We start from the raw sequence: 115343 nt of genomic DNA on the forward strand, positions 1-115343 counted from the left end.
TCTGCCCGTGCGGTCACGGCATTAAGCCAAGCCCGGGTGGATTCGATGCGCATTTTCATGTCCATGAGCTTGTGGCGAATGACCTGGTGGTCCACCAGGGCCATGCCAAAGGTCTTGCGCTGACGTGCCCAGCTCAGGGCTTCGTCATAGCAGCATTCGGCAAAACCCAGCGCCAAGGCCGACATGGCCAGACGCTCGCCATTGAAATTGGTGAGGATGATCTTGAAACCGGACCCCTCCTCGCCCACCAGATTGGCAGCCGGCACGCGCACCCCATCAAAGCGGATGTGGGCGGTGTCAGAGCACAGCCAACCCATCTTCTTGAGCGGGCTGCGTGAAACGCCTGGCGCATCCCCCGGAATCATCAACATGGAGATGCCCATGGGCCCTTTGTTCTGCAGGTCGGTGCGTACCGCAACGGTCAGCCAGTCGGCCCGCGTACCGGAGGTGATGAAAGTCTTTTCACCATCCACCACGTAGTCGGCACCTTCCCGACGGGCCGTGGTCTTCAGGGCCGACACGTCCGTGCCACCACCGGGTTCGGTAATACACAGGGCCGATATTTTGCGACCGGCCAGCACGTCGGGAATGATCCGGGCTTGTAATTCTTTGCTGCCATGGCGCAGCAATGGCGGCATGCCAATGTTGTGACTGAACAGGCTGGCCAGCAAGCCACCACTGCCACCGGTTCGGGCCAGCGCAATGGTCATGGCATTGCGCACCGCCCACGGTGTGGGGGTGCCACCCAGTTCCTCAGGGTAGCCCATGCCCAGCCAGCCCAGCTCGGCAGCACGCGCATACAGGCTGCGCGGAAATTGGCCCGCCTCTTCCCACGCTTCCAGGTGAGGCTGAACTTCGGTTTGGATGAATCGGTGCGCGGCATCCTCCAGCAACTGGATGTCTTCTGAATGTTCTTGCGTGAATGGCATGGTGGTTCAGACTTGAAATACTTTGGGAACGATGGCGCGGTGGAAGCCGTTGAAGGGTTTGACCGCATCACGTGCCTGCACTACTGCATCCGGAACCCGCATCGGGAAGCCCATGCGGGCCTGCGGGCGGGCACCGTCAATGCGCAACGTAGTGCCGCTAATGAACGACGCAGCTGGGCTGAGCAAGAACACGATGCCGGCAGCGGTCTCGGCCTCGGTGCCAAAGCGCCCGGCGGGAACAGTTTTGGCCATTTCACGCAGCATGGGGCCAACCTCTACAGGGTAGTTGTCCATGCCGCTCGATGCGATGTAGCCTGGCGCCACTGCATTCACCCGCACGCCTTTGGCGGCCCACTCCAGCGCTGCCGTTTCGGTGAGGCTCACCATACCGGCGCGTGCGGCACCACTGTGGCCCATGCCGGGCATGGAGCCCCACATATCGGCCACGATATTGACGATGGCGCCTCCGGTCTTAGCCATGGCCTGCACATAGCATTCGCGCGCCATCAAAAAACCACCGGTGAGGTTGGTGTTGACCACTGCCTCCCAGCCTTTGGCGCTGATGGCCTCCAGCGGCGTCAAGAATTGGCCACCGGCATTGTTAACCAGGCCATCAATGCGTCCGTTTGCCACCATGACCGCTGCCACGGTCTCTTTGACCGCATCTTCCTGGCGAATGTCACAGACCTGGCAACTGGCCTCGCCCCCGTCTGCAGCGATCTCGTCGGCCACCTTTTGCAGCTTCTCCAGCTTGCGCCCGACCAGCACCACGTGGGCGCCCAAGGCAGCCAGCTCATGCGCCACGCAGCGCCCGATGCCCGAGCCACCGCCTGTAACGACGATGACCTTGCCCGCGAATAGTTGGGGGGCAAAAATGGAACCGTAATGCATCAAAACTCCTTGATAAACAAACTTATGGCAGCGTCGGTCAACTCTTGCAGCGACGCGCCCTTTTGGGGATCAAACCATTGCACCGCCCAGTTCAGCGCACCCAGGATCAGCAGCCGTGCCAGGCGCACCGGCGCACGCAACTCGCCACGGTCATGCAAGGCGCTGAGCACCGGAAGCCACAGGGATTCGTATTCGTCAATCAACTCGCTCAGCGCCTTGTGCTGGCGCGGTGGCAGGGAGCGGGCTTCGTACAGCATGACCGGCACAAAATCGCTGCCCGGCCCCAGCAGCACATCAAAGTGAACGGTTATCAAGGTGCGTAACTGCTGTGCCGGCTCCAGTGCCGCATAACCTGGCGCCTGTGCCGCCGCGCGCTGGCGCGTCAGGGCAGAGCGCATGCCCTCTTCCATGACGGCATACAGTAAGGCGTCTTTGCTCTTGAAGTGGTAGAACGGCGAGCCGCTTTGCATATCGGCGGCGGCGGCAATATCACGCGTGGTGGTGGCCGCAAAACCCTTGCGGCGAAACAACTGTGCCGCGGCCAGCAGCAGCGCCTGTCGGCGGTTGCCATCATCGCGCTCGTCCACGGTTTTTCGGGGGCGGCCGCGCGCACGCTTGATGGCAGGAATAGCGGATTCGAGAAGCGCAGCGTCGGACGTCATGTACCAACGATACCAAATTGAAGTATTTTTAGCAAGCAAATGCTTGGTAAAAATATATGTCCTGCCAGCAAATGCAATTTGCGGGAGGCACCCACCAGTTTTCCGGGTGGGCGTTCCTCAGCGGCCGTGCCGTCGCACTTTACTTGGCAGGCGCAGCGTCCTGGCCAAAGGTGCCAGCCTTGATCAACACCATGGACTCAGGTTTAAGGTACTTCTTGATGGTGGCGTTGACCTGTTCCACGCTCAACGCGTCGATCCGGGTTGGAAATTCGTCTAGCCAACTCACGTCATAACCTCGGTTCACCGCGCTCAGCAAGGCACCCGCCATGCCACCCGTAGTCGCCAGGTTGACCTTGAACTCACCAATCAAATTGCTCTTGCGCGCGCTGATCTCCTTGGGTGTGGCACCCGCGTCATACCAGAGCTTGAGCTGCCGCTGGGTGGACGCAATGCCCTTGTCCAGCAAGCCGGGAGCAAAGGTGGCCGCGATGCGCCAGTCACCGTCGTTAAACGTGTCGCCTTGCAGAGCAGAACCCACGCCGTAGGTAAGCCCTTCTTTGTCGCGCACATTGGCCATCAAACGGCCGGTGAAACCACTGCCCAGAATGGCGGTAGCCAGACGCAGGGCCTGGTAATCGGGATCGCTGTAATGCAGGCCACTGGCTTGGCCCAAGACCACGGACACACTGGTCTTGCCTGCCATCACCACGTCCTGGCTGCCCGCCACAGTGGCAGGGGCGCTATGCGCAGCGCGCACGGGCATCTGGCCACCCGTCCAGCCGGCGAACACGCGGCTGATTTCGGCATTGAGCGCGGTTAAGTCCAGATCACCCACCAACACCAATGTCATACCCGCGGGGCCATAGTTGGCTTTGTGAAAAGCCTGCACCTCGTCCAGCGTGGCGGACTCAATAGCCGCCAACATGTCGTCAGGCGCGACATTGCGGTTGGGGTGACCCACCGGATAAATGGCGCGTGTAAAGGCGTCAGCAGCGCGGAAGTCGGTGCTCTCCAGACTGCGCTTGATGGTGCCAGCCATCTGCTTCTTGGCCTTGGCAAACTCTTCCGCTGAGAACGCTGGCGTGCGCAGCTGTTCGGCAATCAGGTCCAGCACCAGGGGCGCATCTTTCTTCAACGAGCGGGCGCTAATGTCCAGCAGATCGGTACCCACGCGAAAATTGATAGCGGCACCGACGCTTTCCAGTTTCTCGGCAATGGCAAACTTGTCCTGTGCCTTGGTTCCCTGGTCCAGCAACATGCCGGTCAAGGTGGGAATGGCTGGGTTGCCCTTGGCACCCAGCGCGCGCCCAGCAGGCAGCGAGGCACGCAGGGTCACCACATCCTTCACGCCAGTGGGGTAAGCGATGACGTCGATGCCAGCAATCTTGCTGCGCCGGGCGTTGGGCGCCATCTTGCTTCCAGCGCGCCGGCGGCGCCGCCACCGGCTTCTTTGGCCGCAGCCAAGGTGGGCTGCATAGCGGCGTTCAGGCGCGGGTCACGGTAGTAGTAGGGGCCGTCCGACAGTGTGTCCTTGAACCCGGCCTTGGCGCTGGCAGCAGGCGCAGCGGCACCGGCCATGGTCGGCACAAACCAGCCCGTGGTGCTGGAGTCTTCTTGCAGGTACTTGTTGGCCACGCGCTGGATATCGGCCACAGTGACTTTCTTGGCCGCTTCGTCCAGGCTGTAGAACAATGTCCAATCACCGGCGGAAATGTATTCGTTGAGGTTGCCGGCAATGCCGAAAGAACCATCGAGCTTGAAGGCCGCATCGGCGGCGGTCTTGGCCACAGCAGCCTTGAGTTCGGCCTCAGTCACGCCGTCTTTCTTCAGACGCTCGATCTCTTGCAGGATGATGGCTTCCACCTCTTCGTGCTTGGCACCAGGCGCCAAGGGAGCGAAGATGATGTTCATGCTGGGATCATGAAAAATGCCCAGCTCACCGTCAACCCCGGTGGACAGGTTCTTGTTGGTAATGGCTTTGTACAGGCGGCTGTTCTTGCCGTCCGTAAGAATGGCATTCATCAGTTGCACAGCGGCAAAGTCCGGGTTCGTGGCGGCAGGCACCTTGTAGGCAACCGCCACTACACCCAACTGCCCCGGCCGCTTGACGATGACCCGGCGTGGGCCATGCTGCTCGGGCTCTTCGGTGTACATCTCCGGAATGGGCTTGGGCGAGTGCGGGTACACGCCAAACGACTTCTTCACCAGTTCCAAGGCCTTGGCGGGCTCAAAGTCACCAATGATGGTCACCGTGGCGTTGTTGGGCCAGTAGAAGGTGTCATAAAACTCACGCAGCTTGCCAATGGACACTTTCTCGATATCACTACGGTGCCCGATGGTGCTGTGGTGGTACGGGTGGGCCACAAAGGCAGCCTGATAAATCTCTTTGTACAGCGCCTGGATGGGCGAATTTTCGCCGCGCTCAAACTCGTTGCGGACCACGGTCATCTCAGGCTTGCGATCTTCCTCGCGCAACAGCAGGTTGCGCATACGGTCGGCTTCCATATCAACCGCTGTGGCCAGGTGCTCGCTACCCATGTTTTCGTAGTAATTGGTGCGGTCCAGCCAGGTGGTGGCGTTGTAGCGGGCGCCGGTGCGCTCCAGCAACTGGTCCACGTTGTTGCCCATCTCGCGGGTGTGGTTCTTGGAGCCCTTGAACATCAGGTGTTCCAGCAAGTGGGTGGAACCCGTGGTGCCAGTTACCTCATTACGCGAACCCACCCGGTAGGTGACCATGAAGGTCAGCGTAGGGCTGGAATGCTCTGGCATGAGCAAAACCTGCAGGCCGTTGGACTGGAGGGTGTATTCGTCAACGCTACCCACGCTTTTGACGTGGGCGTAGCCTTGGACGTTGACCGGTGCTGCGTGTAGCGCCACCGATGCGAGCGCCAGGCCCGCTACAAGGAGAAGTCGTTTCATGGATTTTTGGTAGTCAAAAAAGACAAGCCGCAGACATTAGCACAGGCCCACCCCACTGTGCAGCGGGTAAACCATTGACCCCTATGCCATAACGATTGCGCCCGGCCCCGGGCGGCGGCGTCAGTCTTCGAAGTACCAGTAACCCGCGTTGACCCACTGGACCAGCGCAGCCACAAACACCGGCAACCTGACTGCGGCGCGCAGCTGGGTATGCGTGATGGTGTCGTGGTCGCACAGGGCCTTGACTGCAGCTTGTGCCTTGGCGCCAAAGGCATGGCGCTCACCATCCACATAGCAAACTCCACCGGCCACTGTGGTGTCCAGGTAGAAGCAACGCAGCCCCCCGGTGCGTACCAGCGGCTGCTGCTCCAAAGCGGCCAACACGTCATCGGCGTTCAGGGGCTCATCCAGCGCCTGCAAGTCCAGCTGGCATTTGGTGCGCGACAGGAAGCTGCCGGCAAAGTCGGCCACCAGGGTTTCATCGTCCAAGATGGATTGGAGTTGCGCCTTGATGCGTGCAAAGTCGCTGGCATTGATGTGGCCCTGGTGCGTGTGCACGGGGCGACCCGGGTCGCTGAGCAGTGTGCTGCCGAGGTCTTTGTCGATGACATAGTCCGCCAGGCCACTGAGCATGTCGCAGGCCGACTTGCCCCGAAAACCCACCGAAAAGCTCATGGACGGCTCCAGCGACACGCCGTCGTGAGGAAAGCCCGGTGGAATGTAAAGAATGTCGCCGGGCAGCAGTTCCACGTCGATGATGGCCTCGAACGGGTCCACATGCAGCAAGGCCGCATGCGCAGCAAACTGGCGGTGTGGCCCTGTGTCTCCCACCCGCCACTGGCGCCGCCCAGACCCCTGGCAAATGAACACGTCGTACAAATCAATATGGGGGCCGACACCGCCATCGGGGCGGGAGTAACTGATCATCACGTCATCCAGGCGCCATTTGGGAATGAAGGCAAAAGGCTTGACCAGTTCCGCCACCGCTGGCGACCAGTGGTTGACCGCCTGCACAATCAGCGACCAACCCTTCTTGCCCAGATGGTCATACGACTCGAACGGCCCGGATTCGGCTTGCCACTTGCCGCGCTTCTTGTAGACCAAACGTGAGTCCACCGCCTCTTCACAGGCCAGTCCAGCCAACTCCTCAGGGCTGATCAGATCCTGAAAGCCTTTGAAACCCTGGCGAATGACCACCGGCTTTTGCTGCCAGTAGTGTTGCATGAAGTGTTCGAGCGTGAAGTCGGCAAGCGAGAGTTTGAGCATGAAGCGCACCCATAAAAACGGCCCATGGCGGTCCGGGTTGCCAATGGTAGTGCACTACGGATGTGCGGTCAGCGCAAGAGCTTGCCGGAGCCGCCTATCACGGTGACCTCCACAAAGCGCGAGCCGATGCGGTTGGTGGGCGAGTACTGCACACGCGTTCCACCCAGGTCAAAGTTCTCCATGCTTTCCAGCGCCTTGACCAGCTTGCTGCGCGTTGGTGCGGGGCCGGCTCGCCGCAGACCTTCCACCAGCACTTTGGCGCCCAAAAATTCTTCAAAACTGGTGTAACTGAGGGCCTGGCCGGGTGCGTACTTCTGCATCAGTGCCTGGTATTCACGCACCACCGGTTTGTTGGCACCATAAGGATATGGAACCACTTGGGAGATGCCCAGCCCGTGCACGGCCTTGATGCCGGCGAGTTTGACCAGTTCGGCAGGGTCCACCACCGAGATGTTGTAGAGCTGCGCACCGCCGCCCAACGCGCGGTACTTCGCGGCAAAAGCTGCAGTGGAGCGGTTGACCGAGATCATGATGATGGCCTGCGGATCTGCCGCATGGATCTGCTTGACGGCGTCCTGCACCTCATCGGTATTGCGCTCGTACGAGGCGGCCACCACCAGTTTCATCTTGCGCCGCGCCACTGCGGCCTCGACCCCGGCCAAGCCAGCCTTGCCAAAGGCATCGTTCTGGTACATGACTGCAATGCGGGTCATACCCAGTGTGGCAACCTGGTGGACCATGTGTTCGGTCTCGTCCAGGTAACCAGCGCGCACGTGGAAGATGTAGGGGTTGAACGGCGTGCGCAATGCCTCGCCACCGGTGTAGGGTGCCACCAGCGGCGCGCCGCCACTGTCCAGCACCCCATCGCTCAGCAGCTTGGACACATTGGCGGTGCCCGCATAGCCAAACAGGGCCACCACAGCCGGGTTGGCCAGCACTTCGCGGGTCAGGCGCACCGTCTCATCCACCTTGTAGGCATCATCCACCACGATGTGTTTGATGTGGGCGCCATGAATGCCACCGTTGTCATTGACCCAATCGAAATAGATCTTGCCACCCAGCACCATCTGCTGCCCTGTACTGGCCAATACACCCGACAGCGGAGCAACCTGGGCCACCGCGATGTCGGCGCTGGGCGCCGCCTGGGCCATGCCACAAAGCCCCAGGCACAACGCCAGCATGGCCGATACCGCCCGCGCAGCGGGATAGTTGGAAGAGGTCACGTGCGACTCCTGTTGTGCAAAGATGCGCGAGCATAGGCACGCCGCTGGCCCAACGCTAGTCGTAGTAGTACTTGCTGGGGTTGACCCTTGCGTAGTTCTACGGGGGCTGTGGCCCCGCCATGGGCCTTAATGGATGATGGTCACCAGCACGCTGCACGGCGCCTGGGCAATCAGGGCCTTGGAGACCGAGCTTTTCCACCACCGCGCCGCCCAGCCATCCAGATGCTTGTGGCCAACCACAATCAGGTCGGCTTGAATCTGTTTGGCATATTCAGTGATCTCATCCACCGTGTCGCCAGTCAGCAGTGCACCAGTGGCCGGGAAACCCGCCGTCTTGAGATGCTCCAGGCCTTCGTCCAGCACGGCTTGCATGCCCTGCTTCTCGCGCTCCATCATGCCGCTGTCGTACACACCGCCCTCAGTGGAAACCAACCCAATGTTGATGGGCAGCACAGCGACCAGAGACAATTCGGCATGCGACCACTGAGCCAAATCCTGGCAATCCAGCAATGCCTTTTGGCCGCTTTGCGAGCCGTCGTACGCCAACAAAATTTTCTTGTACATAGTGGCCTCCAAAGTGCTGTAAACGTGCAATATCGCTCCTTCGAGCATAGGCGCTGCAGCGCAGGCTTGCAAGCCCAGGAATCCTCCCTTGCGCCAGAATCCCTGTTGCTGCAAGTCTTTTTGCCCAGCCGTCACAATGACCACACACCATGACACCTCTGACCCACCCCATCACCCAAAAATGGCCTGCCCAGCATCCTGATCGCTTGCAGCTGTACTCGCTGAATACGCCCAATGGTGTGAAGGCATCCATCATGCTGGAGGAAACCGGCCTGCCCTACGAGGCGCACTTGGTCAGTTTTGAGACCAACGACCAGTTCTCCAGCGCGTTTTTATCGCTCAACCCCAATAACAAAATTCCCGCCATCATCGACCCCAACGGCCCCGGTGGTCAGCCGCTGGCGCTGTTTGAGTCGGGTGCCATCCTGCTCTACTTGGCAGAAAAATCGGGACAGTTTTTATCGCAAGATGCCGCGCTCCGCTACGAGACCATCCAGTGGTTGATGTTCCAGATGGGTGGCATCGGCCCCATGTTTGGTCAGCTCGGGTTTTTCAACAAATTTGCCGGCAAAGACTATGAGGACAAACGCCCGCGCGACCGCTACGCGGCCGAAGCGCGCCGCTTGCTGGCCGTACTCAACCAGCGGCTGGAAGGGCGCACCTGGATCATGGGTGATGACTACACCATTGCCGACATTGCCATATTCCCCTGGGTGCGCAATCTGATTGGCTACTACGAAGCGGGCGATCTGGTCGGCATTGCAAACTTTCCTCATGTGACGCGGGCGCTGGCCACCTTTGTGGAACGCCCTGCCGTGGTACGCGGGCTGGAGATACCGTCGCAGCCCTAAAACACTGTACTGAATCGCCACCAAAAGGGCGTGGGCTATAAACAGGGGTTTGTACTAACCACTTCTTGAAGGCCCCCGCCATGCTCCACGCTTATATCTGTGATGCCATCCGAACCCCTTTTGGCCGCTACGGCGGCGCGCTATCGAGTGTGCGCACCGACGACCTGGCCGCCATTCCGCTCAAGGCCCTGATGGCGCGCAACGCGCAAGTGGACTGGGCCAGCGTGACCGATGTGCTGTACGGCTGCGCCAACCAGGCCGGCGAAGACAACCGCAACGTGGCCCACATGGCATCACTCTTGGCTGGGCTGCCGGTGGACGTGCCCGGCGGCACCATCAACCGGCTGTGCGGCTCGGGCCTGGATGCGGTGGGCACGGCCGCACGCGCCATCAAGGCCGGCGAAGCCACTTTGATGATTGCCGGCGGCGTAGAGAGCATGAGCCGCGCGCCCTTTGTCATGCCCAAGATGGACAGCGCCTTTGGCCGCAACAACGCGGTGTATGACACCACCATTGGCTGGCGCTTCATCAACAAACTGATGAAAGCGCAGTACGGCGTAGACAGCATGCCCGAGACGGCAGAAAACGTGGCTGTCGAATACAAAATTGAGCGCGAAGCCCAAGACCGCATGGCATTTAACAGCCAGATGCGGGCCGTGGCCGCACAGCAGGCCGGCCACCTGGCGCGCGAAATTTGCCCGGTGAGCATTCCGCAGAAGAAGGGCGACGCCCTGATCGTGGACCAGGACGAACACCCCCGCGCCACCAGCCTGGAGACCCTGGCCAAGCTCAAGCCCATCGTGCATCCCAACGGCAGCGTGACGGCCGGCAATGCCAGCGGCGTGAACGACGGCGCCTGCGCCCTGCTGCTGGCCGATGAGGCCACGGCGGCCAAGAACGGCCTCACACCCCGGGCCCGCGTGGTGGGCATGGCAACCGTCGGGGTGGCGCCGCGCATCATGGGCATGGGCCCGGCACCGGCCACGCTGAAGGTGCTGGCGCTGACCGGCCTGTCACTGAACCAAATCGACGTGATTGAGCTGAACGAAGCCTTTGCGGCCCAGGGCCTTGCGGTGCTGCGCCAGCTGGGCCTGGCCGATGACGATGCCCGCGTTAACGCCTGGGGCGGCGCCATTGCACTGGGGCATCCGCTGGGAGCATCGGGAGCGCGCCTGGCCACCACCGCCATCAACCGCCTGCACACCACCGGTGGGCGCTACGCCCTGTGCACCATGTGCATTGGCGTGGGCCAGGGTATTGCGCTGGTGCTGGAGCGGGTTTAGCTCCTTCAAGGGTAAAACCGCTTAGGACCACATCCTACGCGCGCGAGGGGACCGATTAATCTGGAATCACCGCGGTGACCTCAATCTCGACCTTCGCACGGTCTTCGATCAGCGCGCTGACTTGTACTGCCGTCATTGCGGCGTTGAAGCTGCCAATAATTTCGCGAAACGCCTTTCCGATTTCGGGATAGGCCGCGACGTACTCGCGCTTGTCGGTCACATACCAAGTCATGCGGGTGATGTGCTCTGGCTTGGCGCCGCCTTCGCGCAGCACCGCCACAACGTTGATCAGCGCCTGGCGCACCTGACCGGCCAAGTCATCGGTGTGGAATATGCATTGGGCATCCCAGCCAATCATGCCCGCCACAAAAATGGTCTGGCCACGCGCCAACACCCCGTTGGAATAGCCACGCGGTGGCACCCAGTGAGCAGGTTGCAGAATTTTGGTCATGGTGTTTCTCCTGAAAGCATTTGCCAGCGTGCGACGCCCTCGTGCACATCCTGGGGAATATCGATGGCACCGTCATGGGCCAACGACGTGGTCACGATGACGACCTGTGCAGTCCAACGCACGGTGTCATTGTTGTTGTTTGCACCGATGCAGCGCACCTGCAAGGTGAGTGAGCGGCGCCCTTTGCGGGCCAATCGGAGCTGCAGCGCGATGGTTTCCCCCATGCGGCTGGGCGCCTTGAATTCAGCCTGCATCGAGACCGTGGGCAGGCCGATGCGACGCGCACCGAGCAAGTTGGCATAGTTCACGCCCAAGCATTGGGTAAACCAATCTTCCACCAGCCCATTGAGCATGACGAAATATTGTGGGTAGAACACCATACCCGCAGGGTCGCAGTCCGAGAAGCGCACCAAGCGCTGCACGCTGAACACTGCATCAGAGGAAGAAATTGAAGGCTCGCTCATAGTCAAACTCCGATATAACGGTGCCAGAGTTCGGGCTGCGCGCCCAACTCTTCAGAGCTGCCGCTCCAAACCACCTTGCCGCGTTCGACGATGGTGTGGTGTTCCGCCAGTTGCACCAGCTTTTGCACGTACTTGTCGATCACCAGAATGCTTTGCCCAGCACTTTTCAGCGTCCGCAGGCAATGCCAAATGTCTTCGCGAATCAGCGGCGCCAGGCCTTCTGTGGCCTCGTCCAAGATCAGCAAATGCGGATTGGTCATCAGCGCGCGACCCACTGCCAGCATTTGCTGCTCGCCGCCCGAGAGCTGGTTGCCCATGTTGCGCGCGCGCTCTTTGAGTCGCGGAAACAGGTGGTAAACCCGCTCCAGCGTCCAAGGCTGGTCGCTGCGACTGCGGTTGCTGGCGAAGGCCAACAGGTTTTCTTGCACCGACAGCGTCGCAAAAATCTGACGCCCCTCTGGCACCACGGCCATGCCCATGCGGGCAATGCGATCAGCCGGCAGTTGGTCAATACGCTCGCCCAAAAAACGAACCGAGCCACCGCGCGCCCGCGTCAGCCCCAAGATTGAGCGTATGGTCGTGGTCTTGCCCATGCCATTGCGGCCCAACAGCGTTGCGACCTGCCCGGCGCGTATTGAAAAACCCACGCCAAACAGAATTTGGCTGCTGCCATAGGCGGTCTGCAGATCATCAACTTCTAACAAGGTTTCCACGCGTGGCTCCTGTCAATGCGCCGCTGCGGGCAAGATGGCTTCGTCGCCCAAGTAGGCGCGCCGCACATCGGGGTTGTCTTTGATTTGCTGCGCGGTGCCGCTGGCAATGACCTTGCCAAACACCAGCGTAGAGATGGTGTCGGCCAGCCGGAAGACGGCATCCATATCGTGCTCCACCAGCAAAATGGTGGTGTCGCCGCGCAGGCCTTGCAGCAGCGCGACCATGTTTTCGGATTCGTCAGGCCCCATGCCAGCCATGGGTTCGTCCAGCAGCAGCAGTTTGGGGCGCACCGCCAACGCCAAGCCTAACTCCAGCTGGCGTTGCTGACCATGCGAGAGCGCACCCGCCAGCACATTCAACTGCGTCCCCAGGCCAACTCTGTCAGCGACGACTGCCGCTTGCGCGTAGCGATCGCCTTCCGCGCGCGCGCGGCGCCAGAAGCGCATGCTGCTACCGCTGCGCGCTTGTACCGACAGCGCAAGGTTATCCAACACCGAGAGCTTCTGAAAAATACTGGTGATTTGGTAGGAGCGCACCAGCCCCCGCAGGGCGCGCTGGTGCATGGGCATGTGCGTGATGTCTTCACCGCAAAAGTGCACCGCACCTGAGTCAGGTTGCAGCGCTCCCGAAATTTGGTGAATGAGCGTCGTTTTACCCGCGCCGTTGGGGCCAATCAACGCATGAATACGGCCCTTTTCGACGCTCAGCTGCGCATGGTCGGTGGCAGTGAGCCCGCCAAAGCGCTTGACCAGTTGGTCTACCTGCAACACGATCTCAGACATGGCGACCTCCCCGTGCGCGCTTGAACAAGCTGGCCAAGCCATTGGGCGCAACCAGCACCACCAACAACAGCACAGCGCCCAGGCCAAGCTGCCAATGGATGGTGTAGGTGCTCAGCAACTCTTCCATCAGCAAGAAGAACACCGCACCCATCAGCCCGCCATAGAGGTAGCCCACACCACCCAGAATCACCATGATCATGAGCATGCCGGACTGGCTCCACTGCATGAGCGAGGGGCTGACAAAACCACCCAGGTTGGCCAACAGCGCGCCCGCCAGACCCGCCAGCGCACCAGCCAGCGTAAAGGCGACGAGCTTGTAACGGTAGACCGGGTAGCCAATGGCCGACATTCGGACTTCGTTTTCACGAATGGCTTGCAACACATGGCCGAAGCGTGCATTCAGCAAGCGCGCCATGCCCAGTACCGACAGCGTCACAATAGCGAGCGTGGCGTAATAGAAATCGCGTTCGCGTGCCAAGTCCAGCCCCGGCGCCAGCACCGAGCGCCCGGCCATGCTCAAGCCGTCCTCACCGCCGTAGGTTTTGAGCGACACGGCCAAAAAGTACAGCATTTGCGCGAAAGCCAGCGTGATCATGATGAAGTAAACGCCCTGGGTGCGCAGGCTGATGGCGCCCACAATCAAGGCACCCAAGCCCGCTACGCCCATGGCCAGCGGCCAGACAATCCAGGCGCTGGTGAGACCCTCTTGCATGGCAATGGCCACGGTGTAGGCGCCTAGGCCAACAAACGCTGCATGGCCAAAGCTGAGCATGCCGCCATAGCCCAAGATCAGATTCAAGCTGGACGCAGCCAGCGCAAAAATCAGGATACGGCTGGCCAGCGAGACATAGAACTCCCCGCCGTTGGTCCCCATCAACAAGGGGAAGGCGACGAGCGCCAACAAGAGCACTGCGGCCCACCGCGCGTGCAACGGGTGGTCCAGCAGGCTGGGGGCGGCAGAGGTAGAGATAGCGGGCTTCATGTGCGGTGCAAAATTCGTTCAGCCCTGGGGTGGAAACAGGCCACGCGGTTTAAAAAACAGCACAGTCGCCATCAGCAAGTAAATGAGGATAGACGCCACAGCGGGCGCTGCATTGGCGGCAGCCTCGGGCGACATCAATTTGGAAAACACCATGGGCATAAAGGTGCGGCCTGCGGTATCGATAACACCGACGATCAACGCGCCCAAAAAGGCACCACGGATGGAACCAATGCCGCCAATCACAATGACCACGAAGGCGACGATAAGAATGCTCTCGCCCATGCCCACCTGCACGGCCAGCATGGGGCCCAACATGCCACCAGCCAAGCCGCACAGGGCGGCGCCAAGTGCAAAGATGCCGGTAAACAAGCGTGACACGTTAACGCCCATGGCCATGGCCATTTCGCGGTTCGCCGCGCCTGCGCGCACCTGCATCCCAATCCGGGTGCGGGTTATCAATAAGTACATCAACAAGGCCACCAGCAAGCCCACGCCGATGATGAACAGGCTGAAAGAGGAATAGGAAAAACCTTCGAGCAACTGCACCGGGCCTGACAGGCTCTGGGGCGTGCTCAACGCCACAGGCTGGTCACCCCAGATCAGGCGCACGCCCTCGTTGCACATCAGCAAAATCGCAAAGGTGCCCAGCACCTGCGAGAGGTGATCCCGCTGGTAGAAGCGGCGCAGCAGCGTGAATTCCAGTATGGCACCGAAGAGCGCGGCACCCAGAATGCCGCCCCCCAGCCCCAGCCAGTAACTCCCAGTCACTTGCGTCACCGTGGCAATCAGGAAAGCCCCCACCATGTACAGCGAGCCGTGGGCGAGGTTGATCATGTCCATAACGCCGAACACCAGCGTGAGGCCAGCGGCCAGCAGGAACAACATCAACCCGTATTGCAGGCCGTTAAGGGCCTGCTCCAGCAGCAGGATTCCATCCATGAAGGGGTCCAGAAGGCAGTAAGACCGATTACCCAGGCATCTTGCAGCTGCCCACGTAGGCGTCTGCATGGTTTTTCAACACGGGCGTAGCAAGGAGGCGGTTGGTAATGCGGCCCTTGGCGTCCTTGGTGATGACGCGTGCGTAGTAGTCCTGTATCGGGAAGTGGTTGGTGTTGAACTTGAAATTGCCACGCACCGAATTGAACTTGGCCGCTTCCAGCGCCTTGCGCACAGCGGCCTTGTCATCGAGCTTGCCTTTGCTGTCGCGCACGGCGGCATCCATCAGCTGCGCAGCGTCGTAGCCTTGGGCTGCGTACAGCGTAGGCAGGCGTCCATACTCTTTCTCAAAGGCAGCAACAAACTTCTTGTTGGCTGCGTTGTCCATGTCATGGCCCCACTGGCTGGTGTTGAACATACCCAGCATGGATTCACCCACGGCACGGATCACGTCTTCGTCGCCCGAGAAACCAGGGCCAAACAGCGTGATGTCTTTGGGCAAACCTGCCGCCACAAACTGCTTGATGAAGTTGATGCCCATGCCACCGGGCAGGAAGATGTAAACCGCATCCGGCTTGCTGGCGCGCAGTTGCGCAATTTCAACGCTGAAATTGAGCTGGTTCAGCGTGGGCAAGGATTCGGAAGTGACTTCCCCTTTGTAGTAGCGCTTGAAACCAGTCAGGGCGTCTTTGCCCGCCGGGTAATTCGGGGCGATGAGCGCGACGCGCTTGAAGCCCTTGCTCTGCACGACTTGGCCTGCAGCTTCGTGCATATTGTCGTTTTGGTACGAGGCGCTAAAGAAGTACGGGTTGCACTGCTCGCCTGCGTACTGCGATGGGCCCGCATTGGCACTGATGTAGAAGGTGTGTGATGCAAAAGTAGGCGCACCCACAGCCAGCATCACGTTAGAGAACACGATGCCGGTCATGAAGTCAACCTTGTCGCGCTTGACCAAGCGGTCTGCGGTCTGGCGTCCCACATCGGGGCTGGCCTGGTCGTCTGCCACGATCACTTCGGCAGCACGGCCACCCAGTTTGTTGCCTTGGAGCTTCATGGCCAGCTGGAAACCATCACGAATATCCACACCCAGCCCGGCACCGGGGCCCGACAGGGTACTGAGCAGACCGACCCGCACCGGTTCGCTGGACTGCGCATAGGCAGCCAAAGCGGCACAGGCGGCACCAGCTACCAGGGTCGTGCGCAGGGTGCGCTGAAAACTTGCAATCATGGGGACTTTCCTTTCGGGGTTAATGACGAACATCTTACGGGGAGCTAACTCTCAATTCACTCAAGGTTCCGCAGTCGATATCGCTGCAGTTTGCCGGTTTGGGTGCGCGGGAGTTTGTCCAGAAACTCCACCGCACGCGGGTACTTGTAGGGGGCCACTGTCTTCTTCACAAAGTCTTGCAACTGCTGGGCCATGTCGGCATCGGCGGTGTGGCCAGCGCGCAGCACCACATAGGCTTTGACGATCTGGCCGCGCTCTTCGTCGGGCACACCAATCACGGCACACTCGGCCACCGCCGGGTGCTGCAACACGGCCTCTTCTACCTCGGGCGATGCGATGTTGTAACCCGACGAAACAATCATGTCGTCGGTGCGTGCCTGGTAAAAAAAGTAACCATCCGCATCCATCAGATACGCGTCGCCGGTCAGATTCCAGCCGTTCTGTACATAGGCTCTCTGGCGCACGTCATTGAGGTAGCGGCAACCCGTAGGCCCACGCACTGCCAGCTTGCCAACGGTGCCCACCGGCACCGGGTTGCCAGCGTCGTCCACCACACGGGCCTGGTAGCCGGGCACCACCTTGCCGGTGGCGCCGGCGCGCGCGTTATGTTCGTCGGCAGAAATGAAAATGTGCAACATCTCGGTCGAACCAATACCGTCGATGAGCTCAATGCCCGTTGCCTCGCGCCACAACTGACGCGTGCTGGCAGGCAAGACCTCGCCGGCAGACACGCATTTGCGCAATTTGGTGGCGCGCAACTCGGCACCGCGCGCAGCCAAGGTGCGGTAGGAGGTGGGCGCGGTAAACACCACGGTCGCGCCATAATCCCGAATACCGTCTAGCAACTGCGGCGGGCCGGCCTTCTCCAACAGCACCATCGAGGCGCCAATGGACATGGGGAACAGCACCTCCCCGCCCAGCCCAAAGGTAAAGGCCAGCGGCGGGCTACCAATAAATACATCGTCTGCATTCGCCTTGAGGACGGAGCGCGGCCAGCAGGCGCAGATTGCCATCACATCACGGTGGAAGTGCATGGTCGCCTTGGGCACCCCGGTGGTACCGCTGGTGAAGGCAATCAGGCAGGTATCGTCCAGCGCAGTGTCGACGTTGTCGAACGTGCCAACACGAGCCAACATGGCAGCATCCAAGCTGTCGGGGGCGGCGCTATTGAAGTAGCGAATTTGGTGCAGCCGCACAGAGGCTGTGGCTGCTTCCTGCATGGCCTCGGTGAGACTGGCGTCGCACAGGGCATGGCTAATTTGACCAATCTCCAAAATGGCCTTGAGCTCTTTAGCACGCAGCAAAGGCATAGTCGCCACCACAATGCCACCGGCTTTCACAATGCCAAACCAGCAGGCCACCATCATGGGCGTGTTGGGCGCATGCAGCAGCACACGGTTGCCCGGCACCAGCCCCATCTCGTTAACCAACACGTTGGCAATCTGGTTGGCACGCTCCCACAGGTCACCGTAGGTCCAGCGGTCTTTGGGCCCCTGTACGCACAGGCGATCACCACGTCCCTCGCGCACATGGCGGTCCAGCAACTCGGTTGCGCAGTTCAGTTGCGCGGGAAACTGCAATTCGGGCAGGTCAAACAAAAAGTCGGGCTGCTGCGCGGGTGGCGGCAAATTGTCGCGGGCGAAGGTGTCAATGTGGGCGGTAGGCATGGTGGTTTTCCTGAGACGGTGGCGCCGGAGCTACTTGGGCGCGTTGTTGCCCACGTCTTTGAGCAATTCGCGGGCGATGATGAGCTGCTGCACCTCGGTCGCGCCTTCGTAAATGCGCAAAGCGCGAATCTCTCGGTACAGGCGCTCCACCGGCACACCGCTGACCACGCCCATGCCACCCCAGAGTTGCACCGCAGCGTCAATCACTTGCTGGGCCCCCTCGGTGCTGACCATCTTGGCCATGGCAGCTTCTTTGGTCACGTTTTGGCCTTGGTCGCGCTGCCACGCGGCGCGGTACACCAGCAAGGCCGAGCTGTCGATGGTGGTGGCCATCTGCGCCAGCTTGGCCTGGGTGAGCTGGAAGTCGGCCAGCGTGTGTTTGAACATCTTGCGCGTGGTGGCGCGCTCCAAGCCCTGGTCCAGCGCACAGCGCGCAAAGCCCAGCGCAGCAGCGGCCACCGAAGTACGAAACACGTCGAGCGTGCGCATCGCCACCTTAAAGCCCTCGCCCGCCGCACCAATGCGCTGCGTCAGCGGAATGCGGCAATTGTCAAACTGCAAGGTGCCCAGCGGGTGCGGCGCAATCACGTTGATGCGCTCGGAGACACTGAAGCCCGGCGTGGTCGCATCCACAATAAAGGCGCTGATGCCCCGCGCGCCTTCGGCTTCGCCACTGCGGGCGAACACCACATAAAAGTCTGCGATGCCGCCGTTAGAGATCCACGTCTTGCTACCGTTGAGCACGGCATAGTTACCTTCGATGCGCGCGCTGCATTGCATAGCGGCCACGTCAGAGCCAGCATCGGGCTCGCTGAGTGCGAAAGCCGCAATGGCATCGCCCGCCGCCACGCGTGGCAAATAGGCCTTCTTCTGCGCCTCAGTTCCGGCCAAGCTGATAGCGCCGGAACCCAGGCCCTGCATGGCAAAGGCAAAATCAGCCAGACCGGAATGGCGCGCCAGTGTTTCGCGAATCAGGCAAATGCTGCGCGTATCGATCGCGTCTTGCGCGCCACCATGGGCGCAGCCGCCCACCGCGTGACGCAGCCACCCGCCCTGCCCCAGCTGGCGCACCAGCGCGCGGCATTCGGCATCCACGTCGGCGCTGTGTTCGTGCGCAATGTGCTCGACAGCCCACGCATCGAGCGCGCGGGCGAGTGCTGCGTGGCGTGCCTCAAAGAAGGGCCACTGGAGGTAGTTGGTATCGCTCATTGTGTGCGCTTTCAGTTGCCTTGGAACACCGGCCGTTGCTTGGCCACAAAGGCCTGGTAGGCGCGGTTGAAGTCTTCGGTCATCATGCAAATCGCCTGGGCCTGGGCTTCGGATTCGATCGCTTGATCAATCGACATATTCCATTCCTGGTGCAGCATGGTCTTGGTCATGCCGTTGGCAAAGGTGGGGCCGGCCGCCAGTTCGCGCGCCCAGCTTTGCGCCTCGGTCAGCAGTTGCTCGGGCGCGACCAAACGATTCAGAAAACCACTGCGCTCTGCTTCTTCACCGCCGATGGAGCGGCCGCTGTAAAGCCAGTCGCTCGCGCGGCCCTGCCCAATAATGCGCGGCAACATGGCGCACGCCCCCATATCGCAACCCGCCAGACCGACGCGGTTGAACAAAAACGCGGTCTTACTGCGGGCGGTGCCCACGCGCAGGTCAGACGCCATGGCCATGATGGCGCCAGCACCAGCGCAAATGCCGTCAATCGCCGCGATGATGGGCTGTGGACAAGCGCGCATGGTTTTGACCAAATCGCCCGTCATGCGGGTGAACATCAACAACTCTGGCATGGCCAGTTGCATCAGCGGCCCAATGATTTCATGCACATCGCCGCCAGAGCAAAAGTTGTCGCCCGAGCCATACACCACCACTACATGCACATCGCTGGCGTAGCGCAACTGAACAAACAGGTCGCGCAACTCCGCATAGGAGGCAAACGTGAGCGGGTTCTTGCGCTCTGGGCGGTTCAGGGTGATGGTGGCAACACCGCCTTTGCAATCCCACTGAAAATGCTGCGACTGGTACTGCGCCAGGGTTTTGCGGTTGGGTGCCAGCAAGGTGGGGTCGATCACGGTGGAGGTGTGGGTGCTCATGCGCAGAGTCCTCGGTAAATTGGTAATTCAGAGTGGTTATTCAGGAAAGCGAGCTGGACTGCTTGTCCAGCACATGCACGCGCAGGCTTCCCAGTTGCTGGTGCACCTGGGCCACTGCGGACGGGTTGAGGCAAGAGAACAGCTCCAAAATCCACTGCTCATGTTCCAGGGCCATCGCTTCAAATTGCTGGCGTCCTTTAGGGGTCAGGCGCACGATCCACGAGCGCCGATCGGTCGGGCTGCTGGAGCGGGCCACAAGGCCATCACGCTCCAATTCGTCGGTGACACCGGTCACGTTGGCGCCGGTCACCATCAGGTGGCTGGAGAGCTCTTTCATGCGCAGGCCATCGGGCTCACGGTAGAGCTGGGCCAGGTAGTCAAAGCGCGGCAGACTGGTGTCAAAACGCAGACGCAAGCGGCGGCGAATTTCAGCTTCGATTTGGTTGGTGCACGACAGCATGCGCAGCCACAGCTTGAGGGCCGCATGGTCGCCGGTGGCGCCTCGGGCTTCGTAGCCCAGTTCGGCGGCGGCGTTGAGCAAGTCCAGACTCGGGTCTTTTTTCATAGTCCGCTCAGTTCATCACTTCGCCAGCGCACAAGCAGCGCTCATGCTTCGGTCGCCCGCGCGGGGCTTTGGGCCGCCATGGCGGCTTGCGCCTTTTCACGCTGGAAGATGGCTTCCATCTGCTGCTTACCTGCCCGGTACTGCTTAGGCCAGGCTTGCGGCGTGTAGCCGATCTTGGCGGCTTCGGTCAGCGTCCACGCGGGGTTGGCCAAGTGCGGCCGGGCTACGGCGCACAAGTCAGCGCGGCCCGCCGCAATGATGCTGTTCACATGGTCTGCCTCGCTGATCGCACCCACCGCAATGGTGGCGATGCCCGCCTCTTGGCGAATGCGGTCGGCAAACGGGGTTTGGAACATGCGGCCATAAACCGGCTTTTCTTTCTTGCTGACCTGGCCGGAAGAACAGTCGATCATGTCTGCGCCTGCGGCTTTGAAGGCTTTTGCAATATCCACCGCGTCGGCCGGCGTGATGCCGCCCTCGACCCAGTCGTGCGCAGAGATACGCACCGACATGGGCTTGTCTTGCGGCCACGCAGCACGCACGGCCGCAAACACTTCGAGTGGATAGCGCAGGCGGTTTTCCAAACTGCCGCCATAAGCATCGTTGCGGTGGTTGGTCAGCGGAGAGAGAAAGCTGGAGAGCAGGTAACCGTGGGCGCAATGCAGCTCCAGCCAGTCCACGCCAATGTCTGCAGCGGCTTGGGTTGCGGCTACAAATTCGTCCAACACTACGTCCATGTCCGCACGCGACATGGCGCGGGCGGTCTGGCTTACACCGTCAATGTATTGGTAGCTGGAGGCCGCCATTAGCGGCCAGTTGCCGCTTTCCAGCGGCTGGTCGGTGCCCTTGCCTTCCCACGGGATACAGGTAGACGCTTTGGCACCGGCGTGGCCAATTTGCAGCGCAAACTTGGCATCGCTATTGGCGTGAACCCAATTCACAATACGCGCCCACGCCGCCTTTTGTTCTGCGGTGTAGATACCGGGGCAGCCCGGCGTGATGCGGCCCTCGGGCGACACACAGGTCATCTCGGCCATCACCAGGGCCGCACCGCCCATGGCGCGCGCGCCCAGGTGCACCAAGTGGTAATCGCCTGCCACGCCGTCCACTGCGGAGTACTGCGCCATGGGCGAGACCATGACGCGGTTCTTGAGCGTGGTGCCGCGCACGGTATACGGCGTAAACATCGGCGGCGGCGCGGGCAACGCAGGGTTGATCTGCATACCCGCCTTTTCGGCAAACCAGCGCTCAAAACCGCCCAACCATTTGGCATCGCGCAGGCGCAGGTTCTCGTGGCTAATGCGCTGGCTGCGCGTCAACATGGAATACATGAACTGCGGGCCATCCAACTGATCGCAGTAACGCAGGCCACACACTTCAAACCACTCCATGGCGTTCCAGGCGGCGTTTTGCAGGCGCAGCACATCGATATTGCGCTCCGCCTGGTATTGCGCCAGCACAGCAGCAATTGCCGCTGGCGTATGGCCTTGGGCATCAAACAGGTTGGACAGCACGATGGCGTCTTCGATGGCCAGCTTGGTGCCCGAGCCAATGGCGAAGTGCGCGGTGTGCACCGCATCGCCCATCAGCACGACATGGCTGTTGCCGTTGAAGGTGTGCCACTGCTCGCACTTAACACGCTGAAAATTCAGCCACGCCGAGCCGCGCAGATGGCGCGCATTGGTCATGAGCGCCGCACCGCCCAAGGTTTTGGCAAATAGCTTTTCGCAGAAGGCAATGCTTTGGTCTTGGTCGGCTTGGTCCAGGCCGTGGGCCAGCCAGACGTGCTCGGGGCATTCGACGATGAAGGTGGTGGTGCTGTCGTCAAACTTGTAGATATGCGACTGAAACCAGCCGTGCTCGGTCTTCTCAAACGCAAAGGTAAAGGCATCAAACAGCTTGTTGGTACCCAACCAGATGAAGCGGTTGGGGCGCACCACAATGTCGGGTTTGAAGACAGCTTGGTGTTGGGTGCGAATCTGGGAGTTGATGCCATCGCTAGCAATGATGAGATCGGCATCGGGGTACTCTGCATCGCTCTGTGCATTGGTTTCAAACACCAGCTTGACGCCCATTGCCTCGCAGCGCGCTTGCAAGATGTTGAGCAGCTTCTTGCGGCCAATACCCACAAAGCCATGGCCGCCTGAGCGAATGCGCTGGCCCTTGATTTCCAGCTCAATATCGTCCCAGTGGTTGAACGCCTGCTGGATTTCTGCGGCAGACTTCGGATCGTGCTGACGCATGTTGTCCATGGTGGCATCGGAGAACACCACGCCCCAGCCAAAGGTGTCGTACGGCTTGTTGCGCTCCACCACGGTGATGTCGTGCTCAGGGTGGTTCCTCTTCATCAGAAGGGCGAAATACAACCCGGAAGGACCACCGCCAATGCACACAATCTTCATCAAAACTCCTTGCTGGCAAGCAGCACATCCTGTGCGCCGCCAAGCGATGTAATTTACATATTAATAGTTTAGATGTAAAGTACTTTACGAAATAAAGGCCTCAGTAATTTCCCTGCCCTGGCTACCTCTAGACTGGCAACAATTCCCACCAAACCCGTCACCACCATGCCCAAGCTCTACCGCGAATTCACCACCCAAGCGCAGATCGACGCGCAGTACAACCCCTCGCTGGCACTGGCCGATGCATCGGCGCCCGGCAAGCACTTTGTGGCCGCCGCGCACAAGGCGCGCAGCAGCCTCAAGGCGCATCTGGACATTCCGTATGGGCCCACGCTGGCCGAGACGCTGGACATTTTTGTGGCGGATGCGCCTAACGCCCCGGTCTATGTGTTTTTGCACGGCGGCTACTGGCGCTCGCTCTCGTCCAAAGAGTTCAGCGGTGTGGCGCTGGGCCTGCAGCCACTGGGCATCACCACCGTGGTGGTGAACTACGCGCTGTGCCCGTTTGTCACCCTGGCCGAAATCACGCGCCAGTGCCGCGCCGCCGTGGCCTGGACGCTGCGCAACATTGGCCAATATGGGGGCGACGCGAGCCGCGTGGGCGTGGGCGGCCACTCGGCCGGTGGCCACCTGAGCGCCATGTGCTTACAAACCGATTGGGATACCGACTACGGCCTGCCGCGCGACCCGCTGAAGGCGGCGCTACTGATCAGCGGCCTGCACGAGCTGGAGCCACTGCGCTACAGCTACCTGCAACCCATGATCCAGCTGGACGAACACACCATTCGCCACTACTCCCCCGCGCAGAATGTGCGCGCCTGCCCCACACCCACCTGGGTCACCTGGGGCGGTGCCGAGAGCACCGAGTTTGCCCGCCAAGCGGCCAGCTACCACGCCGCAGCCACCGCCCTGGGCAACCCGGTAGAACTGCGCGCCGTGCCGGGAGCCGACCATTTCAGCGTGATCCACGGCCTGGAAGACAGCGCCAGCCCCATGAGCCAGTGGCTGGCCGAAAAGTTGAAGGCGAATTGACCTCTCGTCCGCAGGCGCGTCATGACAGGTGTCGTTAACGCAGTGGAGTAACGCTGCACCATTTCCGTTGATTGCTATTGAATGGATAGTGGTATGTGCATATTCCACGAGGGCTATAGGCTGATCTTTCTTAGAGGTTATTCATCGAACACAGCAAGCCCGCCAAGTGCGTGGGCCCCACCATACGCCTCGTAGTAGCTGCCCTCGTACGGCAAAAAGTAGCCCAGCAAATGCCCAACCAGGCGGGGGATGATGCGGTTGCCGACGGTTGGGTCGGTCAGCTGTATCTCAGGATTCGACCCAAACTCGACCGACCTCTATCAAATTTCACTGCTCGAGAGCAGTCATTGATTTCCAGAATATTGGGGGCGCCTATTCTGCGTTGAACTAAACCGCTACGCGGTGGCTAGTGCACGGTGCGCCGCCACTGCATTTGTGTTTCGGGGCTACTTGCATAGACGGGCCTTGAGGTAAAGCCTTGGAGTTGGGGAATGTTCCCCGGCACGAGGAGAAACCGCATGACACCCTTACGTCAACGCATGCTCGACGCCATGACCGTGCGCGGCCTGGCTGAACGGACCAGGAGTGCTACACCGATGCCGTCGCCCGAATGGCACGCCACTACCACCGCAGTCCCGACTTGTTGAGCCCGCCTGAGATCGAGGCCTACATGCTGCACCTGGTCAAAGACCGCCAACTCTCCTACAGCAGCGTCAACCATGCCGCCAGTGCCAGTCGCTTCCTGTTTGAGAAGGTGCTGGGGCGCGCCAGACATCGTCCACCTGCGCCCGCCCATGGCCCGTGTGCCACAGAAGCAGCCCGAGTTGCTCGCGCGCCAGAGGTCACGCACCTGTTTGCCTGCTGCTCGCATCCGGTTTACCGAACCGTGTTGCAAACCATCTATGCGGCCGGTCTGCGTATCTCCGAAGCCTGCGCACTGCGCGTGGATGACATCGACAGCGCGCCAGATCGCATGTGCGTGCGGGTTACGGCCGGCAAAGGCGGTGCCGACCGCTACAGCATCCTCAGTCAAGCCTGTTGGCGTTGCTGCGCCAATACAGCCAAACCTATGCTCCGCAGCGCAACCCAGGTCGCTGGCTGTTTGCCAACGCCAATGGCACGACGTGCGTCAACATCGAAGCCGTGCAACGCGCCTACCAAGCGGCCCGACACTGCGCCGGCATCGTCAAGCATGGTGGCACCCATACCCTGCGCCACTGCTTTGCCACCCACTTGCTCGAAGGTGGCGTGGACCTGTACACCATCAGCCGCCTCTTGGGCCACGGCCACATCAGCACCACCAGCCGTTATCTGCACCTCATCAGCCCGCAGTTCAAACCACCCAAAGACGTGGACCCATTGGACCTGCTGGCGGGCCTGCCCAAGACCTGAAACGATCACGGCAAGGCTGAGCGCGTGGCCACCCTGGCCGATGTGCTGCGCCAGCATGGTGCGGCACATCTGGTAAAGCACACCCTGTCCACACCCCAGGCCAAGGCCTGGCGCGGCATCGTCGCGTGCAGGACGGCGGCACTGGGGGGCCAGCAGCTGGCCTGTGAGACTTGTGGCCACAGCCACTGGCAATACCACTCCTGCCGCAATCGACACCGCCCGCAGTGCGGATCGCGTGCCAAGGACGCCTGGCTGCAGGGGCGTCTAGCGGATGTGTTGAATGTGCCCTATGCCCACTTGGTGTTCACGCTGCCGCACAGCCTCAATGCCCTGTACCAGTACCACCCGCGCTGGGTCATCGACACCCTGTTTGCCAGCACCGCCCAAACACTGTCTGAGTTCGCGGCCAATGCGCTGTTGGATGGGGGTTGGTGGTGGCACCCCGGCCTTCAGCCTGGTGCTGCACACCTGGACCCAGGACTTGCGGCGGCACATTCATGTGCATGCGGTGATGGCCTGCGGTGTGCTGGTGCAAGATGATCAGGTCAAGGCCGCTGGCACACGCCGATCCGAAAGCCCGACTTTCTGTTCCCGGTGCAGGCCCTGTCCAAGGGGTTTCGGGGCAAGTTCCTGGCAGCCTTGGGCCGGGCCCATCAAGGTACAGACATCGCCGATGATCCGCAGGGCGGTGCCATGGCCTGGGCACAACGCCAAAGAGATCTATACCGCCACGACTGGGTGGTGTATGCCAAGACGCCGTTGGGTGGTCCAGCACAAACGCTGGAGTACCTCAGCCGCTACACACACCGCACGGCCATTGGCAACGAGCGCATCAAGGCGCTCACGCACAGTGAAGTGGTTTTTACCGTCAGAGCGGATGACCAAGGGGGTAAGCGCACAGAACATTTACCGGCTGTGAATTCATACGGCGCTACTTGTTGCACGTCTTGCCCACCGGTATCAAGCGGATTCGCCACTACGGAGTTCTGGCCAGTGCATGCAAGACGGACAAGCTCAAGCTCGCAAGGCTGGCACTACAGATGCCCAGCACCAACCCGCTGGCCCAAGAGTCGGCACAGGCGTTCATGGCGAGGGTGGCCAGGATTGAGACTATGCAGTGTCCGTGCTGCAAGGCGGGCACACTCAAGGGTGGTGGCAACGCTGCCAGGGGTACACAGTTGCCGACACCGGGTAGCAGTGTGGCGGGGCAACCCAGGGGCCACCGTGAGGTGCACCAGGGGATGCCAAGGGATCAAGAAATTCGCACCACGTCCAGTGGTGTCCGAGGCAGTGTTGCGCCGCACGCTGGCTGGCAACTGCGTGCAGGAACAATACCCGAGCGATCCAGCGAAAGAGCAGTGCCCAGCCCGCAATGTAGGCAATCCGCGCACGGCGCAACGACACTGGGCTGGGTCATAATCTATTGACACAAGCGGGGGATTGGTTCAAACCCCCTATTGCCCAGAACACACGCCACCGTCTCGCAGGCGGTTCAGTCCAACATGGTTTATCTGCCGCGAATGACGTCCTCGCTTTGTGCCAGCTTTGTGGCGCGGCGGATAAACGCTGATTGTTAGCCATCTACCCCTGATAAAACGCAGTTAATCGGCCCGTTTCGCGATGACGGCTCAACGTCCAAGCTCAGGAACGCTGCGTGGCTTTATCGCGCAGCGTTCCTTGGAGCGCAGTGTTAGACCGCAGATCACGCAGTCGCCTCCTCAAGAATTTCCAGAGCCGCCTTCTCCATTGGGGCAACGGTCTTCTGCGTATCGACGATTCGTTTTGCACAGTCGAGTAAATCAGTCAGGCGGTCACGATCACCTGCAGCCTTAAGATCACGGATGATGCGTTTGAACTCTTTGTGATCGGGCTCACCGAGAGCCTTAATCGCAGAGTCCAGTTCTGCAGCATCAAGCAGCACATCAGCACAATGCCTCTTGAGGTACTCGGCGACGATAGCCCGTTCCGCCTTGCGCATTTGTCCATCTGCACGGCAGACAAAGACGAGGACAGCGACACCCATCCATTCTTTGTCGATGGCCGACAAAGCACGACCCTCATTAGAGTCGCCATATTGAGCAATTGCATCGCGGGCAAGGTCTTCCACGATTTCGCCCGAATCAAGATTGATTGCCTTTTCAATGCGTTCTCCGAGAAACGAACGATGGGCATTGCGAAGAAGGCAGTGGGCGTCGATGGCGTACTTTCCTCCGAACTCATGTACTCGCTTTACTTCGATATCCCTCTCGGTTTTTAGCCCGCGTTGGTCCTCATAGTTGATTCGGTATCGCCCCTTTGCGGGCAGCATTCTTGCGCGATAGAAGTCAAATTGCTCCCAGTTGTCCTTTTCCTCACCTTCGACCTCACCACGGTTCAGTTCTGTGGTACTGGGTGAAACGCTGGTTTCGATGCGAATGACTACTTCACGGGGTGTTGGTTTGCGAAAGAACGCAAGGTAGATTGCGAATGCTGTAAGCGCCAAGCCTAGGATCCAAGTCATATTAAGTTCTCCTCGCGGTCAATCAGGACTACGCACTGTCTGCGGTCTAACGTGAAGGTAACCGGCGACTTGCGCCAGGAGCCCGCGCAGCGGGCGTACGTCGCAAGGCGACCGTGTTGACCGACATGTTAAGGCGCACGCTTCGCACGTTGGAGTGCCTCTAGGACTTCGACCACTTCGCCACCCGAACCGAGATTGAATGCGTGAGTGCTTCTATCAAGGTTCTGTGTTAGCTCATTGAGCAGGCTCTTGGTCTTCGACACCAGATCGCGAAGCTCGTTAGGGGTGACGGCGGCCTCTCGGAAAGCATCCTCGACTGAGTGGGCCGCAGAGTGGTGCCCACATACCTTATTGCGAAGAATGTTGACTTTGACCCACAGCGGCTTCACGTCCCGATACTGCCGGTCCAGACTGGCAAGCACGCTGGATCCGAGTGCTGCCTCACCTTGCAAGATATTCAGGAAGCGAGGAATGTTGTAGGTGTCTTTTCGTGTCTCGTAGAGCTTGTAGAGGTTCACCAGCAGTGCGACGAAGTGCGCATGGATTGCAGTCTGAAAGTAGATGGGATAGCGATTCAGGACGTCAATAAATTGCGGCCGGGTTTGATCGCTCTTCAAGGCCCACCAAATCTCGTAGTTCAACCCGGCGACAGTGACAATATGCCGTAATTCGGAGACATACGGTTCGTGAGAGCTTGAGGTCATTTGTGCGCCTTAACTTCACGTAGCCGAGCGCCTATCTTGGCATTTCCAAGTTAGACGACGAAATAATCAGGCTGGTGGGCTTGGGCTTAGCCATGCGCAACCCGCTAAACCGCACGAATATTCAATTCTTGGCAATACCGCTGGGTACTTTTGCATGACAACCATTGTATGAACCTGTCGCATATCCTGGCCAATCAAAGCCAATAGCTGCCATGAAAGAGCTGCGTGGGGGTCGACTCCCTGCCAGTTGGAGCCGGCAACCGTATGCCAACTCTACCAAATTGAGCACACCATAGCCGTCTGGCCCATAACTGTCTTTATGCATTCCACAGGCAAACACATGGGGCACGCTGGTCGCCTCGCCATCCTCCACATGGCCGCAGTAGACGTGCTGCCTGCCGGATAGGGCTTTGATGAACGACGCGCCGTTTTTACTTATTGCTACGAAATTGATAGTGGCTTGCGTATATTCCACGAGGGCTATAGGCCAATTTCTCTTACAACTCTGTCCTTAGCGACCATATCTCGGGGAACAGCACCACGTCCAGCATCTTGCGCAGGTAGCTCACGCCGCCCGTGCCACCGGTGCCGCGTTTGAAGCCGATGATGCGCTCCACCGTGGTCACATGGCGGAAGCGCCATAGGCGAAAGGCGTCTTCCAGATCAGTCAGTTCTTCGCCCAGTTGGTACAGGTCCCAATGGGCTTCGGGTTTGCGGTAAACCTGCAGCCAGGCGGCCTCGACTTCTTTGCTGGCTGCATAGGGTTGCGACCAGTCGCGCTCTGTGTGCGATGCGGGCACGGGCAAGCCACGGCGCGCCATCAGCCGCAGCGCTTCGTCATATAGCGACGGCGCTTCATACGCAGCTTGCACCAGCGCCAGGCGCTCGGGCGCATGGGCGTGGGGCTTGAGCATGGCGGCGTTTTTGTTGCCCATGGCGAATTCAATGCAGCGGTATTGAAAGCTTTGGAAGCCGCTGCTTTGGCCCAGGTAAGGGCGCATGGCGCTGTACTCGGGCGGCGTCATGGTGGCCAGCACGTCCCATGCGTGCACCAGTTGCTCCATGATCTTGCTGACACGCGCCAACATCTTGAAGGCAGGCGGCAGGTCGTCTTGCGCAATGTGGCGCACGGCAGCCTGCAGCTCGTGCAGCATGAGCTTCATCCACAGCTCGCTGGTTTGGTGCTGCACGATGAACAGCATCTCGTCATGCGCGGGTGAGAGCGGCTTTTGGGCCGACAGAATGGTGTCGATCTGCAGGTAGTCGCCGTAGCTCATGGTGTTGCTGAAGTCGAGCTGGGCTTTTTCTTGGGCAACGATGGCTTCGCCAGCAGAGGGCGCGGCGTGCATGGGGCAGCCAGAGGGGGGATTGGTCATGTCAGGTAACGGCGTGTTGTTGGTTGAATTCAGGCTTTTGCCACTCTGCTGTTTCCAGCACTTGGCGCAGGTGCTCCACCGCATTCCATACGTCTTCAAAGCCGATGTAGAGCGGGGTAAAGCCAAAGCGCAAGATATCTTTGTGAATGCCACCATCGCCCGCGCGGTAGTCGCCAATCACGCCGCGTGCAATCAGCGCTTGCATGATGGCATAGGCACCGGAGCCTAACGGGCCTCCCGCATTGTGTTCGCGCGTCAGGCAGACCTGCGAGCCGCGTTGTGCGTGGTTGCGTGGCGTGGCCAAGCCCAGGCCGTGGCCCGCGCAGCGCTCTTCGACCAACTGAATGTACAGGTCGGTCAGCGCCAACGATTTGGTGCGCAGGGCAGCCATGCCGCCCAATGCCTGTGCCGCCACAAAGCCGTCTAACCCGCATTCCAACAACGACAAGCTGACGATGGGTTGCGTGCCGCACAGGTAACGGGTAATGCCGGCAGCGGGTTTGTAATCTGCCGTGAACGCAAACGGCTTGGCGTGGCCCCACCAGCCCGACAGCGGTTGCCAAAAGCGGTCCGCATGTTGGGGGTTGACCCACACGAATGCCGGTGCGCCGGGGCCGCCGTTCAAATACTTGTAGCCGCAGCCAATGGAGAAGTCGGCCCGGGCACCCGTCAGGTCCACCGGCACCGCGCCTGCGCTGTGTGCCAGGTCCCACACCACCAGCGCGCCGGCCGCGTGTGCGGCGGCGGTGACGGCAGCCATGTCGTGCATGGCGCCGGTGCGGTAGTTGACATGGGTGAGCATCAGCACGGCAACATCGGCGGTGAGCGCGGCGGCAATCTCGTCAGGCTCTACCAGCTTGAGCGTGTAGCCGCGCTCTTTGCACAGGCCTTCGGCAATATAGAGGTCGGTGGGGAAGTTGCTGCGCTCACTAAGCAAAACTTTGCGCTGCGGTGCGTCTTGCGCAACCATGGACAACGCAGCGGCCAGCACTTTGTAGAGGTTGATGGATGTGGTGTCGGTGGTAACCACTTCGTCAGGCCCCGCGCCAATCAGCGGCGCAATCATGTTGCCCAGGCGCTGGGGTAGCTCAAACCAACCGGCGGTGTTCCAAGAGCGGATAAGGCCCGTGCCCCATTCTTGGGTGATGACCTCTGCAGCGCGGGCGGCTGCAGCTTTGGGCATGACGCCCAGAGAATTGCCGTCCAGGTAAATGACACCGGCCGGAATAGAGAAAAGATCGCGCAGCGCGCGCAGCGGGTCTGCTGCATCGCGTTGTTGGCAGTCTTGCAAAGTGATCATGGTATGTGTGGTCCTTGAAATACGTAAACTCTAAACCATCTGCCGGTCGAGGCTACAGAGCAGCCCGTGTGGCAGCTTTCAGGTCTCAAAATAAAACATGCTGTAGATTCGCGGATGATGCGCGTTGCGCAATTGGAGTTGGGGTGAATTTGGACCAAACAGAGCAACCTGCCCGTTGGAGCGTCTCGGAGCTGATTGATTTTGAAGTCGCACTCGACAAGTGGGACGCTGACGATTCTGCGGGTGTTGATGCGTTCAAAAGCAAGATCGCGCTCGCACCAGACGCCCGCACCACCAACCGATCGGCAATTTTCTTGGCGTGGCTGAAAGAGCAAGCAACACCGGGCTGCACGGCGACGGCTGGTCAACAGTTTGAGCGCGGCGTAAAGGCTGTCTTGTGGCTGGCGTTGTTCATCGGAGGTTTGGTGGGCGTGGGCACCACCGCGGGTTTGCTGGCCCACGACAGCGCGCAGCCGATCAACGCGGCACTGTTCCTGGCCGGTACGGTTGGCCTACAGATAGGCATGCTGTTGGTAGCGTTGGTGGCCGTGGTCGCACGCGCGGTAGGCGTTGACTTCTCCCCGTTGACTTCTTGGATGCATGCGCTGGTGCGCTTCAGTATCGGTGCGCTGAACCGCCTGCATGGTGAGCAGCGGGCGCAGGCTCGGTTTTTGTTGGCCAAGACTGGTCAGTTGTCGAGCCGCCTTGCACCGTTCATCAGTCTGCAAGTCTTGCAGCTCACGCAAGCGTTTGTTATTGCATTCAACCTGGGCATTCTGGGTTCTATGTTGTTGGTCTACTTGCCCTTTGTAGAGCTGCGTTTCGGGTGGCAGTCAACGTATTCTTTTGGAGCAGATGGCGTGTTTCGCGCGTTGCAGGCCATCGCTTTGCCTTGGAGCTGGATCTCTGATTCGCTGGCGCCCTCGCTGCCACAGGTGTTGGCGACGCAGTTCGTTCGGGGGCAGGGTGCGTTCACCCTGGATGCCAATGCTGCACATGCCTGGTGGCCGTTCTTGCTGTGCGCGGTTGTCGTCTATGGGTTGATGCCACGGCTACTCATTGCCGCGCTCTTGCAAGGCGTGCTGCGCTTGCGGCTGCGGCGCATCGCATTCACCCACCCTGCGGCGAACAAGTTGTGGCGCAGACTGCAGCGCCCCTTGTTCAGTTCCGATAGCGATGGCGAACCGCTGCCTCCTGGCGGTCCACTGGCCGACATGGGTCATGCTGGAGCGAAGAAGGTGTTGGCGATCAAGTCGCAAACCAGCAGCCTGAGCGACGAACAGGTGTCAGCATTGGTGCAGCGGTCGCTTGGGCTTGCCGTGCTGCAAACCGTCTCGGCCTACATCGACAACGATGCATTCGAGCCCGCACTGGTGCAAGGATTGCAAGCCGATACAGACGTTGTTGTGGTGACACCGGGCACCGAGAACCCCATCATCGCCATTGCCGATTTCCTCAAGAAGTTGAGCGCCACCAACCGCGAAGTGATTGTCCTGCTAACGGGCGACCCCACAGCGGGCTTGGACGAGCGCCTGAAGATATGGACCCGCTTCGTGTCGATTCACCATTTGCGTGTAGGAGTGGCACGATGCCAATAGAACACGCTGTGCCAGCGTTTGCCATCATTGGTGCGGTTAACCACGGCAAGTCTTCCATCCTGTCGACGCTGATGGAGGATGACGCCGTCGCGGTGTCGTCCATGCCCGGCGTGACCGTGCATGCAAAGCGGTTTGCGCTGAGAGACCTTGTCGTCTTTCACGACACACCGGGGTTCCAGAACGCGCGCAAGGCGCTTGCTGAGATCAACCGCGCGCCCGCTGATGCCAATGACCCGTTGGCCAAATTTCGGGTGTTTGTTGAACAGCACCAAACCGACCCGCAGTTTGAAGCCGAGTGTCGTTTGCTTAAACCTGTTTTGGCGGGTGCCGGGATCATCTATGTCGTGGATGGCTCGTTAGCGCCGACACCCCTGAACGAATGCGAAATGGAGCTGGCGCGCTTGACAGGGGTTACCCGCTTGGCCATCGTCAACCGCACGGGAGAGCAGGACTATATTGGCCAATGGCGGGCAGCGCTTAACCGGTCGTTTAACGCGGTTCGAGAATTCAACGCCCACAGCGCGAGTTTTGAAGACCGCAAGGACTTGCTCGAAACATTGGCCAACATCAACCGCGATTGGAAGCCCTATCTGCTAAAGGCTGTGACCGCGCTCCAGGAGGATAGGAGCGCGCGTATAGACGATGCCGCTGCGCTGGCGGTGTCGCTGGTCTGCGATTGCCTGACCTTCTCGGCGCGGCTCTCGCTCAAGATCGATAGCGCAGAAGCGCGCACGGCGGCTGATCTGGCGTTGCAAGAGCGATTCAAAACCCAGCTCGCAAAAATCGAATCCAGCGCGCACAACAAGATGATCGCGCTATTTGCGCACCACCTGGTGCAGTCATCCAGTGAGTCGGCCAGTTTGTTCAAAGACGGTTTGTTTAGCGTTGAGACTTGGCGTCTGATGGGTTTGAACGCGAAGCAGCTGACAATGACCGGGGCCGCCATTGGTGCGGTGGCTGGCGCCGGTACCGATGCGCTCACCCTTGGCCACACGCTGCTGCTGGGCACTGCAGTTGGGGCTGCGATTGGTGGAACGACTGCGTACTTGGTTGGCAAGAAGCAACCCAGTGTTTCTGTCAAAACGCCAAGATTTTCCAAAGCCCTGCAATTGCTGATGCCCGAAAAATTGCAACTCTCAGCGCAGGAAATGGTTGTGGGCCCGATGCAAGCCAACAATTTCCCATGGATTTTGTTGGACCGCGCGCTTTGCAGTTTGAACTATGTTGCTGGTCGTGCCCACGGACGGCGCGACGAAACAGCTATTCAGATGGACCAACTGCTGCCTTCACTGCAACAGAAGAAGCTGTCGGTTGAGTATTGGTCTGACGAAGATCGCAAGCGTTGTGAAAAGCTGTTTGCGAAGCTGCGGCTGAGCAAGACATTGGTAGGCAACGAAAGCCAAGAGCTGAAAGACATCATCGCCCGTCACTTTGGCGAAGTCGTTGCGTCGGCTGACAGGGCAACACACTAGCGCGTGACAACATCTCTTCAGGCGCAAAAGGCCCGAGTTGCGGAGTTGCGGAGTTGCGGAGTTGCGGGCCACATCATTCGCTATTGTTTTGGAAGCTGCATTGGCATATGTGACGAGGGCTAGCGGCCCATTTTTCTTATAACAATCCGGCGCCAAGGTACTTCTCCATTCCCAGCACCAGCGCGTCAAACGTGGCCTTGGCCGATGGGCTGTTGCGCAGGCCCTCGTGCATGGTGATCCAGATGTCGAGCTTGAGGGTGTAGAACTCTGGCAAAACCCGCACGAGCGGCGGGCTGGCCACCGTGCCACTCGCAACCCCACGGGCCAGCGGCACTTGGCAAAAACCAATGCCCGCGCCACACCGTATTAACGCCAGTTGCGCCACGCTGCTGTCCGCTCGCAAGGAAAACGATTCGCGGTCCAGCCCGCGCATGGACTTGGCCACTTCGCGAATAAAGGGCGTGGGCTGGTCAAAGCCAATCAAGCAATGCTCGGTGAGCTGGGCCACGCTGGTGGGTGTGCCGCGCCGCTGCAAGTAATCGGCCGATGCATGCAGGCCCACTTCCACCTGCCCTATATGGCGGGCAATGAGCTGGTCTTGCGCGGGGCGCACCATGCGCACGGCGATGTCGGCCTCGCGCTGCAACAGGTCTTGCGTGCGGTCTGTTAGCGCCAGCTCTATCTTCAAGCCGGGGTAGTTGGCACACAGGCTGGCAATGATGGGCGGCAGTGTCTCTACCCCCACCACCTCGCTGGCGGTAACGCGCACCACGCCGCTCACGCCTTTGCCCCGGCTGGCGGCGGTGCGCTCTAGCGCGGCAGCGCTGCTCTCCATTTCTTCGGCGTGTACCTGCAGGGCCAGCGCAGCTTCGGTGGGTAGCAGGCCGGCCTGGGTGCGGGTGAACAGCACCAGGCCCAGCGTTTCTTCCAGCGCGGTAATGTGCCGCCCCACCGTGGGCTGGGCAATGCCCAAAGCGCGCGCTGCGCCCGAGAGCGAACCCTCGCGCAGCACCCCCAAAAGAGAGCGGTACAGCTCCCAACCAATGCTTGTGTCCATACAGAACTGTATAGCAGCACCATGGGTTTCGGCAATTCCATGTTTGCGGTTGGCCCCGCAAACTCGCTCCCTCATCCACTAAATGGAGCTTGATATGGAAACCACGACGCTGAACAAAACCGCACTCGTATTGGGCGCCACCGGCGGCATAGGCGGCGAAGTGGCCCGCCAACTGCAAGCCGCAGGCTGGGCTGTGCGGGGCTTGAGCCGCCACACGAACCCCACCAACCCCACCAACCCACAGCAAGATGGCATCACCTGGCTGCGCGGCGATGCCTTGAACGGGGACGACGTGCGCGCTGCCGCAGCCGGCTGCACCGTCATCGTCCACGCCGTGAACCCACCGGGCTACAAGCGCTGGTCAACCGTGGTGCTGCCCATGTTGGACAACACCATCACTATCGCAAAAGAGCTGAGCGCCACCGTGGTTTTGCCCGGCACCGTCTACAACTACGGCCCCAACGCCTTCCCCACCCTGACAGAAGACTCGCCCCAAAACCCACTCACCAAAAAGGGCGCCATCCGCGTGGAGATGGAACGCCGCCTGCAAGCCTTTGCGCAACAGGGTGGCCGCGTCATCATCGTGCGGGCCGGTGATTTTTTTGGCCCGCAGGCCGGCAACAACTGGTTTGCACAAGGCCTGATCAAGCCGCAGCAGGCGGTGAAGCGCATCAGCAACCCCGGCAAGCCGGGCCTGGGCCACCAGTGGGCCTATATCCCCGATGTGGCCCGCACCATGGTCACGCTGATTGCCATGCGCCACACACTGCCCGCCTTTGCCACCTATCACCTGCAAGGCCATTGGGACCACGACGGTACGCAAATGGCCCAGGCCATTCAGCGCGTGGTGGTGCAGCACGGCGGAGCCAAGCCCAAGATCAGCGCCCTGCCCTGGTGGCTGCTGCGGCTGGCGTCGCCGTTTAACGAAACATTGAAGGAGCTGCTGGAAATGCGCTACCTGTGGCAAGTGCCGGTGCGCATGGACAACGCCAAGCTGCAAGCGCTGCTGGGCCAGGAGCCGCACACGCCGCTGGACTTGGCGGTAGCGGCAACGCTACAGGGGCTGGGGTGCTTGACTCGTTAACACTATTGTTTTGATAGCGACTTACGTATATTTTACGAGGGCTAGAGGCACATTTAGCCTATAAGAAATCAAAATTTGCCCATGCCCCCTAGCCGTGCCCAACCTTTGTCCGCATGATGTGACATGCTCCCAATCTCGAGCCTGCACGGCGCGCAGCGGGTAGACCTAATTCACGTCAACTAGCCAGCTCAGCAACGGCGTTACAGCACGGGCCAGCGCCATGTCGGCCACATCTTCACTGCGGCTCACCTCCAGCCGCGACGCCAACCATAGCTTGGGGGTGCCAGCCCCAGCCCAAGCGACTGTGGTACGCCCATACATAGCCTGGCCCGGGTATGCCATAGGTGGGCGCGACGTAGACCACGCCGTGTGGCGCGACATAAGCAGGTTCAACAGCGACGGGGGCGACCACACAGCCTCCCAGAAAAACCGTGGTGCAGGTGGCCGCAATGCAGCTCATCGTTAAGAATTTCATGGCGGTGCAGCTGATGACCCTGCCCGGGTAAAGCTGTTGCAAAGCCAGTGTTCAAACCTGATAGTCTTTGCGTTCGCGCTGTGTCTGGGACCTGGCGCTGTAGAAGCGCTGGGCTGTGGCATCAAACGCGGGCTGCAGCCCAATTTTTTGTGTAAAACCTTATTTAACAGGAATCGGTTGGTTGGTCGGCACCGCAACCGCCGTCACGCTGTTTTTGGGGCTGCCCTCAATGATCTTGTCGGAGTACACCAGATAGACCAGCGTGTTGCGTTTGACATCCACCATGCGCACCACCCGCACGTGTTTGAACAGGAAGGATGAGCGGGCGTTGAACACTTCGTCTTGCTTGTCGATCTTGTCTTTGAAAGTGATTGGGCCGACCTGGCGGCAGGCCACTGCGGCGTCGGCCGTGTCTTCGGCAAACCCCAGCGCACCGGAGTAGCCGCCGGTTTTCGCGTGCGACAAATAGCACGCCACACCGTCCACCTGCGGGTCGTCAAACACATCCACCACCACTTTGTCGTTAGGGCTGAGCAGCTTGAAGGTGGTGCTGACATCGCCAATGGTCTCGGCGCTGGCGGCGAATGCGGCGCTGGTTAGCAGCAATGACAGTAACAGTCTTTTCACAATGAACTCTCTTTCAAACCTCTAACGCCCCTCCGGAGGAGCAGGTGCCCAGCTTGCGCCTGCTGGGCGCGCTGATATGACCGACTAGCATTCAGTAGACTGATAGCTACTGTATTGATAGCTGTTTACGCATATTCGACGAGGGCTACAACCCTATTTCACCAACAAGCGTTCGCTGGGGTCTAAGGCAACCTCATCGTCCATGTCAATGGCAACCTGGGTGCAAACGGCCCGGCACAGGGTAGAGACTTGCTCATTCTGCAGGCCGTAATAGATTTGAGCACCTTGACGGCGCCGGGACAGGACTCCACTCTTGTGCAATGTGGCCAGATGCTGGGACATATTGGATTGCGTGGTGTCAATCTGCTCCAGCAGTTCGGTCACATTGCGCTCTTGCTCGCAGACCGCGCTGATGATTTTGAGCCGCATGGGTGTGGCCAGCAGCCCAAAGAGTTGAGCCGCCGTCTCAAAAACCTTGTCCTGGCGGAGATCTTCCTCCATAAACACCCCTAAAGAATATGCAATGCCAACTAGGCCGCCCGGTCTGAGATCAGCGATGGCAGCGACAACACGTCACTGTCTGTCAGTTCACCCGGTATGACCTGAACCAGTTTTCCATCCGCACGGACCAAACCGGTCAGGGGGACAACTTTCCGATTCGTAAACTGCATTTTTAACTCGGCACTGCCGATCACCTGCGGAAAATCCAGTGCATTCATTCTGACATAGGCCGCGACCTTGGCTTCGCTTTCCCCGGTAGCCACGCCCACAATACGGATAGGCCGGTCACCCAGAGTGTGAAAGAGCGCGTTCATGCGGGCGTTGTGGCGTTTGCAATAGGGGCACCAGGTGGCCCAAAACACCACAATGGCGGCCACGCCTGCCCAGTCTTCGGTGCGCAAAACACCACCACCCACCACCGGCAGGGTGGGCCAGTGGATGGTTTTTACGGGGTCTTCTTCGCCTTGTGCATAAGCCGCTGGCATGCTTGCGCACAACAGTGCCGCGGCCCCGCCCAACAGCTTGCGGCGTGATGGGTGGGGATTGCTGGCAATCACTTCACGTCCGCTTCGCCCTGCTGCTCCATCAGCAGGTAGGTGTTGTAGGCGTTCATGCGATTGGCGGCTTTGAATAGCGGCAGGTCTGCGTATTTTGACCAGTCAATTTTGTCGTAGGCCTGCTCAAACGGGTCCATGTTTTTGGCCGCAGCGCCCATTTGTTTGCGCAAATACAGCAGGTAATCGCGGGTCAGTTCAATATCCGCTACCGGGGTGAAAGATGCTGGCCCGTGGCCTGGAAGCACCACGCGCGGGTTCAGCGCCAGCAGCTTGTTGAGCGACTGAATCCACAGGCGACTATCGGCCGTGCCCACAAACGGAATACGCCCCCGAAAAACAATGTCGCCCGCAAACATGACACCCGACTGGGGATCAAAGATAACCATGTCTTCCGGCGTGTGGGCAGGCCCCACATGGTGCAACAACAACTTGACGGAACCTACCTGCAGCACAGTCTCCGGCCCATCCAGCCACCGGTCGGCACTCACAAAATGGGTCTTGGAATCGATCCAGGGGGCCAAATCTATACGCGTGGCTTCCAGGCGTTTTTGGGCGGTTTCAGAGTTCAAATACTCGCGCCCTTCTTGGTGGGAAATCACCGTGGCACCCGCGGCCTTGAAAACTTGCAGGCCATAGATATGGTCTGCGTGGTAGTGGGTCAGGATGACATAGCGAATGGGTTGTGAGGTGACCTTCCGAATCTCTGCAATCATGGCTTGCGCCAGTGCGGGAGAGCCCAGGGCATCTACCACCACCACACCGTCGTCCGTAACGATGAAGCCGGCGTTGGAGATGAAGTTTTGGTTTTCAACTGACCCCAGCGCGGTCTGGCCTTGTACAAACCACACCTTGTCGGCGACTTTTACTGCGTGCACCGCAGGGGGCTCTGCCAGCACGGCTTGCGTCATCCACAGACAACCCAGCAACAGGGCAGAAAGATTGCGAATCAGCATAGCGGTGTGCCTCGGCCTGTTCAAGGTTTTACGTATGCGTAGCCCTGGTTCTGCAGCTTGGTAATGCGGACCACTCCGGATGGGGTGAAGTCAGCCTCGGGGATAAATTGGTCTTCTTTGAGATTGCGCGTCTTCAGGGTGATCTGGCACACCTCAAACGCGACGCCGCGGTTTTTCATGGCAGACACCGGTCCCGCATAGAGGCTTCCGTTTTTGTCCTTGGCCCCTTCCATCAAAAAATCGATTCCTTTGGCATGGGCTACCACGATAATTTTGGTTGTGGGTTCCGTATCCAACTGGTTACGAATGTTGCGCAAAGCGGCCAACGCCTGCACATCAGAATCATTGATGTGGTAGACCACACGGTCTTGCGACCAGGCCACACTGCACCCCAACAAGACCAAGGCCATAGATATCCAGCGAAGAAATTTCATGGTGTCCACCTTTCTTGATAACTTACAGAACCCACTCTGAAACCGTCAGGGTTTCAAAAAAAAACAGTGCCTCTACGCAATGCCAGGGTTGTTAGTCACCCCCAGCAGCTTGGGCGTATTGATGGCCCGGGCCCGCACATGCCCGCCGGGTTGTGATTTCAGCCACGATTCCACCACGTCCCAAATGGGTTTGCCCCCGGCGTTGCGCGCTTCTTCAGCCACTGGCGCCCAACCCGCAACCTTGTAGTTCTTGCTGGCATCCAGAGGTTTGCCGCCAAGCTGCATATTGGTGATGCGGCTGCCCATTTTTTGCCCCGGCTCGCAGGTATAGCGTAGTCCGCCCACGCGCACCATATCGCCACCCTGTTGGTAATAGGGATCTGGGTTAAACAAGTTGTCGGCCACGTCTTCCAAAATGGTTTTGATGGTGGCCCCGGTCATTTGCGTCACGGTGGCGTAGGGGTAGGTAACAGCAAGCTGGTCCATCATCAGCTCCCGGGTGATGGCATCTCCCGGCAACAAGGTGGTTCCCCAGCGGAATCCGGGGGATAGCGCGATGTCGGCACCCTGCACGTCCATCAATGCGTCGCACACCAGTTGGTCCCAGCTGCCATTGAAATTTCCACGGCGGTACAGCAGGCCATCCGTCACGGCCAATGTTTCTGATAGCTTGCTGGCGAACGGTGCACGCACTTTCTCAATCAGCGCTGCCATTGCGGGATCGGGCGGTAGCTGATTGGAAAAGACAGGCAGCAGGCGGTAGCGGAAGTCCGCTACCCCACCGCTTTTTACATCCAGGTCCATAACGCCAAGGAACTTGCCGTTGCTGCCGGCATTGGTCACCAGCGTTTTTCCACCTGCGTTGGTAACCGGCACCGCAATAGGTACGCCGTCGTGGGTATGGCCGCCAAAAATGGCGTCCACACCGCGCACACGCGATGCCATCTTCAAATCAACATCCATGCCGTTGTGCGAGAGGACCACAACCACCTTGGCGCCCTTCTGGCGCACCTCGTCCACCATTTTCTGGAGGTTGTCGTCCTGAATGCCAAAGCTCCAATCCGCAACAAAGTAACGGGGGTTGGCAATAGGGGTGTAGGGAAAGGCCTGGCCAATGATGGCAACCTGGAATCCGTTGATTTCGCGGATCACGTAGGGCTTGAACACCGGGTCGCCAAAATCAGTCGTCTTGATGTTTTGGGCAACAAAGTCGATTTTTCCCTTGAAGTCGTTCTCAACAATCTCTTTAACCCGCTCCATGCCGTAGGTAAATTCCCAATGCCCGGTCATGATGTCGACCGTCAGCAACTTAGCTGCATCCACCATGTCCTGCGCGTTGGTCCAAAGCGAGGTTGCTGAACCTTGCCAGGTATCTCCACCATCCAGCAAGAGCGCCCCAGGCCGGCTGGCCTTGAGTTGCTTCACCAGGGTCGCCAGATGGGCAAACCCCCCTACTTTGCCAAAGCGGTGTGCCGCAGTCTCAAAATCCAAATAGGTATACGCGTGGGCCGCGCGGGAGCCGGCCGGTATGCCTGCCGCCTTGAGCATCTGTTCACCCACCAAATGGGGCCATTGGCCCCTCATGGAGCCCAGCCCCATATTGACACTGGGTTCACGGAAATGAATGGGCATCAGCTGCGCGTGGCAGTCGGTCATGTGCAACAAAGACACATTGCCGAACTGTGGCACGTCATACATGCCATTTCCCGCAGTGGCAGCGTCTGCATTGGCGAAACGCCCCATCTGCAGACCCGCCACCGACGCCGCACCCAGCAGCTGAACAAACTCCCGCTTGGTAAGGTTCATGGTTTAGCGATTAACGACAGACTCAGGGTCCAACAGCAATGCCATCAAGTCTTTCAACTGAGCCTCGCTCAGGAGACCCGCTTGGCCAAACCGCGGCATGTCCGAACAGGCGTTGGTGGCTTTGGAGTTGTTGAGCTTGTTCCATGCGTATTCAACAATCGGCTTGGCGGTTGGGCTTTGCGGGTCGGTCACACCCCGGTTTGCACCATACCGGTACAAGCTGGGACCAATGGTGCCAAAGGAAAGTTCTGCCTTGCTGAGCTGGTGGCAGTTGTAGCAATTGCCGCCGTTGGAGCTGGTTGCTGCAGACTTCTCATTCCAGGTCATGCCACGCCCGTTTTGGGCCAGTTTTTCACCTGCGCGCCAATCACCCAGATACTTTCCATCCGACGGCGGCCGCACGCTTGCCAGTGCCGCCTTTTCAATGGACTGTGCGCTCGCCGCAGGCAGGTGTGCACCCATGGCCTTGGAGCATGCCGCGTTGGTTTCATCCTGCTTGAGGCGGTCTACCGTCGCGATGCCCTCATCCCGGAATGAGCTTTGCATCATCTGATTGAATTCAGCATCGGTTTTGGTATCTGCGGCAACAGGGCCCACTGCAAGCAGGCCGGCCAAGAGGAAATAGAGTGTTTTGAATTTCATGATGAGTCCTCATTAGCGCTTCAAGGCGGGAGCAACGGATTCCGCCCCCTTGGCATTCACACCCATATACATACCCAGTGCGATGGTTACATCCGACGCGTAACCAGGATAGGGAAACCGCTGTTGCCTGAAACAATCATTCAGACGGCGTTGCATGCCCCACAGTTCGCCACTGCTCACCCGATAGGCCGGCCACGCAGCGAAGCCCACACCATCACCCGGATTGGTCGTGAGTACGGGCAAGTCTTGAAGCCGAATCCGCTTGCCAGCCTGACCATGACACGATGCGCAAGAAAAATCATACGGACCTGCACGGTAGAAAAAGGCGCGTTTACCCATTTCATAGGTCTTGCGCTCTTGCGCGTGCCCTTGGGACAGGTTGAATCTAAGCCCCTTGGATTCAGCGGAAATCCACGCCACCAATGACTCTAGGGTGACTTGTTCGCCTTTGCCAAATTTCGTTTTGGCAATCTCGCCGGCATTGAAGCCCTGTAGGCGCTCCATGCAGGTGAGCAATCGGGATTCAAGGTCTTGTACGCGCTGGGTGTCGTCGAACCAGCGTGGCAGTTCTACAAATGCCCCTTTAACAATGCCCGGACCTTTGCCAAGGTCACACTGCTCCAGAGAAGCGCTATTGGGCCCGCGTTTGGTCTTCCACAACTCTTCGCCTTTGGCCTCGAAGAGTTCGGCAGGATTGCCATCTGCCAGCATAGCGCGGTATTCCGCAATGCTGTCTGCAGTGGACTTTTCTGTCTGTGCATGAACCATGACCGGCAGCAAGAGAACGCCAACAAGGGATATTAAATAACGCATAGTCTCCTCACATTCTTTTAGTTGGTAACGATGGGCCTATCCTCAGGAAATTGTGGCCTCGTCCGCACGTTTTTCACCCCGGTTGTCCACCCACGAAATGCCAATCTTGTCGCCTGCCTTGGCGCCCTTGACGCTGAATTGCAGAAACGGATTTTTGGAAATAGAGGGGCCCCATTGCGCCGTCATTACAGTCTTGCCATTGAGCTGAGCTGTAACCTCCTGGATATACCAGGCTGGAATGATTTTTCCAGCACCGTCTTTGCGTTGACCGGTTTCCATTTCATGGGCCATGAGCACACGGACCATTGCCTTGTCACCTGTCGCTTGTGCACGAATGCGCATCGGATCTGCCATAACTTTTCTCCTTAAATTGAATCAAGACGGTACGAATTAGCCGCCACAGCCACCAAGCGTTACCTTGATTTCCTTGCTGGCAAACAAGACCTTGCCATCGTCCATCATGGCCACTGCAAAGACGTTCGACGATTGCCCCATCTTGACCCGGGTTGCAAAGTTGGCATCAATCGCATCAGTGACATCAAACATGGCAGACATCATGGAAGGGTTCTTTTCCACCAAAATCAGCATGCGCTTGACGCCAGGCAACGTGGTGGATGCGCCGACTGGCACCACGGCACCGTTCTCCGCAATGTCCGACCCGGTAATGACAACGTCTTTGCTCTCTTGCGGCGTGCCGCCGCCCAGGGCCTTCATCAGATCACCCATGTTTTTGGCTTCAAAGGCTGCCGCGTTGTAGGTACTGGACTGTGCCCAAGCGACATGGGGGTACATGCCCAGGGACGCAAGCATGGCGGCTACGGTGGTGGACTGCTTGAGCAGTTCTCGGCGAGTGGTCATAGGGTTCTCCTGGTTCACAACGTGCACGGATGTGCGGTTTCAAAGACTGACGGGATTGGGCATTGCAGATTCATGGCGCACCTGAAGCGAGCCACTTGCCAATGGCAGCAGCGTCCGCTTCACTGAGGCTTTGGGCCGGCATGGGAGTACTTCCCCATACGCCGGACCCACCGGAACGGATTTTCCCGGCCAGGTACTGAGCGGCATCTGGTCGGGCGTCGTACTTCTTGGCGACTTCCCGGAAACTGGGTCCGAGGATGCGGTTGTCAACCGCATGGCAAGCGGTGCAACTGAATTTCTTGGTCAGTCCCACGGCATTTTCTGTTTCAGAGACGACCTTGGGCTGCGCCTGCCCCGAAGCTGCAGCCTCCGCCGCAGCGGCTGAGGCTTGGCCCAGCATAGCGTGGGCAGGTCGACTGGTGTCGGCTCCGATCTGCGCACCGACCAGTCTGTTTTGATCAGCCAGATTGCCACTCGCATTGCGTGCAAACTCGGGCAAGGCAGAGGCAATCATCACACCCGCAGGGCAATCTTTCATGCAGGCAACGGCCTTGACATCGGTTATTCCACCGTTGCCCATGGTCTTGCCGGGCCACAGACCATGCGCAGTGGTCATGCCCTTGCGATTGGGGAGCAACTTTTGGACATCGGCCATGTTCTCATTGGAGAGCACTAGATTGTCGGGGACAATGCTGCCCAAATTCAACAGGTAGGCCAGTACGGCATAGACTTCGTCCGGCTTAAGCGATTTGGGGGCCGTCCAGGGCATGGCCCGGTTGATGTAGTCCCACAGCGTGGACAAGGTGGACGCCTTCATCAGCGTCGTACGGGCGGGATAGGCGGGGTCCATGAGCCGGGCAACATGTCCGGTCTTGATATCGTCCGCCGTCGTGCCACCGACCAAGGGTGAAAATGTCTGGTTGCTCTCGCCAAAGACACCATGGCAGGAAGCGCACTTGCCTTCCCATATGTCCATTCCCTGCGCGACCGAACCGGAGCCTTTGGGCAGGCCTTTGAAATCCGGGCGCACGTCAATATTCCAGGCCGCCACTTCTGAAGATGTGGCAGCACGCCCGATGCCTGGGTAAGCAGGCTCTGCGAAGGTTGTGCCCACTGCACACACGCCCACACCCAGCCACACCACCATCCATTTGAACAAGTGGGTGTCAGGAGAGCTGAACATTTTTCACCTCCCCATTTTCCTGCACCAGCCATGTTTGAATGGAGTTGTTGTGGTAGATCGAGCGCGTACCCCGCACGGCGCGCAACTGGCGCGTGCTGGGCTGAACATAGCCGGTTTCATCCATCGCCCGGCTTTGCACCAGCGCGGGCTTTCCATCCCACACCCAGTCCATATTGAACCGGGTCAGGCATTTGCTCATGGCCTGCCCTTCCAGGCGCGCAGTCTTCCAGTTGCGACCACCGTCTACCGAAATGTCTACCCGTTTGACCTTGCCCCGCCCCGACCATGCGAGACCACTGATGTTGTAGAAGCCCTTGTCCAGGAGCAGCTGGCCGCCAGACGGTGTTGTCACCACGCTTTTGCATTCCTGGGTGCTGGTGTACTGGCGGTGCTGACCATCGGGCATCAAATCCACATAGTGGATGGACTCGTCTTTGGTGGCATAGGGCATGTCGCCCACCTCAATGCGGCGCAGGTATTTCACCCAGCTCACGCCCTGCACACCCGGCACCACCAGACGCAGGGGGTAGCCGTTTTCAGGGCGCAGCATTTCACCGTTTTGCCCATAAGCCACGATGACTTCACCGCTCTCGACCAGTTCCATGGGAATGGTGCGCGTCATGGATGAACCGTCTGCACCTTCAGCCAGAATAAAGCGTCCGCGTTTGAAATCGGCCCCGGCCATTTCCAGAAGAATCCGCAGCGGTACGCCAGTGAATTCGCTGCAGCTCAACATGCCGTGCGTGTATTGGCAGGTAGGCACGGCCACATTACCCCACTCCATACCCGTATTCGCACCGCACTCGATGAAATGAAGCCGGCTGACGGAAGACAGTCGCATGAGTTCGTCCATAGTGAATACCATGGATTGCTTGAGCATCTTCTCGTCCGACCCATTGATCATCAACCGGTGTTTTGACGGATCAATGTCCCACCAACCTTGGTGATGGCGCTCAAAGTGCAAACCACTGGGAGTGACAATGCCAAACAAGGATTGCAGCGGTGCGAATGACACCGAGGCCTGCGTTGTCTGCGTGAGTCCGGGGCTGGTCCGGCGTTGCACGTTCGCCTCAAAGCTGGAGGGCTTTCCATAGCCGTCCGAAACGACAGGACGACCCAGCCCCCGAGAATGCTCCGGCAGTTGCAGGATATTCGGGTCTCCGCCGGTGAGCGGCACAGGGTTTGACTGTGCGTGCGCCAATGTGGCAGCGGTGGCAGCTGCTGTGGCAAATGCCGTTCGCAGGAAATTCCGGCGCCCGTCCTTTGCCTCTGTGAACACCTGTTGCACACCGGCAGGATCAATAAAGCTTTCTGGTGCTTTGACCAAGCGTCCAGCGCCCTTCAGTGCATGTTCCAAAAAAACCCCTCATTTGACTGTGACCAGCCGCCACCAACTGTGCGCTTGTCGCAATCAATCACATTAGATTCGGCTAATATAAGTCTATGACGATATTAAATAACTAGGGGTTACCCTTGCGACGGCACTCCAATCCATCGGAGAAGCCATACTCCATAGGTGCTAGGATTTCTCATCTGAAACTAGCCGTTGCCTCGCCCGCTTTGGGCATCACAACACCCCGCATTGGACCCTTCCAAATGACATTTCCATTGAGCGCGTACGCCGCAGGACACGCGGTGTTGTGGGGTGCGCTGTGCATCGGCCTGGTGTTGGGCGCTTCTACCCAACTCAGTCGTTTTTGCACGATGGGTGCATTGACAGATTTTTTTGCCTACGGCGGCGTTGCCCGAATGCTGATGTGGCTACTTGCCATTGCCGTGGCTGCTTGGGGAACACATGCGCTGGTTGTATTCGGCTTTGTAGATGCCACAAAGACTTTGGCCTGGAGCAGCAGGTTCTTGTGGCTGTCTTACCTGGTGGGAGGGCTGGCTTTTGGATTCGGTATGGTGCTGGCCTCTGGTTGTCCGCAAAGGAACCTGGTACGGGCTGGATCAGGCAGCCTGAAAGCATTGGTGACACTGCTGGTAACGGCCCTTGCCGCGCAGATGGCATTGCGTGGCGTGTTCGCTGTCCCAAGGGTGGAGTTTCTGGACGCCGCGACCCTTCATCTGACAAGCCCCCAGGACCTGGGTTCCCTGCTTTCGCCCCATTTAGGCAGCAGCCCGTCCGCAGTTCGATGGGGGGTGATTTTGTTGTTATCTGCTGCGACAGTGGCACTGCTCTACCGCCACAGACGCACGATGGATCGCACGCATTTTCTCGGCGGTATTGCCGTTGGCCTGCTGGTGCCATTGGGCTTGTTTTTGACGGGCTATATGGGGTTCATTCCCGAACATCCTGAAACCCTGGAGCCTGTGTGGATGAATACCTATTCGCACCGCCCGGAGTTGCTCACGTTCGCGGCACCACTTGCGCACAGCCTGGATCTGCTCACACTTTGGTCCGATCGCAACAACACCGTTACCTACGGTGTACTGGTTGTACTTGGCGTACTGTTGGGAAGCACGGTGTCTTCACTGTTGCGCAAGGAGTTTCGCTTCGAATCATTTACCAGCCCCAAAGATACCGCCGATCACCTCCTGGGTGCCGTCCTCATGGGGGTGGGCGGTGTCACGGCAATGGGCTGCTCCATAGGGCAAGGCGTGAGCGGCCTGGCCATGTTGTCGGCGGGCGCCGTGATTGCTGTGGCAGGAATCGTCTTGGGTAGCTGGGGTGGATTCCATTTTCAATCCTGGCAACTAGAACGTTCCAGCTAGTAGCTGCCCCTCCATTTGGAATCTGAACAGCTACCGGAAATGATGACAATCAACCCATGAAAGCTCCTCCTCGCCTCCAATCCCTGATCGAAGAAGGCCTGATCGACACCGTAGTGCGCCAGCTCATGAGCGGCAAAGAGGCAATGGTGTTTGTGGTGCGCAGTGGTGAGCACACCTTGTGCGCCAAAATTTACAAAGAGGCCACGCACCGCAGCTTTCGCCAAGCGGTGGACTACACCGAAAACCGCAAGGTCAAAAATTCTCGTTCGGCCCGCGCCATAGCCAAGGGAAGCAAGTTTGGTCGGCAAGAGCAAGAGGCCGCTTGGCAAAGCGCCGAGGTTGACGCGCTCTACCGCCTGGCCGCAGCGGGCGTGCGCGTGCCGCAGCCGTATAACTTTCACGATGGTGTGCTGTTGATGGAGCTGGTAACCGATGCCCATGGCGACGCCGCCCCGCGTTTGAACGATGTGGCCTTCACGAGCTCGCAGGCATTGACCCACCACGCCACGCTGATCAAAGAGGTGGTGCGCATGTTGTGTGCAGGGGTGGTGCATGGGGATTTGTCGGAGTTCAACATCTTGCTGGCGCATGCCAACGACACTGACTTCCCCGTGATCATTGACCTGCCGCAGGCGGTAGACGCGGCGGGCAACAACCACGCGCAGCGCATGCTGTTGCGCGATGTGGGCAACCTGCGCGATTTTTTTGGGCAGTTTGCGCCAGAGCTTTTGGCTACGGATTACGGCCCCGAGATGTGGAGCCTGTACCAAGCGGGCCTGCTGACCAACGAGACGCCGCTCACCGGCCACTATGAGCGCCAACATGCCGATGTGGACATGCAGGCCGTGCTGCGCGAGATTGACGACGCCCGGGCCGAAGACGCCGCGCGCAGGCTGCGCATGGCCACGTCCGCTTAGCACGGTTGTGCGATTTACCCTACTATCGCCCATCTCAAACTACAAACCCAAGGACACACAATGTTCAGTCATGTCATGGTCGGAGCCAACGACCTGGAAGTCTCCAGAAAATTTTACGACGCGCTGTTGGGCACACTGGGCATTGCCCCAGGCGTTGCCAACGCCAACCGCTATTTCTACCGCAGCCGCACTGGCAGCTTTGGCATCACAGCGCCCATCAACGGCGAGCCAGCCAACCACGCCAACGGCGGCACGATTGGTTTCAACATGGAATCAACCGAGCAGGCCGATGCGTTTCACGCTGCGGGCGTAGCCAATGGCGGAACTACCTGTGAAGACCCACCTGGTTGGCGCGAAGGCTCGGTGGGTAAGCTGTACCTGGCTTACTTACGCGATCCGGATGGCAACAAGATTTGCGCACTGTTCCGTCCGCCCAAGGCCTAACGGGCAGGTTGCCACTGGCGGTGCCGACGACAATGGAGCACTTTCCCAATCCCACGGCGCTGCCAAAGTAACAAGCCCATGACCGACAACTACAAAATAGCCGCAGAAGCCCGCGAAGCCGCGCTGTGTGAATCCTGCCGGGGCATCCAGCGCAACTGGCGCCGCGCTCCTGGCCACCCCGAGCTGGTGCAGGGCGATAACCGCAAAGAGATGCGCGGTGAGCGCTTTGTTACCGTGACCCGCTACCAATGCGACCGCTGCGGCTCGATCTGGGATTACGAGAACGACAAAACCAACCAGCACGCAGGCTGGTCGCTGCCGCGGCGCTAAGCGGGTCATCCTGCGCGCAGTGACAGCCACCGCACATGCCGTAGCGCGCCTGCGTACCGCACGCCTGGCGCGCAGTGCCAAACCCTTTTTAGCGCGCGGCGGCATCAAGGGCGTGCGGTGTACCGGTTGCCGGCTGGTGCCCATTCACTGCATTTGCGCACTGCGCCCCGAGGTGCCGACACATGCCGGCGTGTGCTTGCTGATGGCGGACATTGAACCGCTCAAGCCTAGCAACACTGGCTGGCTGATTGCCGATGTGGTGGCAGATACCTTTGCCTTTGGCTGGGCCCGCACCGAGGTGGACCCAGCCTTGCTGGAACTGCTGGCCGACCCGCAGTGGCAGCCGTATGTCGTCTTCCCCGGCGAGTTTGTGGAGCCGCAGCGGGTGGTAACCCAACTGATTGAAATCGATCCAACGGACCAAACCTCAGCCCGCACACGCCCCTTATTCGTCCTGCTGGATGCCACCTGGCCCGAGGCACGCAAGATGTTTCGTAAGAGCCCCTACCTGGACCGCTTTCCAGTACTGAGCCTGGAGCCCGACCAAGTTTCGCGCTACCGACTGCGCCGCTCCCGACGCGACGACCACTTTTGCACCAGCGAGGTGGCGGCCCTGTGCCTAGACATGGCCGGTGAGCCCCGTGCCGCGCAAACGCTCGAGGCCTGGCTGGACGTGTTCACCCACCACTACCTGCAAGCCAAACACCAGCTTCCCGCTGATCTGGAAAGCGACGCGCACCATCGCCTGCGTGGGCTTCGTGTCAGGATTGCTTGAATAACGCCCTTGCCACGGCAAGATCATCACTCGTATCGACATCGCACCAGCGACGCGCATCACCAACGGGGATTTCAACGACTTCGGCCGAGTACTTTGACAATAGTGCCCGAGCACCGGCGTCACCGCTCAGCGCCAGCAGATCTGGCAAAAAGCGCGGTGCGAAACCGACCGGGTGACCGCGTCGGCCATCGGCCACCGGCACAACGATAAGTGCACCACCACGCAGTGCGTCGGCGACCCGCGTGGAGTCCGTGCTGGCTACCAACGGCATATCGCCGAGCGCGATCAGCCAGCCGTCACCGTCCGGCGCTTGCGCGACTCCGGCAGCAAGGCTGGCACCCATACCGCGCTGTGCATCGACAGCAACACAAATCTCCGCACCACATGCGGCAAGCCGCGCAGCAAGTGCCTCGTCACCGCGCCGGACAACAGCTATCAGGCGATCCACCGCAGGGATCAATGCCCGACAGGCAACTTCCGCAATGCACTGACCGTTTGCCATTTCGGCGAGCAATTTACCGCCGCCGAATCGCTGGCCAGCGCCAGCTGCAAGCAAAATTCCGACAACCATCAGGCGAGTACCGGACAAATCGCCGAAGACCCGGCACACGCAGCTACGGGCGATCGGCATATCAGTTCGACACCGTTACGCCGCGCAGTGATGTCTGCCATGATGGCGAGGGCAATTTCCGGCGGCGTCTTGCTGCCTAGCGGCAAGCCAACTGGACTATGCAGGCACTCGATCAGATCATCCTCGATGCAACCACCGGAGACTGAGCCGACGAGACGGCCGTCGCCGCTGATCGCCAGCTGCGCCGCTGGAACACACGGCAAGCTGAACCATGTTTTGAGGACCGTAGCCAGTGTTACCGCAATGCCGGCTTCAATCCAGTTTGCGGCGCAACGCAGGACTTCGACATTGACGCTATCCATATCATTCGCTCTCCCATAGCCTTTGCAACAGCCGCCGGGCAAGGACTGGTGTGACCCGCCGGCGATACGGGACGCTGACGACCGTCGTCTCCATCGGCTGAACGCAACGCCGCACGCACTTCTCAATCATTGTAAAGGCCGCATCGTCGAGTCGTTTGCCAATCACCTCATCCAGACTATCGGCCAGCTCGGGGCGAGATGAGACGCCGGTACACGCGATGCGCAAGCCGCTGAGCACCTCACCGTCGCGCCGCAAGGCGATCGCGATACCAGCCAACGGAAAATCGATCGCCCCGCGCACCCGGACTTTGTCGTAGGCGCTCGACCAGCCATCACTGATTGGAACTTCGACGGCAACCAGCATTTCGTCGGCAGCCAGGGCTAGGCTGACCATTCCATCGTCGCAATAGAAGTCACGGATCGGCAGACGGCGCAAGCCTTGCGGGCCGAGTAACTCGACCGTGGCGTCAAGCGCCAGCAAGGCTGGCGCGACGTCCCCGCTGAATGCGGCGAAACAACGTGCCGATTTTGGCGCGGCGCGGCAGGTGTCGCCGGCGCACTTCATGCAGTACTCATTGCCCTCGCGCCATGCTTCGCTTTGGTTGTAATACTGGCAACGGGTATCCAGGCAGAGATTGCCACCAAGCGTTGCCACCGTACGATGCGTTGGACCAGCAACAGCAAGCGCCGCCTGTGCGAGTGCCGGTAGACTTTGTAGCACGCGCGGATCAGCAGCGAGCGAAGCCAGGGTGACACCGGCGCCGAAGCGCGCGCGATTCGCGTCCACGCTGAACTCGCGCAGTTCGTCTACGCTACCAAGATCAATCAGTACGGGCGGTGCCAGCAGGCCACGGCGGATATTGGGCAGAAGATCAGTGCCACCGGCGATGAAGCGGCTGGCCGGGTTTTCACAAAGCATGACGACAGCGCCGCTGGCGCTGGTCGGGTGCATGAGACGGAACGAAGGCAGACTGCTCATCATGCGTCTCCTTCAGCAAGCTCAGCAACGGCGACCCGGGCTGGCGACTTGGCAGCCGCCTTCGACTTCTGGTTTAGCGCTTCAAAAATGCGGATGGGTGTAATAGGCAGTATCTTGAAACGGCGCCCGGTGGCATCCTCGACGGCAGCGGCAAGTGCTGACATGAAACCGGAAAGTGGCCCTTCGCTCGCTTCCTTGGCGCCAAACGGACCGTTCGGGTCCATGCTTTCGACGATATGGACCTCGATGTCCGGCGACTCGATGATTGTTGGCACTCGGTAGTCAAGAAAATTGGCAGCCATATGACGGCCTTTTTTGTACACCGTTTCCTCGCTTATCGCCTGCCCCATACCCATCCACACCGCACCCTGTACCTGCCCCTCAACCGACATCGGGTTGATTGCAAAGCCGCAGTCGACGGCGGCCCACACCTTGTCGACAGTGACTTTCCCGAGATCAAGGTCAACACTGACCTCCACCGCCTGTGCCGCGTAAGAGAAACCCATCGTTGAACCGACCGCGCCACCACGCTGCTTGCCACCCTGGAACTCCGGTGGGCAAGTGAACGTGCCCTTCACGGTCAAGGTTCCGGTGCCAACCAGCGCCTCTTCAACGATTTCGGCAAAAGCGATCTGACGTTCAGGCTCACCTGCCACAGCCGCCATTTCGCCGAGCCACTCGACTTGTGCCTCATCAACACCGAGCCGACGCGCAGCGGCTGTGACCAACAGACACTTGAGATTTTCCGCCGCTTGCGCCGCTGCGTTGCCAACCATAAAGGTGACACGCGACGAGTAGGAGCCGTTGTCCTTGGGCGTGATTGCGGAGTCGTTGGCGAACAGGCGAATGCGGTGATAGTCGATGCCAAGGACTTCGGCGACAACCTGCGTGATGATTGTCGACGAGCCCTGGCCGATGTCTGCGGCGCCAGTCAGGATCGTCACCGCAGCGTCAAAGTCGAGCTTGAGAATGATGACCGCATGCGGCTCACCCGACCAATGCACCGGCTTGGCCGAACCACTGACAAAATGAGAGCACGCCATCCCCAACCCCTTGGCAATTCGGCCAACGCGGGGCATAGCGCCTTTGCGCGCCTTCCAGTCGCTCGCCTTATCGACCCAATCAAGACACTCGGGCAGGCCGTAAGACATGATCTTCAAGCCATTGATCGTCTCGGTGGGAGCGCTCAGCAAGTTACGCCTGCGCACTGTGATCGGGTCGAGACCCAGCTCGGCAGCCATCGTGTCGAGCAACGACTCGAAAGCGAAGCGGACATTGACCGTACCGTGCCCGCGCATGGCGCCGCAGGCTGGCGTGTTCGAATACACGCGATAGCCGTCGTACTTGACCGCCGGAATGTCGTAGAGGCCGTTGAGCAACGCACCGGCATAGAGGATCGTCACCAGCCCGTAACCACCGTAAGCGCCACCACGCATCACCACTTCGGCCTGGCAGGCAGTGAGGCGGCCGTCGCGCGTCATGCCAATCTTCATGCGAATGTGGCTTTCGGGACGGCCCCGGTGCGCCAGAAACGACTCCTCACGGGTCTGTAACAGCCGTACCGTACCGCGCGCAGCACGCGCCAACAACCCGCAGATGATTTCGAAATTGAGGCACTCGGTCCGATGACCAAAGCCACCGCCAATGAATGGCTTGATAACCCGGATGTGCGCGGCCTCCATCTTCAGGCAACGCGCCAGTGTCAGATGTACATAGTAAGGAACCTGTGTCACCGACCACAGCGTCAGGTGGCCGCGATCGACGTCCCAGGTGGCAAGCGCAGCGTTGGGTTCCATCATCGCGTGATGGACCTCGGCACATTCGTAGTTATCCTCGCGCACCAAGTCGGCGGCGACAAAGCCAGCGGCGGCATCGCCGAATTCGTTATGCACTTCGCGTTCGATGTTGCCTGGCTTGTTTTCGTGAAGCAACACGGCGTCTGCCTCCCGCGAGTCTGAGGCCTTGAAGTAGGCCGGCAGCTCACGCACGCGCAGACGAATTAACCCAATCGCCAGGCGTGCCGTCTCTTCGTCAATCGCGGCGACCGCCGCAATCGGGTCGCCGATGTAGCGCACCTTGCCGCGTGCAAGCGGAAATTCGTTTTGGGCGATCGGGATGACGCCGTAGGGCATGTCGCAGGCGTCGCCGGTGATAACGGCGCGCACGCCGGGCAGCTTGAGCGCTTCGGAAATATCCACTTCGAGCAGTTCAGCATGCGCGTAGGGGCTACGCAGCAACATGCCAACCAACGCATCGGCGGCCGGCAGATCCGCGGTGTAGCGTGCCGCACCGGTGACCTTCTCAACCCCGTCGACAAACGGTAGTCGCGCTCCAACTCCGTGTGGATTTTTTCGGCTGGGCGCGGTCATGCGATCACCTCGGCACGAGACGCGGCTTCGACCGAGTCGACAATCTTGACATAACCGGTGCAGCGACAGAGGTTGCCGGCCAGGGCATTGCGTATCTCCAAACGGTCAGGATGCGGATTTTTTCGCAGCAGCCCTTCGGCGGTCATGATCATTCCAGGGGTGCAGAAGCCGCACTGTGCCCCGAGGTTTTCGTGGAAGGCACGCTGCAACCGAGACAGATTGCCTTCGTGCGCGAGACTCTCGATGGTCTCGACACGGCGCCCTGCGATGCTGTGCGCCAGCGTACTGCAGGCCAGCCTCGGTTCGCCATCGACGAGTACGGTACACGCGCCGCACTCCCCGCCGTCGCACCCCTGCTTGGTCCCGGTCAAGCCGAGCGAGTCGCGCAAGTATTCAATTAACAACGTATTTTCCGCAACAGCATCTTCGCGCTGCCGTCCATTGATCGAAATGCCAAGTATCTTCTTCATGTCATCTCCATAGCCAGCCATAGCATTAGGCCGAGGTCGACGTTTTTTCAATCACCATCGCCGCGTTGAAATAGTATGATAACAAACTGTTTGGCTTCAAACAATAAATATTAGCCAATTGACATAGGTCAACGAAATTTGGTGAACGGTGATTTCAATCGGCTACCGGCGAAACTCCCGCTGGTTTCGCGTTCGTTGGTACCGGTCTCTTTTGCGCGGATTACCTTGCCTCGGCGCTTCGGCGGGCCAACACGGCGGCACCTGCCGCGGCAAATGTTTCCGCAATCGCACGACCAATACCAGCGCCAGCGCCGGTGATAACGGCGACTTGTTCTTTCAGCGTGAAATGGGAGGGGTTGTACATGGCTCGGCTCCTGGAGATGACATGGCATGGGATCCCGTTTAATACGATGAAAATGAGACCATATCTATTTGGCTCTATAGGCCCAATTCTTGTTGGGTTATTCAGGGGTGGGGCGGTGGGTGCGCAGATCAAACTTGTAAGTTTGCTGGTCACACGTGGCGGAACACTGGAAACTGGAACCTACGCCTGTCGTCAGCAATACAACCAGCGGGATACGGTAATCGAGTTCAATAGCGTTACTCAATACCACTGCGCGGCTGATGTTATGGCGATTTGGCGAATTGCTTTGCGCGGTTCACGGAGTTGATAATCCCAGGCATCGACCGAAAAAGCCGCTCAATAGCTGCTGAAAGTTGCGCGGGTGTGCCAGTTCATCGAAAGTCCTCAATGCGCGGGGGTGATTCAGTCACAGTCAGGTGCTTCCCGCGAAAGTTGACATCGGCCGGGTAGCGACCATGAAACCCGGGCATGGGCTCTGCGGAGAGCGGCTCGCCGGTGCACCAGACGTCGCTCTGGTACCGAAAATACGGCCGCGAAGGCAGGGTCACGCTCACGTCGGCGCCGAGCACGTGCTCACTGGCAAAGCGGCCGAAGGCTTGGCGCCGGACTACGCTGGCGGGGTCGCCACCGCAGACGCGATTGTCACGGCTACAGACGTCGATGCGCCCGCCGCCAGCAAAGATCAGCTCATTTCCATCTACCTCCACCACGCGGCGGGGTACGGAGAACCATTCACGCAGACATCGATAAACCTCATCGGCCTTGCGGGACTCAAGATCCCGCTCCACAGCTTCGGCCTTTGTCGGCTGCTGCGCGGTGTACCAGCGCCCGGCCTGCAAGAGGTTCAGGGTCGAGAGCACCAGAAGGGCAATGCCGAGCGGCGCCAGCAACAGCTTGCGAAAGCACAGGTAGGCGATCGGAATCGCTGCCAAGATGACCACAATGAGGATCAGGTACCACACCAGAACAACGGGCAGCAGCGCAAATCCGACCAGCCCGATGCCTGAGAAAGGCGGCGGCAGCCACAGCGCGAAGGCCTGGACAACGGAGTCCAGCCCGGCCAACACCACCAGCGGTGTTGCGGAGGATTTCGGATTAAAGCCCAATAGGAAGGTGATGGAAGATGGCCAACGGTGACGGATGTTCGGCGCGCGACCTATTATGCCGCCGACCACGCCAGCCCACAGCTGCCGCCGGGCAGCTTCTTACCCTTATAGTGAGAGGATGTCAAAACCAACATTGTCCAAAAACACAACGCGGATCTGGAAGCAAGCCATCTCCGTCGACATTATCAACGCTACATCGGCCAACACGGCGGTTGCCCATCTGGGCATCGAAATTCTGGAAGTGGGCGATGACTTCATTCGTGGTCGCGTACCGGTGGATGCGCGCACGGTCCAGCCTTACGGGCTGCTGCACGGTGGCGTGTCGGTGACGCTGGCCGAAACGCTGGGCTCCTGCGGCGCCGCTTTTTCAGTGCCCGAAGGTCAGCGCGTGGTCGGGTTGGACATCAACGCCAACCACCTCAAGGGCACGACCAGCGGCTGGGTTACCGGCACCGCCCGGCCGGTGCACCTGGGCCGAACCACGCAAGTCTGGCAGATCGATCTACATAACGACGCCGGCGAACTGACCTGCGTATCGCGCCTCACCATGGCGGTGCTGGAGCCCCGCTGAGATGCACAAGGCGGTTGCCCGTGGATCCGCTCAGTGCATGCTGGACAGCAACGCCGCATTACCCCCGGCTGCCGTCGTGTTCACGGTGATGCTCTGCTCGGCACAGAAGCGGTACAGGTAGTGTGGGCCGCCGGCTTTGGGGCCGGTGCCAGACAGGCCTTCACCACCAAAGGCTTGCACACCGACCACCGCGCCGATCATGTTGCGGTTGACGTACACATTGCCTACGTGGGCAGCATGGGCCAGGGCCTGGGCGCGACTGTCAATGCGGGTCTGGATGCCCAACGTAAGGCCATAACCCAGCGCGTTGATCTGGGCTATGACATCGGCTGGATCGCCGCTCCAGCGCACCACTTGCAGCACCGGGCCAAAGATTTCGGCATTGACATCGGCAATACTCGCCACCTCAAAGGCATGGGGTGCAATCAGATTTGCTATTTTTTTGGTAGCTACTTGTGTAGTATCGGCGAGGGCTATAAGCACTTTTGACTCAGTATGCAGGCGCCGGATGTGTGCTTGAATGCCATCAAACGCCTCGGCATCAATCACCGAGCCCACGTCGGTGGCGATGTCGGACGTGTCCCCCACCACCAGTTCCTTGGCCGCACCTTGCAGCATGTGAATCACGCTGTCGGCTATGCCCGAATGCAGGCACAGCAAGCGCAGGGCCGAGCAGCGCTGGCCAGCCGAACGGAAGGCGCTTTGCACCACGGCGTCCACCACTTGTTCAGGCAGAGCGCTTGAATCAACCAGCATGGCATTGATGCCGCCGGTTTCTGCAATCAGCGGCACGATGGCGCCGTCATTGGCGGCCAGGGCGCGATTGATGATCTTGGCCACCTGGGTGGAACCGGTAAACACTACTCCGGCTACCCCGGGTTGCGCCACCAACGCCGCACCCACAGTCTCGCCCGCGCCGTGCAATAGTTGCAGTCCATCCACGGGCACGCCGGCGGCATGCAGCAGTTGCACCGCCACCTGGGCCACGCCGGGGGTCTGCTCGGCAGGCTTGGCCAGCACGGCGTTGCCGGTGGCCAAAACGGCGGCAACTTGACCCACAAAGATGGCCAACGGGAAGTTCCACGGGCTAATGCACACCCACACGCCGCGCGCGGTGAGTTGCAGGGTGTTGGACTCGCCGGTCACGCCAAAACTGTGGGCAGCCAGAGATGGCGGCACGCCGTGCACTGCCGGCATGGCCAACGGCTGCATGATGCGCTGGGCCTCATCGGCGTAGTAGCGCAAAAAGTCCACGGCTTCACGCACCTCGCTCACCGCGTCGCCCCAGGTCTTGTGGGCCTCTTTGACCAGTAAGGCGCAGAACATGGGCGTTTGATCCAGTAGGGTGTCGGCCGCGCGACGCAGGATGGCGGCACGTTGTTCCACCGGGGTGTGGCTCCAGGCTTTTTGGCTGGCAGCAGAGCGGGCAAACACCTCGGGTGTACGCTGAGGGTCAAACTCGGGCACCACGGGCACGAACGTGCTGGTCAACGCAGCCATCAACGGCTCGCGCATGCTGGGCACGGTCAGGTCCAGTCCGGTGCTGTTCTTGCGGGCGCCGGGGTGCGTGCCAAACAAGTCGGGCGGCAGTGGCAGGCTGGGGTGTGGCTCCAGGCGCAGCGGGGAGATCAACAGGTCTTGCATGCCCACCGACTCATCTGCCAACTGGTGCACAAAAGACGAGTTGGCACCGTTCTCCAACAATCGGCGCACCAGGTAGGCCAGCAGGTCGCGGTGCGCCCCCACCGGTGCGTACACACGGCAGGACACCAACGGGTTCTTCAGCACCTCACGGTATACGCCCTCGCCCATGCCGTGCAGGCGCTGCAATTCGAACGGCGCTCCGGTCTTGGCACCCATTTGCAGGATGGCGGCGATGGTCGCTGCGTTGTGCGTGGCAAATTGCGGGTAGATGGCGTCGGGGGCATCCAGCAGCGCACTGGCACAAGACAGGTAGGACACATCCGTGTGGTGTTTGTGCGTGAACACCGGATAGTGCGGCAGGCCCAGTTCCTGAGCACGCTTGATCTCGGCATCCCAATAGGCACCCTTGACCAAGCGACACATAAGACGCACTTTGTACTGGCGCGAAAGCCTGGTGATGTGCTCGATCAGCTCGAATGCGCGTGTCTGATACGACTGCATGGCCAGACCCAAGCCGCGCCACTGCGGACAGTGCTGGGCCACCAGGCCGATAAGCTCTTCTAGCACCTGTAACGATAGCTCCAAACGGTCCACCTCTTCGGCGTCGATGGTGAGGTTGATGTTGGCAGCTGCGGCGCGCTGGCACAGGCCCCAGACGCGAGGCATCAGTTCGTCCATGACGCGCTGACTTTGGGCATCTTCATAACGCGGATGCAGTGCACTGAGTTTGATGGAGATACCATCATTTACCTCCAGAGCCCCTGCCTTGTCGGCGCGAGCGGCTATTGAATCAATCGCATCGCTGTAGCTTTGCAGATAACGTAGCGCATCGGCGTCAGTGCGGGCACCTTCACCCAGCATGTCGTAGGAAAAGCGCACCCCGATGCGCTTGCGTGCGATGTCGGCTTCGTGCTGGGCTTCTTTCATGGTCTGGCCGAGCACAAACTGGCGGCCCAACAGTTGCACTGCGCGCAGAGTGGCGGCCACCACGGTGCGGGCACCCAGCTTGCCCATGAGACCGGGCTCGCCCGGGCTGGCACCGGTTTGCGGGTCGGGCAGAAAGTGTTTGCTCATGGCAATGGCGGTACTCGACAGGCGCGCCAGTACCTTGTCACCCGATCCATCAAAGTCGGCACGGCCCAGCTGGTCGGCAGTCAGCGCAATGGCTGTTTCCGCATCGGGCACGCGCAACAGGGCCTCGGCCAGTCGCATCAAGGCCAGGCCCTCTGCGCTGGAGATGGGGTACTCCTTCAGCAAGCTTTCCATGGCCCAGAACGGTGGTGGGTTGTCGCGTACGGCCTGCACCCACGGTGTGGCGGCGCGGGCAGCGGCTGCCCAGTCGAGCGATTGGCTCACGCTTTGCAGATTGCGGGCCACCACCTCCGCTTCGGGGCGATAAGGGAAAGGCAAAATTTGCGCGACGGGCATGGTGGTCTCCGGTGTTATTTTGGCGTTGTCGTGGAAATGCTGGACAGTCTCCCGTGAAATGCGGCCGAAACTGACTAAGTCGCTATAGTCTTCTAATTGATGATTAATTTCTCACCATATTTTTATATTTGCATAGTTAAATACTCGAACACGCCTAACTATTGACTCAATGACCCTTACCACCGACCTCGACCGCATTGACATCAAGATCCTCAACTGCCTGCAGGACGATGGTCGCATCTCCAACCTGAAGCTGGCGGAGTCCGTCGCGTTATCTCCCACAGCTGTTTTGGCCAGGGTGCAGCGACTCACCAAAGACGGCTACATCCTGGGTTACGAAGCGCGGCTCAATCCGCTGAAACTGGGCGCCGGGATGATGGTGTTTGTGGAAGTGCTGCTGGACCGCACCACGCCCAATGTGTTTGAAGCCTTCAAGGCCGCCGTACAAGTACGCCCTGAAATCACGGAATGCCACATGGTCGCCGGAGGCTTTGACTACCTGCTCAAAACCCGTATGGCCGACATGGGGGCCTACCGCGAGTTTGCCGGCACCGTGCTATGGCAATTGCCCGGCGTGCGAGAGACACGCACCTACGCGGTGATGGAAGAAGTGAAGAACACCACAAGACTCTGTCTGAGTTGAGAGTGTTACCAAGTGTTGCAGTTGGTAAAAAGTGGTGCCTATAATGCCCCGAAAGTCGAGGCTGCACCACCTTGTGAAATGGGTCAGTGGGTTGTCTCATCCCATCAACGCGAGTCCCCTTTCCGGAATTCCAACGTATGCGCCATTCCGCACTGATCGTCTTGCTTACCAGCGCGACCCTGTGCGGGGGCGCCTTCGCACAAGGTTTCAAGTTCTCCAACGCCGACAACGACGATCAGGCGCGCGAGGCCGAACAACAAGCCCGTGTACAGGTCCTGTTGTCCACACCATGCAAAGCCAAGATCAAAAACCAGAAGATCATGGTTCTGATCGGCGAGAGCCAAGATGGCATGCTACAAACCAACCAGTCCCGCTACAGCAGCCACTTTGACGCGCTCAACGCGCGCCTGCAGGGCTTGGGCCTTAAGACCATCACCCAATCTCAAATCAAGGCGCAAGTGGCGCAGGCCGAGATTGACGCCTACTTCAAGAACGACCCTGACAAAGCCCTCAGCGCCTCAAAACGTTTGGCAGCCCAGTACATTTTGCGCGGACTTATCACCACCGAAGCGGGTTACAACACCATCGTGCGGGTCAACCAGGTGTCGATCCGCATGCAGTTCACGTTGACGGATGCCAGCGGTCGCATCCTGTCGCAGGCCAACGCCGAAAACGCAAGCTATTCTGGCGTGGACACCACGGGCATGGCCTTGACACTGGTGAACGAGAAGGCCGACGAAGTCGTTGCGCAGTTGTACAGTGACTATTGCCGCGTGGCCACGACCAAATAGGCGGTCCGGCGCCCGCCGTGGCCTGATTCAATTTTTATGGAGAACAAGACGATGAGCCAATATTTCCGTGCATTCAAGACCGGTGCCGCCGGTGCACTTTTGACACTGGCCGCCCTGGGCAGCTCTGTCCAGGCACAACCCAGTTTTGGCAATCCGTCTCCCACGGCCGGTACCTCCACCTCAGACCAGGCCAACGCTGCCGCAGACGCTGCGGCTTACAGAGAAGTGGAATACACCAACAAGAACAAACGCGGACCAGCCCTGATCGTGATTCCCGGTGAAATCAAGAGTAGCAACGCCAGCTTCACCCAGCGCTTCCTGCCAAACAACATTGCTGACTTTGCCGAACTGGAACTGTCGCAGGCCAATTTTCCTGTGCTGGAGCGCACCAACATCGGCCCGTTGCTCAACGAGATTTCACTGGCCTACAACCTCGGTGACCCCAATGCCGCGCGCAAGACCATGCAGATGGGCAAGCTCAAGACCACCAAGTGGGTGGTGAAGTTCGACATTCTCAAGGCCGAACAGATTGCCGAAAACAAGAAAGGCTTTGATGGCCGCGCCGTTGGCAGCCTGCTGAATATCTTTGGCGGCGGCAGCATGGCCGGACATGCCGCTGGCACGGTGGCCGGGTCGGTGCAAACCGGCGACAGCACCGGCGTCTGGCTGATCGGCATGCGCTACAAGATCATGGACGCGAACACTACCGAACAAGTGGCCCAAGGCTACAAAGATCTCAAGATGGAAGTCGGAGCCACCAGCACCAGTGTTTTGGGCTCGTCCGAAAGTGCCAAAGGTGGCGTGGGCCTGGACACCATGGTGCAGCGCCTGGTGCAGACCCTGGTCTGGGATATTGATTCCAAGTACAAATAAATATGACCCCCACGCTCGTCACTACGTGTACTTCGCTGCCCCCCACGGGGGCCCTCGCGCCTTGGGGCGGCCCGTCGGCGCTCAAGTCATGATCACTCGTCTGGGTAAATACGTTATCCGCCGGGAACTCGGCAAGGGCGCTATGGGCGTGGTGTACGAGGGCTTCGATCCCGTCATCGAACGCACAGTCGCCATTAAAACCATCTTGCCGCAGCAGCTGGATGGCGAAGAGGCGACCAAGGTTTTGGCGCGTTTCAAGCGCGAAGCCCAGGCCGCCGGACGCCTGAACCACCCCGGCATTGTGGCGGTATACGACTACGGAGAAGAGATTGCCGACGAAGACCATACCATGGTGGCAGGCGTTGGTGCTGGCCAGGAACGCCAGCGTGTGGCCTACATCGCAATGGAGTTTGTCAAGGGCCGGGAATTGCGCGATTTCTTTGAAGCCAACGAACGCTTTGCGCTCAAAGATGTCGAACGCCTGATGGCCGAAATTCTGGACGCCCTGGGACACGCCCATGCCCATGGCGTCGTGCACCGCGACATGAAACCAGCCAACCTGATCGTGCTGGACAACGGCAAAATCAAGGTGGCAGACTTCGGTATTGCGCGGGTCGAGAAATCGGAGCTGACCCAAGTGGGCACCGTGATGGGCACGCCGGCCTACATGTCGCCCGAACAGTTTATGGGCCAGCCAGTGGATGGACGCAGCGACATTTTTTCCTGTGGCGTCATCCTGTATCAGTTCCTCACCGGCGAAAAGCCATTTACCGGCAACTCCACCACCATCATGTTCAAGGTGCTGCACGAGGAGCCATTAGCGCCCTCGCTGCTCAACGTCGCTCTGCCGGCGGCGTTTGATCAGGTAGTGAAGCGGGCCATGGCCAAGAACCCGGATGACCGCTACCAGACAGCCCAGGAATTAGCGCAGGCGATCCACACTACGCTGAGTGCCGCGGCGAACCAGGCTGCTGCCGACCCGGACCAAACCTTGCCGAGCATGCCGTCAACGCCCAGCCCAATGGCAGCGGCATCGCCCGCTGTTGCGGCTACTGCGGAGAAGCCGACTGATACTCCTGCGCTAAAACCAACATCAACACCCGCCGCTGCTGCAGTGCCCACCGGTGACACCCAACACAAATCCAACGGTGCCATGGTGGCCGCCGTCTTGGTCGGTGCCGCAGTGTTGGGGGGCGGAAGCTACTACTACATGTATGGTGGCATGACCAACCCGCCAACCGCAGTGCAGGCGCAGGCACCGGTCGACGCCGCTTCCGTCAATACGGCAGCGATTGCGCCCCCTGTAGCTGCCACGCCAGCTGTAGAACCCACGCTGGAACAGGGCACTATGGTCATCAGCGCCTTGGGCTTGGTGGATCCCAAGGAGTCCCGCTTCAATGGCGACGCCGCATCGGCCCAGGCAGAATCCCGTGCCGATGCCATGCGTCAACTCGTTGAAAAAGCCGTGGCGTTGTATGTGGAAAAGGATTCACTCAACAAGAATTACGCCGTGCTGGACCGCAAGCTGCTGTCCCAACCTGGCGCCTTCATCAAGACCATGATCCAGGAAGGCGCTGGCACCACCGGCAAGGATGGCTTGCTGGAGACTGAGGCCCGCGCGGTAGTCAAGGTGCGCGATGTGCAGAAGTCACTCAACCAGTTATCCAAGGAAGAACGCATCGAGTTCATTCGCAACAATGGTGACCCAAAGGTCTCCATCCAGATGTCCATCCGCAACGCGGATACCACACAAGCCTTGCCAACTGAGCGCTCCATGCTGGCCGAAAACGTTCTCAAGGAACGCATCAAGTCCTTTGGGTTTCGGGTGTGGTCAGCTGACGGTGAACTGCCCGCTGGCAGCAAGGCGCAGCCCTCAGACTTCCAGATCCAGGGCGAAGTCAAAGTCAAATTGCTGTCCGCCAAGTTGCCGGCATCAGGCCTGACCATCACCAAGACGGCGCTAACCTCCTGGACCATCAAGGCCATCGACAAGGCTAGTGGCGAAGAGGTGTACCTCAACACGGTCAACCCAACGGGCAAAAGTTGGGCCTCTGAGGATCAGGCACTGGCCGAAATCGGCAAACTGGTCGGCGACGAGTTCTCCAAAAATTTCTTTCTGGAGCATTTCAACTACAGCGCACAAAAGGTCACGCTCAGCATTGCCGGCCTGCCCGATGCGGCCACCTCCAAAGCACTGTTGCGTGAGCTGCAGGGGTTCCGCCAGGTGCTGGACGCGCAGCCGGTGGGCGATACCGGCACCTACCAGTTGCAACTGGCCGATGGCAATGCCAGCGATCTGATCAACGACGCCGTTCTCAAGCCACTGAACACCAAACTGGGGCAAAACTGCTTTGCACTGGCCGGGGCCAGTGGCACCACGGTCAAAGTGAGCTTTTCCGCAAGCTGTGCCGATGCGGCGGTTCGCGCCCGGTTCGACACTTTGCCACCAGCCGGTCTGCAAAATGCCACCGGTGCACGCGGCAAGTTGCTGCAGGGGAAATCGGTCTAACCGCGCAGCGTAAACGCCACCGTCTCGGTATCAGGCAACTCCACGGAATGCCCAAAACCGATACGACCACTGCCACGAAGCATTAGTTCTTCGCGGCGCAACACCACCTCAGGCGCGTTGGCGAACGCTACGAAAGTGCCATTGGTGCTTTGGTCAACCAAAAAGAATTTATCACGGCGGCGTTCAATGCGGGCGTGCTGACGCGACGCATTGCGGTCCGCAATGACAATATTGCACTGGGCATCCCGACCAATCACGATGCCGTCGCGGTCCAGCTCCCAGGTTTGGGTACCGTGTTCCAGGTACAGGGTTACAGGCTTGGTCGTGACCGCGATAGACGCTGTCGTCATGGTCAGCTCCTCGCCGCCTTGCCAAATCACTTCACGCACATCCACCTCGTCACCCTTGCCCTTGATGGACAGAGCCGCAATGCTGCGGGTGGACAATTGCAGCATGGGTGACAGGCCGGTCACGGTGGTGCCGGTTGTGATGATCTGCATGCCCTTGGCCAGGCCAGCCATGCGGGCCGCCAGATTGACCGTGTCACCAAACACGTCGTTGTTCTCTTCGATCACCGCGCCGTAGTGGAACCCGATGCGCACACTGCGCTTGACGCCTGACACCATGGGCAGGGCCACGATCTTTTGGTGCATGTCGGTGGCGGCCAGGCAGCCGTTGTCGGCACTGGGCAGGACGCACATGATCTCGTCGCCAATGGTTTTGACGACCCGCCCACCGTACTGCAAGACCACGGCCGTCAGGGCCACGAGGCATTCGTCGATCATCTGCTTGGCCTGGTCATCGCCGAAGGTCTCGTAGAGTCGGGTGCTGCCCACCACATCGGCAAACAGCACAGCCCGCACCACATTGGTGCGCGCTGAAGTCGCCTGGGCAATGCCGGCAAGATCGGTGTCGCTGGGGATGTTGGAAGGAGGATCGTAGTTGGCCATGGGCAGGACTTCTCACGCTGATTCTATACAGTTGCCTACCAAGAACGAAGGATTGCTGTAGGGATTGCTGTAGGGTTTGCTGCTGCACGTTGCCATTTTCTAGGTTGTATGTTTGAATCCTTTGGCGATATTTCCACAACGGCAGCACGCTGCCACTCACTTGATAGGACTGACAATGCAAAAACTGTTCACCGTGGTAGCTATGGGCCTGTTCCTGTCGTTTGGCGCAGCCCATGCTGCGGATGGCAAAACCGCACAGCAATCCAAAATGGGTTCGTGCAACAAGGAAGCCAGCGACAAAAAGGGTGATGAACGCAAGGCCTTTATGAAAGAGTGTCTCAGCGCCAAACCAGCAGCACCCGCCACACAGCAGGGAAAAATGAAATCCTGCAACACCGACGCCAAGGGTATGAAGGGTGATGAGCGCAAGAAATTCATGAGCGATTGCCTGAAAAAATAAGCCCCTTCACTTAGGGGCGTGCGGCTGCCAGCACGACCCCTAAAAATAATGCTGCACCCACCCAGTGGTTTAGCCGAAAGGCCTTGAAGCAGCCATCCCGCTGGCGTTGGCGAATCAGCAGGAAGTGCCACAGCACCTGTACTGCCGCAATGCACACCGCCAGCCACCACCAGACCGAGGCAACGTTGGAGCCAACCACAACGCTCCAGATCGCCAAATACAGACCGTAAAAAAGCATGACGGCTGCAACATCCCATTGCCCCAGGGTAATGGCCGACGTTTTCATGCCGATGCGCAGATCATCGTCGCGGTCAACCATGGCGTATTCCGTGTCATAGGCCAGCACCCAAAACAGATTACCCACCACCAACAACCAGGCCTCTACCGGAATCTCATTGCGAATGGCAGCGTACGCCATGGGAATACCAAAGCTGAACGCCACGCCCAATATCGCCTGCGGCATGGAGACAAAGCGTTTGGCATAGGGATAGAGCAGCGTCACGCCCAAGGCCGCAAACGACCAGCCTACCGTCAGGGTATTGGTAGTCAATACCAGCAAAAACGCCAACAGGGCCAGGCCAGCGCCTACCACCAATGCTTCACGCACCGGCAAGGCACCGCTGGTCACGGGGCGTTGGGCGGTGCGCTTGACGTGCTTGTCGAACTCCCGGTCGGCCACGTCATTGATGCAGCAGCCAGCGCTGCGCATGAGAATGGTGCCGATGGTAAAGACCAGTAACAAATGCCAGCCAGGAAAACCGCCTGCCGCCAACCACAATGCACTGAGCGTGGGCCACAGCAGCAGCAGCCAGCCAGCGGGACGATTCCATCGAATCAGGTCAAGATAGAGTGGGATCTTGTTGTTCACATGAATACTATTATTTTTATAGCGTACTAAGAAGGTAATTAGAGGGCATGAAGGCAATTCATCACGACAACCGGTGCACGCCAGGCAATTCGCAGGCGTAGATAGCATTGCGCAAAGCGGCAATTGCCTCGTAACGGGTAAAGCTGCGCCGCCAGACCAGCGCCACCCGACGCGACGGCGGATCACTCTCAGGTCCGTCCTGCACCGGCAGGTATTTGACCAGGGAGTCAGCGTGGCGCCGGGTTTTGGCGACCAAGGCGCCGGTCGGCACGCTCAGGCGTGGTACCAGGGTAATGCCCATGCCGGCGGCCACCATGTGTTTGATGGTTTCCAGGGATGAGCCCTCAAAACTCTTGCGAATACCCTCCGTATCGCTGGAAAAACGGGCGAACTCTGGGCAAACTTCAAGAACATGGTCCCGGAAGCAGTGGCCATTGCCCAGCAGCAGCATGGTTTCTTTTTTGAGCGCCTCGGTGGACACGCTGGCCTGGGATGCCAACGCATGGTTCATGGGCACGGCAGCAAGAAATGGCTCGTCATATAGCGGGGCAGAGGCCAAACCCGTATCGGGAAACGGCTCGGCCAGTATGGCGCAGTCAATCTCGCCGGTACGCAACATTTCCAGCAACTTGACGGTGAAGTTCTCCTGTAGCACCAGCGGCATCTGCGGTGTGCGCTGGATGACCTGGCGCACCAAATCTGGCAGCAAGTAGGGGGCAATGGTGTAGATCACGCCCAGCTTGAGCGGGCCAGCCAGCGGGTCCTTTCCACGCTTGGCAATGTCCTTGATGTTGGCGGCCTGCTCCAGCACGCTTTGCGCCTGCCGCACAATTTCCTCACCCAGCGGGGTGACGGTCACCTCGTTGGCACTGCGCTCGAACAGCTTGACTTCCAGCTCTTCTTCGAGCTTCTTGACCGCCACCGACAAAGTGGGCTGCGACACATAACAGGCCTCGGCAGCCTTGCCAAAATGCCGCTCCCGTGCGACGGCCACAATGTATTTCAGCTCGGTCAATGTCATAGTTTCACCTTAGGGTCGCTGGCTTGGTACTCCATGACCAAATAGATGCACGCACCCGACGCCATGGCAACAACCAGGTTCCACCACAGAAGCAGGAAAAATCCGGACATATCCATTGCGTTCAGGCCTTTAAAAACTCCGATTTTCCACCCAACCAGCGCGCCACATGGCGCGCTGCCAATACCGGGTGCTGGTCCAACAACATGGGGGCTTCGCGCCGCGCCCAGTCGAGCAGCACAGTGTCGCGGTTCAAGTCGGCAAAACGCAGCATGGCTTCACCCGATTGACGCGACCCCAGAAACTCTCCGGGGCCGCGAATGTCGAGGTCGCGCCGGGCAATCTCGAAACCGTCATGTGTCTCCACCATCGCCTTGAGGCGGGCGCGGGCTATCTCGCCCAGCCGAGGTGCGTCGCCCGTGGAATAGAGCAGCACACAGGCCGAGGCTGACGAACCGCGCCCCACCCGGCCACGCAACTGGTGCAACTGCGACAAGCCAAATCGCTCTGCGTGTTCGATCACCATCAACGAGGCATTGGGCACGTCCACCCCCACCTCAATCACCGTAGTACTGACCAGAACCGCCATATGCCCGTCCTTGAAAGCAGCCATAACGGCCTTCTTCTGGTCGGCAGGCATGCGAGAGTGCAGCAAACCAACCTGCGCCGCTTCACCACCGGGCACGCACTCGCCCTGCAACGCGGCGCTCAGACCCGCATGGGTTTCGGTGGCATTGGTCAGGTCCAACGCCTCGCTTTCCTCGATCAGCGGACACACCCAATAGACCTGACGGCCTTGGGAAATTTGGCCACGGATGCGCTCCACCACCTCATCGCGGCGGCTGTCGTGCACCACCTTGGTGATGATGGGCGTGCGCCCCGGCGGCAACTCATCAATGGTGGACACATCCAGATCGGCGTAATAGCTCATGGCCAGCGTGCGCGGAATGGGCGTAGCCGTCATCATCAGCATGTGCGGCTCCATGCCATCGTGCTGGAGCTTGTTGCGCAAGGCCAGGCGCTGGGCTACGCCAAAGCGGTGCTGCTCGTCGATGATGGCCAAGGCCAGGTTGTTGAAGTGAACCTTGTCCTGAATCACGGCATGGGTGCCCACCACCAGTTGTGCCTCGCCGCTCTCAATCATGGCCAGCGCCTCGCGGCGCTCTTTGGCCTTTTGGTTCCCGGTAAGCCAGGCGGTGGTCACACCCAGGGGTTCGAGCCAGCTCAGCAGTTTGCGGAAGTGCTGCTCAGCCAAAATTTCGGTGGGAGCCATCAGCGCACATTGCCAGCCGGTGTCAATGCAGATGGTGGCCGCCAGCGCTGCCACCACGGTCTTGCCTGAACCCACATCGCCCTGCAGCAAACGGTGCATGGGTACCGGGCGGGCCAGATCACGGGCCACCTCGGCACAGACGCGCTGCTGTGCAGCGGTCAACGCAAACGGCAGCTTCGCCAGCAACTCGGTGTAGAGCGGCAGCAGCACCGGCGTGATGGGCTCAGAATCCCCTTCCTGGGGCTCATCGGCCAGCATGGTCAACCGCGGGGCGCGCAACCGGGCACGTTCGCGACGCGACTGCAATTGCGACAACTGCTGCGCCAGCAACTCTTCTGCCTTGAGGCGCTGCCAGGCCGGATGGCTGTGATCCGACAACGTTTCCAACGACACATCCGGCGTGGGGTGGTGCAAAAATGATAGTGCCTGACGTAGTGTCCACAAGGGCTGATGCCCAATATGACTGCTAATCGTATCCAAATCACCGGGTGCAAAGGTATCGGAAAGCTCGGCTCGGGCCAGCCCGGCCTGCACCGCCTTGCGCAACACCGGCTGCGACAGGCCTGCCACCGTTGGATAGATGGGCGTGAGCGCCGTGGGCAAGTCACCGCCCGCAGCGCGAAAGGCCGGGTGCAACATAGTCCAGCCTATAAAACCGCCTTTGACCTCGCCCCGGGCCCGGATGCGGTTACCCACGGCCAGCGCTTTTTGCTGTGACGGGTAAAAGTTGAAGAACCGCAACGTGCAGGTGTCGGTGCCGTCGTTCACCGTGACAATGAGTTGTCTGCGCGGACGATAGCTGACCTCGCAGGCCGTGACCGCACCTTCGATCTGCAGATGATCGCCCTCGCGCGCCTCGTCCAGCTTGGTAATGCGGGTTTCGTCCTCGTAACGCAGGGGCAGGTGCAGGGCCAAATCGATGTCGCGTTTGAGCCCCAGCTTCTCCAACGCCTTCTGCGTGGGGCTCTTTTCGACCTTGCCGCTGGGCTTGGTGGTAGGGCTGTGAGCGGAACTTTGCGGCATGGGACAATTCTGCCTGTTCTTTTTCCTTGGTACGGGGCTTGTCCGCCCCTCAAGCACTATGTCTCTACCTGCTACTACAGCGGTGACCAACACCGTCACCACGTCCCACACGCTCAGCGACTTCGATTTTGAGCTACCGCAGAGCCTGATTGCCCAGCATCCAGCCCCCGAACGCAGTGGCTCGCGCCTGCTCGATGGTCGCACCAGCCCCCCGGTGGATCGCATCTTCCACGACCTGCCGGGCCTGCTGCGCGCGGGCGACCTGCTGGTTTTCAACGACACCAAGGTCATCAACGCGCGACTGTTTGGCGAAAAGGCGACAGGCGGCAAGGTCGAACTGTTGGTGGAACGTGTGCTTGGCGGCAACCAGGTGGCGGCCCATATGCGGGTCAGCAAAAAGCCCGAAGTGGGCGCCACGCTGAAGCTGGTGTGCGCGTCGGGCCAAGAAGACGGCCTGTGCGCCACCCTGCTGGGCCGCTGGCCCGATGCCGATGGCCCACTGTTCCGCTTTGTACTCTCCAACGACGCGGGCAACGACCCCTACACGCTAATGGAAGCCCACGGCCACGTGCCGCTGCCACCCTACATCACCCACACCGATTCGGCCGAAGACGCTATTCGGTACCAGACCGTGTTTGCCAAGAATCCTGGAGCCGTGGCTGCGCCCACGGCCGCCCTGCACTTTGACGAGGCGCTTTTGGACCAGTTGGACGCCATGGGCGTGCAGCGCGCGCATGTGACGCTGCACGTGGGCGCGGGAACTTTCCAGCCGGTCAAAACCGAAAATTTGAGTGAGCACCACATGCACAGCGAGTGGTACGAGGTGCCCGCCGCCACGCAGCAAGCCATTGCCGACTGCCGGGCGCGCGGTGATCGCGTTGTAGCCGTTGGCACTACCACCGTGCGCACCCTGGAGAGCTGGGCACACAGCGGCATCGCCACGGGAGACACCCGCATCTTCATTACCCCGGGATTTGAGTTCAAGCTAATCGACCTGCTGGTCACCAACTTCCACCTGCCCAAAAGCAGCCTGATGATGTTGGTCAGCGCCTTTGCCGGTTATGACCCCATCATGGCGCTCTACCGCACCGCCATTGCCCGCGAATACCGTTTCTTCAGCTATGGCGATGCCATGTTGCTGGCACGTCAACCCGCCTGACCCCACACTACCGGACCATAGCCTCATGCTGCAATTCGACCTTCTCAAAACTGACACCACCAGCCACGCCCGTCGCGGCACGCTGACGCTCAACCATGGCGTGGTGCAAACCCCCATCTTCATGCCGGTAGGCACCTACGGCACGGTCAAGGGCGTGATGCCGCGCAGCTTGGAAGACATGGGCGCGCAGATCATTCTGGGCAACACCTTTCACCTGTGGATGCGCCCGGGGCTGGACGTGATGGCCAGCTTTGGCGGCCTGCACGCGTTTGAGAAGTGGAACAAGCCGATCCTCACCGACTCGGGCGGCTTTCAGGTGTGGAGCTTGGGCGAAATGCGCAAAATCAGCGAAGAAGGCGTCAAGTTCGCCAGCCCCGTGAACGGCGACAAGCTGTTTTTGACGCCCGAGATCAGCATGCAGATCCAGACCGTGCTGAACAGCGACATCGTCATGCAGTTCGACGAATGCACGCCTTATGACACCAAGGGCCACATCACCACCGAGCGCGAGGCCCGCAGTCGATGGAACTGAGCCTGCGCTGGGCCAAGCGCTGCCAGGCCGAATTCACCAAGTTGGAGAACCCCAACGCCCTGTTTGGCATTGTGCAAGGCGGCATGTTTGAGAATCTGCGCCAGGAGTCGCTGGACCAGTTGGTTGAAGTGGATTTCCCCGGCTACGCGGTCGGTGGCGTGAGCGTGGGCGAGCCCAAGGACGAAATGAACCGCATCATGGCGCATACACCGCACCGCCTGCCCGCACACAAACCGCGCTACCTGATGGGCGTGGGCACACCTGAAGACTTGGTGCAAGGCGTGGCTGACGGCGTGGATATGTTCGACTGCGTCATGCCTACCCGCAACGCGCGCAACGGCACGCTGTTTACCCGCTTTGGCGACTTGAAAATTCGCAACGCCCGCCACAAGACCGACCACCAGCCGCTGGACAGCAGTTGCACCTGCTACGCCTGCGCCGGCACATCGGGCGCCTCATGGGACCAGGGCGGGCGCGAGGGTTTTTCTAGAGCCTACCTGCACCACCTGGACCGCTGCGGCGAAATGCTGGGCCCCATGCTGGCCACGGTGCACAACCTGCACTACTACCTGAACCTCATGGCCGAGGTGCGCGCGGCGCTGGACGCGGGCACGTTCGGTACGTTCCGGGCGCAGTTCAAGCAACAGAGATCACGAGGCATTTGACCTCTAGCCCTCGTCAAGTCTACGCAATGCGCTTCTATTTTCATAGCAAAAATCAAACTATCCAGATTGCTTTGACCTGCCAGCTGCGCACCCAGTCAGGCAGTTCTTGCGCCGGCATGGGGCGAGCAATGCCGTAACCCTGGGCCTGCTCGCATCCCAGCTCCAGCAACAAGCGGCCGTGTTCAGCCGTCTCCACCCCTTCGGCAATCACCTCACGGTGGAAGGCTGAGGCCAGGCCAATCACGCCCTTGACGATGGCCAGGTCGTCCTGGTCTTCAAGCATGTCGCGCACAAAACTCTGGTCGATCTTGATGACCTCGGCCGGCAGGTGGCGCAGATGGGTCAGGGACGAATAACCGGTGCCAAAATCGTCCAACGCAAAGCGCACACCCATAGCCTGACAGGCAAGGATGGACTGGAACACCTGGGTGATGTCTTGCAGTGCACTGGTTTCCAGAATCTCCAGCTCCAGGCGCTGGCGTGGCACATTGGGGTACTGCGCCAACAACTGGGTCAGGCGCGCAGCAAAGTCGTTCAGCTGCAACTGGCGCGCGCCAATGTTTACGCTCACTGCCACGTCCAGCCCCTGTGCACGCCATTGGGTCATCTGCCCCAGGGCGGCGGCAATCACCCACTCGCCCAGCGTCACGCTGATGGGATGGTCTTCGATCAACGGTAAAAAGGCGGCTGGTGCCAGCAGCCCGCGTTCGGGGTGCTGCCAGCGGATCAGGGCCTCGACGCCAATCACCGCACCGCTTGCCATATTGACCTTGGGCTGGTAGTACAGAACGAACTCGTTGCGCTGCAGGCCACGCGCCACATGCTGCAGGCTTTCGCGTTGGGTCTTGACCGCCGTATCCTGGGCCACGTCAAACAGGTGGTAACGATTCTTGCCGGCCTGCTTGGCCACATACATGGCCTGGTCAGCGTGACGCAGTAACAAGTCGGCTTCCACGCCATCCTGGGGATAGACCGTAACGCCAATGCTGGCAGAAACCTGAAGACTGTTGCTGCCCATATCCACAGGGTCCGCTGCGGCCTGCAGCAGGCGCTGCAGCACCGGTTGGGCATCCCCCACCGATTCCAGATCCACCAGCACCGCCACGAACTCATCCCCACCAATACGCGCCAAAGTGTCACCATTTCGCAGCGCACCCTTCATGCGGTGCGCCAGCGCCACCAGCAACTCGTCCCCTACGCCGTGGCCATGGGTGTCGTTCACGGCCTTAAAACCATCCAGGTCCAGGTACAGCACCGCGACCGGTAAGCCCCGGCGCTGGCTCTGTGTCAGGGCCTGCTGCATGCGGTCGGCCAGCAGCACGCGGTTGGGCAGGCCGGTAAGCGCGTCGAAGTGGGCAATGTGCTCCAGCTGGCGCTGGTGTTCCTTGAGTGGCGTGATGTCAGTAAACAGTGCCACATAGTTGGTCAATTCACCTGCCGCATCGCGCACTGCACTGATGGTGAGCATCTCGGCAAACACCTCGCCGCTTTTGCGCCGGTTCCAGACCTCGCCGGTCCAGTAACCCTTTTCCTGCAGCACGCGGTGTCGATTCTCATAGAACTCTCGCCCTTGATGGCCTGATTTGAGAAGCTTGGGTGGAGACTGCCCGACAGCTTCCTCGCGGGTATAACCGGTGATCTCGGTGAAAGTGGCATTCACTTCCACGATAATTCCAGCTGCATCGGAGATGATGATGCCTTCGCGGGCATGGCTGAACACGCTGGCGGCCAGCTGCAGGCGGCTGTCGGCGTGCGACTTCTCAATCACCAGGGCCGCCAGCCGAGCCTCGTCCTCAATCAGCTCGATATCCGCTGCCGAAGGGCCGCCCGGCGTGCGGTGGTAAATGGCAAAGGTACCCAGCACCCGTCCCTGTGCCGACAGAATGGGCTGCGACCAGCACGCGGCCAATCCGGCTTGCTGCGCCAGGTCCCGAAACGGTATCCACCAGGGATGGGTGGCGATGTCCTCCACTATCGCCACCTTTCCGGTAAAGGCCGCCGTACCGCAGGAGCCGACACCCATCCCAATGGCCGCGCCATCCAAAGCCTGGATAAAAAAGACCGGCAGACTGGGTGCCGCAACATGGTGGAGATGTTGTCCTTGGGCATCCAGCAACAGAATGCTGCACAGACTGGTGGGCTGCATCGCTTGCACGTCCAAAACCATGGTCTCAAGCACCGCCTGCATGGAAACCTTATCCGCCAGACACTTGAGCACACGGTTGTGATGCTGCTGGCGCTCCTCAGCGCGCTTACTGTCGGTAATATCTGCCATCACGGCCACCAGCCCCACGGTCTGGCCATCCACAGCCAGCATGCGTCGCCCGGACAGATGGCCCCAGAATTCACTTCCGTCGGCACGCCAGTAGCGGCGCTCCACTTCGGACAGCGGGATTTCTCCAGCAAGCAATTGGAGCATCCGGTTGCGCCCGATTTCTCGCTGCGGCGGCGCAACCAGATCCACATACTCCTTGCCTGTCAGCTCTGCAATGGTCCAGTGAAACATTTCCGCAGTACGCCGGTTCACGTGGGTGATGCGTCCCTCCAGGTTGATCAGAAAGATGCCTACGCTGGAAGTATCCAAAATTTGTTGCAGCAGCAGCTCGCGTGCGGCCAAGTCGGCCACGGCCTTTTCAGTTGCCTGTTCGGACTGCAGGCGCTGCGCCGCGTCGTTTTCCAGTGCTTGGGCCATGGCATTGAAATGAGCGCCCAGTTCGGCCAGTTCATTGTCACTTTGCAAGTGAATGCGTGCGTCATAGCGGCCCCGCATCAGACGCTGTGCGTGGTGCCCCAGGCGCTGCAGCGGTATCAGAACGGCGCGCCTGTTGTAGCGGACAAAAGCAAACAGGCCAATCAACGTGGCACCGACCAGCACCAACAGCAGCAGTACCTGGGTTCTCATGGCCGCGCGCAGGCTGTCGATACGGGTTTGGTTGCGCACATCGATCGCGTCAGAAAACTGCTGGATAGGCGCCATGATGCGGGCCTTGGCGTCTGCATAGCGTTCGCTGTACAGCAAGTTGTTGGCCAGGTGTGGATCGGGGGCGCCGCGCACCGTGTAAGCCCCAGCGGCATCGGCAAACAGCCCTTTCATGGCGGCAAAGGCTTGACGCTCCATGTCCAACTGCACATCGGACTGCGCTTGGGACTCGCGCAGCGGCGCAAAATCCTGACCCTGAACACCCTCACGTTCCATCAGGGAGAGCAAAGGTACGGTCTCTCCGGGCGCCACAGCGAGTGCCCTGCCCACACCGGCAAGATGCCAGTAGGTCGAATCGTAGTGGTCGGGTCGTGGGTGCAGACCATTGCGAATGCCGAGAATCTCGAAATAGTGCTGTTCAAACTGTACATCGCCGGTGGCCACATAACTGCGGGCCATGCGACTCATGTCATCTGAACTCTGCAGCAATTCATCGGCCAGTAGATGCGCCCGCCAGTGCTGTTGTTCGCTGGCAGCAATACGGCCCTGCGTGGTTAAAAGCGCCAAAACCAGCGCGCCCACGGCCAGCAGGATGAGCAGCGTCAAACTCACCATGAGCCGGTTCAAATGGCGAATTTTCATGCTTGACAACCCTTGACACTGCAACCGACTGTCACATAATGCCCTCCCCAGGTGACGCAATAAACACAGTCAGCACGCCGGTGTAGCCATATAGATGGCTGTGCGCAATTTCTCCAGCAGCGAAAAAACCGACCAGGGGCACATCGCCTAGGGCGCGGCGCACCAATTGCAACTCGGCACTGGGTCCGCCAAAGTGGGGGCCGCCGCGACCCGTGCAGCTCACATAGATCGCACCGGCAATGCGACGGGCTGGGTGGGGCTCGGCTTCCCGCGTCGATGCCTGTACGGCATGTGCGGTTTCGAGTGCTTGTTCCTGGGGCTCCAGTTCTTCACGGATTTCGGCACAGATGCGGGTCAGATCGGCCCGTGCGGCCTGCACATTACGCTGGCAAAACACCAGTTGCGTGCCGGCCTCAACCCGGTCCGCCACAGCAACGCCATGGCGCCCGGTGTCCAGCCCGATGATGTGACGCACCACCACGTCCTCTCCAAAGTGGCCACTGCGTTGTACGGCATCAGACCGTAAACCCTGTGCCGGCACCAGACCGACCAGAGTGGCACGCAGCACCTCCATTGCCTCCTGGGGTTGCTGGAGCGAAATCGACAGATCACCCAGCATCACGTCCAGCGCTGGTGCGCCGTCGAGCGTGACCACAACGTTGTGATCAGCCTCCGTGACCGTATGCGCCACAGAAACCGGTGTACAACCCTGGGTGACGCGTGACACCATGGCCACGTCCGGGCCAAAGGCCACACCACTGAGGCCGCCACTGAATACCCCACTGGCGGCACCGTGACCGCTTATGTTGCCGTTGCCCGCCACCGCAAATTGCACGGATTGGCCGCGACTGCTACAGAGGCCACCAAACAGGTAGCCGGCGTCGGTACGCTGGGCCATTTCCACAATCAGTTCGCCCAGGTCAGCAGTGCCAGGGTCGGCGTGCACCAAGGCAGTATGGGCCTCAAAGCCCAGGCCCAGCGGCGCCACCCCGGAAAATACGCGGTACTGATCGCTGGGCAACTCCAGCAACATGACGGCCATGGCTGGCTCGTCCCAATATTCCATGTTGTTGGACATGATGCCCACACCTACCGTGCCCGACCAGTCGGTCACCAGGGGCAGTTCGGCGCCCAGGTGCTCCAGAATGTCTTGGGCCGCACCAGCATAGTGGTCGGTGATGTAGAGCAACGCCAATGTGGGCGTACTGGCATAGCCGTGCAGCGCCATTTGCGCACGCAACTGCGCCAGAACCAGGGCGGCAGCCATTTGCCACTGCGGATGGGTGGCGTGGGCGTAGGGAAAGAGCTTCATATCCGCACCCACTGCGGAGGTATTGCGCGAGCCGACCCTACCGGCTGCGGGGCGCAGTTTTGCGCGCCGCAGGCTTGGTTACACGCTTGACCGCGCCACTGGCGGCCTTCTTGCCAGCTGCTTTGGCGGATTTCATGGCCCCTTTGGCCATGCCGGTTGCCATATTCTTGGTCATGTCCACAGCAGTCTTGGTGGATGCCTCTTTGAATGCGCCAGCTGCAATCTGCTGAAACTGTTGGGTGAGTGAGCCCCACAGGTGCATCGGATCCACCATCGAACCCACACCCGCTGCCGCCTTACTCACCTTGGCACCGGCACTGCCCGATCCGGTGGCCACATCGCTAATGGTCTTGGCGGTGGATGCAGCGCGCTCGGTCACGCGCTGCACACCGGTGTGCACGGACTCGGCCGCCTTGAGCTTGAGCGCGTTGGCCACATCGCCAATGTTGAAGTTCATGCCCTTGAGGGTGGCCAAGGTCATTTTCTGCACCTCCAGCGCCTGGATGGTGGCGCCCAGGGCGCGGGAGTTTTGTTCCAGCCAAAAGTGCACAGCCTTGAGCTCTTCAATGCGTTTTTCCAGCTCTTCCACGTTGAGCGTGGGTGCAACCCAGTTCCCCAGATTGGGCATCTGTGGAATGTTATTGCTGGCACCCTTGGCGATGTTTTGCAGGAAATCAAAGCCGGGAACGAATTTGCCGAAACCGGTGGTATCTGTATCGCTCATATGCACTCCATGGGAGGTTGTCTACTTTGAACAGTTGACAGCTTACTCCAATGTCGTGCTTTATTGCTAAACGATTACCACCCCCAACCGATCTAGGCTGCATCCAGCACCTGCACATCAACCCGTACATGCAGCCAATCCCGAAGGATCCGGAAAATGCTCGACAGGTTGTCCATACCGGGCCGGCCCTTGGATGACAGCATGGAGCGCAGGTTGGCGCACGACCGATTGGTTAGCTCGGCCAGCAACTCAAATCCGACCGTTGCCTTGACCACCTCGTGCAAGATCATCCGCGCAGCTTCAGGCTCGCCACCCAAAAATAGGGCGATGGACTGATCGAACAACGCCCTGGCGAAGGGCGAAGTGACCGCCCCAGGCGAGGCCAGAACCCGATCGGTGTTAAAACTTGATTGCATGGAACCCTCCTCGTTCACTCGCATTTAAAACCGCGCACTGATGGCCGCGTAAATGGAGCGCCCTGGCCCCGGCACCGGTATGCCCCAGGTTTTGGGGCTCTGCCCCACGTACGCGCCGCCCAATGGGGACGTATAGAAGCGGTCCAGTACGTTATCCACACCCAGATCCAGGCGCACCACTTTCCACTCGAAGCTGCTGCGCAGGTTGAGCAGTCCGTAGCCGGCCGTTTGCTGTTCATTGCGAATCTTGGACACCTCGGTTTTGGCATCCACAAATTGCGCCTCGACGGTATTCGTCCAGCGCCCGGTTGTCTGCACCAACGCCAGCTTGGCGTTGAGCGGCATGGTGTTGTACAGGCCAGCGTCCGTGTCGCCATTCTTGCCCTTGAGGTAACTGATTTGCCCGGTCAACTTGTAACTGCCAGCAGCGTCTGCATCTGACAGGGTGCGGTAGCCAGAAATATCCACCCCGGACAGCCGGGCGCTTTGGTTGGAAAAGCTCAGGTTGACGAAGTTATCGGTCCGTGCCGGGCAAACCTTGCCCACCGCCGCGCAGGCAACCGCATCGATGTAGTCCTGCACATAGGTGGTGTACGCCGTGACCTGCAGACCCCACTGGGCCCGGGCGGCATCGTGCCAGTCGGCCGTGGCGCTCAGGGTGTTGGCGGTTTCGGGCTTGAGGTTCAGGTTGCCCACATAGCCATTGGCGTCGCCCATCCAGTTGATCATGTTCATGACCATGTTGTTGTTGGTCGACCAGGCAAAGCGTTCGTACAGGTTGGGCGAGCGGCTCTTGCGCGAAAAGCCCCCGACAAAGCTGCTTTGGGTATCGGGCGTGTAGCGCAGCAGGGCCGACAAATCCAGGTTGTTGTCGGTCTTCTTGTGGTCCAGGGCATTGAACGCACCAGGAACCGATGTGGGGTTGGCGGGATCGCCGTAGCCCATCATGCCAGCCATGGCGTTGTAACCCTGCACCTTGCCGGCATCCATGGTCACGCTGGCGCTGCGCACACCTACTTGCGATTGCCACTGGGTGCTCCATTTCGCATCCCACTCGGCAAACACGTCGGCGCGGTCACGCTGACCATCGCGGATGTTCCAGAACTTGTTGGGTGCCATCATGCCGGGGGTGGCGCTGACCGGGTCCCACCAGTCGCTCATGCGGTAGCGCTGGTATTCGGCGCCTACGGCCAACGCATCGCGGGTGGACAGGTTGACATCAGCCTTGACCAATGCGCCGGTGTTCTTGCCTTCGGTGTCCATGGGCATGCCCAGTGACGTGACGCTGCCCAGCTTGTTCTCCAGGAAGTTCATGGTGTGGCGGGTATTCTCGTTGTAAACACGCGCCTGCAATTGGCCCCAGTCGTACTGGCCGGTGTAGCGCAGGTTGGCCTGGTCGCTGGTGTTGCGCGTCATATCCATGCGCTGGTTGGGGAAGCCCTGGTACGGAATGTCCTGCGAACCCAGCTTGAGTTCCAACAGGTGGTTTTCGTTGTGCCATGCCAAACCCAAGGACTGGTTGTTGGACTTGAACAGGGATGAACCCACTTCCTTGGGTCCCGGTGTGCTGACGGTTGTCGTGGGTACCAGCCCCGTCTTGAAAGCCTGTGCGGCTTCATAGTTGCCTGACTGCGCGGTGGATGCGGCGAAATTCAGGCTCACATTCTCGCCAGCTACCAGCAAGGACAGGTTGGTACCCCGACCATTGCCGTTGCTGCGGTAAAAGGTACCCACCTGGCCCTTTACCAGGGTGCCCTGCCCGGCTTGGGCAAACTCGGGCGCTGCCGAATGGACGACGATAGCACCGCCAATGCTGTCACCGCCAGCACTCACCGGGGTGATGCCACCAAACACTTCGATGCTACCCACGTTGCTGGGGTCAATGTAGGACAGCGGCGGGTTCATGTGGTTGGCACACGCCGAAATCAGGTCCATACCATCGACCTTGATGCGCAGACGGTCATCTGCCAGGCCGTGCAGCGTTGGCAGGCTGGACACACCACCCGCGCCAAACAGGCTCAAGCCAGGAACATCGCCCAGCAAACCGGCTGTATCGCTGGTGGCTGCGCGTTTGCGAGCCAGGCCGGAGCCGCCCAACAAAGTGGTACCAGCCAGCGGATCGACCGGCTTGGTTTCGACAACCACAACCGGCGACAGGGTAATAGATGGAGATGGGCCGTCGACTGCCATTACGGGGCTGGCGACAAACGACAGGGCGGGAAAGGCCATGGCAATGGACCATGGAAGAGCACGAAGGGTGAATGGTGACACGGGGATACCTGGTTTGCGTTTTCAAATGAGAGAGGCGCAGGCGCACGACGCAGCGTGCGGCAAGCAAAAAAACCGACTCAGATGAAACGCGGTGGCCCGCGTGGGGGCGGTGCAAACGCAAAGTACGTGCTGGTAAACGTGGCCTGCCAGACAGATGCAATCCTTTGTAGGTACACCACAGGGGATGCCTGCACCTGCAAGCCCGGTGGCGCTACAAGACTGTCTGCGTGGTGCAGACACAAGGGGCAATGCGCCATGAGGGGCGCAGACTCCCGCCCCACAGGCGCAGAGTCCGAAGAAACCGTTTGGGTGCCTGTACTGGTGCAGACCTGCACCAACCCCATCCAATCGCCACGCGCCATGGCATGCGACATGGGAACCGCCAGGGCTCCCAAGATTGCAATGAGCAAGGCTAACCACACCACCCGAGGGTGGCGCATCAGCCTGCAAAATGCAGTGGACGACATGCGCGTGGACGGCTAACGATCAGTGCTTGTGATCGCTATGGGCCATGGTCCCCACGGGTGCGACGGTGCTCACAGGCAGCGTGACCTCTTGCTTGGTTTCCACGCCCTTGGCGTCCTTGAACACTAGCGTCAGGGCCACGGTGCTGTCCTTGGGCAGCGGCGCCTTCAGGTCCATCAACATCACGTGGTAGCCGCCGGGCTTGAGTTCAACCGCCTTACCGGCGGGCAGGTCCAGGCCACCTTCCACGGCGCGCATCTTCATCACGTCGCCGTCCATCTTCATCTCGTGCACCTCGGTCACACCGGCCGCGGGGTGGAAACGGACACCAGCTTGGTACCGTCCTTGGCGGTGAGTTTCATGAAAGCGCCGGTAGCCTTCTGGCCGGGCACGGTGGCGCGGGCCCAGGCACCTTGTACGTCCACGGTCTGGGCGCTCGCAGCCTGGGCGAACAGGGCGCCACATGACAGGGCGAGGATGGCGGTGATGGTGTTGAGTTTCATGGTGGTTTTCCTCAGGTTAAAAAAGGGGTCAACGTTCAGGGTTCAATTCAACCAGGCCTTGAGCTGGGCGAGTGTGGGCTGACCGGTTACGCGCTGCTGTTTGCCGTTGCGCGCCACCAGCACCACATAGGGCGTAATGTTGCGCCACTTCGGGTCCACAGCCTGACGGATAGCCGGCTCAAAACCGTCAAAGGCGTAAATGCTGGTTACGCCAGCATAGTGGTGGGCATGGGCCAGCGCCCGCTCGCCGCGCACATCCATCAGAATGGCCGCCAGCTCCACCGGCTGGCCCGTTGGCTGCGCATTCTGCTGCACGGTTTGCTGCAACAGTTCAAACACTTCAGGGCAGGTGGAACAAAAGCTGTTGGTGAACACGTAGGCCGCAGGGCGTGCACCCTTGGCCAGCAAATGCTTCCAGGTGGTTTGATCAAAATCTACTACGTTTTTGATAGCGCTATGTGTACTGTGATCGAGGGCTGCAAGCCCATTTTGCATATAAGAAACCGTAAATACCAAGGCTGTAGCGAGCCAAGCGCGGCGCGGCCATTTACCAGGGAATGTCATGAAGCTGTACCTCCTTTGCAGTGCGCCAGACTACCACCAGACGCCCACCCTGTTGCGCCAGACGCGGGTGGTCGTTGTCGCCCTGAGCTTGGGCAAGTGTTTTGACATGAAAGTGCTGGCCACCGTCGGCAGACAGCCAGACTTTAAGCGTGCTGGTCATGCCATCGGTGCTGCGCCAGACCACGGCCACGCGTGCGCCCTGGGCTGCGACATCGGCATGCTCGGCGCGCTCATCGGGCAGGCGGCGTACCGTGTCTGCAACCGGACTCCCATCAGGCCCCAGGCGGCCATAGCGCACGGCAGACACCGACTGGCCGCCTTCTTGGCGGGCGCCAAACCAGACGGCATGAAAGCCACCACCCGCCGCCGCGGCCAGACCGGGGCCATGGTGCGGGCAGGCGTCGATGTGCCAGTCGTCAAAAGTGGCGCGCACCAGCTGGGGCATTTGCGGTGCATCCGCATCGAGTGACGCAAAGGCGTGGTCCCGCACATTGGGCTCAAACACATGACGCCACAGGGCACGCACATGGCCGTCCTGGCCTTGCGCCAGCGCAATGCGGCAGCATTCACAACTGTGGTCAGCCAGCTTTATATCGGGGCCAAAGGTGGCACCGCCATCCACCGAGGTGTTGCGGTACACCGCTGCGCCACGGTAGTCGGGCTTGCCATTGGCACCACGCGGCGCCGTTTCCAGGTCTCGCTTATCCAGCCAAAGGGTGTGCAGCACGCCCTGGGCGTCAAAGGCGATGGACTCGAAACGGTGGGTGATCTCCTGGCGGTCGGCATGCACGGTGAAGGGTTGCGAGAAGGTTTGCCCGCCGTCGGTCGAGCGCAGCATGCGGATCATGCCGGTGTAGGGCTTGGCACCCTGTTGCGTGTAGCTGATCACTGCGTAGCCCTTGGGACCAAAGGCCAGCTTGGGATGGTTTTCGCCATCGGCAGAGACCGCATCGCCCGTGGTGTCCAGCACGCGCGGTGCGCTCCAGCGCGGGGAGCGGGTGGACGGTGCGGTGGCCGTGGTGGTGGTGGTCGTTTGTACAAACAACTGGTTGTCGGCATTGAGCCCCACCAGCCACAGGGTGCCATCTGGCGCAAAGGCGGTGCCCACCGCCAGTTGCGCACGGGGCTTGCGCGCCGGCTTGGCGACTGCGGCCTTGACGTCGGGCACCGCCATAGGCCCTTCGTGCGCCTGAGCCAACACAGTGGCAAGGCCCAGCGCCACAAGGGCCAGGCGCAGCAGGTGGGTGATGGTGGCTTGCTTCATGGTGCGTCGGTTCATGGTGGCCATCCTCACAGCAGGCTGTAACGCACTTCAGTCTGCACGCTGCGCTGGGGCATGGTGTGACCCTGCCAGGACGGCTGGTTGCCCACGTTGTTGATGCCTGCGCTCCACTCCCAATGCTTGGCAAACTTCCAGGCGGCCTTGAGGTCAAGCTGGTTCACGCTGGAGGTGCCGCCATAGGTATTGGGGTTGTTGTCGATGTTCAACTCCGTGTTGAACATGGTGCTGGCCCAGCGCCAGGAAGCGCCAAACAGCCATTCGGCGTTGGGTCGGTAGCTGGCCTGCACGGTGTAGCGCTGTGGCGGGATGCGCAACCACTGTTTACCAACTTGGGCCGGGTTGGCCGCGTTGGCGGTAACCGTGGCATCGGTCCAGGTGGCGCTGCCGCCCAGATTCAGCCCCTGAATTCCCACGTCCCGACTCTGCCAGACCAGCTCGATACCCTGGGTCAGCACCTTGTCCACGTTGCTCACGCGAGTGACGGTGGGGGTCACCGTGGCGTCGGTCTGGCGCAGGATGGTGTCAGTCACATCATCGCGGAACAGGCTGGCGCGCAGCCAGTGCTTGCCCCATTCGCGCTCGGCCGACAACTCCAGCGAATCCGACACTTCGGGCCGCAGATTGGGGTCGCTGGTGGTGATGCTGGAGCCCGTCTTGGTGCCGTTGAACAGTTCGTCCACATTGGGAAAGCGCACGCCGCGCCCCAGGCTGGTCTTGATCACCACATCGTCCGTGGCACCCCAGGCCAGCGACAGCTTGGGGCTCAGGGCCGTGAGGCTGCGCCCGGGGAAGCTGCTTTGCGCCACCGGTGGGCCTGCAAAGTACTGCGAGCCATCCAGCGATTCAAAGTTCTCAAAACGCAGGCCGGTGGTCAGCATCCAGTCCGGGTGCAGCTTCCAGGCATCTTGCGCATACAGCGCGGTGATGGTGGTCTTGCCGTAGTAGCTTTGGTTTTGCGTGGTCTCTGTGCTGCGCCAATCACTGGCGTTGTTGACCACGTTTTCCAGCTGGTACTGGTTGCGGTGCAGGCCGAGCACCAACGCGTGCTGGCCATTGCCAAAGTCGCCCTCGGTGGGTGTGTAGGCGGTCTGCACTTCAAAGGTGTTCCAGCCAGTACCGTCGCGCCGCGTCACACTGCCGGCACCGCCAAGGTCAGCCTGCGGCTGGGCCAGATTGGCCTGGCGCGCTGCGTCGCTGATGATGCGATAGTCGGTGGCCACTACCGAGGCGTTCCAGCCCTTGGCGTACTTGGTTTTCCAGGTCACACCGAGCTGGCGATGCACCTCATCACGCAGACTGGGCGCAAAGGCGTCGGGCGTCAGCGTGAACTGACGCACACCATCGGTCACGACACCGCCCCACACCGGGTTGCCCAGTGCATCGCGCAGATAGGTGCTGGCGCGCACGGAGCTGTCATCGTGCCACCAGGACAGGCGGCCCTCGATCTCCTGGGTGGGCGAAATCGCATAGCCCAGGCGCAGGTTGGCGGTGTCTTGCACGCTATGGTCGATGCTGTTGGCACCAAAAATGGCGCGGTCGCGGCTTTGCGGATCCAGATCGTAGAGGATGCCGCTGACCCGCGTGGCGCTGGCTGTGGGCGCGGCGAAGGCACCCGCCGTGGCCCCGCGCACCGCGTTGGCGTATCCCATAGGGTGGCCCTGGCTGTCCTGGTGCTGTGCACCCAAGCTGTACCACAGGCCCGAATCCAGGCGCGACGCGATGCGGGCGGACAGTTGCTTGCTGGTCAGGCTCTCGCTGGTGCCGTATTCACTGAAACCCTGCTGATTGAGCTTGACGCTGGCCGAGGCCTCCAGGCCCTTGGGTTTGCGCTCACTCACGATCAGTGTGGTGCCAATGGAGTTGCCAGGGTAGATCGCCGAAAACGGGCCATACAGCGCGTCGATGCGCTCAATGGCCTCCACGTTCACCATGTTCCAGCGCGGCGCATCAAAGCGGCCCAGGAAATTGGAAATCAGGTAGCCATCCAGGTACACCAGGGCGCGGCCCGGCTGCAGGGTGCCGTAGCTGCGTCCGCCCACGTTGGCGTTGCGGTCGCCAAAGTATCGCTTGCGGATGGTGGTACTGGGCAGGTTGACGGCAATGTCTTCCGGGTTGTAGATGGTCTGCTCGCGCAGTTGTTCGGCGGTGCGGCTGGCCGTGCTGCTGGGCAGGTTGGGGTCCAATGGCGCGCGTGCACTGGAAATTTGGACGGATTGGAGCTGCGCTTCGGTGGCGACGCCCTGGGCGAGGACAACAATGGGTAACGAAACAGGAAATGCAATGGCTACAGCCAAAGCAATGCGATGCAAATGCATGAAACAACTTCCGAAATATCAAGAAAACAGCCTCTAGCCCTCGTCAAAAGGGCGTAAGGCGCTACAAGTTTGATAGTTCAGACGGTTGGGGGCCCGCGCGCCGGCATGGGCGCGGCGGTGCGCGCAGCAATGTGCGCGCTGGGAATGGCCTGCAGGGCGTAGGCCAGGGGTTGCGTGGGTTCTGCGCTTAGGCCGACCACCGGAGGCGGCGCGGACATTGTGGCGCACAGCGGACAATCCAGGGTGGTGCCGGCCAGATCACTGGTGCTGCCGTCGGCGGCCTTGACCAACACCTTCATGGCACCGGCACCAGTGCACACGAGCAGAATATCTTGCGGTTTGACGATGGGAGACGCCACCGCCACGCCCAACGACAACACGAACCACGCCAGCACAAGGCGGGTGAAAGTCGTGAAGTGGCGCAGGGTTCGCATGAGCCGCATTATCAACGATGAGACCAGCACAACCTTAAGCTGGGTCAATTCTTTGGCAGACTACGCACACAGGCCCCGTCACCGCACAATCGATATTCCATGACGCAATACACCTTTCTCTCTGCCACCATTTTGCTGGTGCTGATCACCGATCCCATTGGCAACATTCCGATCTTTGCCAACGCGCTGCGGCCCGTGGCGCCTGAGCGGCGTGCCCGCGTGATCCTGCGCGAAATTTTGATTGCCTTTGCCTTGTTGCTGACCTTCATGTTTGTGGGTGAAGGCTTCCTGCGGGTGATGAACCTGAGCGAACTGGCGCTGCAAATTGGCGGCGGCGTCATCCTGTTCCTGATCGCACTGCGCATGGTGTTCCCGCCGGCCAGCTCCGCCGAAGAGCAGCAGTTGGCAGAGCCGTTGATCGTGCCACTGGCCGTTCCGGCCATTGCCGGGCCGTCTGCCCTGGCCACCGTTCTGTTGCTGGTATCGCAGCAACCTGAGCGGCGCCTGGAATGGATAGGCGCTCTGTGCGTGACCATGGCTATCAGCGCCGTGGTGCTGGTATCGGCCGAGCGCATTCAGCGCGTTATTGGCACGCGGCTGGTCACCGCCGTGGAGCGGTTGATGGGCCTGGTGCTGGTATCGGTCGCGGTGGAAATGCTGCTGCGCGGAATCAAGACGTTTGTGGTGCAGTTGATGAAGGGGTAAGCGGCGCCACCACTTCCTGCTCAATCGCCCCAAAAATACTCTGACCTTCTGCGTTCTTCATCTCGATGCGGATGGTGTCGCCGTACTGCATGAAGCCGGTGCTGGGCTGGCCATCCATAATGGTTTCCGTGGCGCGCTTTTCGGCGATGCAGCTGTAGCCCTTGGGCCAGTCGGTGCGGGCCTTGTCGCCCGTGCCTTTGGTTACACCCTTGTTGCTGACCGTACCCGAGCCGATAATGGAGCCGGCGCGCACATTGCGCGTTTTGGCTAAATGGGCAATCAGCTGGCCAAAGTGGAAGGTCATGTCCGGCCCGGCGTCGCACAGGCCGACCTTGCGGCCATTCCAGGTGCTGGCAAGCGGCAGGTGCACGCGGCCCTTGACCCAGGCGTCACCCAGTTCATCGGGCGTCACGGCCACCGGGCTGAAAGCCGTGGCGGGTTTGCTCTGCACAAAGCCAAAGCCCTTGGCAAGTTCGGGCGGAATCAGGTTGCGCAGGCTCACATCGTTCACCAGCAAGATCAGGCGGATGCCGTCCAGCGCACGGTCGGCGGCGCAGCCCTGGGGGATATCGGGGTACCTCAGCACCACGCGCCTTGCGCACCAGCTCCACGTGGTTGATATAGGCCGAGCCATCGGCCCACTGGTAGGCACGCGGCAGGGGTGCCATGCACTGCAACGGGTCAAAAGGAAAGGCGTGGCGGGCGCGCCCGGCGTTCAGGCGCTCGTACACATCTTGCAACTGGGGCGAGAGGTAATTCCAGTCGTCCAGCACCTGCTGCAGGCGGTTGGCAATGTGGGAGGCGTAATGCGCCTGGCTGAGATCGCGCGAGACCACGACCAGTTGACCATCGCGCGAGCCATCTTTGTAAGTAGCGAGTTTCATGGGGGAATTGTCGCTCTGAATTAAACTGCCCTGGCATACCGCCAGTTCCCAACCATGCCCGCACACACCACCCCCACCCTTGCCCGACGGCGCCCAGCCTGGCGCTTGGTGCTGCTGACGCTGGTGGTGGTGCTGGCGCACTGGGCCGTGCTGCGGGCAGCACCGCTGGCGCTGGCCGCACATGAGGATCGCGAAGGCGCCAGCAGTTGGGCCTTTACCACCCGCACCATTGACGCTCCTCCCCCTTCCGCTCGCCCTGCGCCAGCAACGCAACCGGTGGCTGTGAACCCGGGACGGGTGCCCCACCCACACGCGCGCGTTGGCAAGCGGCCCACCCAGGATACCAGCCTGTTTGTCAACCGTTCCTTGGAAGAAAATGCCCCTCCAGCCCTCGACAACACTACACAAGCAGCTACTGAAACAATAGCATCATCATTGCCAGTCGAGCCTCCCACCCCTGAGACCCCGACGCTATTGGCAGCCGCCGAGATCCCGACGCCGACCGCACCCAAACCCCTGCCAGTCAAGACGGTACGCAACTTCGTGATTCCGCCCTCAGCGCGTCTGAAGTACGCCATCACCGGCGAGGTGAAGGGTTTTCCGTACCACGTAAATGGCGAACTGCAGTGGACGCAGGATGGCAAGCACTATGACGCGCGCATGGAAATAAGCCACTTCCTGCTGGGCTCGCGGGTGCAGACCAGCACCGGCGCGTTGACCGCCCAGGGGCTGGAGCCCACCCGCTTTGGCGACAAGGTCAAGAGCGAGGTTGCGGCGCATTTCGAACGCGAAAAGGGCAAGATCACTTTCAGCGCCAACACGCCCGATGTGCCGCTGTTGGCCGGCGCCCAGGACCAGCTCAGCATCTTCATGCAGGTTGCGGCCATGCTGGCGGGCGAACCCAATGGATATCCCAACGGCAGCACCCTGGCCTTTCAGGCGGTGGGGCCGCGTTCAGCCGATTCCTGGGTGTTTACGGTGGGCACCACAGAAAAGCTGAGCATGCCCGGCGGCGAAATCAGTGCACTGCGCCTGTGGCGCGACCCGGCTGGCGAATTTGATCCCAAAACCGAAATCTGGATGGCCCCGGAACTGGGTTACTTGCCGGTGCGCATTCGCCTGACGCAGCGCAACGGCGACTTTGTAGACCAACAGTGGCGCTCAACGCAGAAATAGCCCCTGCGCTTGTAACCTCTTGAATTCACAGGGTTTGCATCCAATTGCAATACAGGCCCTATCATGCTTCCTATGCACACCCTCTACGACTCCGACAGCTACACCGTCACCCACATGCTGGCCAACGCCGATGCAGATGATGCAGAGGCGGCCAACGCAGCCCAGAACCCACAGTACCCCAACGGCATTCCCGTCATGGCGCGCCATGGCTTCGAGATTGTGGACAAACGGGCGGGCAAAGAGGTGTACCTGGACGGCTCATGGGCAGAATTGTTCCAGCAGCACATCGTCGCCTGGCAGGTCAAGACACCCACCCAGGAAGAGGTAGAAGACACGCTGGAGCAATATGCCGAGCTGGCCCAAAACCCAATCGTGGTGCACTAAATCCAACACAGAAAGCAATAGACCATGAATTCGCAACACATCAGCACCTACCAACAGCAATTAGCCGCCTTGCGTGCGTCCCTACTGGCTCAAATTGCCGAGCAACGCGGCGGCGTGGTCAGCCGGGTGGAGGTTGCCGCCGACCACTTTGGGCACCCAGAAGACTCGGGTGCGCAACTGGCCACCGGAACGCGAACTGGAATTTGCCATGGGCGAGCGCGAATTGGCCGAACTGTCCGCCATTGACGCGGCCCTGGCCCGCATCAACGCCGGCAACTACGGCGAATGTACCGAATGCGGCGCCCACATTGCACCGGCACGCTTGCATGCCACACCCGAAGCCCCGCGCTGCATCCACTGCCAGGAAAAGCAGGAACTCAGCCACCCAGCCTGAGAAAACGACCGGGTTGGTCCATGCGCGACAATGGGCGCACTATGAAGCAGACCTATATTCTTACCCTGTCGTGCCCGGATCGTCTGGGACTGGTCCACGCTGTGTCCGGCTTTCTGCTGGAACGCGGCGGCAATATTGAGGAAGCCGCCCAGTACAACGACCAGGACACCGGCCTGTTTTTCATGCGCGTGCAGTTTCACTGCGTGCGGCTAACCCACCAGGACTTGCGCTCGCAACTGGGGTTCTTCGCCAGGCCCTACTCCATGCAATGGAGCTTGCACGCAACGGCGCAACCCATGCGCACCGTGCTGCTGGTGAGCAAGGAAGGCCACTGCCTCAACGACCTGCTGTTTCGCTGGAAGAGCGGACTGCTGGCACTGGACATTCGCGCCATCATCTCCAACCACCGCGATTTCTACCAGTTGGCGGCCAGCTACAACGTGCCGTTTCACTACATTCCGGTCACTGCCGACACCAAGGCCAAGGTAGAGGCCCGGCAATTCGAAATCATCGAGACCGAGGGCGCCGAACTGGTGGTGCTGGCGCGCTATATGCAAATCCTCAGCGACGATTTTTGCCAGAAGCTGGCCGGGCGCGCCATCAATATCCACCACAGCTTTTTACCCAGCTTCAAGGGCGCCAAACCCTACTCCCAGGCGCATGACCGGGGTGTCAAGCTGATCGGCGCCACCGCGCACTACGTGACGGCCGACCTGGACGAAGGCCCCATCATCGAGCAGGACGTGGCCCGCGCAGACCACAGCAAAACAGTGGAAGACCTGACCGCCATGGGACGTGACACCGAAAGCCAGGTGCTGGCCCGCGCCGTCAAGTGGCACTGCGAACACCGCGTGCTCTTGAACGGTCACAAGACCGTGATTTTCAAATAGCTGCGGCCTGCCCGGGGCCTACTGGCACAGGCGCAGCAACTCCGTAGGTGCCGTCGGCTCGATGATGCCGGCGCTGGGCGGCAGGGCCGGTACCGGCTCGGGCGCAGAGGGGTTGAGCACATTGTGGATGCGCGCCGCCAGCACAAAGCGGGGGTAGGCCACATCGCCCACGGTGTTGCTGCCATTGGCCAGTAGCACCACGTCATAGCCGCTGCCATAACTGGCATTGGCCGCCGCAAAGCTGACCGTCTGTCCGGCAGCGCCATAACTTCCCGGTCCACCCAGCGCCGCCAGACCCATGCCGATGGGAGAAAACTTTCCATTGACGAGCCGGGCTGGCGTGCGCATCAAAGCCAGACTGGCGGGCGACAACAATACACCACCCTTCAGTGCGCCATCCCATCGCACGATATCGGAGGCGGTAGACACCACGCCACCTGCCGCATCAAAGCCGGAATTGAGGTCCGGACAGATCAACCAGGCATCGCCCGGTTTGACGCGGTAGTAGCCACGCGCGGCTTCGGGCCTGGCCTGCGGCCCCAGCAGATAAGACTCCGACATGCCCGTGGGCTTGAACAGCAACTGCGTGAAGGCCTGCTCCAGTGGCTGGCCGCTGACACGCTCGATGACGCGACCCAACAGGACGTAACCGGCATTCGAATAATCGTAGGCCGCGCCCGGCGGCGCAAAAAGGCCGCGCGCAGTCAGGTTGGCAAAGAACTTTTCATTCGACAGCGGCGGCTCGGTCAGTACCGTCGGCACACTGCCCAGCAGCAGATCGTCGGGGTCTTGCAACGCACCGGGAATGCCCGCCACCATCTGCATGAGCTGGCCGATGGTGGGCTCCGGCCGGTAGCGCACCTCGGGTATCCAACGTGACAGTGGATCGGACAACGCAACTTTTTTCTGCTCCTGCAATTTGAGTAGTGCGGCGACCGTCAGTTGCTTGGTGACAGAGCCAATCTTCACCGGTGTAGCCGCCGACATGGGCACACCCGCCTTGATATCGGCTGCGCCATATCCGCGCGCATACAGCACCGTGCCACCCTTGCCGACCGCCAATTGCAGGCCCGGCAAGATAGACGGCACATACTCGGCCACCAGTGCGTCAATCTGCGCGGCGACGGCTGGCGATACCTCGGCGGGCCGTTCAGTCACAGGCTGTTGTGCGCACCCTGCCAATGCCAGGCTGCACACCGCGATACCAGCCACTCGCCGCCCCGAAAACCCCTCAGCAAGTTGGAATGTTTGCATCGCGGTACCCTTCCGGTTTTAATCAGACTAGCAGCTTACTTCCTCTACTGCCATTTTGGCAACATGTGAAGGTGATCGCGCTGAGGTTATTGGGCTATGCCCGCGTCGCCATGGCTTCACCCATGCGGATGACACCAGTGGGCGCCCATTGGGGGTTGAACGCCAACGGCCCACGCGGAAACAGCAGCACTACGGTAGACCCCAGCAGAAAACGTCCCATCTCAGCGCCCTGGGCCAACTTCACCCCGCCGTCTTTGTACAGGCGCTCCCACAAATGCCCTGGGCGCGGCGGGTTGACCATGCCATGCCAGACCGTGGCCATGCTGCCCACAATGGTGGCGCCCACCAACACCTGAACAAACGGTCCTTGGGCTGAGTCAAACACACAGACCACGCGCTCGTTGCGCGCAAACAACCCCGGTACGCCACGTGCTGTCGTTGGGTTGACCGAGAACAAATCACCCGGCACATAAATCATGCGGCGCAACACCCCATCGCAAGGCATATGAATGCGGTGGTAGTCCTTGGGACTTAGGTACAGCGTGGCGAAGTGACCGTCCTCAAACTCCGCGGCCAGTGCGGCATCGCCCCCCACCAACGCGGTAGTGGAGTAGCTGTGGCCCTTGGCCTGGAAGATTTGATCTTTGTTGACGGGGCCAAACTGGCTGATGGCCCCATCCACCGGGCATACGCAATCGGCCCGCGCCAGTGGGCGCGCACCATCTTTGAGCGGACGAGTAAAGAAATCGTTGAAAGTTGCGTAGCTGGCAATATCGGGGTTGGCCGCCTCGGCCATATTGACCTGGTAGCGTTTGACAAACCAGCGGATCACCGCCGTGGTCCAGCTACCGGCACGGGCGCTGGCCAATTTACCTGCCAGCGCTGTGAGCGCCTGCTTGGGGATGATGTACTGCGGCAATACGGCGAGGGTGTCGGACACGGCAGTTCCTGCGGATAGGTTGTTGGGCGGGGGAAACCCGCGCGGGCGATAGCGGCCGAATTATAGTGAGCACATGAGTGCCGCCCGCATCCCCCCCATTCAGTGCTTGTTGACCTTTGAGGCTTTGGCGCGCTTGCGCAGCGTGACCCAGGCCGCCGAGGAGCAATGTGTGACCCCCAGCGCAGTCAGTCACCGGGTGCGCCAGCTGGAAGAAATCATAGGCACCAAACTATTTGGCCGCGCCGACTTTTCGCTCACCACCGAAGGCAGCGAATACCTGGCCCACGTGCGGGAGGGACTGGCCATTCTGCAAAAGTTTCCCAGTTCCGCCGCCGCACCGGGCAAACGCAAGCTGCGCCTGGCAGTTACGCCCACCTTCTCACGCTCCATCCTGATCCCACGCCTGCGCCAGTTCACCGACGCCTACCCCGAAATCGACCTCACGCTGCAGGTCTCCATTCCACTGCTGGACGTGGTGGCCGAAGACGCCGACCTGGTGGTACGCTTTGGGACCGGGCGCTATGCGGATATGGAACACACGCTGTTGATGAAGGATGAGGTTGCGCCGCTGGCCTCACCCGCGTTCATACGCGAACACGGCCCGTTCGATGCAGCGCAGGACTTGCAAAGCCTGCCCCTGTTGCGAAGCCCACTGGAGCCCTGGCGCACCTGGTTTGCCGCGCGTGGTCTGGACTGGCCCGAGCCAGTGGAGGGCTCGCAGTTCAACGACATTGGCCTGATGTGCGATGGCGCGGCCGCCGGCATGGGCATTGGTCTGGTGCGACTCAAGCTGGGTGCGCCCTGGCTGGAAACCGGCTCCTTGGTACGCCTGGGCAGCAGCGATGTGTTTGCCAACGCCGTCCCCAGCCCGCACGCCCACTACCTGTGCTGGCGAACGGGCATGATGGACCGCTGGGAGTGCACTACCTTTGTCGAGTGGTTGAAACAGACCATCGCGTGAAAATTGGGGCACCATAAAGCCCGGTGAGTCCACGTTTTTTGTAGACTTTGCGCCTTTGACCGACAGCCCTGGATTTTCAGCATCTCAACATCATGGTGTCGGCAACGTGCAAGTGTCCTTTGTTGCATAGTTCAGGCAATTGGACTAAATTCATGCCGTCGGTACGGTGTAAATCCTCCCACTCCATAAAGGCCATTCCATGAAATATTTTTCACGCAACGCCGCCTTTGGGAGCGAACGGGTTCTCATGGTCCCCCGAAGAATGACCATCCTTCTTTGCGCAGCTGTGGCCGCATGCGCCCCACAGGAAGTTGTGCAAAGCACAGCGCCCGAAGCGCCGGCTACCGTGGCGGTTGCACAGCCTGCACCGCCACCGCCCGTTGTCGCCCTGCCCTATGGTGATGCCGTCAAACTGGCCGCACGCGATTTGTTCACCAAAGCCAAATTACCCGATGGCCAATCCTTCAATTTGGTCATCGACCCCCTGGTCGATGGAACGACAGGGATGCAGTCCGTCGCCACGGTTGCCATGGAACAGCAGGTCACAGAAATTGTTGCCAACAACTACCCCAGGTACCAGGTCAAGCCCTTCAATTCCGCTAACCTGGCAGCGGCGCCGCTGGTTTTCATTGGAACGTTTACACCCATCAACCTGCAAGGCAAGGCCTCCGGCGAACGAGATGCCTATCGCGTCTGCTTTGCACTGGCCGACCTCAAGACCGGAAAGATTGTCAGCAAAGGATTCGCCAGGTCACAAACAGACGGCATTGATCCGACACCCCTACCCTATTTTCGCGATGCGCCCCTTTGGGTCAACGACAAAATCGTGGAGGGCTATATCAAGACCTGCCAGGGAACCAGCGCGGGAGATCCCATCAACGCCGCCTATCTGGACAAGGTGAGCGTCGTTGCCGGCATTGATGAGGCCACCAAGGCTTACAACAATAGGAAATACAAGGAGTCTTTGGCTCTCTTCACGGCCCTTTTGCGAAATCCGGCAGGTGACCAACCCAGGGTGCACACGGGAATCTACCTCTCCAACGCCAAGCTGGGGAGGCGCAATGCAGCCATGCAGGAGTTCTCGAAAATGGCATCACGGGGCATGGGAGCCAAGCGCCTGGCCGTCAAATTTGGTTTCCAAAACGGTGGTTCGGCGCTGGCAAAGGACCAGAATCCCTACGATAGCTGGCTCAAGGAACTCGCCAGCGTGTCCTCAAAATTGGCCAAGACCTCAGAGACCTGCTTTGAAGTGGGTGGCCATACGGGCCGCGGGGGCTCAGAGCCACTGAACGAGCGTCTGGCACTTCAACGCGCCGAATACGTCAAGCAACGCCTGCTCGCGGTACACAAGGATCTTGCAAATGTCATCACGACAAAGGGGTATGGCTCCAGCGAAGCGCTTGTCGCAACCGGAAAAGGCGATCCCTTTGACTCTCTGGATCGGCGTATCGAGTTCAAATCGACCCAATGCCCGACCAAGAGTTGAGTCAGGGCTACGGTGAAGACGTATCGCAGCCGCGCTTGTGCACTGGCACTTGTCGCCTGCGCATGGAATGTGTTTGCGGGGTCAGAACAGCCCACCGAGGCCCCGATCTTGCGGACCAGTATCGGCTCCCACAGCGCCCCGATTCGTGCCATCGATGTGGACAGCGGGGGACGCTACGCCGTCACCGCAGCGGAAGACAAGACGGCAGGCGTATGGGATCTTAAAAGCGGCAAGTTGCTGAAAGTCCTGCGCCCCCCAATGGGTCCAGGAAACGATGGAAAACTTTATGCTGCGGCCATCACGCCGGACGGTGCAATGGTCGCAGTCGGAGGTTGGTCGGCCGATAACGACGTGTACCTGTTTGATCGGGCAAGTGGCGCGCTAAGGCATCGCATCACTGGATTGCCGGATGTTGTTACCCAACTCGTTTTTTCGCCGGATGGAAAGACGCTCGCCATTGGGCTATGGGGAGTGAATGGAGTCCGTCTGTTTGGCAGCGATTCCGCCTGGCACAGCAGTCGTGAAACGGGTAGTGACAACCACTATGAGGGAGCAGTCTCAGGTGCGAAATTCTCGGGCGACGGGGCCCGGCTCGCCCTGGCAAGCACAGACGGCTTGATCCGGGTCTACAAAGTTGCCCAGCACTCACTCACGCTCATGAACAGCAATCGACCCGCCCAAGGCCGTCAGCCGTTTGGTGTGGCTTGGTCTGCCGACGACACGCTGCTGGCCGTGGGGTTTTCGAACTCCGCATCGGTCTCTGTGCTGAAAGCAGATACCTTGGAGCTGGCCTACGTGCCTAGTGCAGCAGGTATCCCCGGTGGGGGGCTGAATGCCGTTGCCTGGACACGGGATGGCCGCGAGCTGTTGGCCGCAGGAACCTGGAGGAGAACAGATCACTTGAACGGCATCAGACGCTGGCAAGAGCGCGGCACCGGTGCGGCCAACGACGAAAGCATTGCCAGCAACAGCATTGTAGGCGTCCACGCCTTGCCCGACAGGCGTGTAGTCTATGCTTCCGCCGAACCCGCATGGGGATGGCTGGAAAGCACTCCCAGTGGATATGCCAATCATTCTTTTGGCAGCGCTCTGGCGGACTTTCGCAATGCGCGAGACACGTTTCGGCTGTCGCGGGATGGGGGAGCCGTCGCCTTTCCGCTGCACCGCAACGGAGGTTCGGGTGGTGTTGTCGGGTTTGACGTCGTGCAATTGCAGTGGACGTCTCCCCAAGCCCAATGGAAGCCGTCCAGCGCAGGAAAAGCGCCAATGGTTGTCGCGGATTGGTTTGAAAGCACCATGCCCACCATGAACCAGCGCCGCATAGTACTGAATGAAGCTGAGCTGTCCATGACAGTGGCCGTTGCACCGAACAACGCCGGCTTTGCGCTGGGGACCAGCCAGCACGTCCGGTATTACAACGCGAATGGAAAAGAACTGTGGCGAGTGGCTGCGCCAGGCACAACCTGGCAGGTCAATATTTCCGAAAACGGTCGATGGGTTGTAGCAGCGTTTAGTGATGGAACCCTACATTGGTACGCAGCGCAAGATGGTTCGGAGCAATTGATTTTGTACGCGCACCCGGATGGCCGCAGGTGGGTTTTATGGTCGCCATCCGGATATTTTGCAGCGGGTCCAGGATCTGAAGACTTGATGGGTTGGCATCTCAACCGTGGCAAAGATCTGGCGGCGGATTTTTTCCCTGCCTCACGTTTTCGGGGCAATTTCTATCGCCCCGACGTGATCGCCAAGGTAATTGAAATGGGCGACATTCAACAGGCGGTCCGCCTGGCCGACGCGGACGCCGACCGGAAACCGCGAACCGAGGTTGCCGGAGTTGCGCTGCCTCCCGTTGTGGAAATACTGGCACCACTGGGTGAGGTGTCGACCTCCAAAGCGGACGTAACGCTTCGCCTTGTCATCCGCTCGCCCAACGATGCGCCCGTGTTGTCAGTACGTGTCCGGGTCAACGGTCTGTTGCAGCCAGAGACTCGCCTTGCGGGAAGCCCGGATACATCCGGCGCATTCGGGCGCGAGATCACCGTCAAGGTCCCCGCAGACGACTCGGAGATACAGGTATTTGCCGAGAATCGCAACGGAGTATCGACTCCCGCTGTTGTTCCGGTGAAATGGTCAGGTGCAAGGCCCCGCGACACGACACCCGGAAACTCGGCCAGGAACGACCTCTCCCTGGCGCCCAAGCTCTATCTGCTGGCGGTTGGCATGTCCAAGTACCGCAATGCGTCATACAACCTCGACTTCGCCGCCAAGGACGCGGCTGACTTCAGCGAGGCGATGGCCTTGCAAAAGGGAAGCTTGTACCGCGATGTGGAGGTCAAGGTTCTCACTGACGGAAAAGCCACAAAGGACGACGTTCTTGACGGGTTGGAGTGGCTCAAGCGCGAGGTAACTTCCCGTGACGTCGGTATCCTTTTTCTTGCCGGGCACGGCCTCAACGACAACGCTGGCAACTACTTTTTCCTGCCCTACGACGGCAATCCGGAACAACTGCTGCGAACCGGGGTTGCACAAAACGACATCAAACTCGCGTTGAACAGCATCGCCGGCAAGGCTTTGTTCTTCATCGATAGCTGCCACTCAGGCAACGCCCTGGGGACCGCGAAGACCCGTGGAGTGGTCGACGTCAATGCCGTAGTCAACGAACTTGCATCCGCCGAAAATGGCGTCATCGTTTTTGCTGCGTCAACCGGTCGGCAGTTTTCGAGAGAGGCACCTGAATGGGGCAACGGCGCGTTTACCAAAGCGGTAGTTGAAGGACTGACTGGCAAAGCAGATTTCCGAAAGACTGGGATCGTCACTCACAAGGCGCTGGACTTCTATGTAGCCGAGCGCGTGAAAGAACTGACCAATGGCCAGCAATCGCCGGTCAGTATCACGCCATCTGGCATAAGCGACTTTCCCATTGCGCTGGTGAAGCGCTAGAAGCAGCCGCATCCAAACTGAATGCACGCCCGGCTAACCCCTGCCCCGCGTCCCATCACATTGCCATGGCACCTCGCCAGAGAAAACACTGGATCAACGCAGCCGGTTTGGCCCTGCCCTGGCTGCTTGCACTGGCGTGTTTTGCAACCCATTTATTCCAACTGCTGGAAAGCCAATGGCGCGACCAGCAATTCCGTTTTCTGTCGCTCAACTATTCCATCCTGGATGACGAGCCTGTCGCCATTGTCGGCATCGATGACGAGGATATGGTCCAGTTCGGCGTCCCAGGCGCTTTGCTACACAGGGAACTGGGTGCGTTCATGGAGGCCATGGCCATAGCACGTCCCAGCGTGGTAGGCCTGGCCGTGCTGCTACCTGCCAGTTCGTTTGACAAGCTGCTGCCGGGGCTGGATGCGGCTTTGGCGCGCGCCATGGGTGCACCGACGACGCCTGGGCTCATCAACTACGCCATCCGTCTGGCCTTCCAATACCTGCCCCTGCACCTGGTACTTGCTTGGCAGCGCGAGGGTCAGGTGGACCTGTTGCGTGCTACGTTCTCTAACAAAGCCGTCTTATTGGGTGGCGTCATGTCATTCGACGATCACCAGCGCACACCGCTGGCGCTGCCTGGCTGGACCTCCCCGTACGGAACATCACACGGTATTCTGTTCACGCACAACAGCGGCGCAGCATGGTGGGCACCATTCACAGCCACGGCGGCACACTGGACAAATTCATAGAGGATGGCCTCATGACCGTGTTTGGCGCGCCCGCCATCGACATTGGTGTGGGTTTGGATTACGGTCCCGCCTTGATCGGCTGCGTTGGCTCCCGGGACCGTTACGAATATTCTGCAATTGGTGACACGGTGAACACTGCATCACGCATCGAGGGACTGACCAAGGACTCCGGGGTTCCTGTCCTGCTATCCAACACTGTGTACCATCACATCCCGGACACCCGTGCCTTGGTGTCCATGGGTACGATGTCCATCCGGGGTCATTCTGCAATCGCGGTATTTGCCTGGAAACCCGAACCGGGGAACAGCCATGAGCCTGCTTAGAGCCGCCACCGTTGCCGTGCTGGTTGCCAATTTTTTTCTGTCCACCAGTGGCTGGGCAGACGTCCTGATCACCGATGTGATCGGTAAGCCCGGCCTGGTCAGCAAACCGCCCCTGGCAATACTGAACGAAGTGGTTAACGGAAGCCTGGTCGAAGCGCCGGCGGGCCTCCAATTTACCGCGATCGACTTGGTCACGGGCAAGGAGTACCTTGCCAGCGGCCCGGGGCAGTTTCGCATCGCCAGCGCCGGCGTGCTCTCTCTGACCACCGGCACGGTCAAGGTGCGAAGCGTCGCAGACGGCTCACTGCCTGATGTCCGGATTGCAACCGGCAAGCTCTCCAGGGCCTCGATGACTATGCGGACCCTGCTGGTCAAACTTCCCATGTATCCGTCCAATACAGCCATACCGGACACCACGCCTACCCTGCGATGGGCGCACATGGCAGGTGCCAGCAGCTACCGCGTGACCGTCAGTGATGACACCAACAGGGCCATCTGGCAGCGCAACACCACCGAAGCACAACTGGCGCTCATCCCCGATTCCGGCCTGCGGCTGGGCAACCAGTACACCTGGAAAGTTGAGCCGCTCAACCAGACCGGCGACCCGGTTTCCAACGCCACCAGCGCGGGTTTTTTTGTGGTGGCAGAAGATGCAGCAAGGGTTCTTGCAGCAATCAAGCCAGAGCCCGGCGCGTCATTTTCGGCCTGGGTTCTTTATGCCGCCCAGCTGCAACAGGCCGGCGCCACAGACGATGCGCAAACCATCTGGCAAGCGCTGGCGCGCGAACGACCCGGCGACCTCAACCTGAAAAAACTGGTGAAGTGACTTTTCCGCTGCCCACTTTGCGATGGGCGGGGCACGCCAGCGTGACGGAACAAAGCTCTGTCCTCAACCGATCAGGGGTGCTTTTCACAAACCCCGTTCAAATTCTTCACCCCACCGCGCCAGGGTTTGCCGTACAGTCTTTGCCATGAATACCTCCAGCGCCTCTTCAGAGACCGATTTGCTACAAAAAACAGAGCTACAATCGCAGATTGTCCGAGGGCTAGAGGCCCATTTGCCTTCAAGTTCTTTGCTCTGGAACAGGGAAGACACCACCCCCTACGAATGCGATGGCCTGACGGCCTACCGCCAGCGCCCCCTGGTAGTGGCCCTGCCCGAAACCGAGGCCCAGGTGGCTGCCATCCTCAAAACCTGCCACACAATGGGCGTGCCGGTGGTGGCGCGTGGCGCGGGCACCGGGCTATCGGGCGGTGCCATGCCACATGCCTTGGGCGTCACCCTGTCCTTGGCCCGCTTCAACAAGATCCTGAAGGTGGACAAGCGTAGCCGCACGGCGGTCGTGCAGTGCGGTGTGCGCAACCTGGCCATCAGCGAGGCAGCGTCCCCCCTGGGCCTGTACTACGCACCCGATCCGTCCAGCCAGATCGCCTGCACCATTGGCGGCAACGTGGCCGAGAACTCGGGGGGCGTGCACTGCCTGAAATACGGCCTGACGCTGCACAACGTGCTCAAGGTCAAGGGCTACACCATTGAAGGTGACCCCATCACCTTTGGCGGCGATGCGCTGGACACGCCGGGCTATGACCTGCTCAGCCTGGTGGTCGGCAGCGAGGGCATGTTGGCCATCATCACCGAAGTCACCGTCAAGCTCGTGCCCAAACCAATTTTGGCGCGCTGCATCATGGCCAGCTTTGACGACATCCGCAAAGCCGGTGACGCGGTAGCGGCTGTCATTGCCGCCGGCATCATCCCGGCCGGACTGGAGATGATGGACAAGCCCATGACCGCCGCCGTAGAAGACTACGTGCACGCCGGCTACGACCTGACAGCCGAGGCCATTTTGCTGTGCGAGAGCGACGGTACGCCCGAAGAGGTGGAAGAAGAAATTGGCCGCATGAGTGGTGTGTTGCGCAGCCATGGCGCCACGGCCATCGCCGTGAGTCGCGACGAGGCCGAGCGCCTGAAGTTCTGGAGCGGGCGCAAAAACGCCTTTCCGGCCAGCGGGCGCATCAGCCCCGACTACATGTGCATGGACAGCACCATCCCGCGCAAGCGCCTGGCCGACATCCTGCTGGCCATCCAGGAGATGGAGAAAAAATACCAATTGCGCTGCGCCAATGTATTCCACGCCGGCGACGGCAATTTGCACCCGCTGATCCTGTTCGATGCGAACGACCCTGACCAATTGCACCGCTGTGAACTGTTTGGTGCCGATATTCTGGAAACCAGCGTGGCGATGGGCGGCACGGTGACCGGCGAGCATGGCGTGGGCGTGGAAAAGCTCAACAGCATGTGCGTGCAGTTCAGCGCCGCCGAGAACGCCCAGATGAGGGGCATCAAACGTGCCTTCGACACCAAGGAATTGCTCAACCCCGGCAAGGTGATTCCAACGCTGCAACGTTGCGCAGAGTACGGCAAGATGCTGGTGCGCAGCGGGCAGATCAAGCACCCGGATTTACCACGATTTTGACACCCTGGACCAGGCTGAGCTAGTCTACGAGAATAGGCCGATGGTGTTTCTATTCTCAAATATCCTGTCTGCGCGAATAGCCGCCGCGACCCTCTTCGTGATTGCCGCGAATTTCAGCCTGTGCAGACCAGCCCTTGCACAAGGCTGGGTGGAGCCCACCATCGTGTTAAACACGTCCCCGGGTGGATTTGCTCCTTATACCTACATGGACTCCAATCACGCTTCACATGGGATTCTTTACGACGTTGCGCATCGGATTCTGAAAAAGCTTGGCTACCGCGTGATGACCTCAGAGGTTCCTCGCAAGCGGGTTGAACTCCAATTGATGTCGGGAGAGCTGGATGCCACACCCCGCGCCATAGAGTGGTCCGAACATGCCCGGGACTTTGTTTTTACCGACCCTATCATCAGGGTCCGTTCGGCTCTGGCTATTCGTGTCGACAGTGGCTACACAACCGTCAAAGAGTTGCATGGTCATCGCATAGGAACGCGTTTGGGTTATGTCTATACGGTGCTGACGCGTGAGTTCGCATCGGGGCAGCTGATTCGCTCAGACGCCACCTCTGACCTATCGATGCTGAAGATGCTGCAAGCCAAACGCGTCGAGGCAGCGCTGGTCGACGAATCGGCTGCACGCTGGCTGTTCCAGCGCGAGGGAATTAAAGATGTGCGGTTTTTACTGGAGTCCGTGGATAACGGGGTTGAACTCCGGCTGATGTTCGCCCCGCAGCGCCGTGCCTTAGTCAAAGATTTCAACCACGAACTTTCAACACTTAAGCGCAGTGGCGAGCTGGCGCACATCATCGCCAGATACACGGACCCATGAGAGGGTATACGGTCGCTAAATCGTATCCAACGCCACCCGTAGATGCTCCACCGTGCGATCCATGTTGTGCAGCTTCTCCAATCCAAACAACCCCACGCGAAAGGTGCTGAAGTCGGCTGGCTCATCGCACTGTAGCGGCACGCCAGCGGCAGTCTGCAAGCCAGCCGCCAGGAACTTCTTGCTGTTCTGCACACCCGGGTCTTCGGTGTAACTCACCACCACACCCGGCGCCTTGAAGCCTTCTGCGGCCACACTTGCAATGCCCCGGCTCTCAAACAGCGCGCGCACCTTGCTGCCCAGTTCGATTTGCTCGTTACGCACCTTTTCGAAGCCGTAATCGCGGGTTTCCTGCATCACATCGCGCATGCGTGTCAGGGCGTCGGTGGGCATGGTGGCGTGGTAGGCGTGACCACCCGCCTCGTACGTTTCCATGATCTGCATCCATTTTTTCAGGTCGCAGGCAAAGCTGGTGCTGGTGGTGGCGTCAATTGCGGTGCGGGCACGTTCACTTAAGCAAACCATGGCGCAGCAGGGTGAACCGCTCCAGCCTTTTTGCGGTGCGCTAATCAGCACGTCCACGCCGGTGGCCTGCATGTCAACCCACAGGGTGCCTGAGGCAATGCAGTCCAGCACCATCAACCCACCTACGGCGTGCACGGCGTCGCTCACGGCACTCATATAGGCGTCGGGTAGCAACATACCGGAGGAGGTTTCGACGTGGGGTGCGAATACCACGTCCGGCTTGTCGCGCGCAATCGCGGCCACCACTTCGTCCACTGGGCAGGGAATCCACGGCGCCTGTTTGCCATCGCCGACGCGGCGGGCTTTCAATACAGTGGACGCGCTGGGTATGCGGCCCATGTCAAAGATTTGCGTCCAGCGGTAGCTGAACCAGCCATTGCGGATAACCAGAGTCTTCTTGTCGGTGGCAAATTGGCGTGCCACGGCCTCCATACCAAAGGTGCCGCTGCCGGGCACCACAATGGCGGAGCGTGCGTGGTACACCTCTTTGAGGATGGCGGAGATGTCCTTCATCACGCACTGGAAGCGCTGGGACATATGGTTGATCGCACGGTCGGTGTACACCACCGAAAACTCCAGTAGTCCATCAGGGTCAATTTGTGGCAGTAATCCGGGCATGGTGTTTCCTCACGTTGGTAAATTGGCTTAGGGCTTAGCTTACATGGTAGTTGTCTGTGACCGTCTGATCGACCGGTACAAACCCATGGCCAGTGCACCGGGGCTTGCAAAAGGACGAAATCACCAAGCATCAATCCGCAGCTCGTTGGCCAGCGCCGCCACCTTCCCGGCGGCCAGGCCCTGGAGCAACCAGCTGCGCGTATCCGCAGGGTCAATGACAGCGTCAATCTCCAGCGTCGTCGCCATGTGGATGGCACTGCCTTTGTCGTACTGCTGCGCCACCAGTTGGTCGTACATGGCCTGGCGCTCTGGGCCTTCTGGTACTTCCTCCAATTCGCGGCGAAAGCCCAGACGCACAGCCCCCTCCAGCCCCATGGCACCAAATTCACCGGTTGGCCAAGCCACCGTGAACAGAGGCGAGTGAAAGCCCCCGGCCGTCATGGCCATGGCGCCCAGGCCATAGCCCTTGCGCAGCACCACACTCAAATACGGCACGCGCAAATGCGCCGCCGCAATGAACATCCGGCTCACATGGCGCACCTGAGCGGTGGCCTCGGTATCCGGCCCCACCATGAAGCCGGGGGTGTCTACCAGGCTCACCAGCGGCAAGCCATGGGCGTTACACAGTTGCATGAAGCGCGCCGCCTTGTCGGCCGCATCGGCATCAATGGCGCCACCCAGATGCGCGGGGTTGTTCGCCAACAGTCCCACCGGGCGCCCGCCGATGCGGGCCAGTGCGGTGTGGATACCGAGGCCAAAGCCGTTGCGCAGCTCCAGCAACGAGCCCACATCGACCACACCAGCCATGACCTGGCGGGTGTCATAAACACGCAGCCGGTTCTCGGGCACCCCATCGCGCAGTGCCAGCTCTGGCGGGGCGGTGAATTCAGCAACCGGCCCATGAAAGAAAGACAGGTAATGCCGCGCGGCAGCGACGGCCTGCGCCTCATCGTCCACCAGGATGTCGATCACACCGTTGCCATGTTGCACGGCGCTGGGACCAATCTGTTCTGGTTTGAACACGCCCAGCCCACCGCCTTCGACCATGGCCGGGCCACCCATGCCGATGTTGCTGGCGCGGGTTGCAATGATCACATCGCTGCAACCCAGTAACGCCGCGTTGCCGGCAAAGCAGCGCCCGGCCACGATACCCACCACCGGCACCTGACCGTTGAGGCGGGCGTAACTGGCAAAGGTGGCCACATGCAGACCGGCCACGATGGGCATATCCACATCGCCCGGACGCCCGCCGCCACCTTCGGCAAACAACACGACGGGCAACTTGTTTTGCAGTGCAATGCCCAACATGCGGTCGGTCTTTTGGTGGTTGCGCATGCCCTGGGTACCAGCGAGCACCGTGGCGTCGTAGGCCATGGCCACCACGGAGTGGCCGTTGACTTGTCCCAGGCCGGTGACCATGCCGTCGGCAGGGGTGTTCTGGATCAGATCTTCCTCCGTGCGGCGGCTGCGCTGGGCGGCTACCGCCAGGGCACCGTACTCAGTGAAGCTGCCGGCATCGCACAGGTCGGCGATGTTTTCACGGGCGCTACGCAGGCCCTGGGCGTGGCGCTTGGTCATGGCCTCAGGCCGGCTGGCGTCTGCCGTGAAGGCCTCTCGCTCCAACAGGCGCTGCAGATCGGGGCGCGGGGTCGGGGCCACACCAGCTTTTACCGAATCATTGTTGGAATTTTTGGCCTCTAGCCCTCGTGGAACATACGCAATATGCTCTGAAATTAATAGCACATCGTTTTCCCCCACCAACTCGCCCGCTGCGACCAGTAACTCGGTCACACGGCCATCCGCCAAGGCGCGCACCTCGTGCTCCATTTTCATGGCTTCCAGAATGACGACCACATCGCCGGCTCGAACCGTGTCGCCGGGTGCAACCAGCCATTGAACAACTTGGGCTTGCAGGGGAGAGTGGAGTGGGTGCATGGTGGCATTGTGCGGTAGCGCCCAGCGCGGGTCCGTCAATCGAGCGACAGCGCGCCGGGGCTGTGCAATTTGCTCCACAATCTCGGCATGTCGCATACCCCCCTCATTGAAATGACCCGTGGTGGAACCCTGGAGAATCAGCATTTTGGCTCGATCGCCGTGGTCAACACCCACGGCCAGTTGCGCGCCTTTGCTGGCGACCCACACTGGCTCACCTTTACCCGATCCACGATCAAGGCGCTGCAAGCCCTGCCCTTTTTGGAAACCGGTGGGCCGCAGTACTTTGGCTTTACCCCACAGCAAATCGCCATGCTGTGCGCCAGCCACAACGGCGAAGACATGCACGTAGCACAAGTCACAGACATGCTGGACAAGGCCGGCTTGGGCACACGTGCCTTGCGCTGTGGCTGCCATGTGCCACTGCGCTTCAGCTTCTTCGACAAGGCGCCACCCAACGATGCCGTGTTTGACGAACTGCACAACAACTGCAGCGGCAAGCATGCCGGTTTTTTGGCCTACTGCGTACAACACAGCCTGCCGCTGGACGACTACATCGGCCCCGACCACCCGCTGCAACAGGCCATTCGCCGCGACGTGGCTCGCGCCGTTGGCATGCAACCTGATGACCTGAAAATGGGTATCGACGGCTGCTCGGCTCCCAACTACGCCATGCCGCTGTGGCGCCTGGCCTACGGCTACGCCCGCCTGGCCAATGGCGCACAAGACCCAGAAATGGGGGACAGCTTTGCCCAATTGAGCAGCGCCATGACCACCCACCCCGACCTGGTCAGCGGCACCGGTCGCAACGACCTGGCCTTCATGCGCGCGGGCAGGGGCGACTGGGTCAGCAAGGTGGGGGCCGATGGTGTGCAGGTGGTAGGCAACACCCGCCGTGGCGAAGCCTTTGCGCTGAAGATCATCGACGCCAACAAGTCTGCCCTGTACGCTGCCAGCGTGGAAGTGATGGAACAATTGGGGTGGCTGGACAATGCCCAACGCGACGCCCTGCAGGCGTGGCGCGCCATACCCATCATCAATGCGCGCAGCCTGATGGTTGGCGAACGCCGCGCCGTCTTTTCTCTGCAAACCCCTTAACCGCATCACACCTGCATGAACAACAAAATCAGTCTCATTGGCGCACCCACCGACATCGGTGCTGGCAGCCGTGGCGCCAGCATGGGGCCAGAAGCCCTGCGCGTGGCCCAAATTGCCTCTGTACTGACCCAGCAGGGCCTGGAGGTACTGGACCGGGGCAACCTGTCCGGCCCGGCCAACCCCTGGCTGCCGCCGGTGAACGGCTACCGCCACCTGGCCGAAGTCACAGACTGGAACCAGACCGTGCACGACGCCGTGTACACCGAACTCGCAGATGGGCGTCTGCCCATTTTGCTGGGCGGCGACCACTGCCTGGGTATTGGTTCTATCAGTGCCGTGGCGCGCCACTGCCGCGACACGGGCAAGAAGTTGCGGATTCTCTGGCTGGACGCCCATGCCGACTTCAATACCAGCGCGCTAACGCCCAGCGGTAACATCCACGGCATGCCCATGGCCTGCCTGTGCGGCCATGGCCCCAAGGAGCTGATTGAAATCGGCGGCCACGTGCCCGCCATTTCACCCAAATGGATTCGCCAGATTGGCATCCGCAGCGTGGACGAAGGTGAAAAACGCTTTGTGCACCAGATGGACCTGGAAGTGTTCGACATGCGCTACATCGACGAGATGGGCATGCGCGCCGCCGTGGAGCTGGCCTTGGCCCTGGTGGATGCCAATACCCATCTGCATGTGAGTTTTGACGTGGATTTTCTGGACCCCGACATTGCCCCTGGCGTGGGTACCACCGTGCGCGGCGGCCCCAACTACCGCGAAGCGCAGTTGTGCATGGAAATGATTGCCGACACCGGGCGCCTGGCCTCGCTGGACGTAATGGAGCTCAACCCCGCGCTCGATGAGCGCAACCGCACCGCCGAGGTGGCGGTGGATTTGATTGAGTCGCTCTTTGGCAAAAGCACCCTGATGCGCAAATAGTTCAACGAGCCGGAAATCTGCCGCCGGGCCTTACTACTTCTCTGGGTAGAGAACCACCTGCACATAGTTGTCGCGTTGGAGGTAACGCTGCGCGGCGGCCTGCACATCGGCTGGGGTAATGGCGTCTACCAAACGGTCATAGTCCAGCATGCGGGACGGGTCATCACCATACAGCGTGGCAGACGCCAGCCGCCCCATCCAGTAGCCGTTTTCACGCAGTGATTTGCGGTGCGTGGTGTGCCAGTTGATCTTGACCTTGGCGAGGTCAGCCGCGTCCACTCCGGCTTCCTGGAGTTTCTGGATTTCGCCCAGGGCAGCGGCAATGACCTTGTCAACGTTGTCCGGCGCACAGGGCAGTGTGAGCCCGAGCTGGTAGTGGTTGTAAGGCACGCGGGACAGCCCGCCGCCCATGCCGCCACCATAGATCAGGGTCAACTTTTCGCGCAGCACGTCAATGATGCGGAGGTTGAGCACCTCTACCAAGGCCTGCACGCGCAACTGCTCTTCATCGGAGTACATTGCCTCACCCGTAAAGCTGATTGAGACCGTGCTCTTGGCCTCAGTACCCGCCCGCACGTCCTTCTTCACAATGCCTTTGACGGGGCGAATACCCAAGTCCACATACTGCATGGGCAGGTCAGGCGTGGGCAGGCTACCCAAGTAGCGGGCAATCAGTGGCTTGATTGCCTCTGGCGTAAAGCTGCCCACCAGAATGAAGGTCATGCCCTTGGCGCTGGCAAAGCGGTCCTGGTAGATGGCGCGGCTGCGCTCCAGGCTCACTTGGTCAAAGTCTGACGGGCTGGGCAACAACGCCACACGAGGGTGGTTGTTAAACAGCGTGCGCAGGATAGCATTGGAAAATTCTGACTCCGGGCTCGCCATGGTGTGGCGCGCTGCATCCTGCGAGCGGCTGATAAAGGACTGGTACAGATCCGCATCCAGGCGGGTGGGCCCAAATTTGAGCGTCAACAGCTGTAGCATGGTTTCCAGATCATCCTGGCTCGCGTGTCCATTGGCCGCGTCGTTCCATGTCTGCAGGCCGGTGTTCACCGAGACCACTTTGCCAGCCAGCATTTTCTGCAACTCGGTGGGCGAGAAATTCCCCACCCCCATGGAAGCCGCCACCAGACCGGCATAGCCCGCATTGAACATGTCCGCCTGCCCGTATAAGGATTGGCCACCGAAGCGGTTGACCGCCATCAGGATTTCGTCATTCTTGAAATCAGTGGGTTTGAGGATAACCCGCACACCGTTGGACAATTCCCATTCGGTCAGCCCCAGGGGGGCGTTGTGCTGTTCGGCCACCACACGGCCTGCGCTGGGGGGCTGCTCCATCAGGGACTGGGACAGCGCTTTTTCTTCACGCGCGCCCACCGCGTTCTGCTCTGCCACCAAAACGCGTTTCAGCAAATCTGCTTCAACGGGCGCCGGGCTGTCGCCCTGGTCGGTACCCATATAGACCACCAGCTTGGCAGCTTGCTCAGGAATTGCCTCCTGGGCATATCGGTTTACATCGGCCAACGCAATGGTCGGCAAAAGGGTGCGCACGTATTCGAGTTCATTTGCGATACCGGGAATGGTTTCCTGTTCTAAAAAATTGCGCAGGTATTCGTCCGCGTAACCGGCGGAATTGGTCTTGTCGCGTTCGGCGTAGGACTGCTCCAGTTGGCGCAGCATGCTCTTTTTGGTGCGCTCCAGCTCGGCCGAACTGAAGCCAAACTTGCGAGCCCGCATGTTTTCTTGCACCAGCGCGTCCACGGCTGGCTCAACCCCCTGGCGCCCCAGTGCCGCACCCGATGAGAAGGATTGATATCCGCGCACCAGCTTGGAGACTCCACTACCGCCGCCCAAAAACGGCGGCTGCGATTGTTGTGTCAACTCCTGTATCCGCAAGCCGAGCATGGAATTAAACAATTGCTCCACCAGAGCCTGGCGGTAGTCGCCCAGGGTGAGCACGGTGGGTGCCGGGTGCAGTGGGTAGCGAATCATCATTTCGTTGTCAGTGGCTTCTTTGTCGGTAACGACCAAGGCCTCGGACTGGCTGCGCACCGGCACGTTGGCGTAGACCCGGGGGCGCTCGTTCGCCGGATTTTTAAGCTTGGAAAAATGGGCCTCCACCATCGCCTTGGCGGCCTGCGGCTCAATATCACCCACCACCACCACCGCCATCAGATTGGGGCGGTACCAGTCCTTGTAGAAGCGTTTGATGGCGTCATGGGAAAACCCCTCTAGACTCTCTTTGGTGCCAATGGGTAACCGCTTGGCGTAGAGCGAACCCTCAAACAGTTTGGGGAACAGCTTCTGGTTCATGCGGTCTTCTGCACCACGGCCCAGGCGCCACTCTTCCAGCACGATGGCGCGCTCGGCGTCGACGTCGGCAGCGTTAAAGCTCAGACCCTGTGCCCAGTCCTCCAGCACCAAAAAGCCTTTTTCTACGGCTTCGGGGTTGTCGGTGGGGAGAGGCAAGATGTAAACAGTCTCATTGAAGCTGGTGTACGCATTCAAATCTGCACCAAATTTCAGTCCAATCGATTGCAGGTAAGAAATCAGTTCATGCTTGCCAAAATGGGTGGAGCCGTTAAAGGCCATATGTTCGGTGAAATGGGCCAGACCCAACTGGTCTTCATCTTCCAAAATGGAGCCGGCCTTGACCACCAAGCGCAACTCAAGGCGCTTTTCGGGGCGACTGTTTTTCTGGATGTAATAGGTCAGTCCGTTATCCAGTTGCCCCACTGTCACCTGCGGACCTATGGGCAAAACTTGCGTCAGATCAGGCGCAGCCTGCACGCCGACGGCAAGTGCCAGCATCACTGCGGCAACACCGAGTTTACGAAGAAGCCTGGAGATCATGAATATCCTATCCGTTGCAATCGCACGAGCTTAGCAGCCCAATGCCCATGCACCCAAACGCAGGGGATATTCGCCGCATACCGTCCATGTAGAATTCCCGCGATGTTTCCGCCCATGCCAATAATGCACCACTGTTAACCGCAATGGTGTTTCTAAGGTACTCCGTTCTGGCGCTCAGAATCCTGGTATGGGTTTTGCTGGCCAGCTTGCTGGTTTTTGGGCTGGCTTCCGGTTTCGGTCTGGTGCACGAGCGTGGCAAGGCACTGCAAGCGGCCCATTTAGCGGCCGAGGATGCGGTGGGGTACCGCCTCTCTGCCATTTCCAACTCCCTGTGGCAATACGACATAGCGGGTATGGACACCCTGCTGTGGGGCATGGTGCAATCCGGCTCCATCGTTCAGGTGGAAGTGCTGGACCACGACAAACCCATCGCCTCGGCCCGCAAGCCTGGCTCGGACCTGCAGTCCGACCGGGTATGGACCCGGTCGATCATGGCCCCCAGCGAGAAAGCTCCCATCGGCAGTCTGCGCATCCACGAGTCCTATGCCGAAATCAACTCGCAGATTACCGATTCACTGAAGACACTGGCTATCACCGATTTGGTGAAAATTCTGAGTCTGTCGGCCATTCTGTTCTTCATCGTGTACCGCAATGTTACGCGCCATTTGCACCGATTGGCGGAAGGCGTGACACGCCTGGGTCGCTCCGAAAACGAGCCCCCCATCAAACTGTCCCGCAAAAACATATCCGGTTACCGCGATGAGCTGGATGTATTGGTGGATGCCATCAATGGCTTTGTGGGCGGACGGCGCGAAGAGATGCATCGGCGTTCAGTGGCCGAGATCCGCCTGCACGAACGCATTGCCGAAATTGAGGCTACTCTGGGTGCCCTCTCGGATGGTGTGATCGCCCTGGATGCACAACTGTGCGTCCGTTACGCAAATACTGCGGCCTGCAAGCTGCTCAATACCCGCTCCGATGCCATTGACGGACAATCCATTCACACCGTTTTGCAAATTGTTCATGCTGGCACGGGTGATGATCTTGGCCAGCTCTACCGTATGGTTTTGAGCAGTGGCACGGCCGTGCATCTGCAGCGCGACACCCGCATACAAATCAACGCCGACCTGGCCTTCGATGCACGCGTTAGCGCCACACCTGTTTCAGGATCGGCCGATGTGGCACTGATTCTGGTCTTTACCGATATTTCTGAAGAAGTCTCTGCCCACCAGCAAATTGAGTTTCAGGCATTCCACGACCCATTGACCCAATTGGGCAACCGTTCCATGCTGGCACGCGATCTGCCCCGCGATATTGCGCAGGCATTGGAAAACAGGCAGCAAGTCGCGGTACTGTGCCTGGACCTGGACAACTTCAAGAACATCAACGACGCGCTGGGTCACCGGCTGGGCGACAGCATGCTCAAACAACTGGCGCTGCGTTTCGGGTCAGCCGTCCATGGGGTGGGTTGGGTGACGCGCCACGGCGGTGACGAATTCATCATCGTGTTGCCCAACATCGTGTCAACCGAACCCGTCATCGCGTTGGCGCAACGGCTGCTGAGCGCGATTGCCGAGCCCTTCGGGATTGAAGGCCATGAGCTACGGGTGACATCGTCCATTGGCATCAGCATGTGCCCCGACCATGGATTGGATGTAGGCAAATTGGTGAGTAACGCTGACCTGGCCATGTATGCCGCCAAACGCCATGGCAAGAATACGTTCCGTATCTTTGAAGACACCCTGCTGCAACGCTCTACCGCGCGGCTGAAAATGGAAAACGGCTTGCGTGTGGCCTTGCGCGAAGGGCAGTTTTCCCTGGTTTTCCAACCCAAGGTACATCTTGCAACCCTGCGTGTGACCGCCGTAGAGGCCCTGCTGCGCTGGCACGACCCCCGTGAAGGCTCTATCCCGCCCGAGCGATTCATCCCCGTGGCCGAAGACACCGGGCTGATCATCGAAATTGGGGAGTGGGTGCTGCGCCATTCACTGCTGGCCGCGCAGCAACTCAAGATGGAGCTGGGCTACAGCGTTGCGATTGCGGTCAACGTGTCACCCGTGCAGTTTCGCAGCAATGAGCTGATGGCCACCTTGCGCCAGCTCCAGGCCGAAACACCAGACCTCAGCGAATTGCTGGAAATCGAGTTGACGGAATCGGCACTGTCCGGCGATCTCAATGAGGTCGTGTCCAAGCTGAGTGCCTTGCGCGAGTTGGGGCTCAAGGTGGCCATTGACGACTTCGGCACCGGCTATTCGTCACTGGCCTATTTGAAGAATTTCCCCATCGATATCCTCAAGATTGACCAAGCGTTTGTGCGGGGTCTGTCCCACAGCCCCCAAGACAAGGCCATCGTGGCCGCCATCGTGCAGTTGGGCCGCAGCCTGGGCTTCAAGACCGTGGCCGAAGGTGTGGAGCTGCAAGACCACGCCAGCATCCTACTGGGGTTGGGCTGCGATTACGCCCAAGGCTACTGGTACGCTCACCCGCAACCCCTGAACATCCTCGCCAATACGATCCGTACTATTTCAAAGCCAACTTAATCCATGTCTATACGCACCACCACCCTTGCCCTGACCCTGATGGCCTGCGCGGTACTAACCGCCTGCGACCGCACTCCAGCCGCGCCGCCCCCGGTGACATCCGCTCCTGCTGCAAACGAGCTGCCATCCCTCGTCCCCGTGCTAGCGCCCCCAGTCGCCCCTGAGCTGATGGGCGGCAAACGGGTGTTTGATAAAACCTGCGGCTTGTGCCACGGCGCAGGTACCGGCGGCGCACCACGGCCAGGCGACAAAGCCAGCTGGGCGCCACGTATCGCACAAGGCGATGAAACCCTGTACCGCCATGCACTGGAAGGGTTCAATGGCGCCACCGGCTTCATGCCCGCGCGCGGCGGAGACACCTCAAACACCGATGCCGACGTCAAGGCGGGTGTGGATTACATGGTTGCGATGTCGAAGTAACGCCGGTATTACGAATCCGGGTGCTGCATACGGCGGCGCAGGATGAAATACACCGCCACCAGCATCAGCCCAATCAACAACAGCGCCAGCCCCCAAACAAAAGTTTGCCGCGGGGACTGTTCAGCGGACTTTGCTGCGGCTGGGCGATGAAACGTTAAACCATTGCCGGCAACGATTTCATTGGAGGGGGACAGTTGCGTGCGCAGGGCCTGCACGGCCTCGGGCTTGGCAAACCCCAAACTGGGAGAGAACTTTTCGGCCGTGGCCAGGGATTCACGGGCCTGGTCTAGTTCACCCCGGCGGGCATGCAACTCCGCCTGCGCAAAATGTGCCTCAGCACTATTGGGGTGGGCACTGAGCACCTTCTGCATCATCAGCTGCGCCTGATCCAGATTGCGGCCAGCCTGCGCCATGGCGTAGACCTGGGCCAGTGTGGGCTCAGGCTGGGCCATGGAGGATGCGCCAACGCCCAGCGCGGCAGCCACTAGCAGGCTCGTGGCGGTCATCCGGCAAAAAGACGCCATCGACGAGGTCTTCACTGTGTGTCGCATCTTGAATCCTTCAATCCACAAAAAAGTCCGGCAAGAAATTCTTATTGCCAGGCGTGACGGCATAGCGGTCCAGATCGGTCACCCCATGGGCGGCCAGCACAGTGTCGTCGATGTGAAAATTGCCGGTATCGAACTGCGCAGCCGTGAGCACGTAATAGGCGGCATCGGCCATGATGTCGGGTGTGCGGCACAGGGCTAAATCCACACCGGGGATCATCTGCATGGCGGCGGTGGCAATGGCGGTGCGCGGCCACAGGCTGTTAACCGCAATGCCCAGCTTTTTGAACTCGCCCGCATGGCCCAGCGTGCACATACTCATGCCGTACTTGGCCATGGTGTAGGCGGTGTGCGGCGCAAACCAGTGCGTCTTCATGCTCAAGGGCGGCGACAGCGTCAGCACCTGGGGCTTGCGCCCGGCAGCGGCGGACTTCTTCAATTCGGGCAGGCAGGCCGCCGTGCACAGGTAGGTGCCGCGCGCGTTGATGCCGTTCATCAAATCGAAGCGCTTCATGGGCGTGGCCTCGGTGTTGGTGAGGCTGATGGCGCTGGCGTTGTTGACCAGGATGTCGATACCGCCAAAGGTCTGCACCGCTTTTTCCACAGCAGCAAACACGGCGG

General features: G+C 60.1%; 103 protein-coding genes and 9 pseudogenes (2 of these 112 cut by a window edge). 43 read left to right on the forward strand and 69 right to left on the reverse strand.

Annotated features, from left to right (window positions below; all coding sequences use genetic code 11):
• From IPI80_RS01990 to IPI80_RS02025, 8 genes are all read right to left on the reverse strand, one after another.
• Window positions 1–929 carry the 5' portion of an acyl-CoA dehydrogenase family protein gene (locus tag IPI80_RS01990; RefSeq protein ID WP_413856647.1) on the reverse strand. It extends 247 nt beyond the left edge of the window, so only the first 929 of its 1176 coding nucleotides appear in the window; the start codon lies at window positions 927–929; its stop codon lies off the left edge, out of view.
• A 6-nt stretch (window positions 930–935) separates the two neighbouring features.
• Window positions 936–1820: an SDR family oxidoreductase gene (locus IPI80_RS01995; protein WP_413856649.1), complete on the reverse strand. Its 885-nt coding sequence runs from the start codon at window positions 1818–1820 to the stop codon at window positions 936–938.
• Window positions 1820–2482, reverse strand: a complete 663-nt coding sequence (locus IPI80_RS02000; RefSeq protein ID WP_413856651.1) for a TetR/AcrR family transcriptional regulator — start codon at window positions 2480–2482, stop codon at window positions 1820–1822. The genes IPI80_RS01995 and IPI80_RS02000 overlap by 1 nt, the downstream gene beginning before the upstream one ends.
• A gap of 139 nt (window positions 2483–2621) precedes the next feature.
• On the reverse strand, window positions 2622–3893 hold the full coding sequence (locus tag IPI80_RS02005) for a M16 family metallopeptidase (RefSeq protein WP_413856653.1): 1272 nt from the start codon (window positions 3891–3893) through the stop codon (window positions 2622–2624).
• The gene (locus IPI80_RS02010; protein ID WP_413856655.1) at window positions 3827–5401 is read right to left on the reverse strand and encodes a M16 family metallopeptidase; all 1575 of its coding nucleotides are present in this window, start codon (window positions 5399–5401) and stop codon (window positions 3827–3829) included. The genes IPI80_RS02005 and IPI80_RS02010 overlap by 67 nt, the downstream gene beginning before the upstream one ends.
• A 120-nt stretch (window positions 5402–5521) precedes the next feature.
• On the reverse strand, window positions 5522–6667 hold the full coding sequence (locus IPI80_RS02015; protein ID WP_413856657.1) for a JmjC domain-containing protein: 1146 nt from the start codon (window positions 6665–6667) through the stop codon (window positions 5522–5524).
• Window positions 6668–6735: 68 nt separating this feature from the next.
• Window positions 6736–7818, reverse strand: coding sequence for an ABC transporter substrate-binding protein (locus IPI80_RS02020; RefSeq protein ID WP_413857572.1), 1083 nt, complete (start codon window positions 7816–7818; stop codon window positions 6736–6738).
• A gap of 198 nt (window positions 7819–8016) precedes the next feature.
• Window positions 8017–8454, reverse strand: coding sequence for a universal stress protein (locus tag IPI80_RS02025; protein WP_413856659.1), 438 nt, complete (start codon window positions 8452–8454; stop codon window positions 8017–8019).
• Between the two features lie 149 nt (window positions 8455–8603).
• On the opposite strand from IPI80_RS02025, the gene IPI80_RS02030 reads away from it, so the two are divergent.
• Together IPI80_RS02030 and pcaF are read left to right on the forward strand one after the other, a co-directional pair.
• Window positions 8604–9305 (forward strand): glutathione S-transferase N-terminal domain-containing protein, encoded by a 702-nt coding sequence (locus tag IPI80_RS02030; RefSeq protein ID WP_413856661.1) that lies wholly within the window; start codon window positions 8604–8606, stop codon window positions 9303–9305.
• 80 nt (window positions 9306–9385) lie between these two features.
• Complete coding sequence (gene pcaF / locus IPI80_RS02035) at window positions 9386–10588, forward strand: 3-oxoadipyl-CoA thiolase (RefSeq protein ID WP_413856663.1); 1203 nt, start codon at window positions 9386–9388, stop codon at window positions 10586–10588.
• Window positions 10589–10643: 55 nt separating this feature from the next.
• Here pcaF and IPI80_RS02040 read toward each other — a convergent pair whose 3' ends face one another.
• Genes IPI80_RS02040 through IPI80_RS02095 form a run of 12 tightly spaced genes read right to left on the reverse strand, consistent with a single transcriptional unit; the run spans window position 10644 to window position 22863 of the window.
• Complete coding sequence (locus IPI80_RS02040) at window positions 10644–11039, reverse strand: RidA family protein (protein ID WP_413856665.1); 396 nt, start codon at window positions 11037–11039, stop codon at window positions 10644–10646.
• Window positions 11036–11503, reverse strand: a complete 468-nt coding sequence (locus tag IPI80_RS02045; RefSeq protein ID WP_413856667.1) for an acyl-CoA thioesterase — start codon at window positions 11501–11503, stop codon at window positions 11036–11038. The genes IPI80_RS02040 and IPI80_RS02045 overlap by 4 nt, the downstream gene beginning before the upstream one ends.
• Before the next feature lie 2 nt (window positions 11504–11505).
• Window positions 11506–12216 (reverse strand): ABC transporter ATP-binding protein, encoded by a 711-nt coding sequence (locus IPI80_RS02050; protein WP_413856669.1) that lies wholly within the window; start codon window positions 12214–12216, stop codon window positions 11506–11508.
• 12 nt (window positions 12217–12228) lie between these two features.
• Window positions 12229–12999, reverse strand: coding sequence for an ABC transporter ATP-binding protein (locus tag IPI80_RS02055; RefSeq protein WP_413856671.1), 771 nt, complete (start codon window positions 12997–12999; stop codon window positions 12229–12231).
• Window positions 12992–13981, reverse strand: coding sequence for a branched-chain amino acid ABC transporter permease (locus IPI80_RS02060; RefSeq protein WP_413856673.1), 990 nt, complete (start codon window positions 13979–13981; stop codon window positions 12992–12994). The genes IPI80_RS02055 and IPI80_RS02060 overlap by 8 nt, the downstream gene beginning before the upstream one ends.
• Window positions 13982–13999: 18 nt before the next feature.
• Window positions 14000–14920 (reverse strand): branched-chain amino acid ABC transporter permease, encoded by a 921-nt coding sequence (locus tag IPI80_RS02065; RefSeq protein ID WP_413856675.1) that lies wholly within the window; start codon window positions 14918–14920, stop codon window positions 14000–14002.
• Window positions 14921–14948: 28 nt separating this feature from the next.
• Window positions 14949–16145, reverse strand: a complete 1197-nt coding sequence (locus tag IPI80_RS02070) for an ABC transporter substrate-binding protein (protein ID WP_413856677.1) — start codon at window positions 16143–16145, stop codon at window positions 14949–14951.
• A gap of 56 nt (window positions 16146–16201) precedes the next feature.
• Window positions 16202–17812: a benzoate-CoA ligase family protein gene (locus IPI80_RS02075; protein WP_413856679.1), complete on the reverse strand. Its 1611-nt coding sequence runs from the start codon at window positions 17810–17812 to the stop codon at window positions 16202–16204.
• 30 nt (window positions 17813–17842) lie between these two features.
• Window positions 17843–19021, reverse strand: coding sequence for an acyl-CoA dehydrogenase family protein (locus IPI80_RS02080; RefSeq protein ID WP_413856681.1), 1179 nt, complete (start codon window positions 19019–19021; stop codon window positions 17843–17845).
• A gap of 11 nt (window positions 19022–19032) precedes the next feature.
• A complete protein-coding gene (locus tag IPI80_RS02085; protein WP_413856683.1) occupies window positions 19033–19896 on the reverse strand; it encodes an enoyl-CoA hydratase family protein in 864 nt (287 codons plus the stop codon).
• 40 nt (window positions 19897–19936) lie between these two features.
• Window positions 19937–20461, reverse strand: a complete 525-nt coding sequence (locus tag IPI80_RS02090) for a MarR family winged helix-turn-helix transcriptional regulator (RefSeq protein ID WP_413856685.1) — start codon at window positions 20459–20461, stop codon at window positions 19937–19939.
• Between the two features lie 41 nt (window positions 20462–20502).
• Entirely contained in the window at window positions 20503–22863 is a 2361-nt protein-coding gene (locus tag IPI80_RS02095) for a bifunctional salicylyl-CoA 5-hydroxylase/oxidoreductase (protein ID WP_413856687.1), read from the reverse strand.
• A gap of 165 nt (window positions 22864–23028) precedes the next feature.
• Here IPI80_RS02095 and IPI80_RS02100 point away from each other — a divergent pair, with 165 nt between their 5' ends.
• From IPI80_RS02100 to IPI80_RS02125, 6 genes and pseudogenes are all read left to right on the forward strand, one after another.
• Window positions 23029–23895, forward strand: coding sequence for an alpha/beta hydrolase (locus IPI80_RS02100; RefSeq protein WP_413856689.1), 867 nt, complete (start codon window positions 23029–23031; stop codon window positions 23893–23895).
• A 518-nt stretch (window positions 23896–24413) separates the two neighbouring features.
• Window positions 24414–24542, forward strand: a complete 129-nt coding sequence (locus tag IPI80_RS02105) for a hypothetical protein (RefSeq protein WP_413856691.1) — start codon at window positions 24414–24416, stop codon at window positions 24540–24542.
• Window positions 24506–25287, forward strand: a pseudogene (locus IPI80_RS02110) (tyrosine-type recombinase/integrase). Before IPI80_RS02105 ends, IPI80_RS02110 begins: the two are co-directional and overlap by 37 nt.
• A 42-nt stretch (window positions 25288–25329) precedes the next feature.
• A pseudogene (locus IPI80_RS02115) lies at window positions 25330–25539 on the forward strand (transposase zinc-binding domain-containing protein); the annotation flags it as partial.
• Between the two features lie 169 nt (window positions 25540–25708).
• Window positions 25709–25786: pseudogene (locus IPI80_RS02120) on the forward strand (hypothetical protein); the annotation flags it as partial.
• Between the two features lie 95 nt (window positions 25787–25881).
• Window positions 25882–26714 (forward strand): annotated as a pseudogene (locus tag IPI80_RS02125) (transposase).
• 275 nt (window positions 26715–26989) lie between these two features.
• Here IPI80_RS02125 and IPI80_RS02130 read toward each other — a convergent pair.
• The 4 genes from IPI80_RS02130 to kynU form a co-directional block, all read right to left on the reverse strand.
• Window positions 26990–27787, reverse strand: a complete 798-nt coding sequence (locus tag IPI80_RS02130; RefSeq protein ID WP_413856693.1) for a hypothetical protein — start codon at window positions 27785–27787, stop codon at window positions 26990–26992.
• 128 nt (window positions 27788–27915) lie between these two features.
• Window positions 27916–28491: a hypothetical protein gene (locus tag IPI80_RS02135; RefSeq protein WP_413856695.1), complete on the reverse strand. Its 576-nt coding sequence runs from the start codon at window positions 28489–28491 to the stop codon at window positions 27916–27918.
• 497 nt (window positions 28492–28988) lie between these two features.
• Window positions 28989–29867: a tryptophan 2,3-dioxygenase gene (gene kynA, locus IPI80_RS02140; RefSeq protein ID WP_413856697.1), complete on the reverse strand. Its 879-nt coding sequence runs from the start codon at window positions 29865–29867 to the stop codon at window positions 28989–28991.
• 1 nt (window position 29868) lies between these two features.
• Window positions 29869–31167, reverse strand: a complete 1299-nt coding sequence (gene kynU / locus IPI80_RS02145; protein WP_413856699.1) for a kynureninase — start codon at window positions 31165–31167, stop codon at window positions 29869–29871.
• Window positions 31168–31310: 143 nt separating this feature from the next.
• On the opposite strand from kynU, the gene IPI80_RS02150 reads away from it, so the two are divergent.
• Window positions 31311–32765 carry a DUF2868 domain-containing protein gene (locus IPI80_RS02150; protein WP_413856701.1) on the forward strand — a complete coding sequence of 485 codons (1455 nt, stop codon included), beginning with the start codon at window positions 31311–31313 and terminating at the stop codon, window positions 32763–32765.
• Entirely contained in the window at window positions 32756–34237 is a 1482-nt protein-coding gene (locus IPI80_RS02155; RefSeq protein ID WP_413856703.1) for a DUF3482 domain-containing protein, read from the forward strand. Before IPI80_RS02150 ends, IPI80_RS02155 begins: the two co-directional genes overlap by 10 nt.
• Before the next feature lie 136 nt (window positions 34238–34373).
• On the opposite strand, the gene IPI80_RS02160 is transcribed toward IPI80_RS02155, so the two are convergent.
• Window positions 34374–35294 carry a LysR family transcriptional regulator gene (locus IPI80_RS02160; RefSeq protein WP_413856705.1) on the reverse strand — a complete coding sequence of 307 codons (921 nt, stop codon included), beginning with the start codon at window positions 35292–35294 and terminating at the stop codon, window positions 34374–34376.
• Window positions 35295–35388: 94 nt separating this feature from the next.
• On the opposite strand from IPI80_RS02160, the gene IPI80_RS02165 reads away from it, so the two are divergent.
• Window positions 35389–36378, forward strand: coding sequence for an SDR family oxidoreductase (locus IPI80_RS02165; RefSeq protein ID WP_413856707.1), 990 nt, complete (start codon window positions 35389–35391; stop codon window positions 36376–36378).
• 165 nt (window positions 36379–36543) lie between these two features.
• On the opposite strand, the gene IPI80_RS02170 is transcribed toward IPI80_RS02165, so the two are convergent.
• From IPI80_RS02170 to soxC, 13 genes are all read right to left on the reverse strand, one after another.
• Window positions 36544–36720 (reverse strand): hypothetical protein, encoded by a 177-nt coding sequence (locus IPI80_RS02170; RefSeq protein WP_413856709.1) that lies wholly within the window; start codon window positions 36718–36720, stop codon window positions 36544–36546.
• 292 nt (window positions 36721–37012) lie between these two features.
• Window positions 37013–37480, reverse strand: a complete 468-nt coding sequence (locus IPI80_RS02175) for a CreA family protein (protein ID WP_413856711.1) — start codon at window positions 37478–37480, stop codon at window positions 37013–37015.
• Between the two features lie 153 nt (window positions 37481–37633).
• A complete protein-coding gene (locus IPI80_RS02180) occupies window positions 37634–37981 on the reverse strand; it encodes an ArsR/SmtB family transcription factor (protein WP_413856713.1) in 348 nt (115 codons plus the stop codon).
• A 29-nt stretch (window positions 37982–38010) separates the two neighbouring features.
• Window positions 38011–38538 (reverse strand): TlpA disulfide reductase family protein, encoded by a 528-nt coding sequence (locus IPI80_RS02185; RefSeq protein ID WP_413856715.1) that lies wholly within the window; start codon window positions 38536–38538, stop codon window positions 38011–38013.
• Window positions 38535–39491, reverse strand: coding sequence for an MBL fold metallo-hydrolase (locus tag IPI80_RS02190; protein WP_413856717.1), 957 nt, complete (start codon window positions 39489–39491; stop codon window positions 38535–38537). The genes IPI80_RS02185 and IPI80_RS02190 overlap by 4 nt, the downstream gene beginning before the upstream one ends.
• A gap of 20 nt (window positions 39492–39511) precedes the next feature.
• Entirely contained in the window at window positions 39512–39925 is a 414-nt protein-coding gene (locus IPI80_RS02195; RefSeq protein ID WP_413856719.1) for a DsrE family protein, read from the reverse strand.
• A 72-nt stretch (window positions 39926–39997) separates the two neighbouring features.
• Window positions 39998–41731, reverse strand: a complete 1734-nt coding sequence (gene soxB / locus IPI80_RS02200; protein WP_413856721.1) for a thiosulfohydrolase SoxB — start codon at window positions 41729–41731, stop codon at window positions 39998–40000.
• 3 nt (window positions 41732–41734) lie between these two features.
• Entirely contained in the window at window positions 41735–42373 is a 639-nt protein-coding gene (gene soxX / locus IPI80_RS02205; RefSeq protein WP_413856723.1) for a sulfur oxidation c-type cytochrome SoxX, read from the reverse strand.
• A 12-nt stretch (window positions 42374–42385) separates the two neighbouring features.
• Complete coding sequence (gene soxA, locus IPI80_RS02210) at window positions 42386–43141, reverse strand: sulfur oxidation c-type cytochrome SoxA (protein ID WP_413857574.1); 756 nt, start codon at window positions 43139–43141, stop codon at window positions 42386–42388.
• Window positions 43142–43228: 87 nt separating this feature from the next.
• Entirely contained in the window at window positions 43229–43540 is a 312-nt protein-coding gene (gene soxZ, locus IPI80_RS02215; RefSeq protein ID WP_413856725.1) for a thiosulfate oxidation carrier complex protein SoxZ, read from the reverse strand.
• Window positions 43541–43576: 36 nt separating this feature from the next.
• On the reverse strand, window positions 43577–44044 hold the full coding sequence (gene soxY / locus IPI80_RS02220; RefSeq protein WP_413856727.1) for a thiosulfate oxidation carrier protein SoxY: 468 nt from the start codon (window positions 44042–44044) through the stop codon (window positions 43577–43579).
• Window positions 44045–44114: 70 nt separating this feature from the next.
• Window positions 44115–45227: a c-type cytochrome gene (locus tag IPI80_RS02225; RefSeq protein WP_413856729.1), complete on the reverse strand. Its 1113-nt coding sequence runs from the start codon at window positions 45225–45227 to the stop codon at window positions 44115–44117.
• The gene (gene soxC / locus IPI80_RS02230) at window positions 45211–46584 is read right to left on the reverse strand and encodes a sulfite dehydrogenase (RefSeq protein ID WP_413856731.1); all 1374 of its coding nucleotides are present in this window, start codon (window positions 46582–46584) and stop codon (window positions 45211–45213) included. Before soxC ends, IPI80_RS02225 begins: the two co-directional genes overlap by 17 nt.
• A gap of 239 nt (window positions 46585–46823) precedes the next feature.
• On the opposite strand from soxC, the gene IPI80_RS02235 reads away from it, so the two are divergent.
• The 5 genes from IPI80_RS02235 to IPI80_RS02255 all read left to right on the forward strand — a co-directional run bounded on the left by IPI80_RS02235 (window position 46824) and on the right by IPI80_RS02255 (window position 50408).
• Window positions 46824–47942 carry a YeeE/YedE family protein gene (locus tag IPI80_RS02235; RefSeq protein WP_413856733.1) on the forward strand — a complete coding sequence of 373 codons (1119 nt, stop codon included), beginning with the start codon at window positions 46824–46826 and terminating at the stop codon, window positions 47940–47942.
• 56 nt (window positions 47943–47998) lie between these two features.
• Entirely contained in the window at window positions 47999–48859 is an 861-nt protein-coding gene (locus IPI80_RS02240) for a PA4780 family RIO1-like protein kinase (RefSeq protein ID WP_413856735.1), read from the forward strand.
• Between the two features lie 60 nt (window positions 48860–48919).
• Complete coding sequence (locus IPI80_RS02245; protein ID WP_413856737.1) at window positions 48920–49303, forward strand: VOC family protein; 384 nt, start codon at window positions 48920–48922, stop codon at window positions 49301–49303.
• 78 nt (window positions 49304–49381) lie between these two features.
• Entirely contained in the window at window positions 49382–49633 is a 252-nt protein-coding gene (locus tag IPI80_RS02250) for a hypothetical protein (RefSeq protein WP_413856739.1), read from the forward strand.
• A 19-nt stretch (window positions 49634–49652) separates the two neighbouring features.
• On the forward strand, window positions 49653–50408 hold the full coding sequence (locus IPI80_RS02255) for a tRNA-uridine aminocarboxypropyltransferase (RefSeq protein WP_413856741.1): 756 nt from the start codon (window positions 49653–49655) through the stop codon (window positions 50406–50408).
• On the opposite strand, the gene IPI80_RS02260 is transcribed toward IPI80_RS02255, so the two are convergent.
• From IPI80_RS02260 to IPI80_RS02290, 7 genes are all read right to left on the reverse strand, one after another.
• On the reverse strand, window positions 50395–51042 hold the full coding sequence (locus IPI80_RS02260; protein WP_413856743.1) for a nucleotidyltransferase family protein: 648 nt from the start codon (window positions 51040–51042) through the stop codon (window positions 50395–50397). The genes IPI80_RS02255 and IPI80_RS02260 overlap by 14 nt on opposite strands.
• Entirely contained in the window at window positions 50982–51344 is a 363-nt protein-coding gene (locus tag IPI80_RS02265; RefSeq protein ID WP_413856745.1) for an XdhC family protein, read from the reverse strand. The genes IPI80_RS02260 and IPI80_RS02265 overlap by 61 nt, the downstream gene beginning before the upstream one ends.
• A gap of 1 nt (window position 51345) precedes the next feature.
• The gene (gene hcrB, locus IPI80_RS02270) at window positions 51346–52323 is read right to left on the reverse strand and encodes a 4-hydroxybenzoyl-CoA reductase subunit beta (protein ID WP_413856747.1); all 978 of its coding nucleotides are present in this window, start codon (window positions 52321–52323) and stop codon (window positions 51346–51348) included.
• Window positions 52323–54692, reverse strand: a complete 2370-nt coding sequence (gene hcrA, locus IPI80_RS02275; RefSeq protein WP_413856749.1) for a 4-hydroxybenzoyl-CoA reductase subunit alpha — start codon at window positions 54690–54692, stop codon at window positions 52323–52325. The genes hcrB and hcrA overlap by 1 nt, the downstream gene beginning before the upstream one ends.
• Window positions 54689–55162, reverse strand: a complete 474-nt coding sequence (gene hcrC, locus IPI80_RS02280; protein ID WP_413856751.1) for a 4-hydroxybenzoyl-CoA reductase subunit gamma — start codon at window positions 55160–55162, stop codon at window positions 54689–54691. Before hcrC ends, hcrA begins: the two co-directional genes overlap by 4 nt.
• A gap of 220 nt (window positions 55163–55382) precedes the next feature.
• On the reverse strand, window positions 55383–55526 hold the full coding sequence (locus IPI80_RS02285; RefSeq protein WP_413856753.1) for an SDR family NAD(P)-dependent oxidoreductase: 144 nt from the start codon (window positions 55524–55526) through the stop codon (window positions 55383–55385).
• 371 nt (window positions 55527–55897) lie between these two features.
• The gene (locus tag IPI80_RS02290) at window positions 55898–56632 is read right to left on the reverse strand and encodes a hypothetical protein (protein ID WP_413856755.1); all 735 of its coding nucleotides are present in this window, start codon (window positions 56630–56632) and stop codon (window positions 55898–55900) included.
• 118 nt (window positions 56633–56750) lie between these two features.
• On the opposite strand from IPI80_RS02290, the gene IPI80_RS02295 reads away from it, so the two are divergent.
• Window positions 56751–57203, forward strand: a complete 453-nt coding sequence (locus tag IPI80_RS02295; RefSeq protein ID WP_413856757.1) for a hotdog fold thioesterase — start codon at window positions 56751–56753, stop codon at window positions 57201–57203.
• 30 nt (window positions 57204–57233) lie between these two features.
• On the opposite strand, the gene IPI80_RS02300 is transcribed toward IPI80_RS02295, so the two are convergent.
• On the reverse strand, window positions 57234–60275 hold the full coding sequence (locus IPI80_RS02300) for an L-glutamate gamma-semialdehyde dehydrogenase (RefSeq protein ID WP_413856759.1): 3042 nt from the start codon (window positions 60273–60275) through the stop codon (window positions 57234–57236).
• A gap of 169 nt (window positions 60276–60444) precedes the next feature.
• On the opposite strand from IPI80_RS02300, the gene IPI80_RS02305 reads away from it, so the two are divergent.
• The 4 genes from IPI80_RS02305 (at window position 60445) to IPI80_RS02320 (ending at window position 65091) form a co-directional block, all read left to right on the forward strand.
• On the forward strand, window positions 60445–60918 hold the full coding sequence (locus IPI80_RS02305; protein ID WP_413856761.1) for an Lrp/AsnC ligand binding domain-containing protein: 474 nt from the start codon (window positions 60445–60447) through the stop codon (window positions 60916–60918).
• A 137-nt stretch (window positions 60919–61055) separates the two neighbouring features.
• Window positions 61056–61709 (forward strand): hypothetical protein, encoded by a 654-nt coding sequence (locus IPI80_RS02310; RefSeq protein ID WP_413856763.1) that lies wholly within the window; start codon window positions 61056–61058, stop codon window positions 61707–61709.
• A gap of 51 nt (window positions 61710–61760) precedes the next feature.
• Window positions 61761–62582 (forward strand): hypothetical protein, encoded by an 822-nt coding sequence (locus IPI80_RS02315; protein WP_413856765.1) that lies wholly within the window; start codon window positions 61761–61763, stop codon window positions 62580–62582.
• An 88-nt stretch (window positions 62583–62670) separates the two neighbouring features.
• A complete protein-coding gene (locus IPI80_RS02320; RefSeq protein WP_413856767.1) occupies window positions 62671–65091 on the forward strand; it encodes a serine/threonine protein kinase in 2421 nt (806 codons plus the stop codon).
• Here IPI80_RS02320 and IPI80_RS02325 read toward each other — a convergent pair.
• Window positions 65088–66041, reverse strand: a complete 954-nt coding sequence (locus tag IPI80_RS02325; protein ID WP_413856769.1) for an adenylate/guanylate cyclase domain-containing protein — start codon at window positions 66039–66041, stop codon at window positions 65088–65090. The genes IPI80_RS02320 and IPI80_RS02325 overlap by 4 nt on opposite strands.
• A 175-nt stretch (window positions 66042–66216) precedes the next feature.
• Here IPI80_RS02325 and IPI80_RS02330 point away from each other — a divergent pair, with 175 nt between their 5' ends.
• Window positions 66217–66501 carry a PsiF family protein gene (locus tag IPI80_RS02330; RefSeq protein WP_413856771.1) on the forward strand — a complete coding sequence of 95 codons (285 nt, stop codon included), beginning with the start codon at window positions 66217–66219 and terminating at the stop codon, window positions 66499–66501.
• Window positions 66502–66511: 10 nt separating this feature from the next.
• On the opposite strand, the gene ubiA is transcribed toward IPI80_RS02330, so the two are convergent.
• The 3 genes from ubiA to recG form a co-directional block, all read right to left on the reverse strand.
• A complete protein-coding gene (ubiA, locus tag IPI80_RS02335; RefSeq protein WP_413856773.1) occupies window positions 66512–67369 on the reverse strand; it encodes a 4-hydroxybenzoate octaprenyltransferase in 858 nt (285 codons plus the stop codon).
• A 61-nt stretch (window positions 67370–67430) separates the two neighbouring features.
• Window positions 67431–68390, reverse strand: a complete 960-nt coding sequence (locus IPI80_RS02340) for a LysR substrate-binding domain-containing protein (RefSeq protein WP_413856775.1) — start codon at window positions 68388–68390, stop codon at window positions 67431–67433.
• Window positions 68391–68511: 121 nt separating this feature from the next.
• Window positions 68512–70683 carry an ATP-dependent DNA helicase RecG gene (recG, locus tag IPI80_RS02345; RefSeq protein ID WP_413856777.1) on the reverse strand — a complete coding sequence of 724 codons (2172 nt, stop codon included), beginning with the start codon at window positions 70681–70683 and terminating at the stop codon, window positions 68512–68514.
• A 58-nt stretch (window positions 70684–70741) separates the two neighbouring features.
• Here recG and queA point away from each other — a divergent pair, with 58 nt between their 5' ends.
• The gene (queA, locus tag IPI80_RS02350) at window positions 70742–71842 is read left to right on the forward strand and encodes a tRNA preQ1(34) S-adenosylmethionine ribosyltransferase-isomerase QueA (RefSeq protein WP_413856779.1); all 1101 of its coding nucleotides are present in this window, start codon (window positions 70742–70744) and stop codon (window positions 71840–71842) included.
• 25 nt (window positions 71843–71867) lie between these two features.
• Window positions 71868–73039: pseudogene (tgt, locus tag IPI80_RS02355) on the forward strand (tRNA guanosine(34) transglycosylase Tgt).
• A 52-nt stretch (window positions 73040–73091) separates the two neighbouring features.
• Here the strand turns inward: tgt and IPI80_RS02360 are convergent.
• The 6 genes from IPI80_RS02360 to IPI80_RS02385 form a co-directional block, all read right to left on the reverse strand.
• Entirely contained in the window at window positions 73092–76601 is a 3510-nt protein-coding gene (locus IPI80_RS02360) for an EAL domain-containing protein (protein WP_413856781.1), read from the reverse strand.
• Window positions 76602–76632: 31 nt separating this feature from the next.
• Entirely contained in the window at window positions 76633–77913 is a 1281-nt protein-coding gene (locus IPI80_RS02365) for an FIST C-terminal domain-containing protein (protein WP_413856783.1), read from the reverse strand.
• A 37-nt stretch (window positions 77914–77950) separates the two neighbouring features.
• Complete coding sequence (locus IPI80_RS02370; protein ID WP_413856785.1) at window positions 77951–78637, reverse strand: PhaM family polyhydroxyalkanoate granule multifunctional regulatory protein; 687 nt, start codon at window positions 78635–78637, stop codon at window positions 77951–77953.
• Between the two features lie 92 nt (window positions 78638–78729).
• Entirely contained in the window at window positions 78730–79053 is a 324-nt protein-coding gene (locus IPI80_RS02375) for a transcriptional regulator (protein WP_413856787.1), read from the reverse strand.
• A 24-nt stretch (window positions 79054–79077) separates the two neighbouring features.
• Window positions 79078–81324 (reverse strand): TonB-dependent receptor, encoded by a 2247-nt coding sequence (locus tag IPI80_RS02380; protein ID WP_413856789.1) that lies wholly within the window; start codon window positions 81322–81324, stop codon window positions 79078–79080.
• A gap of 77 nt (window positions 81325–81401) precedes the next feature.
• Complete coding sequence (locus tag IPI80_RS02385) at window positions 81402–81686, reverse strand: DUF2946 family protein (protein WP_413857576.1); 285 nt, start codon at window positions 81684–81686, stop codon at window positions 81402–81404.
• Between IPI80_RS02385 and IPI80_RS02390 the strand changes: the two genes are divergently transcribed.
• Window positions 81580–81807, forward strand: coding sequence for a hypothetical protein (locus tag IPI80_RS02390; RefSeq protein WP_413857614.1), 228 nt, complete (start codon window positions 81580–81582; stop codon window positions 81805–81807). The genes IPI80_RS02385 and IPI80_RS02390 overlap by 107 nt on opposite strands.
• 3 nt (window positions 81808–81810) lie before the next feature.
• Here the strand turns inward: IPI80_RS02390 and IPI80_RS02395 are convergent.
• From IPI80_RS02395 to IPI80_RS02415, 5 genes and pseudogenes are all read right to left on the reverse strand, one after another.
• A pseudogene (locus IPI80_RS02395) lies at window positions 81811–82292 on the reverse strand (copper chaperone PCu(A)C).
• A gap of 42 nt (window positions 82293–82334) precedes the next feature.
• Window positions 82335–82787: a hypothetical protein gene (locus tag IPI80_RS02400; RefSeq protein WP_413856791.1), complete on the reverse strand. Its 453-nt coding sequence runs from the start codon at window positions 82785–82787 to the stop codon at window positions 82335–82337.
• 52 nt (window positions 82788–82839) lie between these two features.
• Complete coding sequence (locus IPI80_RS02405; protein WP_413856793.1) at window positions 82840–84135, reverse strand: hypothetical protein; 1296 nt, start codon at window positions 84133–84135, stop codon at window positions 82840–82842.
• Window positions 84136–84146: 11 nt separating this feature from the next.
• A complete protein-coding gene (locus tag IPI80_RS02410) occupies window positions 84147–86453 on the reverse strand; it encodes a TonB-dependent receptor (protein ID WP_413856794.1) in 2307 nt (768 codons plus the stop codon).
• A 77-nt stretch (window positions 86454–86530) separates the two neighbouring features.
• Entirely contained in the window at window positions 86531–86887 is a 357-nt protein-coding gene (locus IPI80_RS02415) for a hypothetical protein (RefSeq protein ID WP_413856795.1), read from the reverse strand.
• 99 nt (window positions 86888–86986) lie between these two features.
• Here IPI80_RS02415 and IPI80_RS02420 point away from each other — a divergent pair, with 99 nt between their 5' ends.
• Window positions 86987–87592 (forward strand): MarC family protein, encoded by a 606-nt coding sequence (locus tag IPI80_RS02420; RefSeq protein ID WP_413856797.1) that lies wholly within the window; start codon window positions 86987–86989, stop codon window positions 87590–87592.
• Here the strand turns inward: IPI80_RS02420 and IPI80_RS02425 are convergent.
• Window positions 87558–88476 (reverse strand): annotated as a pseudogene (locus tag IPI80_RS02425) (fumarylacetoacetate hydrolase family protein). The gene IPI80_RS02420 and the pseudogene IPI80_RS02425 sit on opposite strands and share 35 nt — an antisense overlap.
• Before the next feature lie 54 nt (window positions 88477–88530).
• On the opposite strand from IPI80_RS02425, the gene IPI80_RS02430 reads away from it, so the two are divergent.
• From IPI80_RS02430 to purU, 4 genes are all read left to right on the forward strand, one after another.
• A complete protein-coding gene (locus tag IPI80_RS02430; protein WP_413856799.1) occupies window positions 88531–89652 on the forward strand; it encodes a DUF3108 domain-containing protein in 1122 nt (373 codons plus the stop codon).
• Window positions 89653–89724: 72 nt separating this feature from the next.
• Entirely contained in the window at window positions 89725–90036 is a 312-nt protein-coding gene (locus tag IPI80_RS02435) for a DUF3567 domain-containing protein (protein ID WP_413856801.1), read from the forward strand.
• Between the two features lie 169 nt (window positions 90037–90205).
• Entirely contained in the window at window positions 90206–90430 is a 225-nt protein-coding gene (locus tag IPI80_RS02440) for a TraR/DksA family transcriptional regulator (RefSeq protein WP_413856803.1), read from the forward strand.
• A gap of 41 nt (window positions 90431–90471) precedes the next feature.
• Entirely contained in the window at window positions 90472–91320 is an 849-nt protein-coding gene (gene purU, locus IPI80_RS02445; RefSeq protein WP_413856805.1) for a formyltetrahydrofolate deformylase, read from the forward strand.
• Window positions 91321–91338: 18 nt separating this feature from the next.
• Here purU and IPI80_RS02450 read toward each other — a convergent pair whose 3' ends face one another.
• Both IPI80_RS02450 and asd read right to left on the reverse strand, forming a co-directional pair.
• Window positions 91339–92574 carry a serine hydrolase domain-containing protein gene (locus tag IPI80_RS02450; protein WP_413856807.1) on the reverse strand — a complete coding sequence of 412 codons (1236 nt, stop codon included), beginning with the start codon at window positions 92572–92574 and terminating at the stop codon, window positions 91339–91341.
• Between the two features lie 94 nt (window positions 92575–92668).
• On the reverse strand, window positions 92669–93514 hold the full coding sequence (gene asd, locus IPI80_RS02455; RefSeq protein WP_413856809.1) for an archaetidylserine decarboxylase: 846 nt from the start codon (window positions 93512–93514) through the stop codon (window positions 92669–92671).
• Between the two features lie 73 nt (window positions 93515–93587).
• Here asd and IPI80_RS02460 point away from each other — a divergent pair, with 73 nt between their 5' ends.
• The 9 genes and pseudogenes from IPI80_RS02460 (at window position 93588) to IPI80_RS02500 (ending at window position 103264) form a co-directional block, all read left to right on the forward strand.
• Window positions 93588–94475, forward strand: coding sequence for a LysR substrate-binding domain-containing protein (locus IPI80_RS02460; RefSeq protein WP_413856811.1), 888 nt, complete (start codon window positions 93588–93590; stop codon window positions 94473–94475).
• A gap of 262 nt (window positions 94476–94737) precedes the next feature.
• On the forward strand, window positions 94738–95961 hold the full coding sequence (locus tag IPI80_RS02465; protein WP_413856813.1) for an OmpA family protein: 1224 nt from the start codon (window positions 94738–94740) through the stop codon (window positions 95959–95961).
• A gap of 69 nt (window positions 95962–96030) precedes the next feature.
• Window positions 96031–96168 (forward strand): annotated as a pseudogene (locus IPI80_RS02470) (hypothetical protein); the annotation flags it as partial.
• 660 nt (window positions 96169–96828) lie between these two features.
• A complete protein-coding gene (locus IPI80_RS02475; RefSeq protein ID WP_413857578.1) occupies window positions 96829–98901 on the forward strand; it encodes a caspase family protein in 2073 nt (690 codons plus the stop codon).
• 65 nt (window positions 98902–98966) lie between these two features.
• Window positions 98967–99641, forward strand: a complete 675-nt coding sequence (locus IPI80_RS02480; RefSeq protein WP_413856815.1) for a CHASE2 domain-containing protein — start codon at window positions 98967–98969, stop codon at window positions 99639–99641.
• A complete protein-coding gene (locus IPI80_RS02485; RefSeq protein ID WP_413857580.1) occupies window positions 99554–99964 on the forward strand; it encodes an adenylate/guanylate cyclase domain-containing protein in 411 nt (136 codons plus the stop codon). The genes IPI80_RS02480 and IPI80_RS02485 overlap by 88 nt, the downstream gene beginning before the upstream one ends.
• Window positions 99951–100790 carry a hypothetical protein gene (locus tag IPI80_RS02490; RefSeq protein ID WP_413856817.1) on the forward strand — a complete coding sequence of 280 codons (840 nt, stop codon included), beginning with the start codon at window positions 99951–99953 and terminating at the stop codon, window positions 100788–100790. Before IPI80_RS02485 ends, IPI80_RS02490 begins: the two co-directional genes overlap by 14 nt.
• 145 nt (window positions 100791–100935) lie before the next feature.
• Window positions 100936–102438: an FAD-linked oxidase C-terminal domain-containing protein gene (locus IPI80_RS02495; RefSeq protein ID WP_413856819.1), complete on the forward strand. Its 1503-nt coding sequence runs from the start codon at window positions 100936–100938 to the stop codon at window positions 102436–102438.
• A 40-nt stretch (window positions 102439–102478) separates the two neighbouring features.
• Entirely contained in the window at window positions 102479–103264 is a 786-nt protein-coding gene (locus tag IPI80_RS02500; protein ID WP_413856821.1) for a substrate-binding periplasmic protein, read from the forward strand.
• A 15-nt stretch (window positions 103265–103279) separates the two neighbouring features.
• On the opposite strand, the gene IPI80_RS02505 is transcribed toward IPI80_RS02500, so the two are convergent.
• The gene (locus tag IPI80_RS02505; protein ID WP_413856823.1) at window positions 103280–104404 is read right to left on the reverse strand and encodes an aminotransferase class V-fold PLP-dependent enzyme; all 1125 of its coding nucleotides are present in this window, start codon (window positions 104402–104404) and stop codon (window positions 103280–103282) included.
• A 120-nt stretch (window positions 104405–104524) separates the two neighbouring features.
• Window positions 104525–106339 (reverse strand): annotated as a pseudogene (locus tag IPI80_RS02510) (carboxyl transferase domain-containing protein); the annotation flags it as partial.
• A gap of 87 nt (window positions 106340–106426) precedes the next feature.
• Here IPI80_RS02510 and IPI80_RS02515 point away from each other — a divergent pair.
• On the forward strand, window positions 106427–107434 hold the full coding sequence (locus IPI80_RS02515) for an asparaginase (protein WP_413856825.1): 1008 nt from the start codon (window positions 106427–106429) through the stop codon (window positions 107432–107434).
• 15 nt (window positions 107435–107449) lie between these two features.
• Window positions 107450–108364: an arginase gene (gene rocF, locus IPI80_RS02520; protein ID WP_413856827.1), complete on the forward strand. Its 915-nt coding sequence runs from the start codon at window positions 107450–107452 to the stop codon at window positions 108362–108364.
• 33 nt (window positions 108365–108397) lie between these two features.
• Here the strand turns inward: rocF and IPI80_RS02525 are convergent, their stop codons facing one another.
• A complete protein-coding gene (locus IPI80_RS02525; RefSeq protein WP_413856829.1) occupies window positions 108398–111214 on the reverse strand; it encodes a M16 family metallopeptidase in 2817 nt (938 codons plus the stop codon).
• 143 nt (window positions 111215–111357) lie between these two features.
• On the opposite strand from IPI80_RS02525, the gene IPI80_RS02530 reads away from it, so the two are divergent.
• Window positions 111358–113754, forward strand: coding sequence for a putative bifunctional diguanylate cyclase/phosphodiesterase (locus IPI80_RS02530; protein WP_413856831.1), 2397 nt, complete (start codon window positions 111358–111360; stop codon window positions 113752–113754).
• A gap of 3 nt (window positions 113755–113757) precedes the next feature.
• Window positions 113758–114174, forward strand: coding sequence for a c-type cytochrome (locus tag IPI80_RS02535; RefSeq protein WP_413856833.1), 417 nt, complete (start codon window positions 113758–113760; stop codon window positions 114172–114174).
• Between the two features lie 8 nt (window positions 114175–114182).
• Here the strand turns inward: IPI80_RS02535 and IPI80_RS02540 are convergent, their stop codons facing one another.
• Both IPI80_RS02540 and IPI80_RS02545 read right to left on the reverse strand, forming a co-directional pair.
• The gene (locus IPI80_RS02540; protein ID WP_413856835.1) at window positions 114183–114725 is read right to left on the reverse strand and encodes a tetratricopeptide repeat protein; all 543 of its coding nucleotides are present in this window, start codon (window positions 114723–114725) and stop codon (window positions 114183–114185) included.
• A gap of 10 nt (window positions 114726–114735) precedes the next feature.
• Window positions 114736–115343: the 3' portion of an SDR family oxidoreductase gene (locus IPI80_RS02545; protein ID WP_413856837.1), read on the reverse strand. It continues 244 nt past the right edge of the window; the window shows 608 of its 852 coding nt (coding positions 245–852); its start codon lies beyond the right edge, outside the window; the stop codon is at window positions 114736–114738.

Origin of the sequence: Candidatus Aalborgicola defluviihabitans (genome assembly GCF_016705985.1) — a bacterium.
Lineage (GTDB): Bacteria > Pseudomonadota > Gammaproteobacteria > Burkholderiales > Burkholderiaceae_C > Allorhodoferax > Allorhodoferax defluviihabitans.

What these genes read in the sequence shown, in the direction of transcription:
- IPI80_RS01995 (WP_413856649.1), bottom strand. Translation starts at nt 1,820, where the DNA reads ATGCATTACGGTTCCATTTTTGCCCCCCAACTATTCGCGGGCAAGGTC.
- IPI80_RS02000 (WP_413856651.1), bottom strand. Translation starts at nt 2,482, where the DNA reads ATGACGTCCGACGCTGCGCTTCTCGAATCCGCTATTCCTGCCATCAAG.
- IPI80_RS02005 (WP_413856653.1), bottom strand. Translation starts at nt 3,893, where the DNA reads ATGGCGCCCAACGCCCGGCGCAGCAAGATTGCTGGCATCGACGTCATC.
- IPI80_RS02010 (WP_413856655.1), bottom strand. Translation starts at nt 5,401, where the DNA reads ATGAAACGACTTCTCCTTGTAGCGGGCCTGGCGCTCGCATCGGTGGCG.
- IPI80_RS02015 (WP_413856657.1), bottom strand. Translation starts at nt 6,667, where the DNA reads ATGCTCAAACTCTCGCTTGCCGACTTCACGCTCGAACACTTCATGCAA.
- IPI80_RS02020 (WP_413857572.1), bottom strand. Translation starts at nt 7,818, where the DNA reads ATGGCCCAGGCGGCGCCCAGCGCCGACATCGCGGTGGCCCAGGTTGCT.
- IPI80_RS02025 (WP_413856659.1), bottom strand. Translation starts at nt 8,454, where the DNA reads ATGTACAAGAAAATTTTGTTGGCGTACGACGGCTCGCAAAGCGGCCAA.
- IPI80_RS02030 (WP_413856661.1), top strand. Translation starts at nt 8,604, where the DNA reads ATGACACCTCTGACCCACCCCATCACCCAAAAATGGCCTGCCCAGCAT.
- pcaF (WP_413856663.1), top strand. Translation starts at nt 9,386, where the DNA reads ATGCTCCACGCTTATATCTGTGATGCCATCCGAACCCCTTTTGGCCGC.
- IPI80_RS02040 (WP_413856665.1), bottom strand. Translation starts at nt 11,039, where the DNA reads ATGACCAAAATTCTGCAACCTGCTCACTGGGTGCCACCGCGTGGCTAT.
- IPI80_RS02045 (WP_413856667.1), bottom strand. Translation starts at nt 11,503, where the DNA reads ATGAGCGAGCCTTCAATTTCTTCCTCTGATGCAGTGTTCAGCGTGCAG.
- IPI80_RS02055 (WP_413856671.1), bottom strand. Translation starts at nt 12,999, where the DNA reads ATGTCTGAGATCGTGTTGCAGGTAGACCAACTGGTCAAGCGCTTTGGC.
- IPI80_RS02060 (WP_413856673.1), bottom strand. Translation starts at nt 13,981, where the DNA reads ATGAAGCCCGCTATCTCTACCTCTGCCGCCCCCAGCCTGCTGGACCAC.
- IPI80_RS02065 (WP_413856675.1), bottom strand. Translation starts at nt 14,920, where the DNA reads ATGGATGGAATCCTGCTGCTGGAGCAGGCCCTTAACGGCCTGCAATAC.
- IPI80_RS02070 (WP_413856677.1), bottom strand. Translation starts at nt 16,145, where the DNA reads ATGATTGCAAGTTTTCAGCGCACCCTGCGCACGACCCTGGTAGCTGGT.
- IPI80_RS02075 (WP_413856679.1), bottom strand. Translation starts at nt 17,812, where the DNA reads ATGCCTACCGCCCACATTGACACCTTCGCCCGCGACAATTTGCCGCCA.
- IPI80_RS02080 (WP_413856681.1), bottom strand. Translation starts at nt 19,021, where the DNA reads ATGAGCGATACCAACTACCTCCAGTGGCCCTTCTTTGAGGCACGCCAC.
- IPI80_RS02085 (WP_413856683.1), bottom strand. Translation starts at nt 19,896, where the DNA reads ATGAGCACCCACACCTCCACCGTGATCGACCCCACCTTGCTGGCACCC.
- IPI80_RS02090 (WP_413856685.1), bottom strand. Translation starts at nt 20,461, where the DNA reads ATGAAAAAAGACCCGAGTCTGGACTTGCTCAACGCCGCCGCCGAACTG.
- IPI80_RS02095 (WP_413856687.1), bottom strand. Translation starts at nt 22,863, where the DNA reads ATGAAGATTGTGTGCATTGGCGGTGGTCCTTCCGGGTTGTATTTCGCC.
- IPI80_RS02100 (WP_413856689.1), top strand. Translation starts at nt 23,029, where the DNA reads ATGCCCAAGCTCTACCGCGAATTCACCACCCAAGCGCAGATCGACGCG.
- IPI80_RS02105 (WP_413856691.1), top strand. Translation starts at nt 24,414, where the DNA reads ATGACACCCTTACGTCAACGCATGCTCGACGCCATGACCGTGCGCGGC.
- IPI80_RS02130 (WP_413856693.1), bottom strand. Translation starts at nt 27,787, where the DNA reads ATGACTTGGATCCTAGGCTTGGCGCTTACAGCATTCGCAATCTACCTT.
- IPI80_RS02135 (WP_413856695.1), bottom strand. Translation starts at nt 28,491, where the DNA reads ATGACCTCAAGCTCTCACGAACCGTATGTCTCCGAATTACGGCATATT.
- kynA (WP_413856697.1), bottom strand. Translation starts at nt 29,867, where the DNA reads ATGACCAATCCCCCCTCTGGCTGCCCCATGCACGCCGCGCCCTCTGCT.
- kynU (WP_413856699.1), bottom strand. Translation starts at nt 31,167, where the DNA reads ATGATCACTTTGCAAGACTGCCAACAACGCGATGCAGCAGACCCGCTG.
- IPI80_RS02155 (WP_413856703.1), top strand. Translation starts at nt 32,756, where the DNA reads ATGCCAATAGAACACGCTGTGCCAGCGTTTGCCATCATTGGTGCGGTT.
- IPI80_RS02160 (WP_413856705.1), bottom strand. Translation starts at nt 35,294, where the DNA reads ATGGACACAAGCATTGGTTGGGAGCTGTACCGCTCTCTTTTGGGGGTG.
- IPI80_RS02165 (WP_413856707.1), top strand. Translation starts at nt 35,389, where the DNA reads ATGGAAACCACGACGCTGAACAAAACCGCACTCGTATTGGGCGCCACC.
- IPI80_RS02170 (WP_413856709.1), bottom strand. Translation starts at nt 36,720, where the DNA reads ATGGCATACCCGGGCCAGGCTATGTATGGGCGTACCACAGTCGCTTGG.
- IPI80_RS02180 (WP_413856713.1), bottom strand. Translation starts at nt 37,981, where the DNA reads ATGGAGGAAGATCTCCGCCAGGACAAGGTTTTTGAGACGGCGGCTCAA.
- IPI80_RS02190 (WP_413856717.1), bottom strand. Translation starts at nt 39,491, where the DNA reads ATGCTGATTCGCAATCTTTCTGCCCTGTTGCTGGGTTGTCTGTGGATG.
- IPI80_RS02195 (WP_413856719.1), bottom strand. Translation starts at nt 39,925, where the DNA reads ATGAAATTTCTTCGCTGGATATCTATGGCCTTGGTCTTGTTGGGGTGC.
- soxB (WP_413856721.1), bottom strand. Translation starts at nt 41,731, where the DNA reads ATGAACCTTACCAAGCGGGAGTTTGTTCAGCTGCTGGGTGCGGCGTCG.
- soxX (WP_413856723.1), bottom strand. Translation starts at nt 42,373, where the DNA reads ATGAAATTCAAAACACTCTATTTCCTCTTGGCCGGCCTGCTTGCAGTG.
- soxA (WP_413857574.1), bottom strand. Translation starts at nt 43,141, where the DNA reads ATGGTTCATGCACAGACAGAAAAGTCCACTGCAGACAGCATTGCGGAA.
- soxZ (WP_413856725.1), bottom strand. Translation starts at nt 43,540, where the DNA reads ATGGCAGATCCGATGCGCATTCGTGCACAAGCGACAGGTGACAAGGCA.
- soxY (WP_413856727.1), bottom strand. Translation starts at nt 44,044, where the DNA reads ATGACCACTCGCCGAGAACTGCTCAAGCAGTCCACCACCGTAGCCGCC.
- IPI80_RS02225 (WP_413856729.1), bottom strand. Translation starts at nt 45,227, where the DNA reads ATGTTCAGCTCTCCTGACACCCACTTGTTCAAATGGATGGTGGTGTGG.
- IPI80_RS02235 (WP_413856733.1), top strand. Translation starts at nt 46,824, where the DNA reads ATGACATTTCCATTGAGCGCGTACGCCGCAGGACACGCGGTGTTGTGG.
- IPI80_RS02240 (WP_413856735.1), top strand. Translation starts at nt 47,999, where the DNA reads ATGAAAGCTCCTCCTCGCCTCCAATCCCTGATCGAAGAAGGCCTGATC.
- IPI80_RS02245 (WP_413856737.1), top strand. Translation starts at nt 48,920, where the DNA reads ATGTTCAGTCATGTCATGGTCGGAGCCAACGACCTGGAAGTCTCCAGA.
- IPI80_RS02250 (WP_413856739.1), top strand. Translation starts at nt 49,382, where the DNA reads ATGACCGACAACTACAAAATAGCCGCAGAAGCCCGCGAAGCCGCGCTG.
- IPI80_RS02260 (WP_413856743.1), bottom strand. Translation starts at nt 51,042, where the DNA reads ATGCCGATCGCCCGTAGCTGCGTGTGCCGGGTCTTCGGCGATTTGTCC.
- IPI80_RS02265 (WP_413856745.1), bottom strand. Translation starts at nt 51,344, where the DNA reads ATGGATAGCGTCAATGTCGAAGTCCTGCGTTGCGCCGCAAACTGGATT.
- hcrB (WP_413856747.1), bottom strand. Translation starts at nt 52,323, where the DNA reads ATGAGCAGTCTGCCTTCGTTCCGTCTCATGCACCCGACCAGCGCCAGC.
- hcrA (WP_413856749.1), bottom strand. Translation starts at nt 54,692, where the DNA reads ATGACCGCGCCCAGCCGAAAAAATCCACACGGAGTTGGAGCGCGACTA.
- hcrC (WP_413856751.1), bottom strand. Translation starts at nt 55,162, where the DNA reads ATGAAGAAGATACTTGGCATTTCGATCAATGGACGGCAGCGCGAAGAT.
- IPI80_RS02285 (WP_413856753.1), bottom strand. Translation starts at nt 55,526, where the DNA reads ATGTACAACCCCTCCCATTTCACGCTGAAAGAACAAGTCGCCGTTATC.
- IPI80_RS02295 (WP_413856757.1), top strand. Translation starts at nt 56,751, where the DNA reads ATGTCAAAACCAACATTGTCCAAAAACACAACGCGGATCTGGAAGCAA.
- IPI80_RS02300 (WP_413856759.1), bottom strand. Translation starts at nt 60,275, where the DNA reads ATGCCCGTCGCGCAAATTTTGCCTTTCCCTTATCGCCCCGAAGCGGAG.
- IPI80_RS02305 (WP_413856761.1), top strand. Translation starts at nt 60,445, where the DNA reads ATGACCCTTACCACCGACCTCGACCGCATTGACATCAAGATCCTCAAC.
- IPI80_RS02310 (WP_413856763.1), top strand. Translation starts at nt 61,056, where the DNA reads ATGCGCCATTCCGCACTGATCGTCTTGCTTACCAGCGCGACCCTGTGC.
- IPI80_RS02315 (WP_413856765.1), top strand. Translation starts at nt 61,761, where the DNA reads ATGAGCCAATATTTCCGTGCATTCAAGACCGGTGCCGCCGGTGCACTT.
- IPI80_RS02320 (WP_413856767.1), top strand. Translation starts at nt 62,671, where the DNA reads ATGATCACTCGTCTGGGTAAATACGTTATCCGCCGGGAACTCGGCAAG.
- IPI80_RS02325 (WP_413856769.1), bottom strand. Translation starts at nt 66,041, where the DNA reads ATGGCCAACTACGATCCTCCTTCCAACATCCCCAGCGACACCGATCTT.
- IPI80_RS02330 (WP_413856771.1), top strand. Translation starts at nt 66,217, where the DNA reads ATGCAAAAACTGTTCACCGTGGTAGCTATGGGCCTGTTCCTGTCGTTT.
- IPI80_RS02340 (WP_413856775.1), bottom strand. Translation starts at nt 68,390, where the DNA reads ATGACATTGACCGAGCTGAAATACATTGTGGCCGTCGCACGGGAGCGG.
- recG (WP_413856777.1), bottom strand. Translation starts at nt 70,683, where the DNA reads ATGCCGCAAAGTTCCGCTCACAGCCCTACCACCAAGCCCAGCGGCAAG.
- queA (WP_413856779.1), top strand. Translation starts at nt 70,742, where the DNA reads ATGTCTCTACCTGCTACTACAGCGGTGACCAACACCGTCACCACGTCC.
- IPI80_RS02360 (WP_413856781.1), bottom strand. Translation starts at nt 76,601, where the DNA reads ATGAAAATTCGCCATTTGAACCGGCTCATGGTGAGTTTGACGCTGCTC.
- IPI80_RS02365 (WP_413856783.1), bottom strand. Translation starts at nt 77,913, where the DNA reads ATGAAGCTCTTTCCCTACGCCCACGCCACCCATCCGCAGTGGCAAATG.
- IPI80_RS02370 (WP_413856785.1), bottom strand. Translation starts at nt 78,637, where the DNA reads ATGAGCGATACAGATACCACCGGTTTCGGCAAATTCGTTCCCGGCTTT.
- IPI80_RS02375 (WP_413856787.1), bottom strand. Translation starts at nt 79,053, where the DNA reads ATGCAATCAAGTTTTAACACCGATCGGGTTCTGGCCTCGCCTGGGGCG.
- IPI80_RS02390 (WP_413857614.1), top strand. Translation starts at nt 81,580, where the DNA reads ATGAGGGGCGCAGACTCCCGCCCCACAGGCGCAGAGTCCGAAGAAACC.
- IPI80_RS02385 (WP_413857576.1), bottom strand. Translation starts at nt 81,686, where the DNA reads ATGGCGCGTGGCGATTGGATGGGGTTGGTGCAGGTCTGCACCAGTACA.
- IPI80_RS02400 (WP_413856791.1), bottom strand. Translation starts at nt 82,787, where the DNA reads ATGCAAAATGGGCTTGCAGCCCTCGATCACAGTACACATAGCGCTATC.
- IPI80_RS02405 (WP_413856793.1), bottom strand. Translation starts at nt 84,135, where the DNA reads ATGAACCGACGCACCATGAAGCAAGCCACCATCACCCACCTGCTGCGC.
- IPI80_RS02410 (WP_413856794.1), bottom strand. Translation starts at nt 86,453, where the DNA reads ATGCATTTGCATCGCATTGCTTTGGCTGTAGCCATTGCATTTCCTGTT.
- IPI80_RS02415 (WP_413856795.1), bottom strand. Translation starts at nt 86,887, where the DNA reads ATGCGAACCCTGCGCCACTTCACGACTTTCACCCGCCTTGTGCTGGCG.
- IPI80_RS02420 (WP_413856797.1), top strand. Translation starts at nt 86,987, where the DNA reads ATGACGCAATACACCTTTCTCTCTGCCACCATTTTGCTGGTGCTGATC.
- IPI80_RS02430 (WP_413856799.1), top strand. Translation starts at nt 88,531, where the DNA reads ATGCCCGCACACACCACCCCCACCCTTGCCCGACGGCGCCCAGCCTGG.
- IPI80_RS02435 (WP_413856801.1), top strand. Translation starts at nt 89,725, where the DNA reads ATGCACACCCTCTACGACTCCGACAGCTACACCGTCACCCACATGCTG.
- purU (WP_413856805.1), top strand. Translation starts at nt 90,472, where the DNA reads ATGAAGCAGACCTATATTCTTACCCTGTCGTGCCCGGATCGTCTGGGA.
- IPI80_RS02450 (WP_413856807.1), bottom strand. Translation starts at nt 92,574, where the DNA reads ATGCAAACATTCCAACTTGCTGAGGGGTTTTCGGGGCGGCGAGTGGCT.
- IPI80_RS02460 (WP_413856811.1), top strand. Translation starts at nt 93,588, where the DNA reads ATGAGTGCCGCCCGCATCCCCCCCATTCAGTGCTTGTTGACCTTTGAG.
- IPI80_RS02465 (WP_413856813.1), top strand. Translation starts at nt 94,738, where the DNA reads ATGACCATCCTTCTTTGCGCAGCTGTGGCCGCATGCGCCCCACAGGAA.
- IPI80_RS02480 (WP_413856815.1), top strand. Translation starts at nt 98,967, where the DNA reads ATGGCACCTCGCCAGAGAAAACACTGGATCAACGCAGCCGGTTTGGCC.
- IPI80_RS02490 (WP_413856817.1), top strand. Translation starts at nt 99,951, where the DNA reads ATGAGCCTGCTTAGAGCCGCCACCGTTGCCGTGCTGGTTGCCAATTTT.
- IPI80_RS02495 (WP_413856819.1), top strand. Translation starts at nt 100,936, where the DNA reads ATGAATACCTCCAGCGCCTCTTCAGAGACCGATTTGCTACAAAAAACA.
- IPI80_RS02500 (WP_413856821.1), top strand. Translation starts at nt 102,479, where the DNA reads ATGGTGTTTCTATTCTCAAATATCCTGTCTGCGCGAATAGCCGCCGCG.
- IPI80_RS02505 (WP_413856823.1), bottom strand. Translation starts at nt 104,404, where the DNA reads ATGCCCGGATTACTGCCACAAATTGACCCTGATGGACTACTGGAGTTT.
- IPI80_RS02515 (WP_413856825.1), top strand. Translation starts at nt 106,427, where the DNA reads ATGTCGCATACCCCCCTCATTGAAATGACCCGTGGTGGAACCCTGGAG.
- rocF (WP_413856827.1), top strand. Translation starts at nt 107,450, where the DNA reads ATGAACAACAAAATCAGTCTCATTGGCGCACCCACCGACATCGGTGCT.
- IPI80_RS02525 (WP_413856829.1), bottom strand. Translation starts at nt 111,214, where the DNA reads ATGATCTCCAGGCTTCTTCGTAAACTCGGTGTTGCCGCAGTGATGCTG.
- IPI80_RS02530 (WP_413856831.1), top strand. Translation starts at nt 111,358, where the DNA reads ATGGTGTTTCTAAGGTACTCCGTTCTGGCGCTCAGAATCCTGGTATGG.
- IPI80_RS02535 (WP_413856833.1), top strand. Translation starts at nt 113,758, where the DNA reads ATGTCTATACGCACCACCACCCTTGCCCTGACCCTGATGGCCTGCGCG.
- IPI80_RS02540 (WP_413856835.1), bottom strand. Translation starts at nt 114,725, where the DNA reads ATGCGACACACAGTGAAGACCTCGTCGATGGCGTCTTTTTGCCGGATG.